This window comes from Brevundimonas sp. UBA2503 (assembly GCF_002341485.1).
In the GTDB taxonomy this organism is placed as follows: domain Bacteria; phylum Pseudomonadota; class Alphaproteobacteria; order Caulobacterales; family Caulobacteraceae; genus Brevundimonas; species Brevundimonas halotolerans.
Window position 1 is genome coordinate 1 of the sequence record NZ_DDOD01000019.1, and the last position, 110,267, is coordinate 110,267.

A 110,267-nucleotide genomic window follows, 5' to 3' on the forward strand; every position below is an offset into this window, starting at 1 on the left:
CGTCATCCTCGGGCTTGACCCGAGGATCGGAGCGGGCAGTCGGTATCGGTCCCCGCACAGACCCTGCCCCCATGGCCCCGGGCGCGGACGACACCGATCCTCGGGTCAAGCCCGAGGATGACGACCGGTATAGGCACGAGCCGATTTCAGACGGTTCAGACGGTAAAATCCTCCCCCATCGGGGGAGGGGGACCGCAGCGCGCAGCGCTAGGGTGGAGGGGGCAGGGCCGCCGCCCACCGGAAGCCTGCCTGTGTCCACTGACGTCAGCCCCCTCCACCATCCTTCGGATGGTCCCCCTCCCCCGATGGGGGAGGATCTGGAGGTCGCCGGTTCAGACCATTCAGACGGTATTTTCCCGCCCGACCGATGACCCTGCCCTACTCACTACTCACCACTCGCCACTCGCCACTCGCCACTCGCCACTCGCCTCATCACAAGTCTGTTGATCGCGCCTTAACCCCGATGAAACCCCTCATCTTCATGATAGGATAAGGCCTTTCCGCCTGTGCGGTCCCGTCGGCGTCCGCGTGCGTATGCGTAGGTATTGATCCAGTAAGGCAGAAACCGCTCATGACCCTGTTCTTCCGGCGTACGGTCGTCCTCCTCCTGTCCCTGTCGCTGCTGACCGTCGGCCCCCTGCCCGGCGCGTTCACCCCGGCCGCGGAAAGCCGCGAGAACCTGCGCTACGCCGCAATTGTGGTCGATGCTCAGACCGGCGAGGTCATGTTCGCCCGCCATGCCGACAGCCGTCGCTATCCGGCCTCCATCACCAAGGTCATGACCCTGTATCTGGTGTTCGAGGCGATCACCGAGGGCCGCATCCAGCTGGACGACGTGATCCGCGTCTCGCCCCGCGCCGCCTCCCAGCCGCCGTCCAAGCTGGGCCTCGCCGCCGGTCAGACGATCACCGTCGCAGACGCCATCCAGGCCACGGCCCTGCGCTCGGCCAATGATATGGCCACCGCCCTGGCCGAACATGTCGCCGGGTCCGAGGCCCGCTTCGCCGCCATGATGACGCTCAAGGCCGAGTCGCTGGGCATGACCAACAGCCGCTTCGTCAATGCCAACGGCCTGCCCGACAGCCGCCAGATCACCACCGCCCGCGACCTGACCGTCCTGTCGCGCGCCGTCATGCGCGACTATCCGCAATATTACCGCTTCTTCGGCGTCTCCAGTTGGACCTATCAGGGCCGCGACTACCGCAACACCAATGGCCTGCTGCGCTCGGGTCAGGGCTATGACGGCATCAAGACCGGCTACATCAATGCCTCGGGCTACAACCTCGCCGCCTCGGCCGTGCGCGATGGCCGCCGCCTGATCACCGTCGTGCTGGGCGGACGCTCCAGCGCCACCCGCAACGCCCACGTCGCCGAACTGATGGATACCGGCTTCGAGATCGCCGCAAAGCGCGCGGGCGGCGAACGGATCGAGGTCGCCCAGCTCTATTTCGAGCAAAAGGGCTATGGCATCGGGCCTGCCCCGGTCCCGTCGGCGCCTCCGGTCGTCTATGCCTCCGTCACACCGGAACCCCCTGCCCCCCTCGCCCAGGCCATGGGGGATCGTGATCCTGACGTGGTCCTGACTTCGGGCCCGGCCGTCCTGCCTTCCAGTACGACCGCGAGCCTGAACAGTGGCACACCCGCCCGCCGCCCGGCCGCCAGCACCTGGAGCGTCCAGGTCGGCGCCTTCCGTGACCGCACCGTCGCCGCCGACTGGCTGACCGAGGTCAATCGCCGTTTCCGCTCCACCTTCCGGGGCAGCGGCCAGTCGGTCGAGGAGGCCTCGGGCTGGTACCGGTCGCGCTTCACCGGCTTTACCGAAGCCGACGCCCGCGCCGCCTGCGAGACCCTCTCGGCCCGCAATGTCACCTGTATGGTCGTGCGCCCCGACTGATCCCGCTTGCCTCAACAAGCCGGCCTGATAGCGTCACCGCATGAAGCTGCACCGTATCGCCCTGATTTCGCTGGCCGCCCTGGCGCTCACCGCCTGCGCCACCGCCGCGCCCGCCCCTGACGTCGTCCCCAGCCAGGCAGGCTGGGAGGCCGGACAGGCCGCCTATCTCGCCTGGAACGACGGGCGGCGCGGCTGGACCACCACCGACAGCGGCCTGCAGTTCCGCCGCGTCGGCCGCGCCAACCCGGATGGCCGCCAGCCCGCGGCCACCGACACCGTCCGCGTCCACTACCGCGGCACCTTCATCGACGGGCGTGAGTTCGACAGTTCGTACAGCCGCAACGAACCGGCCGAGTTCCCGCTGAACCGCGTCATCAAGGGCTGGACCGAGGGCGTCGCCCTGATGCGCGAGGGCGAGACGTATCAGTTCGTCATCCCGGCCGCGCTGGCCTATGGCGACCGCTGGGTCGGCGGCGACATCCCGCCGAACTCCGTCCTGCTGTTCGAGGTCGAGCTGCTGGACGTGCTCTAGCGGCGCTTCAGCAGGGCGTCGCGCGCGGCGTTCAGCTGGGCCGCCAGCCCTTCGGTGCCACCCTGATCCGGGTGGGCCCGGCCCATCAGCCGGCGCCAGGCGGCGTTGACCTCGGCCGGGGTCGCGTCCGTGCCGACCCCCAGCAGGGACCGGGCCTGCTCCAAGGGCATCGCCCCCTGCCGCCGGTTCGCATCCGCCCGCCGCCCCAGCAGGACCAGCGCCCAGAAGGCCACCCCCACCGCAAGGACCGCCAGCAGGATCATTCTGTCACATCAAAGGCCGCCTCGGCCCCCTCCAGCCCCAGCGCCACCATCAGTGACCGCATCTCCTGCCGCGCCGCCACATGGGCCAGCGACACCGCCACCGGCCGGATGTCGTTCGACAGGTCCGCCACCGTCAGCCCGAAGGGGAACAGCTCGCGGTAGATGACCCGGTCCCTGAGGCCCGGTCCGATCCGGAAGCCGATCCGCTTGGCCAGCTTCTTCATCCGGTCGGTCAGCCGCTGCCGGTTCCGCGCCGCCGCGACGGCCAGGCGGTTCGTCACCACGACCCAGTCGATCGGCGTGCCGCCTGCGATCGCCCGGTTCTTGCGGGCCTCCCACACGCTCTCGGAGTAGATCGAGGGCCGGATCAGATCCAGCGTGACCGGGTCCACCTGCCCCAGCAGGTCGAAGTCGACGAAGCTGTCGTTCATCGGCGTGACGATCTGGTCGGCCAGCCCGTGCGCCCGCCGCGACAGGGCGGTGTCCCCGCCCGGCGTGTCGATCAGCACCACATCGGCCATCCGGCGCGCCTCGGCGAACGCCTCCTCGAAGCGGGCCAGCTGTTCCTCTTCGCCGGCCCTGGCCAGCGCCTTGCCGTCGCCCAGATCGGGCTCGACCGGCAGGGGCAACGTCTGCCCGTTGGCCGCCATCCACGCCCGGCGGTTGTCGAAGAAGCGGGCCATCGACCGCTGCCGCAGGTCCAGGTCCAGCAGCGCCACGCTGCGGCCCGAGTACAGCAGGCCCACGGCGATGTGGATCGCCAGGGTGGACTTGCCGGCCCCCCCCTTCTCGTTCCCGACGACGATGACTCTCGGCTGGTTCATGCACTCTGTCCCATCCCCGCGACTCATGCGGGGCCCGGGCGCAAAATCGGGGTCGACCGGGTCGCGGTCAACGGCTCATCGTCAGCGGGAGGCCGTTCCCGGTCTCACGTGCCTCTTTGGCACCAAGGGTCGCGGATGCGTGCGGCGGCACAGACGGCGGCAGCTCCCGACGCGGGCACGGCCACCTTCAGGCGGACCAGCGAGCGGCCATCGACCGTCACCGGCTCGAAGCGCGGCGTCAGACCGGCGAGGGCCTCGGGCGCGGACGAGCGGATACGAGCCCAGGCCGTGCGGGCCGAGGCCTCACTGCCGAACGCCCCCAGCTGGACCAGCGAGGCATCCTCTGCCTCGCGACGGGTGGAAACCGGGCGGGCGCGCATCCGGGGCACCGCCGCGGCCACTCGCTTCTCGACCTCATCGACCGCCGCCTCGGCGATGGCCGGAGCAGCCGCCTGCACCAGCCCCTCCATGGCGCCGTCGCGGGCTTCCCACAGGTCGTGCGGATCCATGACCTCGACGCGGACGGCACCAGGCCGGGCTTCGCGCAGGCCCATGTCGGCCGCCTTCATCGGGGTCTCGAGCTGGCCCTTGCCGGGCCGGTCCAGGCTGACAGGGATGGCGGCCACGCGCTCGGCCATCTGCTCGAAGCGGTGCGGGTCGTGCTCAACCCAGCCGCAGCCGGACGCGCTGAGGGCCAGACCCAGGGTCAGGGCCCGTACAACGCGGTGCTTCTGCACTGGACGAAGGACTTCTGCGGACGTCATAAGGCCACCCTACCCGCCCTCTGTTGCAGCCCCGTGCACAAGTAGGCTTAAGCGAGAAGGTAAATCCGGTCTCAACCATGGACTCAGCTGCCCCGTCCCTGCTCCGCGCCGCGTCCCCCGCCGACCTGCGTCGCGTCGTGGCCGGCTGGCACGCAGCGGGCGAGACGGTGGCCTTCGTGCCCACCATGGGCGCCCTGCATGACGGCCACCTGCGGCTGGTCGAGCAGGCGCGGCTGGAGGCGCGCCACGTGGTCACCAGCATCTTCGTCAACCCGACCCAATTTGCCGCCCACGAGGACCTCGACACCTATCCGCGCACGCTCGAGCGCGATGCGACGCTGCTGTCTGAGGCCGGTTGCGACCTGCTCTACGCGCCGACCGCGTCAACCATGTACCCGGCCGGCTTCGCTACCCGCATCGCCATGGACGGACCCGCCCTCGGGCTGGAGACCGATCACCGCCCGCACTTCTTCGCGGGCGTCGCCATCGTGGTCGCCAAACTGCTCAATCAGGTGCAGGCCGACGTCGCCCTGTTCGGGGAGAAGGACTACCAGCAGCTGCGGGTCATCGCCCGGCTGGCCGCCGATCTCGACATCCCCACGCGCATCGTCGGCGTGCCGACCGAGCGGGACGGCCACGGTCTGGCCCTGTCCTCCCGCAACGCCTATCTCAGCGAGGGCGAGCTCGACATCGCCCGCCGGCTGAACGGTCGTCTGGCCGCCGCTGCGGCCCGCGTCCGTGCTGGCGATCCCATCGACGCCGTGGAGCAAGAGACCGGCGCGGCGCTGCTCGTCGACGGCTTTGCCAGCGTGGACTATGTCGCGGTACGCGATGCGGAGACACTCAACCCGCTCAAGGCCGCCGTCGATCGGCCGATGCGGATACTGGCCGCCGCCTGGCTGGGGCGGACCCGGCTGATCGACAATATGGCGGCCTGACCGGCCGCTCAGGCGATGGCGCCGACGCAGCCCTCCGGGCCCCCTGGCACGACCGGCGCCGAGGTCAGCGACAGGGTCCAGCCGTGGTGGGTGTCCAGCCCGCGACGTCCCGCGCCCGATCCGTCACCCGCATCGCCCCCGGCAGTGACCAGCACCCGGTCCCCGCGCGGCAGGGCCCCCGGATCGATCCGCCCGACCGCGAGCGACGTCGGAATGTCCCTGCCGAACCCCTCGAACACGCTGAGGGCCGCCCATTCGCGGCGCAGGCCCATCCACCACGGGTCGCCGGCGTTGATGGCCAGCACGGCGACGCCTTTGCCCTCTGCGGCGAAGGCCAGGGCAGCCTGCGGATCGCGCTCGGTCTTCAGCTCGGCGGCGCGGCCGAAGCGAAGGCGGGCCGCATCAAAGGCGCGCGCCGGCTCGACCGGGGCCCAGACCCGGACCGACAGTTGGCCCTGACGCGCCAAACCATGGCCGACGACCTCGCGCCACAGGGCCTCGATGGCATCGCGGCTGTCGGGGCGCGCGTCTTTGAGCACATGGGCCAACACCGCCTGCTCGCGGTCGGGGCGCAGCTTCACATAGCCGCCGGTCGGGGCGTCCTTGGCGCGCCCCACGCGGTCGGCCAGCGCCAGCCGCTTCTGGAACAGGGCCACCATTTCGCAGTCGAGCAGGTCGATCTCGTGCCGCAGCGCCGCCAGGGTCAGGCGTTCGGTTTCAGCGGCTTCGTCGGGGGATTTCACAAGGGTCAGGGTCATTTACAGAACTTTCGAAGGGGAGGATCGGTGAGGCCGAGGTCCGCCGCTCCATCAGGAGCGGTCGCCGGTGAGAGGTCAGGAGCAAGGTCCGGACGCCTCAGCCGGCGTATCGAAAGCCGTAGAAATAGACGCCATAGGCATAGGGGGCCGACGCCGCGAAATCGCGGGCGTCAAAAGCGGAAGTCAGGGCGCGCTTGGAGGCCATGGATCGGTGATGCCCGCAGAATTCGTGCGCCGTCAAGCGCCTTTGCGCCCCAGCAGGACAAATCGCGTGCGGTTATCGGCAGAATCCTGCATGTCGTTGCGCAAAATCGACAATCCGTAAATCTCGGCGGCGCCGGCGGGTGCAAGCGCCGCCCGGGTCGGATCTTCCGCTTCGGCGACCGCACGGGCCGCGCCGGCTGTATCAAAGGCTTCGACCGGCGTGAGGTTCAGCGCCGCCATTGTGCCCATGCATTGCCCCAGCGCCACCGGGTGGCTTTCCACCGTGCGCACATCTGACAGGCGGGCGCCGCGGGGGGCCATCAGCGCCAGCCGGATCGGGCGCCACACCTCGGCCAGCATATCCAGTCCCGAAGCATCGAGCAGCCGTCTTGCCGGCTGAACGTCTCCGATCTGGGAGTTCTCGACGGGGATCAGGGCGCAGTCGCACCGCCCGCCGTGGACGGACTGGATTGCGGCCTCGAAGGTGTCGTGGCCGATGGCTTCATCCCAGGGGCGCAGCACGGCGCAGGCCTCATGACTGAAGGATCCCGGAGCTCCCTGATAGGCCACGCGTCCCTTGGCCATCGCGACCTCAGGCTGCGGCCGAGCGGGACTGCCGCCCGGATTTCAGTCGCTCGGCGACCAGAAAGGCCAGCTCGAGCGCCTGGTCGGCATTCAGGCGCGGGTCGCAATGGGTGTGATAACGGCTGCTGAGGTCGTCCTCGGTCAGCATTTGCGCCCCGCCCAGACATTCGGTGACGTTCTGGCCGGTCATCTCCAGATGCACGCCGCCCGGGTGCACGCCTTCGGACTCGGCCACATCGATGAAGGTCCGGACCTCGCTCAGGATCCGCTCGAACGGCCGGGTCTTGTAGCCATTGCCCGCCTTCAGCGTGTTGCCGTGCATGGGGTCGATCGACCAGACGACCCGGCGACCGGCGGCCTTGATGTCGCGCATCAGCCGCGGCAGGCGCTCGCCCACCTTGTCCGAGCCGAAGCGGCCGATCAGTGTCATCCGGCCGGGGATGTTGTCGGGGTTGAGGATGTCCAGAAGCCGTAACAGGTCCTCCGGCTCCATGGTCGGGCCGCACTTCAGGCCGATCGGGTTCTTGATGCCCCGGGCGAACTCGACGTGGGCGCCGTCCGGCTGGCGCGTGCGTTCCCCGATCCAGACCATGTGGGCCGAGGTGTCGAACCATTCGCCGCTGGCCCCGTCCAGTCGGGTCAGCGCCGACTCCAGATTGAGCAGCAGGGCCTCGTGGCTGGTGAAGACCTCGACGCGCGACAGGTCAGGATGGCTTTCCGGGGTCACCCCGACCGCTTCCATGAAGGCCAGGGCCTCGCCGATCTTGTCGGCCAGTTCGCGATAGCGCGCGCCATACGAGTTGTCGGCGGCGAACCCCAGCGTCCAGCGATGTATGTTGTAGAGGTCCGCATAGCCGCCTCCGGCAAAGGCGCGCAGCAGGTTCAGCGTCGAGGCCGACTGGTGATAGGCTTTCAGCAGGCGCTGCGGATCCGGCACCCGCTCGGTCGGGTTAAAGCCCATGCCGTTGATGATGTCGCCGCGATAGCTGGGCAGCTCGACGCCATCGATCATCTCGACTGAGGACGAGCGCGGCTTGGCGAACTGGCCGGCGATCCGGCCCACCTTCACCACCGGCTTGCGGCCCGCAAAGGTCAGCACGACCGCCATCTGCAGGATCAGGCGGAAGGTATCGCGGATGTTGTCGGTCGAAAACTCCTTGAAGCTTTCGGCGCAATCGCCGCCCTGCAGCAGGAAGGCATTGCCCGCCTCGACCTGGGCCAGCCGGTCGGTCAGGCGCCGCGCTTCACCGGCGAATACCAGCGGCGGCAGGGCACGCAGTTCGTCCTCGACGCCGGCCAGGGCGCCCGCGTCGGGATAGTCCGTCGGCATCTGCACGACAGGCTTCGATCTCCAGCTATCAGGCGTCCAGCGTTGGGTCATACGGCGAAGATAGAGTGTCGATGCTTCCCGAACAATAAACCGTTGAGACCATTCCGTCGCAGGCCGTGGCATTCACAGCCCGGGAACGCTTGCTGTTTGGCCGAAAACCCCCTATACGCCGCCGCTTTCCAGGGCTTCGGTCCCGAAAACGGAACACCAAAGGGTACGGGAAGTCATCCCTGCCGCCGCTTCGGGAGCCATCGTTCGGTCGACTTACCCGGTCATCCGAGCGCCGAGACCCTACAAGGGAGATGACGAATGGCTCTATACGAGCACACGGTCATGTCGCGCCAGGACATCAGCGCGCAACAGGCCGAAGCCCTCAATGAAACGATTAAGGGCCTTATCGAGCAAGGCGGCGGAGCTGTCGCCAAGATCGAATACTGGGGTCTGCGCAACCTGACCTATCGCGTGAAGAAGAACCGCAAGGCTCACTATTCGCTGATGGCGATCGACTGCCCCCCGGCCGCCATGGCCGAGGTCGAGCGTCAGCTGTCGATCAACGAAGACGTGCTGCGCTGGCTGACCGTCCGCGTCGAGGAACTCGACCTGGAACTGTCGCCGCTTCTGGCCCGTCGTGAGCGCGAGCGTGAACGCTCGACCCGCGACGATTCCTCCAACGCTTCGGAATAAGGACCGGCCCCATGACCAATACCCTATCCTCCAACGCGGCCCCCAAGCCGGGCGCCCCGGTAGGCGACGGCCCCGCCCGTCGTCCGTTCTTCCGTCGTCGCAAGGTCTGCCCGTTCTCCGGCGATAACGCGCCGAAGATCGACTACAAGGACGTCAAGCTGCTGCAACGCTACATCTCCGAGCGTGGCAAGATCGTCCCGTCGCGGATCACGGCCGTGTCGCAGAAGAAGCAACGCCTGCTGGCCAAGGCCATCAAGCGCGCGCGTTACCTGGCCCTCCTGCCTTATGTGGTGAAGTGATATGAAGGTCGTTCTGCTTGAACGCGTCGAGAACCTCGGCGCCATCGGCGACGTCGTGTCCGTCAAGGACGGCTTCGCCCGTAACTTCCTCCTGCCGCGCGACAAGGCTCGCCGCGCGACGTCTGCCAACCTGAAAGCCTTCGAAGTCGAACGCGCCGCCATCGAGGCCCGTAACGACAAGAACAAGGCCGAAGCCCAGAAGATCGCCGACAAGATCGACGGTCAGACCTACGTCATGATCCGTCAGGCCGGCGAAACCGGCCAGCTGTACGGTTCGGTCGCCGGTCGCGATGTGGCCGAGGCCATCCGCGCCGAAGGTGGCCTGGTCGAGCGTAGCCAGATCGTGCTGCACGTTCCGATCAAGGTGCTGGGTGTCCACGAGGTGCAGGTCCGCCTGCACGCCGAGGTCGCGGCTACCGTCAAGATGAACGTCGCCCGTTCGTCCGACGAAGCCGAACGTCAGGCCAAGGGTGAAGACGTCATCCGCTCGCAGTTCGATGATGAGCGCCAGGCGGCCGAACAGGCTGCCCAGGACATGATCGAAGGCGGCGCTGGCCAGCAAGACGGCCTGGGCGAAGAGGCCTGATCGCCTCCCACCCGACTGACTGCCGATGAATGAGGGGGATGCGCCGGTCGGTGCATCCCCTTTTTCGTGGCCGGAATTCATCCGTCCACAGCGCGGACAGACTATCGACAGCTTTGCGACCGCACCTGACGCAGAGGCGGTTAAGAGTTAACCCATGAACGCGCTTGCCCCCCCGTCGCTGTCGGACTCCGGTCCTCAGTCCCTGCCCCATAACCTCGAGGCCGAGCAGGCGCTGCTGGGCTGTCTGTTGTTCGACAATGCCGCCTTTGAGCGCCTGTCCGACAAACTGCGCGGCAGCCATTTCCATGAGCCGTTCCACCAGCGCCTCTATGATGTGATCGAGGATCACATCCGTCAGGGCCTGCTGGCCGAGCCGACCCTGCTGATGGGCCGCTTCAAGCAGGATCCGGCCTTCGAACAGTTCGGCGGCCTGCGCTATCTGGCCGATCTGGTCGACCGCGCCCCGCCCGCTGCCAATGCGCCCGACTATGCCCGCGTCATCTACGACCTGGCCCTTCGACGCGAGCTGATCCGCATCGGTGGCGACATCAGCCGCGCCGCCCCCGACCCGGAAACGCCGGCCCTGGACCAGATCGAGGTCGCCGAACAGTCGCTCTATACCCTCGCCGAGACCGGCAAGCCGTCGTCCGGTTTTGTCAGCTTTTCGCAGGCCCTAGCCGGCGCGGTCCAGATGGCGGGCGAAGCCTATCAGCGCGACGGCAAGCTGGCCGGTCTGGCCACGCAGCTGGACGACCTCGACCAGAAGCTGGGCGGCCTCTACCCCTCCGACCTGCTGATCCTCGCGGGACGTCCGTCGATGGGCAAGACCTCGCTGGCGACCAATGTCGCCTTCAACGTCGCCCGCAACTATCGCTGGGAGCCGACGCCCGAGGGCCGCAAGACCGTCTCAGGCGGCGTGGTCGCCTTCTTCTCGCTGGAAATGAGCGCCGAACAGCTGGCCATGCGGATCCTGGCCGACGCCTCCGGCATTTCGTCGGACCGCCTGCGCAAGGGCGAGATCGACGCCTCGGACTATGGACGGCTGCGCGACGCGGCCATCGAGATTGGCGAAAGCCCCCTCTACATCGACGCCACCGGCGGTCTGGCCATCTCGAAAATGGCCGCTCGCGCCCGCCGCCTGAAGCGTCAGGAACACGGCCTCGACCTGATCATCGTCGACTATCTGCAGCTGCTGACCGTAGGCGACGCCAACAATCAGAAGAACCGCGTGCAGGAGGTCTCCGAGATCACCGGCGCCCTCAAGGCCCTGGCCAAGGAACTGAACGTGCCTGTTCTGGCCCTGTCGCAGTTGTCGCGTCAGGTCGAAAGCCGAGACGACAAGCGGCCTCAACTGTCCGACCTGCGCGAATCCGGCTCGATCGAACAGGATGCCGACGTGGTCATGTTCGTCTATCGCGAAAGCTATTACCTCGGCCGCTCCGAACCGCGCGAGGGCACCGAGGAACACCTGAAGTGGCAGCAGGACATGGACCAGCTGCAGCACGTCGCCGAGGTCATCATCGGCAAGCAGCGCCACGGCCCGATCGGCACCGTCCGCCTGTCCTTCGACGCCGACACCACCCGCTTCGGCAACCTCGCCCACGACAACCGCTACGACAATCAATACGGCGATTGAGGCCGGGATCGAGACGGGGGCTTTCCGTGCCCTTCGCACTTGCGGCATAAGTGGCCGATGACCCGTGCCCGCCTTTCGGTCGATCTCGACGCGCTCGCCGCCAACCACGCCTTCCTCGAACGCCTGACCGGGCGGCCGGTGCAGCCGGTTGTCAAGGCGGATGCCTATGGGCTGGGGATGCAGGCCTGTGTGACGCGGCTGATGCTGGCGGGGGCGCGGACCTTCTTCGTCGCCCGTCTGTCCGAGGGGCTGGCCCTGCGCGAGGCGATTGGCACCGATCCGATCGTCTATGTGCTGGATGGTTGTACCGAGGGCGCGGCGGTGGCGCTGCGGGAGGCGGGCCTCCGTCCCGTGATCAATCACGCCGACCAGCTGATCCGCTGGCAGGATTCAGGCGGCGGACCGTGTGGCCTGCACATCGACACCGGCATGAACCGGCTGGGCTTTCGGCCAGAGCAGGCCCCGCCTCCCTTCCTTGGTCTCGCGCTGGTGATGAGCCATCTGGCCTGCGCCGACGACCCCGACAGCCTGATGAACGCGCAGCAGCGCGACTCCTTCGCCGCCCTGCGGCCGCGCTATCCCGACGCCCTTGCGTCCTTCGCCAATTCGGGGGGGTGCTTCCTCGGACCGGACTATGGCTTTGATACCGTGCGTCCCGGAATCAGCCTGTGGGGCGGCGGGCCCGAGGGGCGGCCGGACCCGCGCATCCGGCCCGTCGCGACCTTCAGCGCCCCCATCCTGCAGGTGCGTCAGGTGCCGGTGGGTGAAAGCGTCGGCTATGCCCGGGGCAAGGTCGCGAACCAGCCTCTGACCGTCGCTACCGTCGGCGCGGGCTATGCCGACGGGGTGATGCGCGCCACCAGCCCCCGGGGTCAGGTCTTCGTGGCCGGGCATCTGCGGCCCATTCTGGGGCGGATTTCCATGGATGCCCTGGCGGTCGACGTCACCGGTCTCGAGGTGGCCGAGGGCGACCGGGTCGAGCTGTTCGGCTCCAACCGCCCGATCGACGATGCCGCGCGCGACACCGGCACCATCGCCTATGAGCTGCTGACCTCGGTCGGCGGCCGGGTGGACCGCACCTATACCGGCTAAGCCTACGTCAGGATCGGTCGCAGGCAATATCTGACCCTCTGCGCCGCGCGCGGAAATCGGTGTAAGCCGTTCGCATGGCTCGTGACTCATCCCAATACATCTGCCGCGTCTGCGGGGCCGTCCATGCCAAATGGGCCGGTCAGTGCTCGGCCTGCGGCGAGTGGAACTGTCTGACCGAGGAGGTCGGTGGTGCGCCGCCGGGAGCCCTCAAGCCCGCGGCCACCAAGCGCGCGCGCGGCATCCAGTTCGAGGATCTGAAGTCGGAAAGCCCGGAACCGGCCCGCCTGATCACTGGGGTCAGCGAGTTCGACCGTGTCTGCGGTGGTGGGCTGGTGCCCGGCTCGGCCCTGTTGATCAGCGGGGACCCCGGCGTCGGCAAGTCGACCCTGCTGCTCGAGGTCTGCGCCCGCGCGGCGCTGAAGGGGGCCAAGGTCGCCTATCTGTCGGGTGAGGAGGCGGTGGAACAGATCCGCTCGCGCGCCCGCCGCATGGGTCTGGCCCAGGCCGATGTGGCGCTGGCCTCGGCCACGGCGTTGCGCGAGATCGTGGCGACGCTGAAGCGTGAGGCCTTCGATCTGGTGGTCATCGATTCCATCCAGACCCTGTGGTCCGATGTGCACGAGGCCGGGCCCGGCTCGATCGTGCAGGTGCGGGCCTGTGCCTCGGAGCTGGTGCGGCTGGCCAAGGCGGGCGGCCCGGCGATGATTCTGGTCGGCCACGTGACCAAGGACGGACAGGTCGCCGGTCCGCGCGTGGTCGAACACATGGTCGATGCGGTGCTCAATTTCGAGGGCGAGCGCGGCTACCCGTTCCGGGTGCTGCGGGCCGGCAAGAACCGCTTTGGCGCGACCGACGAAATCGGTGTGTTTGAAATGGGCGACACCGGCCTGCGCGAGGTCACCAACCCCTCGGCCCTGTTCCTCGGGGACCAGAACGGTGACCGGTCAGAGCGCGAGCCGGGCACCGCCGTCTTTGCCGGCATAGAGGGCTCCCGGCCGGTGCTGGTCGAGATCCAGGCCCTGTCGGCGCCCTCGGCCTATGGCACGCCGCGCCGCGCCGTGGTGGGCTGGGACTCAGGTCGTCTGGCCATGGTGCTGGCGGTGCTGGAGTCGCGCTGCGGCCTCGGCTTTGGCGACCGCGACATCTATCTGAATGTGGCCGGGGGGCTGAAGATCAATGAGCCCGCCGCCGACCTCGCTGCCGCTGCGGCCCTGATCAGCTCCGTCTGCGATGTGCCCCTGCCCAAGGGCTGTGTGGTGTTTGGCGAGATCGGTCTGTCGGGCGAGGTTCGCGCCGTGGGCCGCGCCGAGGCCCGCCTGCGCGAGGCGATGAAGCTGGGCTTTGACAAGGCGCTCTGCCCGCCGCTCAGCCACGAGCCGACCGACATCGCCGCGACCTCGCTCAGCCGTCTGGCCGAAGCGGTCGAACGAATCTCGCAAAACCGGTATTAGACGCTTGTCTCCTCCCTGTTCGCGCAGCGAATGGGGAGGTGGATCGGCGGCGCAGCCGACGAGACGGAGGGGTTGTGTGACGAGCACGAGCAAGTCAGTGGGGCAAAAAGAGCCCCTCCAACGCTTCGCGGTCCCCCTCCTCATTTGCAATGGGGAGGAGACGCCATGACCGCATGGGACGTCATTTCCGTAGTGATCCTTCTGGCGTCCGGCGCGGCGGGCTGGATTCGCGGTGGCACGCGTGAGCTGCTGACCCTGCTCAGCTTTGTGCTGGCGGCCTTCATCGCCCTGATTGCCCTGCCGCTGTCGGCCCCGGTGGGCAAGGCGCTGATCGACCCGGACTGGGCCGGCACGCTGCTGGCGGCACTGGCCACCTTCCTGCTGGTCTATTTCGGCGTTCGGATCTTTGGCTCGACCCTGTCTCGCCGGGCCCAGGCCCATCCGCATCTGGGCGGGATCGACCGCATCTTCGGCATCGTTGTCGGGCTGACGCGTGCCCTCGTCCTGCTGGGTGCCATCCATCTGGTCGTGGTGGCCGCCATGCCGGGCGAGAAGACCCCGCGCTGGCTGGGTGAGGCCAGTCTTTACTCACTCAGCGCCGGCGCAGCGCGGGCCATCCAGTTCGTGCTGCCGGGTATCGGAAGGGGCGCCGACGCCCTCGCCCCCGTCGTCGATTCGTCCGTACGCCAAGGGTTTTCCGGCGACGATGCCTTGCCGAAAACACAAACAGGGCCTAACTCGCCCGATACCGCCCGCTAGTTGTTTCTTCCCAGGTCATCGGAGCCGCCGACGATGTCCCACCGCCTCGCCGATCCCGTTATCCACCACTGGCCCGAGCGCGAGAGCGACGATGACCAGCTGCGTCTGGAGTGTGGCGTCTGCGGCGTCTGGGGCGCCCCCGGGAACGAAGCTTCCTCGATCGTCGCCCTGGGTCTGCACGCCCTGCAGCACCGCGGACAGGAAGCCTGCGGTATCGCCAGTGTCGCCGACACCCATTTTCATACCGAACGTCACGTCGGACTGGTCGGCGAGGCCTTCGGCAGCACCGACCTGACCGGTCGCCTGCCCGGCAGCGCCTCGGTCGGCCACACGCGCTATTCGACCTCGGGCGGCAGTTTCCTGCGTAATATCCAGCCGATGTTCGCCGATCTGGACACCGGCGGCATCGCCGTCGCCCACAACGGCAACCTGACCAATTTCCTGTTCCTGCGGAACCAGCTGGTCGCAGAGGGCGCCATCTTCCAGTCGACCTCCGACTCCGAGGTCATCCTTCACCTGATCGCCCGCAGCCGTAAGGCCCGGGTGGTGGACCGCTTCATCGACGCCCTTGCCCGGATCGAGGGCGGCTATGCCCTGGTCGCCCAGACACCCAAGAAGATGATCGGCGCGCGTGACCCGCTGGGTATCCGCCCGCTGGTCCTGGGCCGTCTTGGCGACGCCTGGGTGCTGGCGTCCGAGACCTGCGCGCTCGACACCATGGGCGCCACCTTCGTCCGCGATGTCGAACATGGCGAGGTCGTCGTGATCGACGAGGACGGCCTGCGCTCGCTCAAGCCCTTCCCGGCGCGCGCCGCCCGGCCCTGTCTGTTCGAGTATGTCTATTTCGCCCGCCCCGACAGCGTGGTGAACGGGCGTTCGGTCTATGAGGTCCGCAAGCGCATGGGCCACGGCCTGGCCCGCGAGCATGCCATCGATGCAGACGTCGTGGTGCCCGTGCCGGACTCGGGCGTGCCCGCCGCGCTCGGCTATTCGCAGGCCAGCGGCATCCCCTATGAGATGGGCATCATCCGTAGCCACTATCTGGGCCGCACCTTCATCCAGCCCAGCCAGGGCGCCCGGCAGAAGGGTGTGCGCATGAAGCACAGCCCCAACCGCTCGGTCCTTGAGGGCAAGCGCGTCGTACTGATCGACGACTCGATCGTCCGCGGCACCACTTCGGTCAAACTGGTCCGCGCCGTACGGGCCGCCGGCGCCACCGAGGTTCACCTGCGCTCGGCCAGCCCCCCGATCCTCTATCCCGACTTTTACGGCATCGACATGCCCGAGCGGGAACAGCTGCTGGCGGCCAACAAGACGCTTGAGGAAATGCGGGCCCTGCTCGAGGTCGACAGCCTCGGCTTCCTGTCGGTCGACGGCCTGTATGCCGCCATGGAGGCGGGTCCGCGCGACCCCGCCAATCCCCAGTTCACTGACCACTATTTCACCGGTGACTATCCGACGCGCCTGCTCGACCGCGAGATCGCGGAGGGCGGCCGCGACGCCTCCCCGCGTCAACTGTCCCTGCTGGTCAGCGCCTGATTCATGGTTGAGACCCCTGTGCTGAAAGACCGTATCGCCCTGGTCACCGGTGCCTCGCGCGGCATCGGCTATGAGGCCGCTCTGGGACTTGCCAAGGCCGGCGCCCATGTCGTGGCCACGGCCCGCACCCAGGGCGGTCTGGAAGAGCTGGACGACGCCATCTTTGCCGCCACCGGTCAGCACGCCACTCTGATCCCGTTCGATCTGGTCGATGGCGGCGCCATCGACCGGCTGGGCGGGGCGCTTTACGAGCGGTTCGGGCGGCTGGACATCTGGGTCAACACCGCCGCCACCATGGGGGCCGAGGGCCTGACCCCGGTGGCCCATGCGGACCCGCGCCAGTTCGCCAAGATCGAAAAGGTCAATCTGACCGCGGTCTATCGCCTGATCCGCTCGCTGGAGCCGCTGCTGCGCGCCTCGGACGCCGGCCGCGCCATCCATCTGACCACCAGCCTCGCCACCGCGCCCAAGGCCTTCTGGGGCAGCTATGCCGCGACCAAGGCCGCCGCCGAGGTTCTCGTGCGCTGCTGGGCCGACGAAATCGAGTCCACCCCGATCCGCGCCACCGTGCTGGACCCCGGCCGTATGCGGACCCGCCTGCGGGCCCAGGCCTATCCGGGCGAGGATCCCGAAACCCTGCCTCATCCGTCCGAAATCGCACCCCTGATCGTCGATCTGGCGCGCGGCGATCAGATGCCGCCGGGGGTGGTAAGCTTCAAGGATTGGAAGGCTTCGCAGGTCTGAATAAAGCGCTGTTCGACCTTCGATTGCGCTGTTAGCGTCGCGGCAAATCGGAGCCTTCCCCATGCGCCTTCTTCTCGCGGGTCTGACCACCCTCCTGCTGTTGCTGACGCCCGCCGCAGCCTCGGCCCAGGATCCCAGCCGCGCCGAGCTGGAAGGCGCCATGGTCGAGATGTTCTCGACCGAGAACGTCCTCATCATGAATGTCCACGGTGACGAGGGCACGCCCGAGCACTGGTATATGATCCGCGAGATCAGCGGCGCCAAGGTGACGTCCGACTGCTATATGGAGCTGGCGACGCCCACCATTCTCGACAACAGTCCGAATGTGACCCCGGCCCCCCACTACCGCATCGCCTGGTCCGGTCTGAGCGAGGTCGCGGCCGACGGCGACATCCTCTTCTTCAGGGCCGGTCACATGGCCGAGAACGAACTGGCCGGCATGCTGTTTGAAGACGCGGACCTCGCCGAAATGGTCGGGGCCGTGTTCGAATTCATGATCGACGACTGCAGCTGACGCGCTGATCGCCCCTACTTCTTCGGCGCGTGCTTCTGGCCAGTGCGGATGCGGCCGGAGCGGCTGACCTGGCGGGCGCCGCCGCGGGCGCCCTTTTGCACCGCCACGCTCTGACCGGCCTTCTTGGACGACCGCGCCTTCAGGCCGCTGACGATCTTCGGCTTGGGGCCACCGGCCTTCTTCTGCTCCAGCGCCTTGCCGGGCAGGTTGGACAGGGCCTCGGCCTTTTCGGCCTTCTTGATCCGGCGCGGTGCGGTCTTGGCGGCCCCCTTGTAGCGTTCCGGCCCCGACTTGGCGCCGCCCTCGGCATAGGGATTGGTCCCGCCCGATTTGACGGTCAGGCGCATGGGCGTACCCGGAAGGTCAAAACTCTCCCGCAAGGCATTGATCAAATAACGCTTGTAGGTCTCGGGCATCGATGATGCCCGGCTGGCAAACAGCACAAAGGTCGGCGGGCGAGCCTTGGTCTGGGCCATGTATTTCGGCTTGATCCGCTTGCCGTCAACGGCGGGGGGCGGGTGCCGCTGCGTGGCCACAGCCAGCCAGTCGTTGAGGTCGCGGGTTTTCACCTTCACCGACCAGGTCTCATGGGCCTTGATGATGGCAGGCATCAACCGGTCCACGCCCCAGCCCGAATGCGCCGACAGGGCCACGAACGGTGTGCCGCGCAGCTGGGACAGCTTGCTGTCCGCCAGTCGCGTCAGCTCGGCCAGACGCGCCTGGGGGTCTTCTTCCAGGTCCCACTTCGAGGCCACATAGACAATGGCCCGGCCCTCGCGCTCGACCAGATCGGCCAGCTGCAGGTCCTGGATGTCAAAGGCATTGTCCTTGTCCATCACCAGCACGACCACCTCGGCAAAGGTGATGGCGCGGATGGTGTCGGCGACCGACAGCTTCTCCAGCTTCTCCTGCACGCGGGCCTTGCGGCGCATGCCGGCCGTGTCGACCAACCGGATGTTACGCCCCTCATATTCCCAGTCGACCGAGATCGAGTCGCGGGTGATGCCGGCTTCAGGACCGGTCAGCATGCGATCCTCACCGATCAACCGGTTGATCAGGGTCGACTTGCCGGCATTGGGGCGACCGATGATGGCGATGCGGATCGGCTTGTCGGCGTCGTCCTCTTCGTCGGCGATGAAGGATTCCTGCCCGGCAGCAGCCACAAGGGCGGCATACAGGTCCGCCATCCCCTCACCGTGCTCGGCCGAAAGCGCCACCGGCTCGCCAAAGCCCAGGGCATGCGCCTCGCCGACGCCACCACCGCTTTCCCGGCTCTCGGACTTGTTGGCGACCAGCACGATGGGCTTGGGCTGACGCCGAAGGCGTTCGGCAAAGATCCGGTCCAGCGGGGTCACGCCTTCGCGGGCGTCGACCATGAACAGGATCAGGTCGCCGTCGGCAATCGCCGCCTCGGTCTGTTCGCGCATGCGCGATTCCAGACTGTCGTCGCTGATGTCCTCGAACCCGGCCGTGTCGATCAGGGTCAATTCAAGGTCGCCGAGACTGCCCTTGGCATAGCGACGATCACGCGTAACCCCCGGCCGGTCATCGACCAGGGCCAGGCGTTTTCCAACCAGCCGATTGAACAGGGTGGACTTGCCCACATTGGGGCGGCCGACAATGGCGAGTTTCAAGGCCATAGCGGCGTCTAGCGTGTTTCTCTTGTAGCCGAAAGGCGGATCAGCGGACGCTGATCACCTCACCGCGATCCGTGACGACCAGAATGGCCCCGTTGAAAGCCGTCGGCGCCACATAGGATGCCGCCCCGAGGTTCAGGGTCGAGATGACCTCGCCCGTCTTGGGGTTCAGCCCCACCAGCTCGCCATCGGAGTTGGTCAGCACCAGACGGTTGGACGCCAGCAGCGGCCCCGACCACGACGGACGCACCGTGCGATCAAAAAAGCCGAAGAAGCCGCCCTCCTGACGCACCCGGCCCTCGTTCAGGTCCTTGGTCCAGTAGACCTGACCCGTCTCGCGGTTCAGCACGCTAAGCTCGCCCGCCTTGGACACGATATAGACCACGTCGCCGACCGGCAGCGGCGCGTTGACGGCGGCGACTGGCACCTGCCAGCGGGCCTCGCCCGTGCGGACATCCATCGACGCCAGCACACCGGAATGGCTGGCCGCATAGACGAAGCCACGGCTGATCACCGGGCGACCGGCGACGTCCCGGATTTCCGAGAGGGCGCTGGTGCGGGTCGTGCGCGACAGTTCTTCTTGCCAGACCGGCTGGCCCGTGGTGGCGCGAAAGGCAAAGACCTCGCCCGACGACATGGGGGCGATCACCGTATCCCCGGTGATGGCCGGGCTGGAAGCCCGCATGATCCGCGCGGGCTCGACGATGCCACGGTACGACCACTCAACCGAGCCGGTGTTCACGTCGAACGCAATGACCTGGTTGTCCAGATCCACGACATAGACCCGCGATCCGGCCACAGTCGGGGCGCCGTGGATCGGCACATCGACGGGCGTCTGCCACAGCATGGCACCGCTGGTCTGGTCAAAGGCCGTCATGGTGCGATAGCCGGACGAGACGAACACCTTGCCGCCGCCCAGGGCGACGCCACCACCAAAGCCACCACCCTCGCGGACCTCGGGCTTGACCGAGGCGCGCCAGATCACCGATCCGGTCTGGGCGTCCATCGCCGTGACCGTGTCCTCGCCGTCCAGGGCGAAGATGCGACCGTTCTCGGCCACGGCCGGGGACATCACCTGGCGGGTCCGGGCCGAGCCTGCCCCGATGTTGCGCCGCCAGGCGATGGTGAAGTCAGCACCCGCAATCACATGCTCGACCGCATTCTCGGCATTGCCGCCCGGCATCGGCCAGGACACGGCGGCCTGCGGACCGGGGATGAAGAAGTCACGCCCCGCCAGCGCCGGCGACGGCACCATGGCCTGATCGAACTCCAGTACCGACAGACGCTCGCCTTGCGAGGCGACCGGCCCCGCATCCGGCGAGCGGCCGAGGCTGAACGGCAACAGATTGCTGACGGTCCCGCAGGCGGTGACGGACAGGGCCGCGCCACAGACGAGCAGCGTTCTGGCGAACCGGTTCATAGACATACTCCTGAACGTGGACGTCATTCGGCGGGGGCCGGTTGGGCCGACGCCGGTGCCTGGGCTTGTGCCTCAGGCGAAGCGCCCGCTTCTTGCGGCGAGACCACCTCCGGAGGGGCCTTCTGGGCGGCAAGGGTGCCGGGCAGCGAGCCGAGCGTGCCACCGTCGATCATGGCGATCGCGGCCTGGGCGCGCTGGCGAACCGTGTCGGGCACGTCCTGTCCCAGTTGCAGCTGAACGAAGGTCGCGCGGGCCTCGGTGTTCTTACCGAACTGCAGCTGGGCCATGGCCATCGCTTCAAGCGCCTGGGGCCGGAACGGGCGACCTTCGCGGGTCAGCGGCGTCAGGCGTCCCTCGATGTCCTCATAGGTAGCGTCGGTGTCCATCACCAGCAGGGCGGCCTTGAACGCCGAGGAGTCGGACAGCAGCGGATCGCCGACCGCCCTGGCCGACTGGTCCAGCAGTTCGATGGCTTCGTCGACACGGTTGGCGGCCAAGGCCAGACCGGCGCGCTGGGCCAGGGCCATGGACTTGTAGGCGCCGTTGCCCTCGCGCTCGGCTTCAGCAAAGGCGGACTCGGCAGCGGCCAGGTCATTGGTCTGCAGGGCCTCGATGCCCCGCTCATAGGCGACGGACGCATTGGCGGCGCGCGAGGTCTGGTACGACTGCCAGCCCCACCAGCCCAGCGCCGCAATCAGGGCCAGCACCAGGATGCCGCCCACCACGGGCAGCCACGTTCTGGCCAGTCGCTTATAGCGGTCGGAGCGAAGCTCCTCCTCGACCTGCTCGAAGATATCCGTCACGAAAAAGCACGCCCCAAGTCGTTAATCTGAGTTCGGCGCGACCCTAGACCATTTTCGGCCCGGGTCGAGACGCCCCCATTGAAAAAGCGCATAATCTGTCCGCAACGAAAAACCGCTACGACGCGACCGGCTTGCGCGAGAAATAGGTCTCGACTTCGGCAGGAAAACGGCGGGCACGAACATCTTCGGCATAGCTTGCCACGCCGGACAGGATATGGCCCCGCATATCGCCATACCGGCGCACGAATTTGGGCGTCCAGTCGAACAGGCCCAGCATGTCCGGCGTCACCAGAATCTGGCCATCACACTCGGCCGAGGCCCCGATCCCGACGGTCGGCACAGTGATGGCGCGGGTGATCTCGCCGGCCAGACCTTCGGCCACACCCTCGATCACCACGGCAAAGGCCCCGGCGTCGGCGGTAGCCTCCGCCTCGGCCATGACGCGCAGGCGCTCGTCCTCGGTCTTGCCCTTGGCCTTGAACCCCCCCTCGGTGAGCACCGCCTGGGGCCTGAGTCCCACATGCCCCATCACCGGAATGCCGCGCTCCACCAGATAGGCGATGGTCTGGGGCACGGTCGGGCCGCTTTCCAGCTTGACCCCCTGCGCCCCGGTTTCCTTCATCACGCGGGCACAGTTCTGATAGGCCAGTTCCTTGCCGCCTTCGTAGCTGCCGAACGGCATGTCGACGACGACCATGGCCCGTTTCGCCCCGCGCATGACGGCCTGCCCGTGCAGGATCATCATCTCCAGCGTCACGCCGACCGTATTGGGCAGGCCGTGCACCACCATGCCCACGCTGTCGCCGACCAGCAGCAGGTCGCAATGCTCGTCCAGCAGCGCCGCCGTCGGCGCGTCATAGGCGGTCAGGCAGACCAGCGGCTCCTTGCCCTTGCGGGACTGGATATCCGGCGCGGCAAGGCGACGGACGGTTTCCTGTTTCTGGCTGGACATGGTCGGCTCCGGGACAGCTTTCGCATTGCAGCATAACCGCCCCGGGGGACCACGTCACCCGCAGGCCGTGGCGTCCGGCTCAGACGTCCTGCGACAGGCGCACCACGCCGGCCAGCGCCAGGGCCGCCACGGCCGCCGCCGCGATCCAGAACATCTGCATACTGCCCAGACCGCCCAGAGCCAGATCCGCCACGCCCCAGCGCTCCAGCGCCGCCTGAAGGGCCGAGGCCACATCCAGATTGATCGACTGGCCCGCCGCCTGCGCCGCGTCCACGCCCGGCAGGGCCTCGGCGCCGCCCAGATCCATGTCGAGGGTCAGCATCTCGCGCAGGGCCACGACCCCGCCGATCGCACCCGCAATCCCCAGACCGACCGCGCGGAAGCGAGCGCCACTCTGCAGGCGGGCGTCCAGATCGGCCACGAACAGGGCCGTGTCCGGCATCGGCGGCGTCCGGTCAAAGGCGCGCTCGATGAAGGGATCGAATTCATCAACCGACATGCGAGTCCCTCCTTGTTTCGCCAGCCCCGGGATTGAGTATCTGGCGGAGTTTATCCAGACCACGTTTGACATGAGACTTCACCGTTCCAAGCGGCAGATTTAGGGCAGCAGCGATCTCCGGATGGGTCATCCCGGCCCCGTGGCCGAGCGACACACACAGGCGTTCCGCCTCGCTCAGGGTCTGCAGGGCCGCGTCCAGGTCGAACCGGCCAAGGGGATCGACACTCGACACCTGATCTTCTGCCGAATCTTCCGAAACATAGCGCGCCTCTTTCTCGCGTCGTTTGAGATAGAGGCGCGCGGCGATACGCTTGACCCAGGCCGCGAAGGTGCCCTCGCCCCGGAACTCGGTGCACCGCTCATAGGCCAGGATGAAGGCATCCTGGGCGATGTCATCGGCGAGAGAGGGCTGGGCCCCCATCCGCCGCAGTAGGGCCCGCACGGTCGACGAATGCCGCCGCACCAGTTCGCCGAACGCCCGCCGGTCGCTGGCCGCGGCCAGGGCGGCCAGCTCCACATCGTGCCGGTCGGACAGGCCGGGTTGGGTCATGGTCGTGTCCCCCTTCGATCCCGACCTCAGTCCCTGTTCTTGTTGAAGAAGCTCAGGATCAGGAAGGCCAGACCGATGGTCGCCGGAATGACGGCAAAGGCCAGCATACCGTCGCCAACATGGTCGCTCCACTCGCGCTCGCCCAGATTATTGATCAAGCTGAAGGCGGCGATGCCGATACCGACGGCCAGCCAGATGATGCCGCGGCGGATGTCCTTGGTGCGTGACGGCAGGTTCTTGGTGATGTCCTTGCTCAGCGCCTCGATCACTTCGGGCGGCAGGGGCTGGCCCTTGTCGATGGCGGTGCGAACCGTCGTCTGGATCTCCCGACGCTCGCGACTCTTCAGATAGCTGGGGCCGACAACGATCGCCACGATAGCGGCGAAGATGGTCCCGACGATGAAAATGGCGACGATGCCCTCGTCCATGGTTTGATCCTCTCAAGCGGCCTGAAACAGAATGTTCCCGGCTTCTATGGGGGAAGAGGCGCCGACAGGGTTGAACAGATGCGTCGCCCCGGGTGAAATCTTCGTAAGGTTGCCGCCGGCCGTACGGAGTATCGCGTCATGACCACCCGCCGTCGTCTGCTGGCCGCCCTCCCCGCCCTGTCGCTCGCCGCCTGCGCGACGGGCCGATCCGGTGGCTACGCCTCCGGCCTGACGGTCGCCACCTTCAACATCTGGCACGACCAGGGCGACTGGCCCGCGCGCCTGCCGCTGATCGAGGCCACCTTGCGAGCCGCCGACGCCGACGTCATCGGCCTGCAGGAAGTGCTCCAGAACGGCGACGCCCTGCCCAATCAGGCCCGGACGCTGGCCGACCGGCTGGGCATGCAGATGGTCTTCAGCTCGGTCGATGCCGAGGATCAGCCGCGCCGTTATGGCAATGCCCTGCTCACCCGTCTGCCGATCCTCGACGATGACTCGATCCGGCTGGAGCCGCTCGACGACTACCGCACCGCCCAGCGCATCCGCTGCCGCAGGGCCGACGGCACGGTGATCGACATCGCCAATACCCATTTCCACCACACGCCCGACGGCGGCGCCATTCGCGCCCGCCAGATCGCACACCTGCTGGACTGGCTGCCCGACGACGGCACACCGCTGATCCTGATGGGGGATCTGAACGCGCCGCTGGACAACCCCGAGATGGCCCCGCTGCGCGCCCGCTTTTCCGAGGCCCTGTGGACCCTGCATCCCGATCAGGCCGACCGCACCACGCTCAACACTGCGCTCGGCCACCGCTCGGTGCAGATCGACCATATCCTGTATGAGGCCGCAGCCTTCACCCCGGTCGAGGCCGCGATTGTTGGCGATCAGCCGGTCGGCGAGGTGTGGCCCTCCGACCACTTCGCCAAGGTCACGCGCTTCAGGACGGCCTGAACCGCCGCACCAGCAGGCCCGCCGTCACCAGTGTCAGCGCCGCCACCCCGCCGATCATGCCAACCTGTTCGGCCAGTGGCGCCAGCGCAGGCCCCATGACCCTCAGCACCGGCAGGGCAAACACGGTCAACAGACAGGCCACCAGCACCCACGGCAGCAGCGCCAGTTGGCTCATCCAGAAACGGCGGCGCGCCAGGCGCTCGGCCACGGCCAGCTCAAAGGTCGCATCACGCGGCCCGGGAGTTCCGGCCGCGAGGAAGGCTTTCAGTGTGTCATCCGGCGTCATGGGCGCCTCCCAGAACTGACAGAAGCCGGGCCCGACCTCTGCTGACGTGAGACTTGACCGTCCCGAGCGGCAGATTCAAGGCCGTGGCCGCCTCGGCATGCGACCAGTCCTGCGCCAGACACAGCAGCACACAGGCCCGCTCCGGCGGCGACAGGCCGCACAGGGCCCGGTCCAGCGACAGGGCGTCCTCGGGCTGGACGCCCGCCGGCACCCCCTGCCCCTCCAGCCAGGCCAGATCCCGGGCCGAACCCCGGCGTGTCGAGCGGATGCGGCTGAACGCCTTGCGCCAGGCGATGCCCATCAGCCAGGTGCGAAAGCCCTCGGCCCGCTTCAGCTCCGACAGCCGTTGCCAGGCGATCACCAGCGCTTCCTGCGCCAGATCGTCGGCCTCGGCCCAGCCGCCGCCCATCAGCGGCCGCAGAAACCCGCGCAGTGCCGCCTGATGCCGCTCGACCAGACGCGAAAAGGCCGCGTCCGACCCGGAACGGGCGGCCGCGACCAGTTCGGCATCGGATCGGGTGTCGATCACAGCCCTGCCCCGACACGGACCTCAGGATCGGTTGCTTCGCCGCCGTCCCAGCTTCATCAGGCCGGACACGAGGCAGGCCACGCCAACGGCCCCCAGTACCATGGCCACGATCAGAAAGGCGTCCGACTGGCCGTACATATTCGTCCAGCTGGCATAGCCGAACCCTGCCGCCAGCAAGCCCATCAGCACCACGGTGAACCAGGTGCCGTCGTCACCCCCGCTACTCGAGCCGGTTGCCCCGCTCCACATCTCGCTCTCGGAATCGATAGGCTTGTCCAGCACGCGCAGCAGCGCCTCGGGCGGCTCCTGCCCCTTGTCAGCATAGGTCTTCAGCAACTTCAGCGTCTCGCGCTGTTTGCGATAGTTCAGCCAACTGGAAAAGCCGCCGAACACGAACCACGCCATCGGGAACAGCAACCACCAGTACGAACGAAACAGGTCTTCCATCTCTCGATCTCCGCATCGGGCTCGTCGACAATCGACGGACCGGTTATGGTGTAGTCGTCACCCTGCGGCGGTTTGGATGCAGGGGCGCGCGACGTTATCCGAGCGCGGCGTTCCATTCCTCCGGCTTGAACCCGACCAGCAGAACCTCGCCCGCCTCCAGCACAGGTCGCTTGATCATCGAGGGCTGGGCCAGCATCAGGGCCACGGCCTTGTCAGAATCCAGATCGGCCTTGTCCGCCTCAGGCAGTTTGCGAAACGTCGTCCCGGCCCGGTTCAGCAGCTTTTCCCAGCCGACCCGCCCGACCCAGCCCCGCAGCCGCGCCTCCTCGACTCCCGCCTTCTTGTAGTCGTGGAAGGTGTAGGGGTGCCCTTCCCCCTCCATCCACACTCGCGCCTTCTTGACCGTGTCGCAGTTCGGAATGCCGTAGAGGATGGCGGTCATGGGAGGTCTCCAGAGAATCGCTTGAGCCCGATCCTGCCGACACAGTCCCTCGAGGGCCACCGCTTGCATTTAACTTATTGGTTTAATATAGTCGTCGCCACACCCCACTGGAGGACCCGCCATGACCTATGCCGATCCGAAATGTCGCCTGATCCCCTGCCTGTGGTTCGACCATCAGGGCGAGGAGGCCGCCAACTTCTATGTCTCGCTGCTACCTGACTCGCGCATCGATCACGTGACCCGCGCGCCGGACGACTATCCGGGTGGAAAGGCGGGTCAGGCGCTGGAGATCCAGTTCACCCTCGCCGGTCAGCCGTACTCGGCGCTCAACGGCGGGCCCTATTTCACCTTTACCGAAGCCATTTCCCTTCAGGTGATCTGCGACGATCAGGCCGAACTGGACCGGTTGTACGCGGCCCTGTCGGTTGTGCCCGAGGCCGAACAGTGCGGCTGGCTGAAGGACAAGTACGGCCTGTCCTGGCAACTGATTCCGCGGTCCATGCCGGCCATGCTGTCCGATCCGGATACGGCAAGGGCCAAGCGGGTCTTTCACGCCATGATGGAGATGAAGCGGCTCGACCTCGCCGCGCTCGAGGCCGCCTACTCCGACTGATCGTCGCCTGGCACGGCACAGAAGATGTCGTGGAGCATACCCATCAGGGCCTGCACCCGCGCATCGGCAATGGAATAGTAGATCGAGCGCGACTCCCGCCGGGTCTTGACCAGACCGGCCTGACGCAGCTCGGCCAGTTGCTGCGACAGGCCCGGCTGCTTCAGTCCCAGGTCGCGTTCCATCTCGCCGACCGCCCGCTCCTGATGCACAACGTGGCACAGGATCAGCAGACGCGTGGGATTGGCCATCTGCCGAAGCAGGTCGGCGGCCTCCGGGGCCTTGGCCTTCAGACGGACCATGGCCTGTACGTCAGGCAAGGGAAGGGTCTCGGCGCTCATGGCGTCCATATGGGGAGGCTGCGTCATCACGTCCAGATAATTACACACTTGCCGTAATTATGAAACTGTTTATATCGGGTCTCCACAGCACGGAGACTTCTGATGTCCGCGACCTCCCCCTCCCCCGACACCGCCAGAGACCATGCCGCCTCCGTGATCAGCGCGGCCCTCGCCGATCCGCGACAGCGCCCCGTGCTCAAATCCTTCTTCGACGACGCCACCTTTACCGTCAGCCACGTCGTGCATGACCCGGCGACGAAGAAGGCGGCCCTGATCGACAGCGTGCTCGACTTTGACCCGCCGTCGGGCCGCACCTCCCACGCCTCGGCCGATGCTCTCATCGCTTACGTCGAGGCCGAGAACCTGACCATCGAATGGCTGCTGGAAACCCACGCCCACGCCGACCACCTGTCGGCCGCCCCTTATCTTCAGGAAAAGCTGGGCGGACGTCTGGCCATCGGCCATGAAATCCTGACCGTCCAGGACGTGTTCGGGAAAATCTTCAACGAAGGCACCGAATTCCGCCGCGACGGCAGCCAATTCGACCAGCTTTTCAACGACGGCGACCGCTTCACCGTGGGCTCGCTCGAGGCCACCGTCCTGCATGTACCCGGTCACACCCCCGCCTGTCTGGCCTATGTGATCGGCGATGCGGTCTTCCCGGGCGACACCCTGTTCATGCCCGACTATGGCACCGCCCGTTGCGACTTCCCCGGCGGCGACGCCCGCACCCTCTATCGCTCGATCCATCGGCTGCTCAGCCTGCCGGACGAGGCGCGGGTGTTCCTGTGCCACGATTACAAGGCGCCCCCGGGCCGCACCGAGTTCGCCTGGGAAACCACGATCGGGGCCGAGCGCACCGGCAATATCCACGTGCGCGAAGGCATCAGCGAGGACGAGTTCGTCACCATGCGCACCCAGAGGGACGCGACCCTGGCCATGCCCCGGCTGATCTTGCCGTCGGTTCAGGTCAATATGAACGGCGGCCGCCCGCCCGAGCCGGAATCGAACGGCACCCGCTACCTCAAGCTGCCCCTCAACACCCTTTAGGACCCGAGCTTATGGAGCCCATCTCCTATATCTGGCCGCTGACCGGCGGCTTGCTGGTCGGCGCTTCGGCTGGCCTGTTCCTGCTGATGCATGGCCGCGTGGCCGGTATTTCGGGCCTGATGGCCAGTGGCCTGCGTCTGGGCGGCAGCGGCCCTCGCGGGCTCAGCCTCGGCTTCCTCGGCGGTCTGCTGGGCGGGGCCCTGCTGGCCGGTCTGGTGATCCGCACGCCCGAGGTCATCGTCACCTCCAGCCTCCCGCTGTTGATCGTCGGCGGTCTGCTGGTCGGATTCGGCACACGCTGGGGGTCCGGTTGCACCAGCGGTCACGGCGTCTGCGGTCTCGCCCGGCTGTCACCGCGTTCGCTGGCGGCGACCGCCCTGTTCATGGCGACCGCGGCCCTGACCGTCTTCGTCACCCGCCATCTGACGGGGATGATCTGAGATGCGTCTGCTCATCGCCATTGTCTGCGGCGTCCTGTTCGGCGCCGGCATGATCGTCTCCGACATGGTCAATCCCGCCCGCGTCCTGGCCTTTCTGGACGTGACCGGTGACTGGGACCCCTCGCTCGCCTTCGTCATGGGCGGCGCCCTGATCCCGTCCGGGCTGGCTTATCTGATCCACCGGCGGATGCACGCCCCCGTACTGGCTGACGAGTTCCGGGTGCCGACCAGCCGCCGGATCGACCGCCCCCTGATCGGCGGCGCCATCCTGTTCGGCCTCGGCTGGGGGCTGGTCGGCCTGTGCCCCGGCCCGGCGCTGGCCGCCCTGACCACCGCCAGCTGGCAGGCCGCGATCTTCGTCGTCGCCATGCTGGCCGGCATGACACTGTTCCGCTTCACTGCAGGCCGCTCGGCCTGACGCAACAAGACAATCAACGGAGGACATCATGGCCGGACGCCCGCTTGACGAGGGTCTCAGCACCTCACCCCAGATCGCACCGGAAGAGGTAGCCATCGTCGCCGCCGCCGGTTTCCGCGCGATCATCTCCAACCGCCCCGACGGCGAGGAGCCCGGTCAGCCCAGCGCGGCAGACATGAAGGCCGCTGCCGAAAAGCACGGCCTCGCCTTCCGCCACATCCCCGTCACCGGCGCCGGCATCGGCCCGGAGGACGTCGCAGCCATGGCCGACGCCCTCGACACCCTGCCCGGCCCGATTTTCGGCTTCTGTCGCAGCGGCACCCGGACTGCCATGCTGTGGGCGCTGTCCAGGGCGCCGTCCTCGGACCCCGACACCCTGATCGCCGCCGCGCGCGACGCCGGCTATGACCTGTCGGGCCTGCGTCCCCGGCTCTAAGGAGTCCCGCGTGGACCTTTCCCTCTTGCAGTACGGGCTCGGCGCGGCCGCCGGGGCGCTGGTCGGCTTTTCCCTCGGCCTCGTCGGCGGAGGTGGCTCAATCCTGGCCGTGCCCCTGATCGTCTATCTGGTCGGAGTGAAGGAGCCGCATCTGGCGATCGGCACCAGCGCGCTGGCGGTGGCCGCCAATGCCGCGCTCAATCTGATCCCCCACGCGCGTCACGGCACGATCAAATGGAAGATCGCCGGCCTGTTTGCTGCGGCCGGGGTCGTGGGTGCCATGCTGGGCTCGACCCTGGGCAAGGCCGTGGGCGGCCAGAAGCTGCTGGCCCTGTTCGCCGTGCTGATGGTGATCGTCGGCGTGCTGATGCTGCGCGGCCGCAAGGGCGACGGCGACCCGGATGTCACCCTGACCTCCGGCAATGCACCCAAACTGGTCGCCACCGGCACCGCCACCGGCATCCTGTCCGGCTTCTTCGGCATCGGCGGCGGCTTCCTGATCGTGCCCAGCCTGATGTACGCCACACGCATGCCGATCTTCTATGCGGTCGGTTCATCGCTGGTCGGCGTCACCGCCTTCGGGCTGACCACGGCGGCCAACTATGCCCTGTCCGGCTGGGTCGACTGGCCCTTGGCGGGGGTCTTCATCGGTGGCGGTCTGGTCGGTGGACTGATCGGCGCAGGCCTCGCAAAGACCCTCTCGACCCACAAGGGCGCGCTCAACACCGTCTTCGCCACCCTGATCTTCGTCGTCGCCGCCTATATGCTGTACCGCAGCGCCGGCGCGTTGGGGCTGATCGGGTAGGAGCTCACTCCCACTCGATCGTGCCCGGGGGCTTGGACGTCACATCATAGACCACGCGGTTCACGCCACGCACTTCGTTGACGATCCGCGTCGCGGTCTTGCCCAGGACGTCCCACGGGAACTCGAAGAAGTCCGCTGTCATGCCGTCGGTCGAGGTGACGGCGCGCAGGGCCAGCACCTTCTCATAGGTCCGGGCGTCGCCCATCACCCCGACCGTCTTGACCGGCAGCAGCACGGCGAACGCCTGCCAGATGTCATCGTACAGGCCCGCCTTGCGGATTTCGTCCAGATAGATGGCGTCGGCCTCCTGCAGGGTCGCGACGGCGTCCGGCGTGATTTCGCCGGGGATGCGGATGGCCAGACCCGGCCCGGGAAAGGGATGGCGGCCGACGAAAGCATCGCTCAGGCCCAGTTCGCGGCCCAGCGCCCGCACCTCGTCCTTGAACAGTTCGCGCAGCGGCTCGACCAGCTTCAGCTTCATATAGTCCGGCAGCCCCCCGACATTGTGGTGGCTCTTGATCACATGGGCCTTGCCGCTCGACGAGGACACGCTCTCGATCACATCGGGATACAGAGTCCCCTGGGCCAGGAATTCGGCGCCCTCGATCTTGCTCGACTCCCGGTCGAAGATTTCGATGAAGACCCGTCCGATGATCTTGCGCTTGGTCTCAGGGTCCGCCTGTCCGGCCAGTTCGCCGAGGAATTCCTTCGACGCATCCACTTGGATCAGCGGGATGTTATAGTGCTCCCGGAACAGGGTCGTTACCTGTTTGGCCTCATCCTTGCGCAGCAGGCCGGTGTCGACGAACACACAGGTCAGCTGGTCGCCGATCGCCTCATGGATCAGCACCGCCGCGACCGAACTGTCGACCCCGCCCGACAGGCCGCAGATCACCTTGGCGTCGCCGACCTGTTCGCGGATCTGGGCGATCTTCTCCTCGCGATAGGCCGCCATGGTCCAGTCGCCCTTCAGCCCGGCGATGCCGTGGGTGAAGTTCTTCAGCATCCGGTCGCCGCGCGGCGTGTGCATCACCTCGGGGTGGAACTGGATGCCGTAGAAGCGCCGCGCCTCGTCCCCGATCACCGCATAGGGCGAGCCGGGCGAGGTCGCGATCACATCAAAGCCCTCGGGGATGGCGACGATCTTGTCGCCGTGGCTCATCCAGACCGGCTCGTCCTCGCCGACGCCCGCCAACCCATCCAGCAGGGGCGAAGCCTTTTGCACGGTGATCTCGGCGCGACCGAATTCGCGGGTATGGCCGCCCTCGACCTTGCCACCCAGCTGCTCGCACATGGTCATCTCGCCATAGCAGATGCCCAGCACCGGAACGCCCGCCTCGAACACCGCCTGCGGCGCGCGCGGACTGCCCTCTTCGTGCACGCTCTCGGGCCCGCCCGACAGGATGATCGCCGCCGGGTTCATCGCCGCCATCGCGGCCTCGGCCTTCTGGAACGGATGGATCTCGCAATAGACCTTCGCCTCGCGCAGCCGCCGCGCGATCAGCTGCGTCACCTGACTGCCGAAATCGACGATCAGGACTTTCTGGTGTTCGGGCTGGCTCATGCGATCGGTTCCGGGGCGGCAGGTTGGGCGGGGTCTAGTCGGTCAGGTGCCGAACGATCAAGGGCGGCGGGGCCGTGCGCTTCCAGCACAGCCACCAGCCGGTCCCAGACGTTCGCAAGGTTTTCATCGACGTGATGCAGGGTGGACGTCCAGTCCTCCAGCGCCTTCAGCTCGGCCCGACCGTCCGACACCCCGCGCAGGGCGACCAGCGGCACATCGAACGTCTGCGCCGCCCGCACCAGCGCCCAGGTTTCCATATCGACCATCTCGGCACCGATGGCGTCATAGCCTGCGCCCGACACCACATCGGCGCCGGTCGACAGGGTCGCGGTCGGCACGCCAGGGATCGGGCACGGCAGCGGCAAAGTCGCCGGCAGGTCCGACAGCGGCGTCACCCCCTTCGGAAATCCCAGCGCGCTCGCGTCCATGTCGCGGTACTCGACCGAGTGCGCCTGATAGACCGCCGCATGCTCCAGCGTCCGCGATCCGCAGGACCCCAGCGACACGATCAGATCAGGCCGCTCACCCTTCGCCTCCAACCGGGCCAGGGCCGCCGTCAGAGCGACTGCGGCCTCAACGGGACCGATGCCGGTCATCAGCGGCTGGATGCGCGCCCGCAGATCCGCGCCATACTCGGCCAGTGCCGCCATGACCGGAAGCACCGTGACCGCGCCATAGCGTTCCAGCCGTGCCGTCATTCTCCTCGCTCATAGGCGGCAAAGAAGAAGCCGTCGGTCCCGGTCGAGCCGGGCGACAGCCGCACCCGCGCCTGCGGGCCCTCGGCCCACGGGGGTGTCACCGGCACCGGCCGGAAACCGGGGTTGGCCGCCTCGAACGCATCGAGGCTGGCCTCATTCTCGCGGGTCAGCAGCGAACAGGTCACATAGACCAGCCGCCCGCCGACCTTCACCAATTTGGCCGCCTGCCCCATGATCCGGACCTGCAGGGCGTGCAGCCGCTCGACCTCGTCCGGCTTCAGCCGCCAGGCCTCTTCCGGATGCCGCCGCAGCGTGCCCGAGCCCGAGCACGGCGCATCGACGAACACCAGATCGGCCTCGCCGTTCAGGGCCTCGGCCCCGCCACCGTTCTGGCCCAGCAGCCCCAGCTCGGCCTCGACCCCGGCCCGCGCCAGACGCGGCTGGATGTTGTCCAGCCGCTTTTGCACCACATCACAGGCGACCAGCCGGCCCCTGCCCTGCATGGCCTGGGCCAGCGCCAGCGTCTTGCCGCCGCCGCCCGCGCAATAGTCCACGACCGTCATCTCCGGCCGGGCATCCGCCAGCCAGGTCACCACCTGACTGCCCTCGTCCTGAACCTCAAAGCGTCCGGCCTTGAAGCCCTCCAGCGCCTGAATGTTGGGCGGCGGCTCCGACGTCAGGCGCAGTCCCCACGGCGACCAGGGCATGGGCTCGGGTGACAGGCCGGCGGCGCGCAGCTCGGCTTCGACATCCTCGACCGTGGCCACGGCGCCGTTGATGCGCAGGTCGATCGGCGCGCGCGGCGCCATCAGGGCGTGGGCTTCAGCGGCCCAGCCCTCGCCAAAGGTCGCCTTCAGATCCTCGACCACGAATTCGGGCAGGCCCGCCTCGACCCAGCCGGGCAGCTCGCTGTCCTTGATCGCCAGCCGTCCGCGCTCGTGTTTCGACAGCGGCCCCGGGCCATAGCCCTCGCCCGTGTGCAGCGCCTCGATCTCTTCCAGCGACAGACCGTCCAGTGTGGCCAGCGACCCGATCACCAGCGCCCGCCCGTCCTCGCGTCCGCCCATGATCCACGACAGACGTCCGCGCGCACGCAGGACCTTATAGACCCGGTCGGCGATCGCCTTGCGGTCCTTGGACCCGGCATAGCGGTTCTGCTGGCCCCAGGCCTTGACCACCACCTCGGCCGGTTGGCGTCCCTGGGCGATGGAGTCCAGGATGGAGGCGGCGGCGGCGAGACGGGCAGCAGGGGTCATTCAGCTCTTTCAGACAAACAGGGCGGCGATGATCATGACCAGACCGGCCAGGCCACCCATCCACACCAGACTGCGCACATAGGGCACGCCAAAGGCATAGAGCGGCACATAAAGGAGACGCGCCGCCAGATAGAGGTGAGCGCCCCACGCCGTCAGCTCACCGGTCTTGTCGGCCACCACCGCCATCAGCACAGCAGCGATGAACAGCGGCAGGGTCTCGAGCAGATTGTCCTGCGCCCGCTTCAACCGTCCGGCCAGCTTGCCCGGAGGCGGCGGATTGCCGTCGCGCGGCCCGGCATTCCACTTGCCGCCCAGCTCGGCGGTACGCGCAGCACCCGCGGCCAGAATCTGGACCAGCGCCAGCACCAGTGTGGCGGCCAGTACGATAAACTCAGGCGTCATATCCATGGCCGAAACCCTCCCCTAGCCCTGCCGATAGTTGGGCGCTTCACGCGTGATCATCACGTCATGGACGTGACTTTCCCGCAGGCCCGCATTGGTGATGCGCACGAACCGGGCGCGCTTCTGATACTCGTCAATGGTCGCCGCCCCGACATAGCCCATGGCGGCACGCAGGCCCCCGACCATCTGATGAAGCACCGGCGAGATCGGCCCCTTGTAAGGCGTCTGTCCCTCGATACCCTCGGGCACCAGCTTTTCGGACGAGACCTCTTTCTGGAAGTAGCGGTCTGCCGAGCCACGGGCCATGGCCCCGACCGAGCCCATGCCGCGATACGACTTGTAGGACCGGCCCTGGTACAGGAACACCTCGCCCGGGCTTTCGTCGGTGCCCGCGAACATCGAGCCCATCATGGCCACGCTCGCCCCGGCCGCAATGGCCTTGGCCAGGTCGCCCGAATATTTGATGCCGCCGTCGGCGATCACCGGCACGCCCGTGCCCATCGCCGCGCGCGCCGACTCCATAATGGCGGTCAGCTGCGGCACGCCGACGCCGGCCACGATCCGCGTGGTACAGATGCTGCCCGGCCCGATCCCGACCTTGACCGCATCAGCCCCGGCATCGATCAAGGCGCGCGCGCCGTCATAGGTGGCGACGTTTCCGGCCACGATCTGCACCCGGTTGGTCTCGCGCTTGATGCGTTCCACCGCCCGCGACACCTGCACCGAATGGCCATGCGCCGTATCGATCACGATCACATCGACGCCTGCCTCCGCCAGCGCCAGTGACCGCTCATAGCCATTGTCACCAACGGTCGAAGCCGCACCGACCAGCAGCCGTCCCTGATCGTCCTTGGCGGCGTGCGGGTGGGCCTGGGCCTTTTCGATGTCCTTCATGGTGATCAGGCCGGTGGCGCGCATGTCGCCGTCGACCACGATCACCCGCTCGATCTTGCGCTCGCGCAGGATGGCGATGGCCTCATCGCGCCCCGTCCCTTCCGGCACCGTGTACAGCGGCTCACGCGTCATCAGCTCGGCCGCCTTGCGATCCGGAGAGGTATCGAACCGCATATCGCGGTTGGTCAGCATACCGACCAGCCGGCCCGTCTCGCGGTCCACCACCGGAAAGCCCGAGATCTTTTTCCGCGCCACGATGTCGCGCACCTCGCCCAGGGTCGTGTCCGGGTGAATGGTCACCGGATTGATGACCATGCCGCTTTCATAGCGCTTCACCACGCGCACCTGTTCGGCCTGCTCCTCGACCGTCAGATTGCGATGCAGCACGCCCAGACCGCCCGCCTGCGCCATCGCAATGGCCAGCCGGCTTTCGGTCACCGTGTCCATGGCCGAGGACACCAGCGGGATGTTCAGCGTCAGGCTACGCGTCAGCCGTGTCGAGACATCCGTCTCGGCGGGCATGACCTCGGACTCTGCGGGTTCGAGCAAAACATCATCGAAGGTTAGGCCTTCGCGTATCTCCATGAGGAGTCTCCGTTTTGCGGGCCGCGTATAGCGGTGAGCGCCCCGACTCGGCAAGGGGCAATCGTGTCCGCCCTGCGCCTTATGGCCACGATAGAATTTATGTCGTTGCAACCGTTGCTGATCCCAACCATTTTCCGGGGCGATGGTGCGACTGATCCTCAACACGGCGCGCAGCCTGGCGCTCAAGATCGCCAGCTATGGCGTGATGCACCTGGTGGTGGCCATTCTGGTCGCCTATGCCCTGACCCGCGACTGGCGGCTGGCGCTGGCGGTCGGCATGGTCGAGCCCTTCTTCCAGACCATCGCCTATTCGATCCACGACCGCGTCTGGCACCGGATTGAGCGCCGCAAGCGACTGACCCGGTTCGAGGAAACGGCCGAGGCCTTCACCGCCCGTCTGGAACTGATGGACGCCCGCGAACAGACCCGCTCGCACGGACACGCGGGCCACAGCCACGCCCTGCCGAGCTCGTTCAAACAGATTGCCATCAAGACCCTGACCTATGGCCTGATGCATTTCGTGGTGGCCGTGGCCGTCGCCTATGCCATCACCCGCGACATCGGCATCGCCCTGGCCATCGGCATCGTCGAGCCGCTGGTCCAGACGCTGTTCTTCACGGTTCACGACCGTATCTGGAACCGGATCGAGGCCCGCCGCGCCAAAAAGTCCAAGGATCTGGCCGCGGCCTGATTCCCGACCCGCTCAGCGCGGCCGGTGCCGGTTCATCGCCACCAGAAACACCTCGGCGCTGTCCTTCCGGCTGGACGCCGGCTTGACGTATTTCACCGTCTCGAACTCGGCCCGCAGCCGGGCCAGTACGCCGCCGGCATCACCGCCCTGAAAGTTCTTCGACACGAAATGCCCGCCCGGCTTCAGGGTGCGAATGGCAAAGTCGGCGGCGATCTCGATCAGGGCGATGATCTTCAAATGGTCGGTCTGGCGGTGGCCAACGGTGTTGTGCGCCATGTCCGACAGGACCAGATCGGGCGCCCCGCCCAATAGGTCGATCATCTGCTGGTCGACCCCCGCGTGCGTAAAGTCGGCCTGGATCATGGTGGCCCCGGGCACCGGCTCGACCGGCAGCAGGTCGACACCCACCACGGCGCCCGCGCCGCGCTTGACCGCCACCTGGGCCCAGCCGCCCGGCGCTGCGCCCAGATCGATGACCCGCGACCCCGGCTTGATCAGGTGAAACCGGTCGTCGATCTCCAGCAGTTTGAAAGCCGCCCGGCTGCGCCAGCCCTCGGCCCGCGCCCGCTCCGACCATTTGTCGGCCAGCTGCCGCTTGATCCACTGCTGGCTGGACATGGACTTGTCGTCCGCGGTCTTCATCTTGGTCCCCATGCCCCGGCCCGCAGCGGTGCCCGCCGTCGGCAGACGCACCATCTTGCGACGGGGGGGAGACTTTTCATCTTCACTCATGACACCCGACATAGCGCCCCACGCGTTCAGCCGCTATGACCCCGCCACGACAAAAGGAGCCCGTATGACTGAACAGACCCTCACCTTCACGCTCGACACCGGCAATGACACCGGCGGTGACGTTGTTATTCGCCTGCGCCCGGACCTGGCGCCCGGCCATGTCGCCCGTATCACCGAACTGGCCAGCGAAGGCTTTTACGACGGCGTGGTCTTCCACCGCGTCATCCCCGGCTTCATGGCCCAGGGCGGCGATCCGACCGGCACCGGCACCTCGGGCTCGAAAAAGCCGAACCTGAAGGCCGAGTTCTCGGCCGAGCCGCACGTGCGCGGTGTCTGCTCGATGGCCCGTACCAACGACCCGAACAGCGCCAACAGCCAGTTCTTCATCTGCCTGGACGACGCCACCTTCCTCGACCGGCAGTACACTGTCTGGGGCGTGGTCGAGTCGGGCATGGAACACGTCGATGCCCTGCCCAAGGGCGAGCCGCCGCGCGCCCCCGGCAAGATCGTCAAGGCGACGGTCAGCTGATCTGAGACACCGCGACCGGGCGGGGTGACGTCAGTCCCCCGCCCACCAGCGAAAGCCCACCGCCTGTGGCGGCGCATCGCCAAGGCTGAGCGTGCCGTTCAGCACCGCCCCCTCCGCGCCCAGATTGCGGCGCGCGGTCGCCAGGGCCTCGTCGTTCAGTTGCGCATCCAGCTGCACAATGCCGATTTCCTCGGACACCCCGACAAAGCGCAGCATGCCGTTCTCCACGCTGTAAAAGCGTGGCAGCACCCGCACCCGGCCGGTGCGGACCTCCCCCAGTTCGGTCTGCACCACGGGGCTGGTCTCATCGACGAACTCCAGCATCACCGGCGCGAACTGCCCCTCGCGGGTACCGCCTTCCCAGGCGGTAAAGTCCTGCTGCTGCCCCAGGAAGACGTGGTCCAGCCGCCAGGGCCCCTGACGCACCTCGGTGGTCGGCATGTAGAAGCCCGACACATCGTCCTGAAGGTCGTTCGAGAAGCCTTCCGGCAGATCGGCCGTGTCGACCGACCCGTTGGCGGCCGGGGCATCGGCCGGCTCCAGCGGCGGCTCGCACCCGGCCAGCACCAGCGCCGCAACCCCACAGCCCACAAGGGCGATCCGTCGGAACATCATCGGCTGGCTCTCCTGCACGTCAGCGGCTCATGCCGGTGTCAAGCGCCCGGAACGACTGGATGGACAGATCGGTCGCATTCCGGAACACCGTCGGCGTGATCCGCTCTGCGTCGTCGCTGGGCTTGTGATAGTCCGGGTGAAAGTCGACGCCCAGATACAGGAAGGGCACCCCTGCCGCGTAAAAGGCCCCGTGGTCAGAGGCGCTGACCCAGTTGTCCGCCCCTGTGTCCTGCGGCGTGTCCTTGCCGAACGCCAGCGACACCGACCCGATCGGCCCGATCCCCTCCAGCAGGGGCCGCAGGGTCGGGTTCTGATAGGTGCCGGTCACCCACAGATAGCCGTCGGTCTCGGCCCGCGCCGTCATGTCGAAATTCAGGTTCAGCGCGATCGATTCCAGCGGGAATGGCGGCGCCTCGACGAAATGCTTCGCCCCCAGCAGGCCGCGCTCCTCGCCGTCGAAGGCGACAAACAGCACGCTGTGCTCGGGCGGATTGGCCTGCAGATATTCAGCCAGCGCCAGCAGGGTGGCCACACCCGAGGCATTGTCGTCCGCCCCGTTGTAGATCTCGCCGCCATACATCCCGACGTGGTCATAGTGGGCCGTCACGACGATATAGCGATTGCCGACCCGCGTGCCGGGGATCAGGCCAAGGATGTTCACGCCATTGAAGGTCTTGCGCCCTTCATGCGACCGCCCCTCGGCACTGAACGGCTGGAACCGCCCCATCGGCGGGGCGGCAATGCCGATCTGCTCAAAGCGCGAGACGATGTAGTTTCGGGCTCGCTCGCCGCCCGGCGTCCCCGCCCCGCGTCCCTCCATATCGTCGGCGGCCAGGGTCGTTAGATCGGCCCACAGCTGGGACGACACGACCGGATCAGGTCCGGCAGTCGTCTCTGTCGTGCCGGGCACACAGGCGGACAGGGCCCCGGCGGCGATCAGGGCCAGCACGGCAGACGCGGATTTCGACAGACGGCGCATGAATCCTCCGGACAACACTCCTGGCGACCCTAGACGCGGCCGCGACCGCCGTCAGATTAACTTCCTGTCATCGGCGCTGGGAAGGCACGCTGACGATGCTAGACAGAGGCGACCAGATTCCCGGACCTGACCATGACCGACCCTTCCGCCTCCCCCGATATCGAGACCCTGACCCTCGATCAGGCCCGCACGGAGCTGGCGCAGCTGTCGGCCGAACTGGCGCGCCACGACGCCCTCTATTTTGCCGAGGATGCGCCCGAGGTCTCCGACGCCGCCTACGATGCCCTCAAGCGCCGGGCCCTGGCCATCGAGGCCCGCTTTCCCGAACTGACCACCGCCGACAGCCCCTCGACCCGCGTCGGCGCCACCCCCTCCGGCACCTTTGCGGCCGTACGCCACGGCGTACCCATGCTGTCGCTCGACAATGCCTTTGACGAGGGCGACATCGCCGACTTCGTCGCCCGGGTCCGGCGCTTCCTGGCCCTCGACGCCGACACGCCCATGGCCTTCATCGCCGAGCCCAAGATCGACGGCCTGTCCGCCAATCTGCGCTATGAAAAGGGCGAGCTGGTCGTCGGCGCCACCCGGGGCGATGGCCGCGAGGGCGAGGACGTGACCGCCAATCTGCGCACCCTCGCCGACATTCCCGACCAGCTGTCCGGCAGCGGCTGGCCCGATGTCATTGAGGTGCGCGGCGAGGTCTATTGCCCCACCGCCGACTTCCTCGCCTTCAATGCAGAGGCCGAGGCTGCGGGCCGCCGCACCTATGCCAACCCCCGCAATTTCGCCGCCGGTTCGCTGCGCCAGAAGGACCCGGCCATCACGGCCACCCGGCCCCTGCGCTTCTTCGCCTATGGCTGGGGCGAGTTTTCTGATGATTTCGCCGAGACCCAGAGCGACGCCATCGACCGGCTGGCCGACTGGGGCTTTCCCGTCAACGACCGGCGCCGCGTGGTCGAGGACGCCGCCGGCCTGCTCGACGTCTATCGCAGGCTCGACACCGACCGCGCCCGGCTCGGCTATGACATCGACGGCGTGGTCTACAAGGTCGACCGGCTGGACTGGCAAAAGCGCCTCGGCTCCACATCGAAAGCTCCACGCTGGGCGGTCGCCCATAAATTTGCTGCGGTCAATGCACAGACGCTACTGGAAGACATCGAAATCCAAGTCGGACGAACGGGGGCCCATACTCCTGTGGCACGTCTGAAGCCGGTGACAGTCGGAGGCGTAGTGGTGCGAAATGCCACCCTGCACAACGCCGACGAAATTGCTCGCTTGGACGTTCGACCCGGCGACACTGTCGTTATACAGCGCGCTGGTGACGTCATTCCTCAGATCATCGGAATTGTGCCGGATGACCTCCACGCCTCTAGGCAGGAATTCGACTTTCCAACCTATTGCAGCTGCCCCCTCAAGACCGAGCTGGTTCGCGAGATCACGGGAGCGGGAGATGAGAGTGTCGTGCGACGCTGCCAAGGCGAACTAGCATGCCCATACCAGCGCAAGGAAATGTTGAAGAACTTCGTCGGAAAGCGTGCTTTCGACATTGAGGGACTCGGCGAGCGCCAGCTGGAGTTTTTTTTGGAGCGCCAGTGGGTTTCCGAACCTTCCGACATCTTCCGGCTAGCGCGTGACCCGCGAATGCTTGCTGAACTGCAGGCAGAACCGCGCTACGGTGAGACCAGCGTTCAGAATCTCGCTAGCGCGATCGAGGCACGGCGGGATATCGGTCTAGAGCGTTTCATCGTCGGGCTTGGCCTCAGGAACATTGCGACGGAAACTGCGCGCGACCTCGCAGTTTACGCGGGTAGCTATCTTACTTTCGAGAAGCTCGTCGATGAACTCATTGCTGTTGGAGAGCGTCGTTGGGTCGAGCTAGCTGACTACATTGCCGACAAGCTCAACATTGAACGCCTATCCGGACACGATCCTTGGGCGCTGGCGGCCAGCATCCAGTCCACTGTCGAAGAGTCGCGTATCGCTTCTCGTCATCTTGAGGGCATACCGAAGGTTGGGCCGAAGACAGCTAGAAAGGTTGTGATAGATTTCTGGGCTCATAAGATGAACGGGAGGGATCCGAAGGCATTCAAGCTCCCCGCCGCCCTACTTTCGGGGCAGCGGCAGTTGGCTGGATTCAGTTCCGACGACAAAGTCATCGAAGCTCTTGATCGATATATCCCGAGGTATCGGAAAACGTGGCTCGGCTTGGCATCCTTCCTTGCCGGGCGTCATATCGCACACGATAACTTCGACGACCGTCAGTTGCTGCCGCTTATAAGTCACGTGCCGGATCGGGTGGACAGCATCGGAGAAGCCTATCGCAGCGTCATAGCGCTGGATGGGATCCGACTAGCTTCGCTGACGACGCTTGCCGCCTTCTACCAGTCACCCAAAACTTACCCCCTTGTGTCGCGTCTCCTTGCCCAAATTTCGGTCAGAGACGCGGAACGTCCTCAATCCGACACCGCCATTAGCGGGAAGACGGTCGTTTTCTCTGGTTCGCTTGAGCGCTTCACCCGCGACGAGGCCAAGGCCCGCGCCTCATCCCTCGGCGCCAAGGTCTCCGGGTCGGTGTCGAAGAAAACCGACTATCTGGTCGCGGGCCCGGGCGCCGGCTCCAAGCTGGCCGAGGCCCAGAAGCACGGCGTCACCGTCCTCACCGAAGACGAATGGCTGGCGCTGATCGGCGGCTAGCGGTTCAGCGCCCGGATGGTGGGCGAGGCGTCCAGCGCGGTGTCCTCGACCGGGTCGGCCTGCAGCGACAGATGCGCAAACATGGTCCGGGCGCCATCCAGGTCGGCGCCTGACAGCACGGCGGGATAGGCCCCCTGCCCCTCGACCAGCGGCAGCAGGGTCAGGCTGACCCCGTTCAACACATTGCCGCCGATCACCGCCACCGTGTCCTCGCCCACCCGCACCACCACGTCGCAGTGGCTGCCGACATAGCGGCCCAGGTCCCGCCGTCGGTCCGCAAGGTTGCGATAGTTGACCCCGCCGCGAGAGTTGCACAGCAGATCCCCGGGCATGACCGCCACCTCGCCCGGATCATGGGCGACATAGGCCGCATTCGGCCGCTCGCCGTCGCGCGCCCGGATCGCCTGATCGATATAGACCCGGTGGGAAATATCCCGCTCGAACTGGGCCATCTCGCCCAGCCCGGCCTCGCACATCACCCAGCTGATGAAGGCCGCCGACCACGGCTCGACCCAATTGATCTCGCCCTCGCCGTCCCGCCACTGGCGGTTCTGGCGGAACAGGATGTCGGCCCCGTCCGGCGTCGCGCTCCAATAGCCGGCGACGGTCGCGGCCAGCCCCGGCGTATGCTCCCAGCGCCCCACCGCCACGATGGCCCGGTCCTGCTCAGGCGCATCCAGCTGCGGATTGAGCGCATCCGGCAAGACCCCGTCCGGCAGGCGACGCTCACGCACGCCGCGCAGATCGATGGTCTGAAAGCCGAACACGCCCCATTCCCGGACCGCGATATCGACAATCCGCCGCCGCGCCCATTCGGTCGGACCCACCCGGCACCCGGGCTGCACGATCCGCATCGCCCCACGCCGTCCCTCAACGCGCTCGGCGGGCGGAATGACATCGAAGGTCTCACGCGGCAGCCGATCCACACCCTGCGCCGCGACAGGGCCGGCAAGGGCCCACAGCGCAAGGAGGATCAGAGCACCGCGCACTGCACCGTCAGCCAGTCGAGGACCGCGCCGTCCAGCAGCGGCCCGACCTTGGCCAGCACCTCGGCGTGATAGGCATCGACATAAGCCCGCTCATCGGCCGTCAACAGATCGACGTCGATCAGTCGGCGATCCAGCGGCGCCAGGGTCAGTTGTTCGAAACCGTGCATGGGCCGCTCGCCGCCGTCGATGGCCTCGGGCGGCGTCACCACCTGCAGCGTCTCGATGCGAATGCCCCAGTGCCCCTCGCGGTAATAGCCGGGCTCGTTCGACACGATCATGCCGGTCAGCAGCGGCTGGGTGTTGACCGCCTTGGCGATCCGCTGCGGCCCCTCATGCACCCCCAGATAGCTGCCGACGCCATGGCCCGTGCCGTGGTCATAGTCGTGCCCGGCCATCCAAAGCGGGTGGCGCGCCAGGGCGTCCAACTGGTGCCCCGTCGTGCCCTCTGGAAAGCGCACTACGGCCATGGCGATATGGCCCTTCAGCACCAGGGTGAACATGCGCCGCTTATCGTCCGAAGGCTCGCCCACCGCGATCGTCCGCGTCACATCGGTCGTGCCGTCCAGATACTGGCCGCCGCCGTCGACCAGCAGCAGCGAGCCCTTCTCCATTCGGCGAATCGTGCGCGTCACCGGCTTGTAGTGCGGCAGGGCTCCGTTCGGGCCCGACCCGGCAATGGTGTCAAAGCTCAGGTCCATCAGGGCACCTGTCCCCTCGCGGAACTGCTCCAGCTTTTCGACTACAGCCCGCTCGTCGGGCAGGGTCTGTTGCGCCTCGGTGTCCAGCCAGTGGAGGAACCGGGCCAGCGCCGCCCCGTCGCGGATATGGGCCTGACGCGACCCCTCGATTTCCACCGGATTCTTGACCGCGCGCGGCAGGGTGCAGGGATCTTGCCCGCGCACGACGGTACCGCCCGCCGCTTCCACCCGGTCGAAATACCAGGCCGCGCTCTGGCCCGGATCGATCAGCACCGCACGACCGGACGTCTCGTCCAGCGCGGCGGCCAGGGTGTCCGGATGCTCCAGCGTCACATCTTCGCCCAGCCAGCCGGGCAGTTCATTGGTCACCTTGGCCGGATCCAGGTACAGGCGCGCGCGCCCGTCGCCGTCGATCAGCGCCTGCCCCAGCGGCAGGGGCGAGCGGATCACATCGCCGCCGCGAATATTGAACAACCACGCCACCGAGGTCGGCGCCGTCAGCAGCGCCATATCGGCCCCGGCCTCGTCGATGGCCCTGCCGATCCGGGCGCGCTTGTCGGCGGCATCCTCGCCCGCATACTCCAGCGGATGCGGCACCACCGGCGCCTGCGGCTGGGCCGGACGCTCTGCTCCCCAGGCACTGTCCAGCGGATTGCTGTCGACCGGCTTCAGCGTCACGCCCGCGCGCTTGGCCGTTTTCTGCATCCGGGTGAGGGCATCGGGGCTGTGCAGACGCGGATCGTATCCGACGACCGAGCCCTTGGGCTGTTCGGACAGATAGCGGGCCACCGCCGTCTCGTTGAAGTCGCGCAGTTCGAACTGGCCCTGATCGACCTGGGCCTTGACCTGCACCGTGTAGCGACCGTCCGCGAACACCGCCGCCTTGTCCTTCATCACAACGCCGGCGCCGGCCGAGCCGGTAAAGCCTGATATCCACGCCAGCCGGTCATTGGCCGCCGGCAGATACTCATTCTGGTGCTCGTCCTCGTGCGGCACCAGAAAGCCGTCGAGGCCCTGGGCCTGCATCTCGCGTCTCAGAAGCGGCAGGTGGCGCGCACCAAAGCCGGGGTCGGTGGTCTCGTCGAATGTCTGTCTCATGCGGCCAGACTTAACACCCCCAGCCCCGCAATTGGGAGGGGGCGACCGGAGGGAATTCTACCCCCCGCGGCGCAGCACCAGCGCGCTCCAGGCATCGCGATGAATTCGCCGCTCCAGCCGGAAGCCCTTGGACGTATAGGCCGCCGTCACCCGGCGCTCCTGCGTCCGCAACAGACCCGACAGGATGGCGACCCCACCCGGCAAGAGGGCCGTCCGGATCGGCTGCGACAGCGCCACCAGCGGCGGCGCCAGAATATTGGCGAACACCAGATCGTAGGGCCCCTGCCCCCGCACCTTCTGGTCGTTCAGGCCTGAGGCGTGGACGAAGCTGGCCTTGGCCTGATTGAGGGCGGCATTCTCATTGGCAATCCGCACCGACGGCGCGTCGATGTCGGTGCCGAGGGCCACCCGGCTGCCGGTCTTCGCCGCCGCGATGGCCAGCACACCCGTGCCCGCGCCCACATCCAGGACCCGCTCGAACCGCTCGCGCTTCAGCAGTTCGTCAAACGCGATCAGGCACCCGACCGTCGTGCCGTGATGGCCGGTGCCGAAGGCGGCCCCCGCATCGATCTTCAGGTTCACCGTATTCAGCGGCACCCGCCCCTGATCGTGGGCCCCATAGACGAAGAACCGACCCGCCCGGACCGGCGGCAGGCCCGACAGCGACATCGCCAGCCAGTCGGCATCGGCCAGATCCTCAACCGTGGTCGTCAGCGCCGCATCGCCCTTCAGCGACGTCACCAGCCGCTCGATCTCATCGGCTGTCGTCGGAAAGGCATCGATGCGCCAGATGCCCCGATCCTCATCCTCCTCGAGGATGGAATAGGTCACACCCTCCAGCATCGGGTCGGCATCCCACTCGGCGACGCGGGCTTCGGTTGCATCGCGCGACCCATGTGCGATTATTTGAATTGCGGACTCTGACATTTCTCAGACGTCGCTATCATCGCGAATCGATTGCATCGTCGGCGCGGCGTCTCGCGTCACATTCATCCGAGGGGTCGGGGAATACATGGCCAAGGTTCCATCCAAGTCGAGTACGTCCAGCACGGGCGCAAAAGCATCTGCGGCTTCCAAGCCTAAAGCGGCACCGAAGTCCACGGCGAAAACGACGGCCAAGCCCGCCGCCGCCAAGCCTGCCGCTGCCAAGGCCGCTCCGGCCAAGGTCCCCGCGAAGGCCGTGAGCAAGCCTGCCGCCGCCAAGCCCGCCGCCAAGGCGCCGGTGGCGAAGAAGCCCGCTGCCGCCGCCAAACCGGCCGCCGCCACCAAGCCCGCCGCTGCGAAAAAGCCGGCTGCGAAACCGGCTGTGGCCAAGGCTCCGCCTGCCGCGAAAAAGCCCGCCGCCGCGCGCGCAACTCCGGCCCGGCCCGCCGCCGCCAAGAAGGCCGCCACGCCGCGCGCCGCAGCCAAGCCCGTCACCACGCCCAAGGCGGCAGCCGTGACCCCGGCGCCCGTCCATCCGGCGCCCAGCCCGGCTCCGTCGCCGGCGCCCGCTGCCAAACCTGCCGAAAGCAAAAGCTTCGTCGGAAAGATCTTCGACGCCATCTTCGGCAAGCGCTGATCGGCTGATCGCAAAAGAAAACCCCCGCCGGTATCGCTCCGGCGGGGGTTTTCAATTCGGCTGTCAGCAGCGTCAGGCGGGCGGCAGGTCCTCGCCAAGGATGGCCATCTCGAACATGAACGAGCCATCGCCGTCCTCGTCCTCGAAGACCAGGCCGATGAACTCGTCATCCACATAGACCTCGACCGAGTCGGCCGTCTTGCGGGGCTTCAGCTTGATGCCGCCATGATTGAAGGTGCGCTTCAGATAGGTTTCGAGGCGCTTCTGGTCTGACTCGTTCACGGCATGCCTTTCAGAGTTCGTTCGGCGCGGACCCTAGAGAAGCGGACCCGCGAGGGAAAGCCCGTCCGGGCTAGATGACAAAGTCATACACAATGTCGGCCAGGGTGTGGTCCATGGTCCGCGCGGGCGTGGCGTCGGTCGGGCAGTTGACCAGTCGCGCGGGCACACCCGCCACCGTGCACCCCGCCGGCACCGGCTTCAGCACCACCGAACCCGAGGCCACCTTGGCATAGTCGCCGACCACAATATTGCCCAGCACCTTGGCCCCGGCGCCCAGCAGTACGCCCTTGCCGATCTTGGGATGTCGGTCGCCGCGCCCGGCGCCAGTGCCGCCCAGCGTCACCGCGTGCAGCATCGACACCTCATCGCCCACCACCGCCGTCTCTCCGATCACAATGCCGGTGCCGTGGTCGAGGAACAGGCCCGATCCCATCTGCGCGCCCGGATGGATGTCGACCTGGAACAGTTCGGAAATCCGGCTCTGGAAGTGCAGGGCCAGGGTCTCGCGCCCCTCCAGCCAAAGCCAGTGCGCCACCCGCCAGCCCTGCAGCGCCTGAAACCCCTTGAAATACAGGAACGGCTGCAGCAGCGACCGGATCGCCGGATCGCGCTCCTCGACCGCCTGCAGGTCCGCCTCGGCCGCCGCGACAATCCCCGGATCGACCTCGAATGCCGCCAGGCACACCTCGCGCACCGTCATGGCACCCAGCTCGGCATCGCCCAGCTTGCGCGCAATCTGAAAGCTCAGCGCGGCACCCAGATTACCATGGGACAGGATCACCGCATTCATCTGCGAGGCCAGATCCGGCTCGTCGCGAGACGCCTGCTCGGCGGCCCGGCGCAGCTGGGCCCACAGGTCAGACGCTTCGGGAACAGCCTCCAGTCGGGGCTCCGGTCGGGGCGTGGCCATGCATCCTCACTCTTCGGTTCAGCGCGAAAGATAGGCTCCCGCCCGCCGAATCGCCACCCCGCCCACTGGCGGGGCCCACGTCGCGCGCCTAGCTACAGCGTATGACCGAGCTTGCCGCCCCCCTCGCCCTGCCCCGCCGCGATCCGGCGCTGATCGAATACCTGCAACAGCGCCGCTCGGCCCCGGCCCAGGCGCTGGCCGCCCCCGGCCCGTCCGAGGCTGACCTTGATGCCATCCTGACCATCGGCCTGCGCACCCCGGACCATGGCAAGCTCTTCCCCTGGCGGCTGGTGGTCCTGACCCCCGACACCCGCAAAGCCCTCAGCCACTCTCTCAGCCCCCTCGCCGATGACCAGCCCGACCCCGACAAGGCCCGCGCGGTCCTGGCCAAACTGACCGCCCCGCCCGTCACCATCATGGTCGTCTCGACCCCGGTCCGCGATCACAAGGTGCCCGTCTGGGAACAGGAACTGTCCGCCGGCGCCCTGGCCATGAACCTCAGCCACGCCGCCTTTGCCCACGGCTTCTCCGCCAGCTGGATCACCGACTGGTACGCCTATGACCCCCGCGCGCTAAGCCTGTTCGGCATCGGCGAGGACGAGCGCATCGCCGGCTTCATCCACATCGGCACGCTTGAGACCCCGCCGCTGGAACGGCCTCGCCCCGACCCCGACCGGCATGTTGCGGTGCGCTAACGCGGCTCCCCTTCCGGCCGGTGCACCAGCGACACCAGCACGATCGAGATGATCATCAGCAGGAACCAGCTGCCCAGCTTGTCCAGCGACACCGGCTCCCAGCCCGCCTCCTGCCCCGGATAGGTCCACGCCCGCGCAATGGTCCCGACGTTCTCGGCGATCCATATGAACAGCGCCACCAGCCCATAGCCCGCCAGCAACGGCATCGACCGCCGCCGCCGGTCCGGGGTGAAGTAAAACCACCCCCGCCCGAACAACACCCCGACCATCAGGAACAGCAGCCCCCGCACATCGGGCAGCCAGTGGTGCAGGAAGAAGTTCAGATAGATTCCCGCCGCCAGCACCCCCGTCATCCACACCGGCGGATAGTCCCGCACCCGGATGTGAAAAATGCGCTGCACCCGCGCGATATAGCTGCCCACCGCCGCATACATGAAGCCCGAGAACAGCGGCACATCCCCGATCCTCAGCATCGACGCCTCGGGATAGACCCACGACCCGTGCGCTGTCTTGAACAGCTCCATGATCGTCCCGGCGATATGGAACAACAGGATGACCCGCGCCTCCTCCCAGCTTTCCAGCTTGAAGATCAGCATGCCCGCCTGGATCGCCACCGCCCCCACCACCAGGGCGTCATAGCGCGCAACCGCGGCCTCCTCGGGCCACCACAGGAAGGTCGCGACGATCAGGGCCAGCAACAACCCCCCGAACAGACACGCCCACCCCTGCTTGATCCCGAACATAACGAGCTCGAACGCAGACCCCCGCCAAGGCCCGCGATCCGCCCACCCCTGCGCCCCCGACAGCCAGCGGCGACCGATCAGCTCAAGCGGGGGACGGGGGATGGATGGCGTCGTCATGCGCCCCTTGGAGCAGGCCGGGTCCTTCGCGTCATGAGCGGAGGATGAGGAAGGGGTGAGAAGCCCCCCTCACCCCCGCCCGCGATACCCCGCCACGCCCTGCTCCGGCAGCCAAACGCCCTCAGGCACCCCGCCGGTCTGCCAGAACACATCGATGGGAATGCCACCGCGCGGGTACCAGTAGCCGCCGATCCTCAGCCATTTGGGATCCAGCAGGGCCACCAGCCGCTTGCCGATGGCCACCGTGCAGTCCTCGTGAAAGGCGCCGTGGTTGCGGAAGCTGGTCAGGTACAGTTTCAGGCTCTTGGACTCGACCAGCCAGTCCCCCGGCACATAGTCGATCACCAGATGGGCAAAGTCCGGCTGGCCCGTCACCGGGCACAGGCTGGTGAATTCGGGCGCCGAAAAGCGCGCGACATACAGGGTGTCCGCATGCGGATTGGGCACTCGCTCGAGATGGGCGGAGTCGGGATCGGTCGGTTGGTGCGTCTGCGCGCCCAGCTGGCTCAGGCCGGAGGTGTCGGTGGTCATGGGAGGCCTTTAGCGGGTTGCGAGCGGCGTGAAAATGGCGGGGTTCTAGGGCTTCCTCTTCGCGAAGCAGTTCATCACAGCGACCACAACGCTTCCACATAGGACACAACGAGGTCGAGCCCGCTGCCTTCGTTGTGTTCTTCGTGCCTCCTCTGTGTTCTTTGTGATGAACCTCTTTCTGCTCCCTTCTCCCCTCGGGGGAGAAGGTGGGCCGCGACAGCGGCTCGGATGAGGGGGCCACTGGACGCGCGCTGACCGGGTCCGTCCGTGGCAGGCTCCCCCTCATCCGTCAGGCTCTGCCCGACACCTTCTCCCCCGAGGGGAGAAGGACTGCTGAGCCGACACCCTCAGCTACGATGGCCGCCCCCGAATTCCCCCTCCCTTTCAACGGGCCCGCCGTTTCCCGGACCGGTCTTCCTGCCCTGGCTCGCGCATCACTGATACTATCCGGTTGCCGACATCGCTCGAGGAACGCCGCCATGACTTCAGACCATTCAGACCATTCAGACCATTCAGACGGTGTTTTTCACGCCCGCCCTCGCCGCCCGCCACTCGACCGTTGCCTTACCCGGGGACAGCCGTCTATCCGTAGCGAAAGACAACGGAGGAGCCGCCCATGACCATTCCCGCGTCCCTGCAAAAGGGGCTGAAGCTGCCGGTGATCGCGGCGCCCATGTTTCTGGTCTCCGGGCCGGATCTGGTGGTCGAGGCCTGCAACGCTGGCGTCATCGGCACCTTCCCGTCTCTTAACCAGCGCACGACCGAGGGCTATCGGGAGTGGCTGAAGGACATCAAGGCGCGGCTGAAACCTGATGCCGCCGCGTTCGGCGTCAACCACATCGTCCACCCGACCAACCCCCGCCTGATGGCCGATATGATGGTCTCGGTCGAGGAACAGGTGCCGCTGATCATCACCTCGCTGGGCGCGGTTCGCGATGTGGTCGATGCGGTGCACGGCTATGGCGGGGTGGTCTTCCACGACATCGCCAATGTCCGCCATGCACGAAAGGCCGCCGAAGCCGGGGTCGACGGCCTGATTCTGGTGGCCAATGGCGCCGGTGGTCACGCCGGTGTCGTCAACCCCTTTGCCCTGATCGAGGAGGTGCGCAGCTTCTTTGACGGCACCCTGATCCTGTCAGGCTGTCTCTCGACCGGGCGCGACATCGCCGCCACCCGCATGCTGGGCGCCGACTTCGCCTATATGGGCACCCGCTTCATCTCGACGACGGAGTCCATGGCCCAGGGCGCTTACAAGCAGATGATCGTCGACGCCGGCGCTTCGGACATCACCTATACGCCGGCCGTCTCGGGCATTCCCGCCAACTTCCTGACGCCCTCGCTGATCGAGAACGGCATCGACCCCAAGAGCCTGCCAGAGCACAAGCTGGACATGGCCGATGAAGCCAAGGCCTGGAAAACCGTCTGGTCCGCCGGTCAGGGGTCGGGCGGCGTGCATGACGTGCTGCCGGTGGCCGAGCTCGTGTCGCGCATGCAACAGGAATACCGTCAGGCGTCGGAACAATTCGCCAGCGAGAGCAACTTCGGCTAAGGGGGCGGCGTCCCACGGATTCGTCCTTATACGGAGCCATCATGCGCGCCCTTCTGACCGGCCTTTCGGCCCTGACCCTTCTGGCCATTGCGACCCCGGCCGCCGCCCAGAGCATGGCCGGCGGCGACTGGGCCTTCGGCGTCGGTGCCGGTACCGACAACCGTTCCAAGGACGTGTCCAAGTCGGGCACGGACGCCTACGGCTGGGCGTTGACGGAGTGGACGAGCGGCGACGGCTTCTTTTACGGCGGCGCCGGGGCCGAAACGATCGACAGCTCGGGCTCGAACCTCGAGATCGAAGCGGGCTTCGGCATTCGCCCCCAGATGGGCGGATTCGATTTCGATCTGAACGCCACTCACAAGTGGCGCGTCGACGCCAATCCGGGCACGGACGATGACGCCTGGGAGTTCACCGCCGACGTCAGCCGCGCCATCGGCCCGGCCAAGGCCAAGCTGCGCCTGCAGTACTCACCCGACGGCACAGGTTCCACCGAAGCCTGGACCTGGGTCGAGGCACGGGCCAGCTGGGACCTGACGCTCGACACCGCCCTGTCTGCCGGCATCGGGCGCCGCGAGCAGGATCTTTCGGTCGACTACACCGGCTGGGACGTCGGCGTGACCTGGCAGCTGGCCCCGGCAGTCGACCTCGACCTGCGCTACCACGACACCGACGCCGACCCGACCCTGTTCGGTGACCAGTACGGCTCCGCCCTCGTCGCCAACGTCGGCTTCTACTTCTAAACCTTGGCCGTAGTCCCTATATAGGGCGCATGACCTTTCGATCCACGACACTAGAGCGCGCCTATGAACTGGCGCGCGAGGGCCGCTGCCGGACCGTCGGCGACATCAAGATCCAGCTGAAGCTCGAGGGCTATGAGCGCATCCGCGAGTCCCTTTATGGCGGTACCCTGAACGCCGCCCTGCGAGACCTCTGCCGCGAGCATTACGCCCCCGCTGAGGGCCAGGTCGAACCCTAGCCCAGCGCCTGGTCCAGGTCGGCGATGAGGTCGTCGACGTCTTCGACCCCCACCGACAGGCGGATCAGGCTGTCGGTGACGCCGCCGGCCTCGCGGACCTCCTTCGGCACCGAGGCGTGGGTCATGATGGCCGGGTGGTTCACCAGACTTTCGACCCCGCCCAGCGACTCAGCGAGGGTGAAGACCTCGACCCGCTCCAGCACCTTGCGGGTCCGGTCCAGATCGCCGTCGATCACCACACTGACCATGCCGCCGAACCCACCGGTCATCTGGCGACAGGCCAGCTCGTGCCCCGGATGGCTGATCAGGCCGGGATAAATGACCTTGGCCACGCCCTTTCGGGTCTCCAGCCAGCGGGCCACCGCCAGCGCATTCTCGCAGTGGGCCTTCATTCTCAGGCCCAGCGTCTTCAGTCCCCGGTTCGCCAGGAAGGCATCGAACGGTCCCATGATGCCGCCCACCGAGTTCTGCAGGAACTTCAGCTGGGCCGCCAGTTCGGGGTTGGCCGTCACCAGCACCCCGCCGACAATGTCCGAGTGCCCGTTCAGATACTTGGTGGCGGAGTGCATGACGATGTCGGCCCCCAGACCGATCGGCTGCTGGCAGAACGGCGTGGCAAAGGTGTTGTCGACCACCAGGATCAGGCCCCGGGACTTTGCAATCTTCGACAGGGCCGCGATGTCCGCCAGCTTCATCAGCGGATTGGTCGGGGTCTCGACCCAGATCATCCGGGTCTTGTCGGTGATGGCCGCCTCGACCGCCGCCGGATCGGCCATGTTCACATAGGCGAAGTCCAGCCCCATCGACCGCCGCCGGACCCGCTCGAACAGCCGCCACGAGCCGCCGTACAGATCATCGCCCGTGACGATGTGGCTGCCGGCATCCAGCAGTTCCAGCGCCGTCGAGGTCGCGGCCATGCCGCTGGCAAAGCCAAAGCCGTGCGTGCCGCCCTCCAGGTCCGCGATACAGGCCTCGAACGCCTCGCGCGTCGGGTTCTTGCCCCGCGCATACTCATAGCCCTTGTTCACGCCCGGGCTTTCCTGGGCATAGGTCGAGGTGGCGTAGATCGGCGTCATGACGGCGCCCGTGGTCGGGTCGGGCCGTTGTCCCGCGTGGATGGCGCGCGTGGAAAATCCCGGGCGGTTCTTGCGGTCGGTCATGCGGGGATGGGCTCTCTACAGAAGGGTTCGCTTGAAGAAGTCCGACGCCATGCGGTGAACCTCTTGCCACTGGGCGGGGGTATAGAGGTGCCCGGCGCCACGCAACACCTGCAGCCGGACCGGTACGTCCGCCTGCCGCAGGAACTCCACCCAGCGGCGGGTGCTTTCGGGCGAGACATGGGTGTCGTTCTCGGACTGGATCACCAGCACCGGAATGCGGCGGCGCGGCGGGCGCGGGACATAGACATCCCAGCCGCCTGCGACACCAATGGCCGCCGCCGCGCGACTGTTCCCGAGTGCTCCGTCGACCGCCACATAGGATCCCAGCGAATAGCCCATGATGCCAATGCGGCGCCGGTCAATGCCGGACTCGATCATCCAGTCCACGGCGTCGCTGCCGACCGCGCGCCAGGCGTCCATGACCGGCTCGGGCCGCACCCCATCATCCGCCGCCGCGTCGTAGTAGGCGGGCACAAGCACCTTGAAGCCCTCGACAGCGAACTGCTCGGCCAGCGTCAGATAGGCCGAGCCTATGCCACCCGAGCCATGCAGGAAGACGACCGCCGCGCCATTCGGCTGCGCAGGCGTGTATAGCGCCGCGCGGATCGGCTTGCCCCGGCTTTCAAACGTCAGTGTCTCGACAGAGAAGGCTGCCTGTTGTGCGCGGACAGCCCCGACCAGAAAGGGCGTTGTAACAGCCGCCATCAGAAGCCGTCGGCGAGTGGCTGTCATGTCAGGGTCCGGTCGAAGAACCGTCCGGCCACATCGAATATGGTCCGCCATTCACCGGGATCGAAGCGGTGGCGGGGCGAGGTCAGCTCATACGTTTCGACCGGCACCTCGGCGGCCGACAGGGTCTCGGCCCGCTCCCGCACGCGTCGGGCCGACACCAGAGGATCACCATCGGCATAGACGAACAGCACCGGCGGTCGGTGGCGGATATCGGCGACGTCCAGTGATCCCCCCGACGCCACACCGACGAACGCCTGCGCACCACCTTCCTCCAGCACCCCGTCCAGCCCCAGCGAGCCACCCCGGGAGAAACCCAGCGCCCCCACGCGGGCCGGATCAACGCCGGGTCGCTGACCCAGCCACTCCAGACCATCCAGAATGGCCTTGCGCCAGCGCCGCGCGGCTACCGCCGTGCTCCGCCTCTGGCTGGGCGTCGCATCGAAATAGTTGGGCATCAGGCAGTGATAGCCACGCGCCGTTAGCGAGAGCGCGCCCTCGGTGAAGATGTGGACATCGTCCTGGGCGCCACCGCCCCCATGCAGCAGCGCCACCGCCGCCCCGGTCATTGGCCCACGCCGCGCCTCAACCACCGGCGAGAACAGCAGGCCGTTGATCGGGAAGGATCCACTGGGATAGCTGACCAGCGATATCCCTAGCGCCCCCGGGTCCTGCGCCTTCGCAGACCGCGCCCAGCCGCCCGTCGTCGCCGCGAGGCTCCCGATCAGAAGCTGGCGACGGTCCGGGCCCATCTTACCGGTTCAGGCTCAGGTGGTTGATCAGGTCCGTCCGGGTGATCAGGCCCACGAACTTCTCCCCGTCCAGCACGATGGCCACGCGATCACGGTCGAACAGCGGCACCAGGGCCTCAAGCGGCTCATTGACCTGAACCGTATCCAGCTCTCGCGTCATGACCTTGGAGACCGGCATCCGGAAGCGCTCCTCGCGGGTGATCGCGTCGGTGTTCATGGTGTGCACCAGATCGCTCTCGTCGACGATGCCGACCAGCCGCCCTTCACTGAAGATTGGCAGCTGCGAGACGTCCGCCCCGCGCATCCGCTTGAACACGGTGTCGAGCGTGTCATCCGGCCCGGCGAAGACGACGGCGCCGTCCTCGTACTTGCGGGTGATCAGGTCTGACAGGTCACCATGCAGCTCGCGCTCGCCCAGCCCCTGGTCGGCCAGCCAGGCATCGTTATAGACCTTGGACAGGTACTTGGCCCCGGTATCGCAGACGAAGGTCACGCAGGTCTTTGGCTCGGTCTGCTCGCGGCACCAGCGCAGCGCGGAAGCGATCAGCGTGCCGGAGGACGAGCCCGCGAGGATGCCTTCCTTGAGCAGCAGCTCGCGGACTGTGGCGATGGCCTCGGCATCCGGGATTGAATAGGCCTTGTCAATCAGGTCCATATGGGCGGTTTCAGGCACGAAATTCTGGCCGATCCCCTCGACCGTATAGCTGCCTTCCGGACCGGGAACCCCCTCGTTGACGATGCCGGCCAGCGTCGAGCCAACGGGATCGGCCAGGATGATCTCGGCCTTTGACCCCTTTGACTTCAGGAACTGGCCGATGCCGGTGATTGTCCCGCCCGAGCCGATACCGGCGACGAAAGCGTCAACCTTGCCGTCCATCTGATCCCAGATTTCGGGCCCCGTGGTCTCGAAGTGCGCGAGGGAGTTGGCGTCATTGGCGAACTGGTTGACGTAGTACCCACCCGGGATCTGCTGGGCCAGCCGCTCGGCCATATCGGTGTAGTACTCCGGGTGGCCGTGCGGCACGTCGGAGCGTGTCAGCCGGACGTCTGCGCCCATGGCCCGCAAATGCTGGATCTTCTCCTTGGACATCTTATCCGGGATGACCAGCAGGACCTTGTAGCCCTTGGCCTGACCAACCAGCGTCAGGGCCAGACCGGTGTTGCCCGCTGTGGCCTCGACGATCGTGCCACCGGGCTTGAGCCAGCCTTCCCTCTCGGCCGCAGCGATCATCGACAGGGCGATCCGGTCCTTGATCGAGCCGCCGGGGTTCTGGCTTTCCAGCTTCAGGAACAGGCGGCACTTGCCGGTGTCCATGCGGCTGACCTCGACCATGGGCGTCTTGCCGATCAGGTCGAGCAGCGAGGCGGTGGGACCGGCAAGGACCGGTTGGGGGGCAAGCGACATCCAGAACTCCTGAGGTTTGGCCGGAAGCTGGTCCCACCGCCCGCTCAGGTCAAGCCGCAGACGACAAAGCGCGGGACGACAGAGGCCGAAGCGCGTTATGAGGGGATGATGAAGAAGTCGCACCCACGCCCGCCCGCCGGACTTCCGGACAAGGACACCCTGCTCGCCTTCCTGCGCGAGACCGGCTCGGCCCAGAAGACCGACATCGCCCAGCATTTCGGACTGAAGGGCGCGGATCGACGCGCCCTGCGCCAGATGATCCGCGAACTGGAAGACGAGGGCCGCCTGGGCCGGCGTGGTCGCAAGGGTCTGAGCGAGGCCGGGGGCCTGCCGCCGGTGGGCGTGGCCGACATCGTCGAGCGCGATGTCGATGGCGAGCTGATTGTACGACTGGTCGAGGCCTCGGACGACGCGCCCTCCGCCGTGTTGATGCCCGATCGCAAGGATCGCGGCCCCGCGCCCGGCATGGGCGACCGGCTGCTGGTCCGTTTCGCGCGCGGCGAAAACGGCTGGGAAGCCCGGCTGATCAAGAAGCTGGACACCGGGGCCGACCGGGTGCTGGGCGTGATCCGCAGGTCGGCCCGTCAGGTCCGGATCGAGTCGGTCGACCGCCGGGCCAAGGACACCCTGATCGTCCCCGAAAGCCAGGTCGAAGGCCTGAAGGACGGGGATCTGGTGCTGGCCACCGTCGAAAAGGGCAGCGACCGCCATGGACCGAAACGCGGCAAGGTGCTGGAGAAACTGGGCCGCGAGGATGATCCCCGCGCAGCCTCGCTGATCGCCATCCACAGCCATGGCCTGCCGACCGGCTTTTCCGAGACGGTCGAGTCCGAGGCCGAAGATCAGGCCCTGCCCTCGCTGAAGGGGCGCGAAGACCTGCGCGACCTGCCGCTGATTACCATCGACCCGGCCGACGCGCGCGATCACGACGACGCGGTCTTTGCCCAGCCGGATGAGGATGCCAACAACCCGGGCGGCTGGATCGTCTGGGTCGCCATCGCCGATGTCGCCGCCTATGTCCGCCCCGGCACCGCACTGGATCAACAGGCCCGCGACAAGGGCAACTCGACCTACTTCCCGGACCGGGTCGAGCCGATGCTGCCCGAGGTGCTGTCGAACGGCCTGTGCAGCCTCAAGGTCGGCGAGAACCGCGCCTGTCTGGCCGTGCGCATGGTGTTCGACGCCGACGGGAAGAAGCGCAGCCACCGCTTCGTCCGGGGCCTGATGCGGTCGCACGCCAGCCTGTCCTATGAGCAGGCGCAGGCCGCAGCGGATGGCCGATTCGACGATGTGACTGGTCCCATCGTCGACGTCATCCTCAAGCCCCTGTGGGCCGCCTATCGCACCATGCTGAAGGGCCGCAAGAAGCGGGCGCCGCTGGCCATCGAAAGCCTGGAGCGCAAGATCAACATGTCGCCGAAGGGCGAGATCATTTCGATCGAACCGCGGGTCTCGCTGGAGGCACACCGGCTGATCGAGGAGATGATGATCCAGGCGAACGTCTCGGCCGCCGAAACCCTGGAGCAGAAGCGCACCCCCCTGATCTACCGCGTGCACGACACCCCCAGTCAGGAGAAGGTGTTCAACCTCGCCGACTTCCTGCAGACGCTGGGGCGGCCGTGGAACAAGGGCGAGTCGCCGACCACCAAGAAGCTCAACGCCCTGCTGGACAGCATGCGCGACACGCCCCACGCCGAGATCGTCAATGAGGTGGTCCTGCGCAGCCAGATGCAGGCCATCTACACGCCGGACAACATCGGCCACTTCGGGCTGAACCTGGACCGCTATGCCCACTTCACCTCGCCGATCCGGCGTTACTCCGACCTGGTCGTCCACCGGGCGCTCATCCGCGCGCTGGGGCTCGGCAAGGACGGCCTGACCGAGCGCGAGGTTGCCGAGCTGTCCGGCATCGCCGAGCATCTGGTGATGACCGAGCGCCGCTCCATGGCGGCCGAGCGGGATGCGACGGATCGCTATGTCGCCGCCTTCCTCGAGGAGCGGATCGGCGCAACCTTCGAAGGACGGATCACGGGGGTCACGCGCTTCGGCCTGTTCGTACGGCTGCAGGAGACCGGCGCCGATGGCCTGATCCCGATCTCCTCGCTGGGCCGGGACTATTTCCAGCACGACGAGGCAGCCCATGCCCTGATCGGCCAGAGAAGCGGTGACCGCTGGACCTTGGGCCGCACCGTCGAGGTCAAGCTGGTCGAGGCCACCCCCCTGACCGGCGGACTTGTGCTGGAGATGCTGTCGGATGCCGAGGAAGGGAAGCCCCCGGGCAACTCCGGAAGTCGCGGTGGTCCGCGGGGTGGCCCCCTCCGGGGCGGCAAGGGTCCGCGCGGGGGCAAGGGTGGTCCGCCTTCCGGCAAGCCGAAGGGACCGCGGCGCCGCAAATGAGCCAGCCGTTCGATGCACGCGCGGACCTGGCCGATTCTCCTGACGTCGGGGCCCGGGTCCGGCCCCGGGACGCCGCCACCCTGATCCTGACGCGCAGCCGCGCCGGACAGGCCGAGGTGCTGATGGGCCGTCGGGCACCCGGCCATGTCTTCATGGCGTCGAAATGGGTGTTCCCCGGCGGTCGGGTCGAGCGCGGTGACTATACCGCCCCCTTTGCCACCGATCTCTCGCCGGACGAGCTTGCGCTGCTGGAGCGCGAGATGCCCGAACGACGCGCCCGTGCGCTGGCGCTGGCCGCCGTCCGCGAGACCCATGAGGAGACGGGTGTCATCGTCGGCCGCCCGGCGCCCGCGCGCAGTCTGACCGGGCCGTGGCGCAACTTCCTGTCGACCGGGAATCAGGCCGATCTGGCAGGCCTGCGCTACATCGCCCGGGCCATCACGCCACCGGGACGGCCACGACGGTTCGACGCCCGCTTCTTTCTGGCGGATGCGGACGCCATGGACCTGCCGGCGCGCACCGACCACGGGGACGAGCTGGAACGCGTGGCCTGGATCCCGCTGGATGATCTGAAAGACCTCGCCCTGCCCGCCATCACCCGGTTCGTCGTGGGCGAGGTCCGGGAACGACTCGCGGGGCGGGACCCCGGTCGGCCCTTCATTCGCCAGCTGTATGGCCAGCACAGGATCGATCGGCTTTGACCCTCTCCCGGACGGGGCGTATCTGTGGGGCCTGCCCTCTCCTCGAGTATCGGCCCTGATCGCGTGAAACTGTCCCGCCCCTTCATCAAGCTGCCCTTCCGCTTCGACGTGGACCAACTGCGGCGCGAGGTCGAGGCTTTCCCGGCTGACGCCTGGGCGAAGCATCCGAACAACATCCCCGGCAACAGCGCCCTGCGGCTGATCACGGTCGGCGGCACCGAGAACGACGACGTCGCCGGGGCCATGGCGCCGACGCCGCATCTGCAGTCCTCGCCCTATATCCAGCAGGTGCTCAGCCACTTTGGCGTGGTGTGGAGCCGGTCGCGGCTGATGCGGCTGGGACCGGGATCGTCGGTGCCCGAGCACACGGACATCAACTACCACTGGTTTCACCGGGTGCGGCTGCATGTGCCGATCGTGACCACGCCCGACGTGCGCTTCCACTGCGACGGCGAGGAGGTCCACATGGCCCCCGGCGAGGCCTGGATCTTCGACAACTGGCGGATCCACAAGGTCGACAACGGCTCGGACATCTCGCGCGTGCACCTCGTGGCGGACACGACCGGCAACGGCCGGTTCTGGGACCTGGCCGAGGCGGCCGCGACCCAGTCCCTGCCCGAGACGCCGATCCCCTTCCGGCCCGGTCAGCGGGCGCCGCTGGCGGTCGAGCAGTTCAACATTTACCGCGTCATGCCGCCGTCCGAGGTCGATGAGCTGCTCAGCGATCTGGTGGCCGAGACGGGCTCGGTCCGGCAGGGCGATGAGGGCCGGGCGCACCTGCAGCAGTTCGCGAGGCTGATGCACGGCTTCCGGCAGGACTGGCGCCAGCTGTGGTCGCTGTTCGCCGACACCGACCGGGGCATCCCCCACTACCAGAAGCGGCTGCAGATGCTGATGCAGCAGGTCACGGCGCTGGGTGACGACCTGAGGGTCACCTCCAACATGATGCCCGTGCCCGCCGTGGTCCGGCAGCGGATCGGCGCTTACGGCGTCAATCCGGGCGTGGCGCCGATGGGCGGTGGGGTCGCCACGGGCATGATGGGTCAGCCCGCCCCCGCAGCCGCCGCTGCAAGCCCGGCCGCCAGCCGTCCCTCGGCCATCCTGCAGACGCCGGACTATGACCGGCCGGTGATCATCGTGGCCGCACCCCGCTCGGGCAGCACGGCCCTGTTCGAAACGCTGGCGGTCACGCCCCAGCTGCACACCGTGGGCGGCGAGGCCCACTGGCTGGTCGAGGGCTTCAAGGCCCTGCGGCCCGGCGCGCCCGGCATCGACTCCAACCGGGTGACGGCCGAGCACTACAGCGACCAGATCGGCCTGGCGATGAAGGCCCGACTGGCCGAAAAGCTTCGCGACGGGGCCGAGCGGCCCTTTGCCAACCAGGACAGCGTCCGGCTGCTGGAGAAGACGCCGAAGAACGCCCTGCGGATCCCCTTCTTCAACGCCCTGTTCCCGGACGCCCGGTTCGTCTTCCTGTGGCGCGAGCCGGAGGAGAATGTCTCCAGCATCATCGACGCCTGGCGGTCGGGCGGTTGGGTGACCTATCCGCAGCTGCCGGGCTGGGAGGGACCGTGGTCTCTGCTGCTGCCGCAGGGCTGGCAGGGCCTGAAGGGCAAGCCCCTGCCCGAGGTGGCGGCCTATCAGTGGGCGACCACCAACCAGACCATCATGGACGACCTGTCGGCCCTGCCCGCCGACCGGCGCCACGTCGTCCGCTATGCCGACTTCGTCGCCGATCCGACGGCGGTGATGCGCGGCATCTGCGCCTTCGCCGACCTTGAGTTCGACGCGGCCCTGGCGGAGCGGACCGGCGGCAAGCTGCCGGAGTCGCGCCACACCCTGACCCCGCCGGCACCCGACAAGTGGAAGAAGAATGCGGCGGAGATCGAGCCCCTGCTGACGGGCCTGAAGCCGATCCGGGACCGGCTGGGCGGGTTCTGAGCTCCTATTCGGCGGCGGTCGCGGCGACCGACTGTTTGTCCTTCAGGGTGACCAATTCCTCGGCCAGCGTCGGGTGAACGGCGCAGGTCGCGTCCCACTGGGCCTTGGTCAGGCCGGCCTTGACCGCAATGGCGGCCAGCTGGATCATCTCGGGCGCCTCGGGGCCGACGATGTGGACGCCGACCACGCGTTGGGTGTCGGCATCGACCACCAGCTTCATCAGCACCCGCTCGTCCGAGCCGACGAACACGGTCTTCATGGGCCGGAAGCGGGTCAGATAGACGTCCACCCCCTTCGAGCAGTGACGCCGCGCCTCGGCCTCGCTGAGGCCGACCACCCCGACCGGCGGCTGGCTGAAGACGCCGGTGGCGACGGCCTCATAGTCGAACGACGAGGGATTGTCCTTGTAGCGGGTCTCGTGGAAGGCGACGGCCTCGCGGATGGCGACGGGGGTCAGATTGATGCGGTCGGTGACGTCGCCGATGGCCCAGATGTTGTCGACGCTGGTACGCGAATACTGGTCGACCTTGATCGCCCCGCCCTCGGTCAGTTCGACGCCGGCCTCCTCAAGCCCCAAGCCCTTGACGTAGGGGGTGCGGCCGGTGGCGAACATGACGGCCTCGGTCGTCAGCTTCATGTCGTTCTCGAGATGGCTGACGAGGCCGTCGGCGGTTTTCTCGATCGACGAATGCTGGCAGCCCAGCACCACCTTGATGCCGCGCCGCTCGATCTCGCCGGCCAGATGGGCGCGGACGTCATCGTCAAAGCCGCGCAGGATGTTCGGCCCGCGATAGACCAGGGTGGTCTCGACCCCCAGACCGGCAAAGATGCCGGCGAACTCGACCGCGATATAGCCGCCGCCCGCGATCAGGATGCTCTTCGGCAGCTCCGGCAGGTGGAAGGCCTCTTCCGAAGTGATGGCGTGTTCGATGCCCGGCAGGTCTTGGGGTACCCAGGGGCGGCCGCCGGTGGCGATCAGGATGGTTTCGGCGGTGACGGTGCGATCAACCGAGCCGTCCTTCTTGAGGACCTCGACCGTGTGGGCGTCCTTCAGCCGGGCCCGGCCGTGGATCAGCTCGGCCCCCGCCTTGCCCAGATTGGCGACATAGATGCCGGACAGCCGGGCGATCTCGACGTCCTTGGCCTCGAGGAAGCGCTTCCAGTCGAAGGTCGCGCCCTCGATGTCCCAGCCATAGCCCTCGGCGATTTCCAGCGCGTGGCTGACCTCGGAGGCCATGACCATGAATTTCTTGGGCACGCAGCCGCGGATGACACAGGTGCCGCCGACCCGGTGCTCCTCGGCCACGGCGACCGTCTTGCCCGACAGCGCCGTCAGCCGCGCCGCCCGCACCCCGCCCGAGCCCGCACCGATGACGAAGAGGTCGTAGTCGTAGGTCGTGGGCATTCGGGGCTCCTGAACCAGACGGTGCGAAAAAGACCGTCTGAATGGTCTGAATAGTCTGAAACCGGGGGCGGTCCGGAATTCAGACGGTGAAATTAGACCGTCTGAACCGTCTGAAGGGTCTGAAGTGCGCTCCGGCGAACTGAAGGCGGGCACGGGTCGGGAGCGCGTGGCTCCTGCCGCGTCAGGGACTTAGGGATCAGGGAGGGGAGGGGCAAGGCGCGCCCATCCTTGATCAGTCCGCACCTTGATCGTCCCACGCGGAGCGATAGGCGGGCTTGACCATAATCGGTCCGTCAAAAGGCGTCCTCTCGCCCGGATAGTCTGCGACAAGCTGAAGATAGGCAGCCAGCAGATCAGGGCTTTGATGGGTCCAGCGGTTCAGCCAGCCATGGTTGCCGAGTCGGTGAAGAAACTGATCGCCCCGTCTCTGGATGAGGACATAGGCGCCCGGGTCACTGAGTTGCGGAAAATAGGGATCGTGGAAGTCCACCTCCCAGCCCTCCGGCAGCCAGTGGAGCAGCGCCTCAAAGTCTGCGCGGGTTGGGTGATCGAGGGCCAATGTGAAACCACCCTTGTCACGGGGGACGAAGGTTATGCCCTTGAGCGTGGGCACCTTCACGGCACCAGCACCTCAACCCCGTCGTCCGTGCCGATGATCGCCTCGTCCGCAAGGTCGAGGAAGAGGCCGTGTTCGACGACGCCGGTGATCAGTTTCAGGTCGTCGGCGAGGCGGCTGGGGTCGGTGATGGCGCCGCATCTGGCGTCATAGATCAGATTGCCACCGTCGGTGCGCACAAGGCCGCGCTCGGCGGTTCGGACCCGGGCGGGCATGGCGATGTCGTGGTCGGCCAGCACATCGGCGATGCGGTTGCCGGTGGTCTTGTGCCCGAAGGCGACGACCTCGATCGGCAGGGGGAAGGCGCCGAGCGTCTTCACCACCTTGGCCGCGTCGGCGATGACTAGGCAGCGGTCCGAGGCTTCCCACACCAGTTTCTCACGCAGCAGGGCCGCGCCGCCGCCCTTGATCAGGGCCAGCCCCGGTCCGACCTCGTCCGCCCCGTCGACGGTCAGGTCGAGGCGCGGGGTGTCCTCCAGCGTCGACAGCGTCAGGCCCAGCTCACGCGCGAGGTCAGCGGTCGCATCCGACGTCGGCACGCAGCGCAGGTCGGGCAGGTTGCGGGCCGCCAGCGCCTTGACGAACCAGGCGGCGGTCGATCCGGTGCCGAGGCCGACCTTCATGCCCGCCTCAACCCGAAGGGCGGCGGCCTCCCCGGCGAGGCGTTTCTGGGAATCGGACATCTAGGCTCCTCCCCTGCTTGCGGGGGTGGAGGAAGGTTCGTGCACGAACCGACGACCGGACCCCGAAGGGGTGGAGGGGGCAAGGGTCAGAAGTTGGCGTCTGGTATTCGCCCCCTCCACCGCCGTTCGGCGGTCCCCCTCCCCCGAAGCTGCGCGTCGGGGGAGGATCATTTCTTCTGGCTGGCCTTCTTGGCGGTCATCATCTGCATGAAGCGGGCGGCCCAGCCGTCCTTGACGGTCTGGGTGGCACGGCCGAGGGCGAGGGCGCCGTCGGGGACGTCTTCGGTGATGACCGAGCCGGAGGCCGTCATGGCGCCGGCGCCGATGGTGACGGGCGCGACCAGCGAGCTGTTGGAGCCGACAAAAGCCCCCTCGCCCACTGTGGTCTTGTGTTTGAACACGCCGTCATAGTTGCAGAAGATGGTGCCGGCGCCGATGTTGGCGCGCGGGCCGACCTGGCCGTCGCCGAGGTAGGACAGGTGGTTGGCCTTGGCGCCCTCGCCGATGTGGCTGTTCTTGACCTCGACGAAATTGCCGATGTGGACGTCGCGCTCCAGCCGGGCGCCGGGACGCAGGCGGGCATAGGGGCCGACGATGGCGCCCTCGCCGACGACGGCGCCTTCCAGATGGCTGAAGCTGCGGATGCGGGCACCGGATGCGACCTTCACGCCCGGGCCGAACACGACATAGGGCTCGACGACCACGCCGGCTTCCAGATCGGTGTCCCAGGCGAAATGGACGGTGTCGGGCGCGGGCATGGTGACGCCGCGGGCGAGGAAGGTGTCGCGCTGGACCTTCTGGAACAGGGCCTCGGCCTCGGCCAGCTCGGACTGGGCATTAACGCCCATGACGGAGTCCTCGGACGCCATGACGGCGCGGGTCGGCACCCCGGCCTCGCGGCCCAGCTGGACGACGTCGGTCAGATAGTATTCGCCCTTGGCATTGTCGTTGCCGACCTTGTCCAGCAGGTCGAACAGGACACGGGCCGGGGCCGACATGACGCCGGAGTTGCAGGTCCGGATGGCCAGAACCTCGGCCGAGGCCTCCTTGGCCTCGGTGATGGCGGCCAGCTCGCCGCCCCGGATGACCAGACGGCCATAGGCGCCGGGGTCGCGGGCCTCGAACCCGATCACCGACAGGGCATCGGCGGCCTCGAACACCGGGGCGATGTCGTGGGCCTTGAGCAGGGGCACGTCGCCATAGGTGATGACGACCTGGCCGTCGAAGCCGTTCAGCGCTTCGCGCGCACACAGGACGGCGTGGCCGGTGCCCATGGGCGGGTCCTGAATGGCGATGGCGGCCTCGCCCAGACGGGCGACGACGTGAGCGCGAACCTCGGGCGAGTGGGTGCCGACGACCACGACGATCCGCTCGCAGCCCAGGGCCTCGGCGGCGTCGATGGCGTGGTCCAGCATGGCGCGGCCGCCGACCGGATGCAGCACCTTGGGCAGGCGGGACTTCATGCGGGTGCCCTGCCCCGCGGCAAGGATCACGGCGGCGCGCGCGGGCCCGGTCTGGCTGTGGCTGGTCACGTGATCGTCCCTCGTCTAGTCGTCCGTCTGGTCGTCCGGGGCGGCATAACGCATGAGACGGCATAAGGGGAGGCTATATGTCTGCAAAGGCGAAGGAATGGACGCTGCTGTTCGACCTTGACGGGACGCTGGTCGATTCCGCGCCGGACCTGATCGGGACGCTGAATGCCGTGCTGGCGACCGATGGCCTGCCGGCCCTGCCGCTGGCGCAGGGGCGTGACCTGATCGGGCATGGGGCGCGGGCCCTGTTGCGGCGCGGATATGAGACGGCGGGGGCGCCGCTGGGGGACGACGCGCTGGATGTGCGGTTCGCCCTGTTCCTGGAGCTGTATGTCGGGCGGATCGCCGACCTGACCCGGCCCTATCCCGGCTGTGTCGCGGCACTGACCGCGCTGAAGGCCGAGGGCTATACGCTGGCGGTGACGACCAACAAGCGGACCGATCTGTCGGTGGCCCTGACCGATGCACTGGATATCACGGGCCTGTTCGCCTGTGTGTACGGGCCGGACCGGGTGTCAGCGCGCAAGCCCGACGCCGCCCATCTGCTTGATGCGATCGCGGCCTGTGGCGGACGGGCCGACCGCGCCCTGATGGTCGGCGACAGCAGTCTGGACGCCGGGGCCGCCCACGCCGCCGGCCTGCCGTTCGTGGCGGTGAGCTTCGGCTATGCCGACATGGCGATTCCCGCGATGAAGCCGTGGGCGGTGCTGGACCATTACGACGCCTTTCCGGCGCTGGTGGCGCGCTGTGTGGCCGAGACCGAACAGGCCCTTGCCCTTGCCGGATCGCCGGGCTAAACACCCCGCCTCCTGACCGGTCGGATGCGTAGCTCAGCGGGAGAGCACCTCGTTCACACCGAGGGGGTCACAGGTTCAATCCCTGTCGCATCCACCATTCCTTGCTTATGCCGTCATGCCTCGTTTGAACGCCCCGGCCCGGGCGCGCTGACCTGGGCGACCGTTTCTGCGATACGTCTGGCGGCTTCTTGCAGATCACTGTCGGACATGCGCTCGAGCATTATGCGCAATAAGACGGATCGTCTGGCGGCTGCCCCGCGGCGGTAGGCAGGGTCATAGTGTTGCAGCATCAGATCCGTGACGAGCTCGGCAAGGCGTCCTTCCCGTGCAGCGGCGGACCAGCCTGCGATGGTCTCCCGGCTATGGTGGCGAGGGAGGCGGGCGAGCGCGGCCTGCAGCGCCTCGACATCGGCACCAATCGCTTGATACTCGCCCAGGATATGCGCGACGCGCGCCTCGACCGGTACGATCAGCTCGATGCGGGGCGCCCGTTTCATCGCCGTCCACAGGACCGGTGGAAGCGAGAGGTTGCCGATACGGCTGGATTCGGCTTCGACGATGATCGGCCGTGTCCGGTTCAGACAGGCCAGCGCCTCGGCCAGGCGGGTCTCGAACAGCTTCTGGCCGGGCTGGGGAACGTGCGTCGCGCCGAACAGTGAGCCCCGGTGATCGGCCAGGGCCTCAAGGTCAATCGTCTGGACACCCTCGTGCGAGAGCCGGCGAAGGAGCTCGGTCTTGCCGCTGCCGGTATACCCGTCGAGAAGAATGAGGTTCAGTGCCGCATCACCGGGGGGCTCCTCGCCATAGAGATCGGCCACGACCTTTCGCCGCCAGGTCTGATACCCGCCCTCGAGCCGGGTCACCGGCCAGCCGACCTGCTCCATGACCGTGGCCATGGCGGCCGACCTCTGGCCGCCGCGCCAGCAGTAGACGAGGGGCCGAAAACCCCCGTCATGATCCGCCAGCGCGGTCTGCAGATGGTCGGCGATGTTGTGGGCGACCCAGGCCGCGCCGGTGCGCCGCGCGAGAAATTTGGAGCGCTGCACGAACATCGTACCGACCTCGGCGCGTTGGGCATCGTCGAGAACAGGCAGGTTGATCGCGCCCGGGATATGGTCTTCGGCGAACTCTGCCGGGCTACGGACGTCGATGATCGCATCGTAGCCCTGACGGGCGGCAAGGCTCAGATCGGTCGTCGTGCGAATCACGGACCCTGAACCACTGTGACGCCAGCGGGTCCTTCCAGCACCCGGCCGACCCGACACGCAGAGGCGAAGCCAAGGGTCCGGGCCAGAGCCAGGACCTCTTCAGCCCGGTCCGGAGCTACCGAGATCAAAAGCCCGCCGCTGGTCTGAGGATCCGTCAGCAGGTCCCGTCGCCAGGGTGCGAGGCCATCCGGCAGGATCACCGCGGCGCCATAGGCCGTCCAGTTGCGGGTCGACGCGCCGGTGCGGACCCCGGCTTCAGCGAGCGCGATGGACGACGGCAGACAGGCGGGGGCGTCAGCGTCGACTTCGATGGCCATCCCGGACCCGCGCGCCATCTCCAAGGCGTGACCCAGCAGGCCAAAGCCCGTGACATCAGTGACGGCGTGGACGCCCTCAAGGTCCGGGAGGCGTGCGCCCAGGGTGTTCAGCTGGGTGGTGGATGCAATGAGGGCTTTGTAACCCGCGTCGTCCAGCCGCCCCTGTTTGAAGGCCGCGCTCAGAACGCCGACGCCGAGAGGCTTGGTCAGGATCAGGACGTCACCTTCCCGGGCCGTGCGGTTCGCAAGCACCTTTTCCGGATGGACCAGGCCGAGGGCCACGAGCCCGTAGATGGGCTCGACGCTGTCGATGGAGTGACCGCCGGCGATCGGGATCCCGGCGGCGGCGCAAACCGAGGCGCCGCCCTCCAGCACCTTGCCGATCGTCCCGACGGACAGCTTGCCGATCGGCATGCCGACGATGGCCAGCGCGAGGATGGGAGTCGCCCCCATGGCATAGACATCGGACAAGGCGTTGGTCGCGGCGATACGGCCAAAGTCGAACGGATCATCGACCATCGGCATGAAGAAGTCTGTGGTGGCGACCAGGGCCTGGCTGTCGTTCAGGCGCCAGACCGCCGCATCATCAGACGTCTCCCTGCCAACCATCAGCGACGCAAAGGGCGCGGCCTGCGGTGTGCCCGCAAGGATCGCCTGGAGGAGATCGGGGGCGATCTTGCAGCCACAGCCGCCACCATGGGCAAGCGATGTCAGTGCGGGCTCGGTGAGGGTCATGTCTCGCCGTCTCCTGTCCCGGGGCCCACGTCAACCCTCCGGGGTTCCGGATCAGCGGGTCGGGCAGGTCGCCCGGCGGCTGAAGGGGCATGGGAAAACCCTGGCGACATGTTCCTGTCACGCCGCGCTTGATCGGGGCCTGTAACCGGTTACGTTGACCGCAACGAGAAACGAAGGGCAGGAAGCGCGATGGCAGGCGTCCGTCTCAACGGCGTGCGGAAGGACTTTGGCGCCGTGCAGGTGCTGAAGGGCATCGACCTCGACATCGCCGACGGGGAGTTCGTCGTGTTCGTCGGACCGTCGGGCTGTGGCAAGTCGACCCTGCTGCGCACCATCGCGGGGCTGGAGGACGTCAGCGCGGGCGAGGTGACGATCGGCGACCGGGTGGTCAATGAGCTGTCGCCCTCGGACCGGGGCATCGCCATGGTGTTCCAGTCCTATGCGCTTTATCCACACATGACAGTGCGCGAGAACATGGCCTTTGGCCTGAAGCTGGCCAAGCACGACAAGGCCGAGATCGAGCGGCGCGTCGATGCGGCGGCGGCTATCCTGAACATCACCGACTATCTGGACCGTAAGCCCAAGGCCCTGTCGGGCGGACAGCGCCAGCGCGTGGCGATCGGCCGGGCCATTGTGCGCGAGCCCGAGGTCTTCCTGTTCGACGAGCCGCTGTCGAACCTGGACGCGGCTCTGCGGGTGCGCATGCGCTATGAGTTTGCGGCCCTGCACCAGCGGCTGAAGACCACCATGGTCTATGTGACGCACGACCAGATCGAGGCCATGACGCTGGCCGACCGGATCGTGGTGCTGAACGGCGGGGTGATCGAACAGGTCGGCGCGCCGATGGACCTGTATGAGCACCCCTGCAACCGCTTCGTCGCCGAATTCATCGGCAGTCCGAAGATGAACATGATCTCCGTGACGCTGGTCGAGGCCGGGCCGAAGGGCGCAGTGCTGAAGACCGCCGGCGGCGATACGCTGCGGGCCGCGGTCAAGGCCGAGGGCGCGAAGCCGGGCGATACGCTTACGCTAGGGATCCGGCCCGAGCACCTGTCGCTGGACGGACCGGGCGAGGCGATTCACGGGCGGGCCGACTTTGTCGAGACTCTGGGCAATGCCACCTATGCCTATATCGACATCGGCGAGGGCCACGACAGTATGACGGCCCAGCTGGCCGGGTCGGCGCGGCCGAAGTCAGGCGACCGGCTGGAGCTGAAGCTGCAGGCCGAGCACGCCTATCTGTTCGATGCCGACGGCAAGGCGTTTCAGCGGCTGTAGCGGCCGACGCCTGCTCAGGGCTTGCGTTCGACCTTGAGGGCGTAAGCGCCGGTTTCGGACTGGCCGTAGCTGCCGGCGCGGATGATGTAGACGCCGTCGTCGGGGACTTCCCATTCCAGACGCGCGTGGGTGTCGGACAGGCCGTCGTCGTCGCTGGCCAGCACCTCGATATCATCGTCATCCTTTTCGCGACCTACAATAATAAAGGCGTCGAAGGCATTGGAAACCATGGTGATAATCAAGGCCTCCCCTTCCTTGGCGTGGATGCGGTAGGCGTCGAAATAGCTGCCGTCGCCGGCGGCGGCATCGGCCTCACCCAGGGTACCACGGGCCGTGGCCCCGACCAGAATACTGCCCGGCGCGGGGGCGGGGCCCCGGTCGATCAGTTCGAGGGAATAGAGGCCCTCATTGTCCGCGCTGAGCGGGGACAGGCGGATCACATAGTCGCCGTCCGCCGGCAGGGTGAAGTTCAGCCGCGAATCCGTGCCTTCGCCCAGACCGTCATCGTCGGTGGCCAGGGGCTCGAACTCGCCGTCGGCAGAGCTGATCCTCAGGAAGGTGTCGAAGTCACCCGAGCGGGCGATGATCTGGACGCGGTTGCCCTCGACGCCGGTGAAGCGGAAGGAGTCATAATTGCGGTCCTGACCATCCAGCGGGTCCTTGTCGTCGATGACGCCTTCCTGAACGGCGCCGAAGGCGATGAGCTCGGGCGGGCGCTCGGGCGCGATCTCGGCGAGGCTGAGGGTATAGTCGCCCTCGACTGTCTGGCTGAAGCCGCGCACTTCGACCAGATAGGGGCCGGAGCCCTCGAGCGTGCGGATCAGGCGGGAATTGGTGCCGTCGTTGTCGTCGTTGTCGTCCAGACGTGTCGGCGGTGTGCCGTCGTCGCGATAGAGCACCAGATAGGTGTCGAAATCCTCGGCCTCGAGGCGGATGTCGATGCGCTGACCCTCGCGTCCGTCGAAGCGGTAAAGGTGCGCGCGGTAGCCTTCGTCATTGACCGGCGTCTCCGCATTGATCGTGCCGGTGAGGCTGTCGCCGAGGGTCAGCCGCTTGGCCTCGGGCGGCGGCGGGGCGGGCTGGAGGGAGAGGGTGTAGGTCCCGCCCTCGCTGGCCGAGAGAGGACGGACCCGGATGACATAGTCGCCGCGCGCCGGGGCCGCGAACACCAGTCGGGAGTTCAGGCTTTCGCCGTCGTCGTCATTGAAGGCCAGTTCCGCGAATACGCCATCCGACTGCGTCCCGACCTGGAGGTAGGTGTCAAACTCGTCCGAGGAGAGCTGCAGCACCAGCCGCTCCCCCGCATCGGCGACAAACCGGTAAGCGTCGTAGGCGACCTCGTCGTCCGTGACGGGATCGGAGTCGTCGATCACGCCCTCGACCGTCTGACCGAGCATGATCATCCCGGGCTCGGGCGCCGCGGGTGCGGGGGGACGCTCGCGCGCGATCAGGCTGTAGGTCCCGAGGGGGCCGTCGGCAAAGGAGCGGGCGCGAAGCGTGTAGATGCCGTCTGCCGGGGCCGTGTAGCGGAGACGGGCGTCGGTCCCATCGCCGAAACTGTCGTCATCGGCCGCGACCACATCCTCCGGGCCATCGGGGCCGTAAAGCTCCAGATAGGCGTCGAAATCATCCGAGCGCATATCGACCTCGATCCGCTGACCGGCGGTCAGCGCGAGGCTGTAGGCGTCCGCAGGGCCACCGCCGTCATCGCCACGATCGCTTTCCTCAAGCGCGGCATCCAGACCCTCGCCCAGCACAAGGGTGCCGGCGTCTTGGGCTGACGCGCCACTGGCCGCGAGCAAGGCCAGCGCCGAGGCGCCGGCAAGGCCGAGCAATCTGGTCCCGTGGAATCGGCGCATGGTATCCCCTTCACAGCTTTCCCCGATCATAGACGCCGAACCCCGGCCTGTGTAAATCGCCTGACCGCAACGATTCCTGACGAGGGATCGGCAGAACGGACCCGCCATGACCGCCACCCCCTCCCCGACCGCCCGGATCATCGACGGAAAGGCCCGTGCGGCGGCCCTGGTCGATCAGGTGGCCGAGGCCGCAGCCCGGCTGATGGCCGACACGGGGATCGTGCCCGGACTGGCGGCGGTGCTGGTGGGCGAGGACCCGGCCAGCCGCATCTATGTGAAGAGCAAGGGCGAGACGGCGGCGCGCGCGGGGCTGAACTCCTTCACCCACAGGCTGGGGGCCGAGACGACCGAGGCGGAGCTGCTGGATCTGGTGGCGCAGCTGAATGCCGACCCGGCGGTGCATGGCATTTTGGTGCAACTGCCCCTGCCCGCCCACATCCGCGAGACAGCGGTGCTGGCGGCCATCGACCCGGACAAGGACGTCGACGGCTTTCACGTGATCAACGCCGGACGACTGGCGACCGGCCAACCCGGGCTGGTCCCGTGCACGCCGTTGGGGTGCATCAAGCTGTTGAAGGCCACGCTGGGCGATCTGTCGGGGCTGGAGGCCGTGGTGGTCGGGCGCTCGAACATTGTCGGCAAGCCGATGGCCCAACTGCTGCTGGCCGAGAGCTGTACCGTCACCATCGCCCATTCGCGCACGCGGGACCTGGCCGAGGTCTGCCGCCGGGCGGATATTCTGGTGGCGGCGGTGGGGCGGCCGATGATGATTCGCGGTGACTGGATCAAGCCGGGCGCGACCGTCATCGATGTCGGCATTAACCGGGTGCCGTCGGCCGATCCGCTCAAGGCCGCCGAGGGCAAGACCCGCGTGGTCGGCGATGTGGACTATGCCTCGGCAGCAGCCGTCGCGGGGGCCATTACGCCGGTGCCGGGCGGGGTCGGGCCGATGACCATCGCCTGCCTGCTGGCCAACACCTATGCCGCCGCCTGTCGCGCGGCGGGTGTGGAACCGTCACAGTTGGGCGCTTGAAGCGGAGGCGTTCCGGGCCGATACTCCCCGAGGGGCCGAAGCATGGGTCCCGGATCGGCCCAAGTTCGGCCAAAGGGGGCTACCGATGACTGTCCTGCGCACTCCCGTTCTCGCCGTTGCGGCGGTTACCCTGACCTTGGGGGGCTGTGGCTACAACACCATCCCGACGCAGGAAGAGGCCGCGCGCACCAAATGGGCCGATGTCGAAGCCCAGTACCAGCGGCGGGCCGATCTGATTCCGAACCTTGTGGCGACCGTACAAGGCGCCTCGATCGCCGAGCGCGAGACCCTGACGCAGGTGATCGAGGCCCGCTCGCGCGCCACCTCGATCCAGCTGGACGCCGACGCCCTGTCCGATCCGGCGGCGGTGGCCCGCTATCAGGCCGCGCAGGGCGAACTGAGCCAGGCGCTGTCGCGGCTGATGCTGGTGGTCGAGCAGTATCCCCAGATCCAGTCGAACGCGAACTTCATCGCCCTGCAGAGCCAGCTGGAGGGGACCGAGAACCGGATCGCCGTGGCCCGCCGCGACTACAATGAGGCGGCGCGGGTCTATAATACGACGCTGAGGACCTTCCCGGGCAATATCTGGGCCTCGACCTTCCATTCGGGGTCTGACCCCCTGCCGCTGTTTACGGCGTCGCCGGGCGCCGAGACCGCGCCCCAGGTGCAGTTCAACACCGGAGCGACCCCCGCACAGTGACCCGCGCCCTGATCGTCGAGCGACTGACATGGCGGGCCCTTGTCGCGGGCCTGATGGCGATGGCGGTGTGGCTGGTTCTGGCGCTGCCGGGGCTGACGCAGCCGGCCTTTCCCGAGCTGACCGGGCGGGTGGTCGACGGGGCCAATCTGCTGAGCCCGGCCAGGGAAGCCGAGCTTGAGGCGCGGCTGGCCGCGCTGGAGCGGGACACGAGTGATCAGCTGGTGGTGGTCACGGTGCGCTCGCTGGACGGCTATGACATCGCCGACTACGGCACGCGGCTGGGGCGTCACTGGCAGATCGGCCAGGAGGGCGGCGACAACGGCGTGTTGCTGATCGTTGCCCTGGAAGAGCGCAAGATCCGCATCGAGGTCGGCTATGGCCTCGAGGGCATACTGACCGATGCCCTGTCGGCCCTGATCATCCACGAGCAGATCACCCCGGCCTTCAAGGAAGGCGGGTTCGAGCGCGGCATCGAACAGGGGGTGGTGGCCATTGAGGAACAGCTGCGGCTCGACCCCGAAGAGGCCATGGCCCGGGCGGCGACGGTCGAGGCGGCCGAGGCCGAGGTGCCGGTCGGGGCCCTGATCATCATCGCCCTGGTGTTCGGCTTTATCCTGATTGCCGTGATCGGCATCGTCAGCAGTGCCAGCGGGCGGCGCCGGCGGGGCGGGTCGGACATTGCGCCGATCCTGATCTGGGCGGCATCCGAGGCCCTGCGCTCGCGTGGCGGCGGGGGCGGTGGCGGAGGTTTCGGCGGCGGCGGTGGATTTGGTGGCGGAGGGGGCAGCTTTGGCGGCGGCGGCGCCTCGGGAGGCTGGTGATGCGTATTTCTCCTGCTGATCACGACCGTATCCGCCGCGCCGTCGAGGAGGCCGAACAGGCCACCTCGGGTGAGATCTTCTGCGTCATCGCCCGGCGCGTCTCGTCGTATCGCGAGGTGGGCCTCGCCTGGGCGGCGGCGGCAGCCATGATCCTGCCGCTGCTGCTGATCCCGCTGGGCTTCAGCCCGGCGTGGCTGCCCGGATTCTCCGACGGCTGGCAGGCGGCGCAGCTGGCGGCGACGCCGGTGACCATGGCCCAGACGCTGGGGGCCTATGCGCTGGTGCAGGTGGTGATCTTTCTGGCGGTGTTCCTGATCCACGGCCTGCCGGTGGTCCGTCGGCTGATGACCCCTGCCTCGATCCGTCGGCACCGGGTGCGCAAGGCGGCCATCCACCAGTTCCTGGCGCACGGCATCCATGTGACGGCCAATCGCACCGGGGTACTGATCTTTTGCGCGCTGGACGAGCACCGGGTCGAGGTGGTCGCCGACGAAGGCATCCACAGCCGTGTGCCGGTCGAGGTCTGGGCGGATGTGACCTCGGCCCTGACCCGCGAGCTGCGCGCGGGACGGCCCATCGAGGGGTTTGAGGCCGCGATTGCCCTGTCCGGTGAGGTGCTGTCGACGCATTTCCCTCCGGGACCGGACAATCTCAATGAGCTGTCGGATCGACTGGTCGAGCTGTGACGCCATCTGACGGCCCGATTGGTGACCGAAGCTGGCCCTGTTCTGCTGTCAGGAGGCACCCATGCCGCGCCTGATGTCGTACAATGTGCACCGCTGCGTCGGTATGGACCGCAAGCTGGATCTGGACCGGATCGTCGGCGTCATCGCCGAGTATGAGCCGGACATCGTCTGCCTGCAGGAGCTGGATGTCGGCCGCGCCCGCACGGGGGGTGTCGACCAGGCCGCCGAGATCGCGCGCAAGCTGGAGATGACGGTCCACTTCCACCCGGCCATGCGGGTCGAGGCAGAGTTATACGGCGATGCCGTGCTGACCCATCTGCCCGAGCGGCTGGTCAAGACGGACGCCCTGCCGAGCGTGGCGGGCATTCCCGGTCTGGAGCCGCGCGGCGCCCTGTGGGTGCGGATCGAGATCGACGGCCACGACCTGAATGTGATGAACACCCACTTCGGATTGGTGCCGCGCGAGCAGCAGCGGCAAGCCACGGCGCTGGTCGGACGCGACTGGCTGGGGCGCAAGGACTGCACCGGGCCGACCATATTGACCGGGGACTTCAATGCGACCTCGATCACCCGCCCCTATCGCATCCTGACCCGGCGGCTGGATGACGCGCAGCGGCGGCTGGGGCTGAAGCCGTCGGTGAAGACGTTTCCCTCCAGCTTCCCGGCGATCCGGATCGACCATGCGTTCGTCAGCCCGGAGATTCGGGTGACTGGGGTGCGGTCATCCTTCTCGCCGCTGGCCCGGATGGCGTCGGATCACCTGCCGCTGATCGTCGATTTCGAACTGCCGCCGGCCAGCGCCTGATCCGGGCGGTGGGTCGGATTGCGGCGCTTCCATGGACGCCAGGCATCATCGGTCGACGTCGGATCGCCCAGCTGCCATTCGGCGATGAAGGCCTCGGCGCGCGAGGGCGGGTTGGCGCCCAGCACGCGCATGCGGTCCGCCCCGAACGTCAGGATGGCCCGCCCGACCGAGCCGGTCACCTCCTCGGCTGCGCGATAGGCGTCCAGGGGCGCGCCGATGAAATGGGCCACCGAAGTCTGGCGTAGCCGCCGGATCGCCTGCCGCCCGGCCTCGTCGAGCGGCTCAGCGGCGATGTCGCATTCGGTGTCGAAGCCCATGGAGCGGTTGTTGAGATTGGCCGAGCCGATCCGCAGGACGCTGTCGTCGATGACCGTCACCTTGGCATGGACGATCAGGCGCTGGCCGCCCTCGGTCACGGGACTGAAGGCGAAGAAGCGGTTGTGGCGGTCGGCCTGCTCGAGCCGGTAAAGGACTTCGGAGCGGGTGGTGTCCATGGTCAGACGGTCGAACCAGCTGGGGCTCTGGCCGGTGGAGATAAGGACGACCTCGGGCCCGTCCGGCTCCTCCAGACGCCTGGCCAGGGCCGCCGCGATCCGGGGCGAGGTGAAATACTGGTTCTCGAAATAGATCAGGGATTTGGCTGATTCAATTGAAGCCAGATGCAAGGCCTCGACCTCACGGACCTCGCGTCGTCCCGCCCAGCGCGGCTCGGTACGGGAGACGCCGACGGGCACATCGACAAGGTCCGGCTCGATCCCGTCAGGCCAGGGATCCGTCTCTACGACATCGGGCCGGGTCCGCTCCCACGTCGCGCGGAACCAGCGCTCGCGGGCGAGGTCGCCGAGGGCGCGGGCGGCGTCGCCATCCATGACGCACATGGTTTCATGCCGCGGCGGGGCGATCAGGCCGGACGGCATGCAGCGCCGGGGATCGTCGTCCAGATGCTCGGGATTGTCCCAGCGGTCGGTGGCGACGTCGCCGCCCCCGGTAAAGGCCACGGCGTCGTCGATGACGATTACCTTCTGATGGTGGCAGGCACCCAGTGGCCCGGGCTGGTCCAGTCGGAACTCGACCATGCGCTTGCGGAACCAGCCCTGGGCCCGGTGGGGATAGAAGCCCTGCGACGCGGCGATCAGCAGCGGCGAGTTCCAGATCAGCAGGCGGACATCCAGCTCGGGCCGGGTCTTGACCAGCATACGCAGCTGGTGGCCGATCTGGGCCTGATGATCGTCGGGGCGGGTCTCGGGGTCCAGTCGCGTGCGGGGATCAAACTGCCAGCCCAGCAGGACAATGGACTTTTGCGCCTTGGCCAGAGACGAGGCCAGGGCTTCGAAATAGGCCTCATTGTCCATGAGCACGGCGAACCGGGACGCCTTGGCGGTTTTCCAGCAGGCTCCCGGCCGGTCGATCAGCGGGGAGCCGACGGTCAGGTGGGCGTCATCTCCGTCTGTGAACTGGCTCATGCCCCACCGGTATCCCACAGCCAAATTGACCATTCTCTCCGTCCCCTATCGCACGGCCCGGGTCAATCCGGAGCGATTCTTCACATGCCGATGATTGTCTGGACCGCGAAATTGGCGCATAAGAGGGCTGGTGTTGTCGCGGTATCGCGGCATGATGGGGAGTATTGGCCGCCGATGCAGGCCCTGATCGAAATGATCATCGGCTTTATCGCCATGCTGGCGGCTGCGGCGCTTGCCCAGTTCGGCGTGGAATCGCGCGCCGAACCCACATCCCGCCCGGAAGTGCAGCGCGTCACCGATTGCGACAAGCGGCCGACCTCCACGGTGCTGGTCGGCACGGCCGCCAAGCGGGATTGCTGATCCATCCCCTGCCCTTGCGCGCTTCGTTCATCTGAACCGCTTTGCGCCTGCGTCCTGACCCGTTAGGTTGACTTTCCGAGGTCGCGCCGGGGGGTGCGACGCCCGCGCATCGAGCAGAGTGTCTATGAAATCCCGCCAACGGCCGCCGCTGAACCTGACCGCTCCTGACGAGGGCGCAGACACGGCCGCGCGCGAGGGAGAGGCGACCGCTGTGAGCAAGGACACACCGGAGCCGCAGGCCCAACCGGCCGCCGAGACACGGGCCGAGCGCCGCAAGCGTCGCCAGAGCGAGCAGGCGGCCACCGCCGAGGCCGCGGAAGCCCCCCCGCCCATTCCCGAGCCGAAAACTGAGGCCAAAACCTCGCTGTCGGTGCCGGTCTCCAAGGGTGAGGCGGTGCCGACCGACGCCGCCAAAGACTCGTCCGAAAGCTCTGAACTGGCGCCGCTCCGCGCCGCGCTGGACACGGTGCCCGCCGAGCACATCAGCGCCAGCGGTGGCTATTGGACCGCAGGCCTGGCCGCCGCCCTGTGGGCCGGGGGCGTCGGTGCCTGGGCCGCCTATGAGGCGGGGTTCGGGTCAGCGCCCATCGAGCCGCTGAGACTGGCCTTCTATATTCTGGTCGCACTGGCGCCTGCGGGTCTGGCCTTCTTGCTGGCCCGCGCCGTGCACCAGTCACGGCTGATTGCGGCCGAGACCCGCCGGGCCCGGGGCCTGTCGGAAGCCCTGATGGCGCCGACCGCTTTGGCTGCGCACAAGACGGGCGAGGTTCTGGTCGGGCTGAGGAACGACATCGACCAAGCGGCGCTGGCCGCCGAACGCGCTCGTCAGGACATGGCCGAACTGCGCCGGTCGCTGGCCGAGGAAAGCCGCCTGCTGAACGAGGCCGCAGAGACTGCCGGTCGGACCGCCCGCAGGCTGGTCGAAAGCCTGTCGGGTGAGCGCGAGGCCATGGCCGCACTGGGCGGCACGCTGGAAGGTCAGGCCGCACAGGTGCTGGAGGTCGTGGATCGCCAGTCGCGCATGGTGGTCGAGGCCTCGGACCTGGCCCAGACCCAGCTGCGCGAGGCCGAAACGGCGTTGGCCGCGCGGGCCGCCGATATGGCCGCCGCCGCCGGGGAAGCCCAGGAAGCCGCCCGGGCCGCCGCCGATGATCTGGCCCGCCAGACCCTGCGACTCGAGAATGCCGGGGCCGGCGTCGCCGAACAGATCCAGTCGGTCGAGGAAGGTCTGGGACAACAGCGCGCGGCGCTGGTGACGGCCGCCTATTCCCTGCGCACCGATCAGGAAGACTTCTCGGCCCAGGTCGAGAGCCAGCGCGCGCAGCTGACCGAACAGCTGTCGGTGGTGCGCTCGACCAGCACTGAACTGGTCGAGACCACGGCCACGGGCACCGATGCCCTGCGTGATCTGGTCGAGGCGGCTGCGGACCAGTTCCGCGCCCTGATCGAGATGTCCCAGCGCGAGGCCGATAATTTCGACAGCGCCACCAAGGTCTCGCTGGACCGGTTCGAGGCCCTGTCGGCCGATGCCCGCGACACCCTGCTGGAGGAAAGCCGCAAGGCTCTGGAGGTGTTGAAGGCCACGGCCGAGGAGAGCCGCAGGGCCGCCGCCGAAGCCACGGAAGAGGCCCAGCTGCGCGCCGACCGTCTGGGCGAAGCCGTGTTCGAGGCCTCGCAGAAGGCCGAGGCCGCCGCAGAGGCGCGGATCGACGGGGCGCGCAAGGTGGTCACCCACACGGCCGATCTGGTCGATGAAGCGGGGGACCGGGCGCTGCAACGGCTTGAGGCCACCATTGAGCGGATGAATGCCGCCCTGCAAAGGGTCGATGACTCGATCAACGATCTGGACCAGCGCGCCGCCGACCTGCCCGAGCAGGCACGCGAGCGGGTCGATGCCGTGCGGGCCGCGGTCGAGGAAGGCCTGGCGGCCCTATCGGAGGCGTCGCGCAAGGCAGCCGACGACACCGAGGCGCTGGATGCCGGCTTCCAGGAGCGGGTCAAACGCAACTATGAAATGCTGACCGAGGCCGTGCGCCTGATGGGGGTGGTGTCGGGCGACGGCGGGCGTAGTCGGCGCGGCGCCCCCGACATGCCGCCCCTCGCGGAACCGGAGCCCCCTGCCCTGCGCCGTCCCCGGACCGAGCCGGAAGGGCGCGGGTTCGGTCTGCGCAACCGTAATGATGGCCCCAAGGCCCGCCCCGCCGACGAGGGGATGGGCTGGAAGGATCTGATGGGCGATGAGCCGGACGACGGGCCGATGGATCTGGACACGCCGGTGATGCCGCCCGCCGACACAGAAGCCCTGAACGAACGGATGCTGGCCTCGATCCGGCGTATGGGGGTCGATCCCAATGCCCTGCTGCCGCGCTCGCGCATTGAGGAGGCCGCCGAGGCCTTTGTCAGCCGCGATGCCGACACGGCGCGCCAGATCGTGCGCCGGGTGGCTCCCGCCGCCGTCCGCAGCGTGTCGCGCCGGGTGCTGAGCGATCCCGAGCTGAAGACCGACGCGGAGGCTTATGTCCGGACGTGGTCACGCATCCTGAAAGACCATGCCGCCAGCGGCGACGGACCGGCTGTTTTGAACCGTCTGGCCTCGGACGGTGGGCGGGCGTTCCTGCTGCTGGATGCGGCGGTCGGCGATCTCTCCTGACAGGGGAAACCGGCGTTACATTCCTGTTTTGGGGTTGACGATCCGGCCCCGATGACGACACGGTCCCCCGCCGTCATATGTCCGTCACAGCTCTCTCAGGCCCATGCTCGACACGCCCGCCGATGCCCAGCCGGATTTGCGACCCGGGCTTATGCTCTGCGCCTATGAGCCGGATCTGGCCTGGGGCGCGGACGGGACGGATGCAGACAGCGACTGGACACCGCCGGGCGCGCGCCTGATCCCGGTGAAGGCCGAAGCGCCGGAATCCCTGGCCCGCACCCTGATGGAACGCCTGCGCGATCCGGCCTGTCGGGCAGCGCTGCTGGTGGGACGGGCGGACGGCGCGGGTGACTTTCTGATCCAGACCCGGGCCGAGAACCGTGTACTGAACGGCAAGGCGCGGCTGGTGCCTACGGGGCCGGGTGTGGCGCGCGCCACCGCCCCCGCGCTGGAAATGGCCCAGACCCTGTCCGAGGCCGGCCTTGCGACCCGGCTGTCGTCCGAGACCGTGACCGATCCGGGCAACTATCTGCTGTACCGGGTGCTGTGCTCCCTGCCGGATGGGCCCGAGGCACCGCTGGTGGGCCTGCTGCGCGTGCCGGAGGGCGACGGGTCGGCGATCACCCGCGCTGTGCGACTGGCGGCCGAGGCCATGGCGCGGCACCTGTCACCCCTGCCCCGCCCCCGCGCGGCCTGAGCCAAGGCGTCGTCGAAGGCTGAGCGCGGCCAGCCCGCCCAGCGCCGCCATGCCCGCCATCGCCAGATAGCCCCCCGCGCCATAGCTGTCGTAGAGCGGCCCCGACAGGACGGTGGCGATGCCGATCAGGACCCCTGCGGATACCGTCGAGGACAGGGTCTGGGCGGCGGTTTGAGCGTCTTCGGGGGCCAGACGTTCGACGATCTCGACCCCGGCCAGATAGGTGGCGGCAAACGTCAGGGCGTGCAGGGCCTGAAACGGCCACAGCAGGGCCAGCGGCGGGCTGAAGGCCAGGGCCGTCCAGCGCAGGACACCCGCCCCGACCCCGACGGCCAGCATGGGCCAAGGGCCGATGCCGAGACGCCGTCGCCAGGGATCCAGCCACCACATGAAGCCAATCTCGATGATCACCGACCCCGCCCAGAGCGCGCCGACGAGGCCGGTCGACAGACCCTGCTGCGTCCAGAGGATGGCGGAAAAACCGTAGTAGAAGCCGTGGCTGGCCTGCACCGCGCCGATGGCGAGCAGGGCCATCATGAAGACCGGATCGGCCAGCAGGCGTCCCAGCCCCAGAAACCGGTTGCGGCCCGAGGCGCGGCCGGCGGCGCTGACGACCTCCGCTGGCAGGCCGAACTGGGCATAGAGGGCCATCAGGGCACTGCCCGCCACGATCCAGACGATCACCGCCGCGACCGGCAGCTGGATCAGCAGTGCACCCATGGCCAGATTGGCCAGCACAAAGGCCGCAGAGCCAAAGCCGCGCGGGACGGAGAAGGAAAAGCCCTCGCGCCGGGCGACGCGCAGGCTGAGCACATCGATCAGGGGGATGATGGCCGAGGTGGCGGTCGCGGCCACGAACCAGCAGGCGGTCCAGAGCACATAGCCCTCGACCAGGGCGGCGGCGCCATAGCCGGCCACCGCTACCCAGCCGAGGATGGCGATGGGCGCACGGCGGGTGGCGAAGCCATCGGCCCAGACGGCGATCATCGGCCCGGTCAGAAAGCGCGCCAGCATCGGCACAGCCAGCAGGGTGCCGATCTCCGCGCCGTCCAGCCCCAGACTTTTCAGCCACAGGCCGGCGAACGGCAGGCTGACCCCGGTGACGCCGAAGAGCAACACATAGTGAAGGGCAAGGCGGAACGGCGGCGTCATGATCTGTCCGATAGCAGACTCCGGCGATTCCGTGGGCTAGCGTCGCCGTATGACGGTGAATCGCACCCTGGCGGTGACAGCCTGTGGCCTTGGCACAATCTGTGTTCTGCTGGGGGCGTTCGCGGCCCATGGGGCGGGCCCGCAGGTCAAGACCCTGCTGACCACCGGGGCCCACTATGGCCTGATCCATGCCCTGCTGGCCGTCGTTGCCGCCACCCTGGCCCGACACAGCGCGGCCATTCGCTGGGCCGGCTGGCTGGCGGTGGTCGGTGGCGCCGTCTTTGCCCTGTCCCTGACGCTGGTCGGCATGGCCGGGCTGAGCGTCATGGGCGCCGTCGCGCCGATCGGGGGCCTCTTGATGGTCGCCGCCTGGCTGTTGTTTGCCTATGGGGCGTTTCGCATGCGCCCGTCTGACCTGTCCTGAACTGTAGAGCGAGTACCGATGTCCTTTCCCAAGCCTGAGGGCGACCGCCGCGACCTGTTCCCCGAGATCGAGGCCTTTGCCAGCGGGATGATGAAGACCCCGGACGGGCATGAGATCTATTTCGAGGAAAGCGGCAATCCGCAGGGCAAGCCGGTGCTGGTGCTGCACGGCGGTCCGGGCGGCGCGACCAGCCCGGGCATGCGGCGTTACTTCGATCCGTCGGCCTACCGGATCATCATGTTCGACCAGCGCGGCTGTGGCCAGTCGCGGCCCTACGCCTCGCTGGAGAACAACACCACCTGGACCCTTATCGAGGATATCGAGCGGCTGCGCGAGCGGTGCGGCGTGGACAAGTGGGTGGTGTTCGGCGGGTCGTGGGGTTCGACCTTGTCGCTGGCCTATGCGGTGACCCATCCCGAGCGGGTCAAGGCGCTGGTGCTGCGCGGCATCTTCCTGCTGACGAAGAAGGAGTTGCACTGGTTCTATCAGGACGGGGCGTCGATGATCTTCCCCGATGCCTGGGAGCGGTTCCTGGCGCCCATCCCGGAGGCCGAGCGCGACGACCTGATGGCGGCCTATGAGACGCGACTGACGGGCAAGGACGATGCCGCGCGAAACGAATGCGCCATCGCCTGGTCCAGCTGGGAGGGGGAGACGGTCAGCGTGCGCGGGCCGGACTCCCGCCCCGACAAGTTCGCCGAGGCTGAATTCGCCATCGCCTTTGCCCGGATCGAGAACCACTATTTCCGCAACGGCGGCTTCCTGCCCGAGGACGGCTGGCTGCTGAAGAAGATCGACCGCATCCGGCATATCCCGGCGTGGATCGCCCAGGGCCGGTTCGATGTGGTGACGCCGATGTCGGGGGCCTGGGCCCTGCACCGGGCCTGGCCGGAAGCGCGGTTGGAAGTGGTCGGCGACGCGGGCCACGCCTCGACCGAGCCGGGGATTGTCGACAGTCTGGTGCGCGCCACCGACTGGGCGGCGGGCCTGCCGGACTGACCTCGCGGCCTAGAACAGGCCGTTGCCCTTGGGCAGTTCGACGTAGCGGTGGACGCGGGTGGCCATGACCAGGCCAAAGCCGATCATGACCGTCAGCATGACGGTGCCGCCGTTTGACATCAGCGGCATGGGCACGCCCACGACCGGCGCCAGACCCATGACCATGGCGCCGTTGATCAACACATAGAGGGCGAAGGTCGCGGTGACCCCGGCCGTGGCCAGCCGGCCGAAATGGCTGTGTGACAGGGAGGCGATGCGGAGGGAGATCAGGATCACCCCCAGATAGCAGAGCAGCATGCCGAACGAGCCGACGAAGCCGAATTCCTCGGACACGGCCGCAAAGATGAAGTCGGTGTGGCGTTCCGGCAGGAATTCCAGCTGGCTCTGGCTGCCGAGACCATAGCCCTTGCCCAGCAAACCGCCGGAGCCCATGGCGATCTTGGACTGCATGATCTGATAGCCCTCGCCCGAGGGGTCAGCTTCCGGGTTGAGGAAGGTCAGGACCCGGTCGCGCTGATAGTCGTGCATGACGAACTGGATGAAGGGCCAGACGCCGGCCAGTACGGTCCCGCCTGCAACGACGATAATCTTCCAGCTGAGGCCCGCAGCGAACATGATGGCTGCTCCGGTCATGCCCAGCAGCAGGGCACTGCCGAGGTCGGGCTGATGGGCGACCAAGGCAAACGGCGCCCCGATCATCAGGGCCGGATAGATCAGCTTCCAGTGAAAGCGGGCTTCCTGGGCGGTGGCGCCGTGGTACCAGCGGGCGAGCGCCAGAACGAGGGCGATCTTCATCAGCTCGGACGGCTGGATGCGGGTGACGCCAAGATCCAGCCAGCGGGTTGCACCCATGGCCGTATAGCCCAGCCCCGGCACCTCGATCGTGGCCAGCAGCACCAGCGAGCCGAAATAGGCCGGATACGCCAGATGGAACCACCATTTGAGGTTCACCATCGACAGGGCCAGCATGGCGGCCAGGCACACGCCAAACCGGATCAGATGTTTGGCGGCCCATGGCTCCCACGACCCCTGGGCCACGGAATAGAGCATGGCGGCGCCCATGCCCGCGATGGCGCACAGCAACACCAGCAGCCGCCAGTCGATCTGGGTGAATTTAACGGTCAGCCGGTCGCGCTCTCCGGGACGGGTCAGGGCCGAGGCGGTCATTGCGGATCCGGAAGATAGGGCTGCGGCCCGGGAAGATCCTGGGGCGCGGGTGGGTCCGGCGAGACCGGAACGGCCTCGGCAGCGGCGGATCCGGGCTCAGCCGCTGTGGGCGGCGGCGGAGCGGCGCCTTCGTCGATTATGGACCCCGCCTCGGGCTCGCGCGGCAGCGGCCGCTCGATGCGGGCGCGCATATCGGGATCCTTGAGCAGGGCCACCTTCATGACCTCGCGCGCGCGCGGCGCGGCGTCGGCCGAGCCGCCTGCCGGGGCATGCTGGATGATCAGGGCGATGGCATAGCGGGGCGCATCGTGCGGCGCGAAGGCGACGAACAGGGCATGGTCCCGCCGGCTCCAGACGGCATTGCGGGGCCCCCGCGATTCTCCGGGCTTGTAGTCCCGTGACTGCGCCGTTCCGGTCTTGCCGGCCATAAGGATGTCGCCAAGCCCCAACTGTGACGCACGATAGCCCGTGCCCCTGACATCATTGGCCACCGCCGCCATGCCCGCACGGACGATATCGAGGTGCTCAGTGCTGAACGGCAGATCAGCGAAGGTGGCTTCGGCGTAGGGCTCGCCGTCAATCGATTTGATCAGACGCGGCTGCACGGCCTTGCGGCCATTGGCGAGACGCGCCGTCATCACTGCCAGCTGCAGGGCGTTGACCGACAGGGCTCCCTGACCAATCGCAACGGACAGGGTTTCGCCGGGATACCATTTGGGATCGTCATCCCAGCTGGTGGCCTCGGTGTATTCGCGCTTCCATTTCTGGGACGGAACAATGCCGTCGGACTGACCCGCGATGCCGATCTCATAGCTGTGACCGAAACCGAGATCCTCGGCGACCCGTGCAATCCGGTCGACGCCAGCGCGATTGCAGAGGTGATAGAAATAGGTGTCGCACGAGTTCTTGATCGCATCGTGCATGTTCATCGAACCGTGCCCGCCGGCCTTCCAGCAGCGGAAGGTACGGGCTCCGAAGCGATAGCCGCCGGTGCAAGTCACCCGTTCGGCGGGGTCGATCCCGGCGTCGAGGAAGGCCAGGGCTGTGGTCATCTTGAAGGTCGAGCCCGGCGGGAAGGTGCCGTAGATGGCCTTGTCCAGCAGGGGCCGCCGCTCATAGTCGGCCCAGGCGCGATAGATGTTGCTGGGCACGCCCGAGACAAACAGGTTCGGATCGAAGGACGGTGACGACACCATGGCCAGGATGTCGCCGTTGCGCACGTCCATGACGACGCAGCCCCCGGATTCCTCGCCGAACACCTCGAGCGCGCGGTTCTGGATGTCGGTGTCCAGGGTCAGCACCACTTCCTTGCCCGGCACCGCAGGGCGGGAATTCTCCGGATCCTCGCCGACGACGCGGCCCCGGGCGTCGACCTCGACCCGCTGGCCGCCGGCCTCGCCACGAAGCTGGTCGTCGAGCGCCGCCTCGACGCCCTGACGGCCGATGCGGAAGCCGGGGTTGAACAGCAGGGCCGAGGGCTCTTCGCCCTTGTCGCGCACGGCCTTGATGTCGCGGTCCGACACCTTGGCCACATAGCCGACGACGTGGGCGAACGAGCCCCCGTGCGGGTAGTAGCGGGTCTCGTGCATGTCCGCCATCACGCCGGGCAGTTCGTTGGCGTAGAGATTGACCTTGGCGAACTCTTCCCAGGTCAGGTCGCTCTTGACCGGGACGGGCGAGAAACGCGGGGCGGCGTTGACGTCACGGATGATGCCGCGACGACGCTCGAGGGTGTCGGGGATCAGCCGGCCGAGCAGGTCCAGCGTCTGGTCCAGATCCTTGGTCTCGTCGCGAACCACCAGGACGCGGAAACTGGGCCGGTTGCCGGCGATGATCACACCGTCGCGGTCGCGAATGATGCCGCGCGGCGGCGGTACAAGCCGGAAGTTGAACTGGTTGGCGGTGGCGAGGGTGGTGTATTCCTGGGCCTGGACGACCTGCAGCTGGCCGAGGCGCGCGGTCAGGCCCAGCACGCCCAGCCCGGTCAGACCGCCCAGCACGAAGGTGCGCCGCAGGAAGGAGCCCTGCCGCTCATTGACGTCCGAAAAGAAGATCGAGGGTTCGCTGCTCATCGAAACCGCACATCGCCATCGTCAAACCGCTGGATCAGGCGATCCGCCAGCGGGAAGATCAGAAGCGTCGGCACTATCTGACCCAGAAGGGCCAGCAGACTCGGCGCCCGCCCGGCCACGATACTAACGATCACATAGGCCAGAAAGAAGGCCCCCAGGGCGGCGACCGTATACCAGACGAACAGGACGCGGGTTTCCTGTCCCATCAGGAAATTCCGGGACACCAGAATGGCCGCGTAGACGCACAGCAGCACCAGTCCCCAAAGACCCAGCGGGGCATACCACAGGAGGTCCAGAAACAGTCCGAGGACGAACAGCATCAGGGGCGCAGAGATCGAGGGCCGGATCAGCGGCCAGGCAAAGGCCAGCACCATGGGAATGATGGGCTCAGGCAGGCTGAGGCCGAACAGGGTCACAGGCGTGGCCAGGATCAGGGTGGCCAGCACGGCCAGCAGCGCCGGATAGATGATCCACTGCAGAGGTCCGACGACGCGAACGGCGACCGGACGTCTCACTCGCCTGCACCGCCGGGCTGGGGACCGGTCGCGGGGGCCGGCGCGGCCGCCGTGCCGAGCGCGGCCAGCGGCGGCGCGTTCAGGGTCTCGGGGTCAACCAGCTGGCCGAAGTCTTCGAATTTCAGGACCTTGACGAAGTCGATGGCGCCCCGGTCGCTGAACAGCTTGACCCGCCAGGAGCCGTCGATGCCGCGCGCGACGACGCCGATCGGCACCCCCCGGGGAATGCCGCCACCATCGCCCGAGGTCAGGACGCGGTCGCCGACCTCGACCGAGTCGGTCCCGCGCACATATTCCAGACGCGGATTGCCGCTGCCGTCACCGGTCAGCATGGCGCGGGCGTCGGTGCGGTCGATCAGCACCGGGATGCGGCTGGAGACATCGGTGACCAGCAGGACGCGGCTGACGCGGGGCGAGGTGCCGACCACCCGACCGACCAGGCCATGTTCGTTGATGACGGGGTTGCCGATGCGGACGCCCTGGCCTGTGCCGACATCGATCAGGCGCGAGCGGGCGAAGGGGCCACGCGATTCCGAGATCGACCGGGCGGTGGCCATCTCGACGTCCGGCTCGACCCGGATACCCAGCATGGCCTCATAGCGGGTGTTGATGTTCTGCAGGGCGATGTTGGCGTCGGCCACGGCCTGAAGCTCTGCAACCTGCTCCTTCAGGCGACGGTTCTCGGACACGGCAAAGAAATAGTCGCCGACGTAGTCGCTGGCGGCGCCGACCCAGCGGACGGGCGCGGCCAGCACGCCACCCACCCCACCCGAGACCTGATCCCCGGCGCCCCGGATGGCGTTCTGGCTGTCGGGATCCCCGCGCCGCTGGCTGAGCAGCAGGAAAACCGACACCGCCAGCACGGCGAGCACAGTCAGGCCCGCCGTCCAGATCAGCGGCACCTTGAGGTTCTCTAGCGGTCCGTCGCGAAACGCCACGGCGACCCTTGCATCAGAGGGTTGGTGTCAACCGGCCCAGGCAAGGACCGGCGGGCGAATCTGCCCACGGAGTCAGGCTATCGCAGAATCACCGGGGCTTGAAAACCACTGATGTCTGCGAGGCGCGAGACAGGCTCTAGAGCGAGCTTTCCAGCACGCCCTTCATCCAGCGCGGATGCTCCAGCACCCGGCCGCAGCCGATGGCGACGCAGGACAGCGGATCATCGGCAACCGAGACCGGAAGGCCCGTGTGATCGCGGATCTCGGCGTCCAGACCGCGCAGCAGGGCGCCTCCGCCGGTCAGCATAATGCCCTTGTCGGCGATGTCGGCGGCCAGCTCGGGCGGGGTCGCCTCGAGCGCGACCTTGACGGCGTCGATGATCTGGCTGACCGGCTCGGTCAGGGCCTCGGCGGCCTGGCGCTCGCTCATCTTCACTTCGCGGGGCACGCCCTGCATCAGGTCACGACCCTTGACCTCGATCGACAGGCCTTCGCCGTCGGCCGGGATGCGGGCGGTGCCGATGTCCTTCTTGATCCGCTCGGCGGTGGTCTCGCCGATCAGAAGGTTATGGTTGCGGCGCATATAGCTGATGATCGCCTCGTCCATCTTGTCGCCGCCGACGCGGACCGAGCGCGAATAGACGATGCCCGACAGGGACAGGACGGCCACCTCGGTGGTGCCGCCGCCGATATCGACGACCATGGAGCCGGTCGGCTCGTGGATGGGCAGGCCTGCGCCGATCGCGGCGGCCATGGGCTCGTCGATCAGGCCGACGCGGCGGGCCGAGGCGTTGAGACAGGAATCATTGATGGCGCGGCGCTCGACCGCCGTGGCACCCGACGGCACGCAGACGATGACCTTGGGGTTCACGAAGCCCTTGCGGTTATGCACCTTGCGGATGAAGTGCTTGATCATCTCTTCGGCGACTTCAAAGTCGGCGATGACCCCGTCGCGCATGGGACGGATGGCTTCCATGTGACCGGGCGTGCGGCCCAGCATCTGCTTGGCCTCGATGCCGACGGCGTGGACGATCTTCCGTCCACCGACGTTCCGGAGCGCGACGACCGAAGGCTCGTTCAGAACGATGCCCTTGCCCTTCATATAGATCAGGGTGTTGGCCGTGCCGAGGTCGATGGCGATGTCGTTCGAGATCATGCCGAAGAGATGCATAGGGGTGGGATACCGTTCCGGTTCGGGCCTTTTTGGGGCGGTCAGCGTTTTTGTCCGCTGCGACGAAGCCCCGCCCCGCTGCGCATCCCCACGCACGGGCCGTCCTGATCGATATCGCCGAGCCGACCGTGGCCCGTTTGCCCTTATGGGACAGGGATTACAAGCCCTGAATCAGCCCGGCGTATCATGAGGGTGTGGTCAGGCGGCGACCGGTTCCAGACCTTCGGCCTTGAGCATGCGCTGGATGGCGGGACGCGCCTGGACGCGATCCAGATGGGCGTTCAGCTTCGGATAGCGGCCGGCGTCGAGCAGCCGGGCCTGACGCGCCCAGCGGGTGAACACGGCCAGATAGTTGTCGGCCAGGGTCCAGCCGTCGCCGAACACCCAGTCACCCTCGATCTGCTGCTCAGCCAGGTCGTATTTGGCCAGCGCCTGCTCGACGGCCTGGTCCTTCGCCTCACCTTCCAGCGGCGGACGGCTGAACAGCACCTTGCCGATGGCCGGGTGCAGGCTGGAGGCCAGCCAGCCGTTGAAGGCGTGGAATCGGGCCATGGCGAAGGCATCGCCCAGCGGGGCCAGTTTCTTGTCGGGATTGGTCTCGGCCACCCAGGCGAGGATGGCGGCGTTCTGGGTGATCACGCCCTGATCGGTCTTCAGCGCCGGGGTCACGCCGGCCGGATTGATGGCCAGATATTCGGGCGTGCGCTGTTCGCCCTTCTTCAGGTCGATGACCGTGGCCTGATAGTCGAGACCGGCCTCCTCGAGGGCGGAATGCGAGGCCATGGCGCAGGCGCCGGGCGAGATATAGACGGTCAGGGACAAGGGAGATCTCCTTCAAGGTTCGGGTCGGTGCGACCTGAACGGGCAGATGGGGTTGGGGCTCCATATTGCAACCAGATCAGTTGCGTTTTGCCTCTCGCCGCTTGACCCATTCGCGCACGCCCAGCATCAGGCCCAGCCAGACGACGGCCACGCCCGCAAGGATCAGGCTGGTCCAGGTGCCGTCGCCGCTGACCGCCACCGCCACCGCCCCGCCGAAGAAGGCGACCAGCGCCGTCTTGGGCAGCACGCCCAGGGCACAGCCGGCGAGGAAGGGTACGAACCCGGCCCGCGCTGCCCCGAAGGCCATATTGACGACGATGAAGGGCGCCGAGGGCACATTGCGGATCATGAAGCTGGCGTAGAAGGCGTTGCGCCCGACGAAGCCCTTCAGCCGCGCAGCGGTCTTGCCACCCCAGCGATCCAGCAGCCGTGCGGTCGGCCCGCGCCCCAGCCAGTAGGTCACCCCGGCCGAGATGACCGTCGCCGCCCAGCTGTAGGCAAAGCCCAGCGACGGCCCGAAGGCCACGACACAGGCCGCGATCAGCAGGAACTGCGGCGCGCCGATGAAGGCCGCCCCCACGAACAGGATGACGGTCGCGACGAACGCCCACGGCCCGCCGGCGTAGCCCTGCAGCCAGGCCTCAAGCCGATGCTCGGCCTCCAGCCCCAGCGCCGCCTTGCCGACCAGCAGCAGGGCCACCACCGCGCCCAGCAGGACAACCGTCGCCAGCGCAGCCCGCCACCGGGCCGCCTCCATGTTCAAAACGAAGTCGAGGATGCGGCGGATCATTCGTCGTCAGTCTGCACTTCGCGGAAGGGGCCGACGGTCCAGTTCGTCATCTGCCAATGTCCGTCAACCAGACGTGACCATTCCTGATGATAGTCGGCCATCATGTACCTGTAGTCGCCGTCACCGTACTCCCCGAGTTCATAGGCAATCGTACCCTTGATCCAGCCCTCACTCCGGGTTCGGGCGCCATACTCATCCTGATAGACTATCAGCGCCGGCAGGGTCGCGCCGATCTGGATCATGACATCAGCGAGCGACGGGCGCGCTGTCTGCCCAAGGTTCGGATCAGCACCTTCTTGATAGACCTCGCCGGCCCAGTCCAATCGACCCGTCCCGTCCGTCCTCAGCCACTGCGCCCACTCGTCGCGCGTGACCTCATCCCCGGGGTAAAGGCCGGGCGCACCGCCCTTTTCGTTCTTCAGACTGGCGGCAGCTACCAGATCGTCGCCACGCAGGAGGAGGCATCCGGCGAGCTGACTGGACTCATTCCGGTAGTCGCCGGGCTCCAGATGGTTGCAATGCGGGAACCCCCGCAGGGCCTTAGCCGAGAGCGCCATGCTATGCTCATAGAGCGGGTCCCTGCCACAGGCATTACGGATTCGGCGCTCGACGCCCTGACCGGTCAAGCTCTCCGTCACGATCACCCACGCGTGGAAGCAAATAATGACTTCCTGCTCCCCCGAAACTTCTGTGGCTTCAGCACTGTCGTGGAAGGATTGGGGAGATTTGGCCAATAACTCCTGAAGTTTGGTGGCATCTCGGTAGAGCTCCATCCAAGCCGTTCGAGTCAGGATAGTGCTATCGGCCAAGCCGTATTCAGGATACGTCCGGCTTCTCACTTCCAGCGTCGCCGTATGCCGGTCGCTTCCCTTTCTCAGCACTGACACCATCGGCATGTCGTTCGAATAGCCATCAACGGTGAAAACGCGCACCCCACGCCAGCCTTGGGCTTGCACAACTTCGGCCGGCTCCAACTGGAAAGCCGCAACAGTCGCGCCCCATTCATTCCCGAGACACCAATCCCACCCGTGGTCGTCAATGCAGTCGCGGTCCAGTGGGGCTTCGAGGACTTCGTCTTCCTCCTCCGGCTCCTGCGCCAAACTCGGAGTGGCGCCCGCCAACAAGAAAATTGCCGCTGCCATGCCGATCAGGGTTCGTGCTGCATTCCTCATGGCGCCCTCCTGCAAGCCTCCCCCATTTGCACCGGCGGGCGACGCCCCGTAAACAGCCTGTGCCGTGAATAACGGCCTCTCCCCTCCCCGTCTGTGAGTCGCTGTCCATGTCCGAGCTGCAGTCCAAGGCCCTTGCCCGCGTCAAGCCGTCGGCGACGCTGGCGGTGACGGCACAGGCGCGCGCGCTGAAGGCGGCGGGGCGCGATGTGATCGGGCTGGGCGCGGGCGAGCCGGATTTCGATACGCCGGACAACATCAAGGAGGCCGCCATCGCGGCCATCCGCCGGGGCGAGACCAAATATACGGACGTCGACGGCCTGCCGGAGTTGAAGGCTGCCATCGTCGCCAAGTTCGCGCGCGAGAATGGCCTGACCTATGCGGTCAACCAGATCCATGTGGCGCCGGGCGGCAAGACGGTGATCTACAACGCCCTGGTCGCCACCCTGTCGCCGGGGGATGAGGTGATCGTGCCGGCGCCCTATTGGGTATCCTATCCCGACATGGTCCTGCTGGCGGGTGGCGAGCCGGTGCGGGTGGTCGGCGAAGAGGCCGACGGCTTCAAGCTGCGGCCCGAGGTGCTGGAGGCGGCGATCACGCCACGCACCAAATGGCTGATCCTGAACAGTCCGTCGAACCCGACCGGTGCCGCCTATACCGCCGCTGAGCTGGAGGCCTTGGCCGGGGTGCTGCGTCGCCATCCGCAGGTCTGGGTGATGACCGACGACATGTATGAGCACCTGATCTATGGCGGCATGGACTATGTGACGATCGCCCAGGTGGCGCCGGACCTTTATGACCGGACGCTGACGGTCAATGGCGTGTCCAAGGCCTATGCCATGACCGGCTGGCGGATCGGCTATGCGGGCGGGCCAAAGGCGCTGATCGACCTGATGCGCAAGGTGGCGGGGCAGACGACCTCGAACCCGTCATCGATCAGCCAGTGGGCGGCGGTCGAGGCGCTGAATGGCCCGCAGGACTTCATCGCCGAGCGCGGCGAGGCGTTCGAGGCGCGCCGCGATCTGGTGGTGGCGATGCTGAACCAGGCCCAGGGCATCCGCTGTGCGACGCCCGAGGGGGCTTTCTACGTCTATCCGTCGATCGAAGGCCTGATCGGCAGGGCGACGCCGGACGGGACGGTGATCGACAGCGACGACACCTTTGCCAGCGCCCTGCTGGAGGCCGAGGGCGTGGCCGTGGTGCAGGGCTCGGCCTTTGGCCTCAGCCCCTATTTCCGCATCAGCTATGCAACCAGCGAAAGCGTGCTGGAAGCGGCGTGCGAGCGCATCCAGCGGTTCTGCGGCAGCTTGAAATAAACACACACAATTGCTAAAACACACACACTGTGCTTCTATTCGTCAGGAAAAGGGAGGCACGGATGTCGAAATATGAACCTCTGACGCAGTTTCTGTCAGGCAGGCGCGATCAGGAAGTCCCGATGACGTTTGCCGAGATCGAGCGTGTCCTGGGATTTTCCTTGCCGGAAAAGGCCAGCGGCATACGCGCCTGGTGGAGCAACAACCCCTCCAACAATGTGATGACCAAGGCCTGGTTGGCTGCGGGCTATGTGACCGAGCGGGTGGACATGGGCTCGCGTCGTCTGGTGTTTCGGCGCAGCGAGGGGACGCCGGCGGTCGCAGATCGCTCAACAAGGGCTGGCGAAGCCGGCCGTAGCGTCGGCTTTCTGGATCGTATCCGGTCCCGATTGGCCGGGACTGTCACCATACCTGAGGGCGTGGACATTACCGCCCCCACCGGCGAAGTCTGGGATGCCGAGCGTTGACGGATCGTCCGATCCTTCTGGATACCTGCGCGGCTTTATGGCTGGACAATGCGTCCGCTCTTTCCGAGACAGCAGAGCAGGAACTGCAGCGAGCCCAGACAATCGGGACACAGGTCTTCATATCCCCGATCACCGCCTGGGAGGTCGGCATGCTGGTGTCAAAGCAGCGCCTCGTTTTGACTGTCCCACCATTGCAATGGTTCCAGTCGATCATCGCCCTCGGTGTCGATATGGCTCCGCTATCGCCCGATATACTCGTCGCGTCGTCCAGCCTGCCGGATCCGATCCTGAAGGATCCCGCAGACCGTATCATTGCCGCGACTGCCCGGGCTTTGAACTGTCGTTTGATGACACGCGACGGGCCGCTTTTGACCTTTGCGCGGCGCGGCCACCTGTCGGCCATCGCCTGCTAGATCACACAGCCCGGCTGACGGCGTAGTCGGCCAGCAGGTCCAGCGCGTGGCGCCATTCGCTGTCGGGCAGGACCTGGAGTGCAGCCTTGGCAGCGTCGGCATAGTCGCCGGCGACGTCGAGAGTGGCGTTGACGGATCCGGTGCCGATCACCCGCTCGCGGGCGCGAGCAAAGTCGTCATCGTCGCGCACGGATTTGGCAAAGGCCTGATCCCAGAAGCCGTCTTTCAGCCCGCCGCCGCGCTCGATCGCCAGGATGAGCGGCAGGGTGACCTTGCCTTCGCGGAAGTCGTCGCCGGCATTCTTGCCCAGGGCCGAGGCGGTGCCGCCATAGTCCAGCGCATCGTCGGCCAGCTGGAAGGCAATGCCGAGGTTCATGCCATAGTCGCGCAAGCCCTTGACCACGGCGTCGTCGGCGCCTGCCCCGACCGCGCCGGCCTCGGCGGCCGCTGCGAACAGTTCGGCGGTCTTGGCGGTGATGATCTCGAGATAGACGGCGGTATCGAGGTTGAGGTCGTGGGCGCGGGTCAGTTGCAGCACCTCGCCCTCGGAAATGACGCTGGAGGCGCGGGCCAGAATGCCGAGCGCGCGCATGGAATCCGTCTCGACCATCAGTTCGAAGGCGCGAGCGAACAGGAAGTCACCGACCAGCACGCTGGAGGGTGCGCCCCAGATCAGATGGGCGGCGACCTTGCCCCGGCGCAGGTCCGAGGTGTCGACCACATCGTCGTGCAGCAGGGTGGCGGTGTGAATGAACTCGACCGCCGCGGCCAGATGCAGGGGGGCGTCGATACCCTTCGCCCCGCCCGAGGCGCGCGCGGCGGCGATGGTCAGCATGGGACGCAGGCGTTTGCCGCCCGCCGCGATCAGGTGATCGGCCAGCGCCGGGATCAGCGGGACGTCGGAGGCCATCCGCTCGCGGATCAGCTGGTTGACGCGATCCATGTCCGGCTGGCTGAGCCGCACGATGGGGGCGACATCTCCGGCGGGTCGGCTGACGGAATTGGAAACGGCGTCCAAGGGGAACTCATGCGATAGGGCGGGGAGATAAAAAACCGGCGCCCGTCTTGCCGGGGCGGGTTGGCGCGCACAATGGTGATCGGACCATGAAGGGTCAAGACGTGTGACGGTCGCAGGCAGTATCCCCGAGGTGCGGGAAGACGCCCTGCTGGGCGGGCGGGTGCGGCTGGCCCAGCCCGTGCGGGGCTATCGCGCGGGCATGGATGCGGCCCTGCTGGCAGCTTCGGTCGCGGCCCGGCCGGGCGAGCGGGTGATTGAGGCCGGCTGTGGCCCCGGGGCGGTGCTGACCCAGATCGCGGTGCGGTGCCCGGGCGTGCAGCTGGTCGGGCTGGAACGTGAGGCTGAGATCGCCGAACTGGCGCAGCGGAATATCGAGACGAACGGCCTGGGCGACCGGGCGGAGATCCGCACCGGCGATGTGGCCGAGGGCTTCCGCGCACTGAACCTGCCGCCCTTTGACTGGGCGGTCAGCAATCCGCCCTTCTTTGACGATCCCGGCAGCCTGCGGCCCCCGGCCCCCGAGCGGCGCGCGGCCTGGATGGCCGATGACGGGCTTGAGGCCTGGACCGGTTTCCTGTTGAAGGCCGTGCGCGAGGGCGGACGGATCGTCATGATCCACCGGGCCGAGCGCCTGGCCGACATCCTCGCGTTGCTGGCGCCCAAGACCGGGTCGTTCGCCATCCGCCCCATCCATCCCTTTGCCGACCAGCCAGCCAAGCGGGTGCTGGTGAAGGCGATCAAGACCGGCAAGGCGCCCCTGCGCCTGTTGCCGCCGCTGATCCTGCATGACCGCGAGGGGGCGCCGCATACGGCCGGGGCCGAGGCCATTCTGAGGGGCGAGGCGGCCCTTCCCTTCTGAGCCGCTTCTCGCACCGCCAAGGACAGGCTATCCCGTCGCCATGACATTGCGCCCCCTGTTTGTGACCCAGGTCTATGAGTCCGAGTTGGACGATCCGCAGCTTGTCGCTGAGCTGGCCGAGGCTTGCCGTGTGCTGGCGGTCGAGGACGGGGCCGGTCGCGCCTGGTGCCGGGACCATGGTTATCGCGGCTATACGTCGTATGGATCACTCAACGATCTGCCGAAGCGCATGCCCGAGTTCGAGGCGCTGAAACGACATCTGGACCGTCATGCGCTGGCCTATGCCAGGGCGCTGAACTTCGATCTGGCGAGAAAGCCCAAGCTGGAAAATCTGTGGGTCAATGTGCTGAAGCCCGGCGGCGGGCATTCAGGCCACATCCACCCGCACGCCTTCCTGTCGGGCACGGTCTATATCGAGATACCCGACGGGGCCTCGTCGCTGAAGCTGGAAGACCCGCGCCTGCCGATGATGATGGCGCGGCCGGGCGTGCATGCCGATGCGCCCGAGGCCGAGCGGCCGTTCGTCTATCTGGCGCCCCGGCCCGGCACCGTGCTGATGTGGGAAAGCTGGCTGCGCCACGAGGTGCCGCCCAATGCCGCCAAGGCCGAACGGATCTCGATCAGCTTCAACTACGCCTGACGGATCAGTGCGCGCCGGCCCCGGTGGGCAGGTGTTCCTTCTCATGGCGGCCCAGTTTGGTGACCAGGGTCTGGGCCGCGAGGTTCATGCCGGACACCACGACCCGCGCGCCCTGACGGCGGTAGCGGAACACCACCTTGTCGACCGCGACCACGCCGGTCACGTCCCACAGGTGGGCGTTCGACATGTCGATCTCGACCACCGTGGGATGGCCGTGGTGCTCGAAACTGGCGGCAAAGACGTCGGCCGAGGCGAAGAACAGATTGCCGCTGACCCGGTATTTCAGCTCGCCCTCGGGGGCCTCGACCTCTTCCACGACCACCGTCTTGCCGACCTTGCGCATGAAGAAGATGGCCGAGAGGATGACGCCCAGCACCACCCCCTTGGACAGGTCATGGGTCAGGACGACGGTGATGGTGGTAGCCAGCATGACCACGGAGGACTGGAAGGGCATGGTGCGGAGCTTGAGCACCGAATTCCAGTTGAAGGTGCCGATCGAGACCATGATCATGACGGCCACCAGCGCCGCCATCGGAATGCGCGCCACCCAGTCCTGCAGCACCAGGATCAGGAACAGCAGGAACAGCCCTGCCCAGAGGGTCGACAGCCGCCCGCGCGCGCCACTGGTCACATTGATGATCGACTGGCCGATCATGGCGCAGCCCGCCATGCCACCGAAAAAGCCTGCCGCGATATTGGCGATACCCTGACCGCGCGTCTCGCGGTCCTTGTCGGACGGGGTGTCGGTGATGTCGTCCAGCAGATTGGCGGTCAGCAGGCTCTCCAGCAGGCCGACGAAGGCCAGCGTCGCGGCCACCGGCGCGATGATGGCGAAGGTTTCCCACGTCAGGGGCACCATGGGGATGTGGAACATTGGGAAGGTGGACGGCATCTCGCCCATGTCGCCGACGGTGCGGACGTCCATCCCGCTCCAGATGACAAGGCCGCTCAGAAGGACGATGGCCACCAGCGCCGAGGGCACGGCTTTCGTCAGGCGCGGCAGGCCATAGATGACCGCCAGCCCGGCCGCGACCAGCCCATAGGTCTGCCAACCCATGCCGATCAGCTCGGGCAGCTGCGCCATGAAGATCAAGATGGCCAGCGAGTTGACGAAGCCCGTCATCACCGAGCTCGACACGAATTTGATGTAGCGGCCCAGCTTGAGAATGCCGACGCCGATCTGGAAGACACCCGTCAGGATCGAGGCGGCGAACAGATATTCAAGCCCGTGGTCGCGAACCAGGGTGACCATCAGTAGGGCCATGGCCCCGGTCGCGGCGCTGATCATGGCCGGGCGCCCGCCGACAAAGGCGATCGTCACGGCGATGACGAAGCTGGCGTAAAGGCCGACCGCCGGATCGACCCCGGCGATGATGGAAAAGGCAATGGCCTCCGGGATCAGGGCCAGGGCGACGACGGTGCCGGCCAGCAGATCCTTGCGCGGTTGCGCCAGCCACTGCTCGCGGGCCGATTGGAAAACAGACATGGGGATCACACACAAGGAACGGGCCCGCCGCGTGACGACGCGGTGTTAACGCTCAGGCCAGTTTCGTTGCTCCGGCGGATCGGCGGCCGGAATAGCCACCCGCAAGCCATCTCGTGGCGCGGGTCCAGGTTGCCCGCCCTGTGCCATGCTGCACCGCAACAGGCAAGGGCGGCAGCCGGCGTGCCCGCGACATTCCGCCCGCAACGGCCACGCTGGACCTCACCCTTGATATGAAACATAGCATGAACAATGGCCCGTCTCGATCTTCGCCGAAAACTGGAAATCCTGGCTGATGCGGCCAAGTATGATGCGTCGTGTGCGTCATCGGGGGCGGCTAAGCGGAACTCGGTCGGGGGCAAGGGGATCGGCTCGACCGAGGGGATGGGGATCTGCCATGCCTATACGCCGGACGGGCGGTGCGTCAGCCTGCTGAAGATCCTGCTGACCAACTTCTGCATCTATGACTGCGCCTATTGCATCAACCGGGTGTCGTCGAACGTGCCGCGGGCGCGGTTCTCGGTGCAGGAGGTCGTGGACCTGACGCTGAACTTCTATCGGCGGAACTATATCGAGGGGCTGTTCCTGTCGTCGGGCATTGTCCAGTCGGGCGACTATACGATGGAGGAACTGGTGCGGGTCGCGCGGATGCTGCGCGAAGAGCATGACTTTCGCGGTTATATCCACCTGAAGCTGATCCCGGAGGCCGATCCCGAGCTGGTGGCGCAGGCGGGGCTGTATGCCGACCGGCTGTCGGCCAATATCGAACTGCCGCGCGATGAGGCGCTGGCCCGGCTGGCCCCGCAGAAGGACGCCGGCGTCATCAAACGGACCATGGGTCAGGTCCGCCAGCGGGTCGAGGCCGCCCGACCGGCAAAGAAGGACCGCAAGCGCCCGCCCCGCTTTGCCCCCGGCGGTCAGTCGACCCAGCTGATCATCGGTGCCGACGGCGCGCCGGACGGCGAGATTCTGGAGCGGTCGGCCTCGCTGTACGGCGGCTATGGCCTGCGCCGGGTCTATTATTCCGCCTTCAGCCCCATTCCGGACTCGTCGGCGCAGCTGCCGCTGTCAAAGCCCCCGCTGATCCGCGAGCATCGGCTGTATCAGGCCGACTGGCTGATGCGGTTCTATGGCTTCTCCGCGCCCGAGATCGCCTCGGCCACGCCCGACGGCATGCTGGATCTGGCGGTCGATCCCAAGCTGGGCTGGGCGCTGGCCAACCGCGCCCATTTTCCGGTCGATGTGAATCTGGCCGAGCGCGAGACCGTGTTGCGGGTGCCGGGGCTGGGGGTGCGCTCGGTCGACCGGATCCTGAAGGTGCGGCGCTACCGGACCCTGAGGCTGGAAGACATCCAGCGGCTGACGCGCAGCCTGGACAAGATTCGACCCTTCATCACCACACTGGACTGGACGCCCGGCGGCCTGACCGATGCCGCCGACCTGAAGGCGCGACTGGTGAAGCCGAAGGCCCCCGAGCAGCTGAGCCTGTTCTGATGCGGTGCGTGCGTCTGGAGTCCGAAACCGACCTTGAGGGGTGGCGCGTGGCGGCGCGGGGCCTGCTGGTCGAGGGGGTAGAGCCGGCTGCCGTGCGCTTTCGGGCGGGCGATGCGCAGGGCTCGCTGTTCGATCAGCCCGATAGACTGCCCCCTGTGCCGCGCAACACCCCCCTCCCCGTCCTGAGCGTACCGCGTGCCTTCCTCGACCTCGTCGAACAGGTGGCCCTGCACCGGTCGGAGGACCGGTTTGACCTGCTGTACCGGCTGCTGTGGCGACTGCAGCGCGAGCGGGCCTTGCTGCACATCGCATCCGACCGCGATGTCGCCGACGCCATGGAGCGTGCCAAGAACGTCAGTCGGGCGGCTCACAAGATGAAGGCCTTCGTGCGCTTTCGCCGGATCGAGGATGAGGGCGGCGAGCACTGGATCGCCTGGTTCGAGCCGGCGCACCGGGTGCTGGAGCGGACCGCGCCCTTCTTCCAACGGCGCTTCACGACCATGCGCTGGACGATCCTGACGTCGGACGGCACGGCGCACTGGGATCTGCAGCGCCTGAGCTTTGGCCCGCCTGCAACGAAGGATCAGGCGCCGGACGGCGACGATGTCGAGGAGTTCTGGAAGACCTATTACGCCTCGACTTTCAATCCGGCGCGGCTGAAGACGAAGATGATGCAGAGCGAGATGCCGCGTCGCTACTGGGCCAATCTGCCCGAGGCGGCGCTGATCCCCGGCATGATCCGCGAGGCTGAGGCCCGGCTGGGCACGATGGTGGCCACGCCCGCCAGCCCGGCCAATCCGCGTCTCGCCCGCGCCATCGCCCCCGTGGTGGAGCGCGTGACGACTGCGGCGCTGCCGACGTCCCTTCCCGACCTCGCGGCCGCGATTCAGGGGTGCCGCCGCTGCCCGCTTTGGCGCGATGCCACCCAGGGGGTTTGCGGCAAGGGCCCCGCGCGCGCCGACCTGATGATCGTGGGCGAGCAGCCGGGAGACCAGGAGGATCTGGCGGGCGAGCCCTTTGTCGGGCCGGCGGGTCAGGTGCTGGATGCCGCGCTGGCCGAGGCCGGGCTGGACCGCGGCCGGGCCTGGGTCACCAATGCGGTCAAGCATTTCAAGCACGAGCCGCGCGGCAAGCGACGCCTGCACAGGACCCCGGATGCCGGAGAGGTCGAGGCCTGTCGCTGGTGGCTGGACGCCGAGCGGGCGCTGGTGAAGCCCCGGCTGATCGTGACGCTGGGCGCCACGGCGGCGCTGGGCGTGCTGGGCCGCAAGATCGCCGTGACGAGGGACCGGGGTCGCCCGATCCGGCTGGAGGACGGCACGCCGGTGCTGCCCACCGTGCACCCGTCCTATCTGCTGCGCCTGCCGGACGAGGCCACCCGCGACGCCGAGCGCGCCCGCTTCATCCACGACCTGACGGCGGCGAAGGCGCTGCTCGAGACCGTCTGATGCACCCGGCGGGCGTTGCCCTTCGCCCCCGCAGTCGCTACATCCCGCCCCAACCTCCCCCCACACGAATTCAAGGGCGCACCGCACTCCATGGCGCAGCAGTACATCTTTCAGATGCAGGGTCTGACCAAGACCTTCCCCGGCGGCAAGAAGATCTTCGAGAACATCTGGCTGTCGTTCTACAACGACGCCAAGATCGGCGTGGTCGGGGTCAACGGCTCGGGCAAGTCCACCCTGCTGAAGATCATGGCCGGGCTGGACAAGGAGTTCCAGGGCGAGGCCAAGGCCGCCGACGGCGTCAAGCGCGGCTATCTGGAACAGGAGCCCCACCTCGACGACAGCCTGACCGTCCGCGAGAACGTCGAGGCCTGGTGCGAGGAGAAGCAGTGGGTCAACCGCTTCAACGCCATCGCCATGGAAATGGCCGAGAACTACTCCGACGAACTGATGGAGGAGATGACCGCCCTTCAGGAAAAGATCGACGCCGGAGACGTGTGGGACATCGACAGCCGTATCGAGATGGCCATGGACGCCCTGCGCTGCCCGCCCGACGACTGGTCGGTGACCAATCTGTCCGGCGGTGAAAAGCGCCGCGTGGCCCTGGCCCGGCTGCTGCTGTCCAAGCCCGACATGCTGTTGCTGGACGAACCGACCAACCACCTGGACGCCGAGTCGGTGGCCTGGCTGCAGCATCACCTGGAGGCCTTCCCGGGCTGCGTCATCCTGGTGACCCACGACCGCTACTTCCTCGACCTGGTGACCAAGTGGACGCTGGAGCTGGACCGCGGCAAGGGTCACCCGCACGAGGGCAACTACTCCAGCTGGCTGGAAGCCAAGACCAAGCGCGTGGTGCAGGAACAGTCCGAGTCCGAAGCTCGCCAGCGCGCCCTGACCCGCGAACTGGAATGGGTGCGGTCCGGCGCCAAGGCCCGTCAGGCCAAGTCCAAGGCGCGTCTGGCGGCCTATGAGCGGATGGTCGACGAGCAGGAAAGCCTGCGCGGCGCCCAGACCCACGCCCATATCCAGATCCCGCCCGGCCCGCGTCTGGGCAATGTGGTGCTGGAGGTCGAGGGCCTGAAGAAGTCGTATGGCGACAAGCTGCTGTTCGACAATCTCACCTTCCGCCTGCCGCCCAACGGCATCGTCGGCGTGATCGGCCCGAACGGCGCCGGCAAGTCGACCATGTTCAAGCTGATCACCGGCCAGGAGCAGCCCGACGGCGGCACCATCAAGGTCGGCGAGACGGTCAAGCTGGCCTATGTCGACCAGTCGCGCGACGACCTGAAACCCGACGAGACCATCTGGCAGGCGATCTCGGGCGGCACGGATGTGATGATGGTCGGCAAGCGCGAGATCAACACCCGCGCCTATGTCGGCAGCTTCAACTTCAAGGGTGGCGACCAGCAGAAGAAGGTCGGCCAACTGTCGGGCGGCGAGCGCAACCGCGTGCACCTGGCCAAGACGCTGGCGACCGGCGGCAATCTGATCCTGCTCGACGAACCGACCAACGACCTCGACATCGAGACGCTGCAGAACCTGGAGGAAGCGCTGGAACAGTTCGCCGGCTGCGCCGTGGTCATCTCCCACGACCGCTGGTTCCTCGACCGTCTGGCGACCCACATCCTCGCCTTCGAGGGCGACAGCCACGTCGAGTGGTTCGAGGGCAACTTCGAGGCCTATGAGGAAGACAAGAAACGCCGTCTGGGCGTCGATAGCCTGATCCCCCACCGCATCAAGTTCCAGAAATTCGGGCGGTAGGGGCTACGGGGGGCACTACACCCCCTCCCGCTCCCTCCCCTCAGCCCATACGGCCGGCGCGGGCGCGCATCTCGACGGCCTGGAGTTCCATCTCTTCGGCCTGTTGCCGCAGGCTCGGCGCGAGGGCCCGGAGTTCGGCGTCGGTGACGACCTGGCCGCGTGCGCGGTTCTCGGCGATCTGTTCAGCGCGATAAGCGGGGTCTTCCAGCCGTGTCGCCTCCTCGCGCATCTTGCGAGCACCGACGAGCATCTGTTCCGCCCCCTCGGCCATCTGGCGGCCGGCATCCTGACGCGCGACGGCGGCCTGTTCGCGGGCGACCACGGCCTCGGCGCGGGCCTGTTCCGCCTGGGCGCGGGCGGCGTCGGCCTGTTGACGCGCGACGCGGGCCTGGGCGCGGGCGCGGTCGATCTCGGCGCGCTCCTGAGGTGTGGCCTGACTGTAAGAGATGACCCGGGTACCGGCCCGGGGTGCGGGCGGCGCCGGCGGGGCCGGAGGCGCGGGCGGGTCCTGCAGCCTGCTCGACGGGGGCGCGGGCGGAGCGGGAGCTGCGGGCGGCGCGGGCAGAGGCGGCAGGGGGGCGAGGGCCAGCACCGCAGCAGGCGGTGCAGGGGGCGCTGCGGGCGCAGGCGGCGGGGACGGGGGCGGGTCCTGCGTCACCTGCAGGGCTGCCAGCGGGGTGGCCAACAGCGACAGGACGGCAACGGTTGCGGCCACGGTCAACGGGCGGGCATGGGGGGCGTGGTCGGTCATCAGACAATCGATCCTTTTCTTGAGAGAGCGGGCATCGCCCGCCATGGCGGTCGAGCTCCACGTGACAGCGGCGTTGGCGGCCGGCTGGCTGGCCAGTCGCACGAGGGCATGGGCATAGGTCTGGCGATCGACGCGGGAGACGGCGGCGGCATCGGCGGCCTCTTCCGTGCGGGCGACGAGCGCGGCGTGCAGCATCCAGACCAGCGGATTGAACCAGAACAGGGCCAGCGCCAGCCGCGACAGGACGAGGAACAGCCAGTCGCCGCGCTTCAGGTGGGACAGCTCATGGGCCAGCACGGCATCTGCGGTCCGCGAGTCGGACAGGCTGGCGGGGTCGAGCAGGATGGTGCCGGGCGGCACCCCCCAGCTGAGCGGTCCGGGCAGGCGAGCGCTGGTCACCAGCCGCGGCCGACGCCCGGTGCAGAGCCGGTCCAGCGCCGCACGCCAGGCCGGACAGGTCACGGCCTGGCCCTCGGACGTCCATCGGTCCAGCGTCATGATGCCCAGCACCAGACGCCCGGAGACGAACAGGCCGCCGACAAGCCAGACGAGAACGGCGAGACCCAGGGGCGAGGGCCAGAGCATGGCGGCCTCGACCGCCACCCCGGCGACCGGTCCGATCTCGCCCTGCCAGAGCGGCCCGGCGGGGACCGCAGGCGCGGCTGGAGCGGAGGCCGGCAGAAGGGCCAGTTCCCAGACCGGCAGAGCCAGCGCTACCACCGGCAGGGCCAGCAGCAGGCAGACCGTCGCCCGCAGGATGTCGGCCCGGTCGGAGGCCCTGCGCGCCACAACCCCGGCACAGAGAAGGCCTGCGCCCGCGATCAGGGCGGACTTGAGGGCCAGAGACAGGATCAGGGCAGCGATCATGAGCGATCCTCCCCTTCCCCCGACGCGCCCATCCGGTCGATGGTACGGCGCAGCGCCTCGGCCTCGTCAGTGGTCAGGGTCTGGCCCAATCCCAGAAGCGCGGTCGCCGCGCTGGCCGCCGATCCGGCAAAGAAGGTCTCGACCATCCGCTTCAGCGCGCCCTCGGCCACGGCGTCGGTGCGCGGCACAGGGGCATAGACGAAGCCGTCCGGCCCGGCTGTGCGCCGGACCAGCCCCTTGGCCTCCAGCCGGCTGAGCAGGGTTCGCACCGCCGAGTCGCTGAGCGGATCGGCCAGCACGCCGCGCAGGGTGGCGGCGGTGGCCTGTTCCAGCCGGTACAAGGTCTCGAACACTTCGCGCTCGCGTCGGGGCAGTAGGTCGATGGAGGTCGGGGGCATGGGAGGCTCGCTACATTTGTAACGCTACACTTGTAGCGAATTGGGTCGGGAATGAGGCACCCGCATGAAACCCTCGACAGGATGGCGGCTCTTGCCAGCGGGCTGCCAACGGGAAAGGATCGCTCCATGACCCAACGCCCCGCAGTCCTGATCATGCAGCGGCATCTGGCGCCGCTGACCGGCTTTCTGGAGTCGACCTATGACGTCTACCGGTTCTGGGAGCATCCGCCGGTCGAGGCCGAGCGGGATATCCAGGCGCTGGTGGTGGCGGGCGAGTTTCCGTTGGATACGGCGCTGATCGAGCGGCTGCCGTCCTTGCGGCTGATCGCCTGTTTCACCTCGGGTTATGACGGGATCGATGTGGGCTGGTGTCGGGCGCGCGGCCTGCCGGTCACCCATGCGCCGGCGGTCAATCACGAGGATGTGGCGGACCATGCGATCGGCCTGATCCTTGCCTCTCGGCGGCGGCTGGTCGAGGGGGATCGCACCCTGCGCAGCGGCGGCTGGACGCCCGAGGCGCGGCTGATCACCCCCTCGCTGAAGGGGGCGCGGGTCGGCATCGTCGGCATGGGCCTGATCGGTCAGGCGGTGGCCGAGCGGGCCGAGGCGCTGCGGATGTCCGTCCAGTGGTGGGGCCCACGACCCAAGGACGTGCAATGGCCAAGGGCCGCGACCCTGCTGGAGCTGGCGCGCGGGGCGGACATCCTCGTGGTGGCCTGCAGGGCGGATGAGGACAATCGCGGCCTGATCAACGCCGAGGTGATGGCGGCGCTGGGGTCATCCGGCCTGCTGGTCAATGTGGCGCGCGGCAGTCTGGTCGACGAAGACGCCCTGATCCAGGCGCTGAAGGCCGGGACGCTGGGGGCGGCCGCGCTGGATGTCTATGAGGACGAACCGACCGATCCGTCGCGCTGGGCCGATGTGCCGAACACAGTACTGACCCCGCACACGGGCGGCGCCACGACCGAGTCAGTGCAGGGCATGCTGACGCTACTGATGCAGAATCTGGCGGCGCTGTTCGCGGGCCAGCCGCTGGTCACCCCAGTCCCGGACTAGCGACCCCGCTGCGGGCGTTCGTCCTCGGTGACGACGCCATCGCCGTCGACGTCCATCATCTCGAACAGGGTGCCGGCGGCCTGGCGGACCTCGTCGCGAGTCAGGGTGCCGTTGCCGTCGATATCGGCCCGACGCAGCATGCGCGCCCCGCCCGGGCCGTCCCCGGCCGCCAGTTCGTCGGGAGTCAGCTGACCGTCGCCATCGATATCCAGCCGGTCAAAGCCGGCCAGCATGCGCTGTTCCAGACCGCGCAAGGTCTGCTCGCCCCCTTCCGGGCCGCGACGGCGTCGGGGAGGCTCGGCGGGCTTGGGCGACGCCGGCGCAACGGAAGCGGTCGGCTGAGCCGTGGCCTCGTCGGCGGCCTGTTCTGTTGGCGCGGGGGCCGGCGCACTGCTTGCCTCAGGCGCAGTGTCCGCTTCTCGCTCCGGTGCCGGGCCGCAGGCGGCCAGAACCGTCATCAGGCTGGCTGCCGTCATCATCGCCATCTTCGTCATGCCACGTCTCCTTGTTGCGCCCTCTGCATACCCACGCACCAGTCCGCCCGTTCCGTCGCCCGATTTTGCTTGCATAATCGTATAAGGATATCTTTATATGATTGAATGAATTGGACCGCTGATCAGACCATAGAAGCCCTGCGCGGGGCGGGCGAGCCCACGCGGCTGCGCGTGCTGGCGTTGCTGGCCGGGGATGAGCTGTCGGTGATGGAGCTGTCGCACATTCTGGACCAGAGCCAGCCGCGCGTGTCGCGCCATCTGAAGCTGATGACCGAGGCCGGCCTGATCGAGCGCTTCCCGGACGGGGCGCGGGTCTATTACCGCCTGTCATCTGACCCCACGGCGCGGCGGCTGGTCGATACGGTGCTGGACCTGCTGGACGACCGCTCCAGCGAGCAGGATCACCGGCGTCTTGACGAGGTCCGCCGCGACCGCGAGGCCGCCGCCGAGGCCTATTTCGAGCAGGTCGCGCCGCAGTGGGACCGGATCCGGTCGCTGTATGTGTGCGAGTCGGCGGTTGAGGCCGCGATCGAGCGCGCGGCCGGACCGGGGCCGTTCGAGCGGCTGGTCGATCTGGGCACCGGCTCGGGGCGGATGCTGACCCTGCTGGGCGGACGGGCGCGCATGGCCGTGGGTCTGGACCTGTCGCAGAATATGCTGAACATCGCCCGCGCCAAGGTGGCCCAGGCGGGCGTCGGCAAGGTCGAGCTGCGCCATGGCGACATCTTTGCCACCCGCCTGCCCTCGCAGAGCGCCGATCTGGTGCTTGTGCATCAGGTGCTGCACTATCTGGCGGACCCGGCCACGGCGATCAATGAAGCGGCGCGGCTGGTCATGCCGGGCGGCAAGCTGCTGATCGTCGACTTTGCCCCGCATGACCTTGAGGAGCTGCGCGAGGAGCATCAGCACCGGCGGCTGGGCTTCACCGATGCCGAGATCAACGGCTGGCTGGCGGATGCCGGTTTGAAGGCCAGCGCCCCCATCGCCCTGCCCCCCGACAAGGACGGTCTGACCGTGCTGATCTGGACCGCCGTGCGCCCGGCCGATGCCAAGCGGAGCGTCGCCTGATGACGTCGCTGGCTGAAGCCCGGGCCCTACTGCTGTCGCCGCTGGGGCCGGTGGCGCGGGCGGGCTCGAACCGCAATGCGGTCAATGTCTCGTTCGAATTCTTCCCGCCCAAGTCGGATGAGGCCGAGGCCACCCTCTGGAAGGCGATCCGCCGGCTGGAGCCGCTGAACCCCGGCTTTGTCTCGGTCACCTATGGCGCGGGCGGATCGACGCGCGAGCGGACCCACCGGACGGTGCAGCGGATTCTGGCCGAGACGGGCCTGGCCCCTGCCGCCCATCTGACCTGCGTCGAGGCCTCGCGCGATGAGGTCGATAGCGTAGTCGCCGAGTACAAGGCCGCCGGGGTTCGTCATATCGTGGCGCTGCGCGGCGATCCGCCCGGCGGGAACGGCATCGGCGGGGTCTATCAGCCGCGCGCCGATGGCTATGCCAATGCCACAGAACTGACCGCCGCCATCGCCCGGCACGGCGACATGGAAATCTCGGTCGGCGTCTATCCGGAAAAGCATCCGGAGAGCCCGTCCATCGACCATGATATCGATGTGCTGAAGGCCAAAATCGACGCGGGGGCGACGCGGGCCGTCAGCCAGTTCTTCTTCGACATCGACGCCTTTCTGCGGTTCCGGGACCGGGTGCGGGCGGCGGGCATCACCCTGCCCCTGACGCCGGGCATCATGCCGGTGTCGAACTTCAACGGGCTGAAGCGGATGAGCGCGGCCTGTGGCGCCTCGGTGCCCGACTGGCTGGCCGCCCATTTCGACGGGCTGGACGACGACCCCGAAACGCGCCGCCTGCTGGCCGCCTCGGTTGCCGCCGAAATGTGCGCCCGCCTGCAGGAAGAAGGCTTTGCTGACTTCCACTTCTACACCCTGAACCGCGCCGATCTGGTCTATGCCATCTGCCGGGTGCTCGGCGTGCGCGAGGCGGCGCCTGCGCCCACGGAGGCCGCAACATGACCCTGAAAAGCTTGATCTTTGGCGCCGCGGGCGCCGTCCTGATCGCCAGCGGCGCCCAGGCCCAGCTGCCGCCGGGCTGGAGCGCGCCGGGCGAGCCGCTGAAGATCGCCGAGAACCTCCACTATGTGGGGACGCAGACGATTGCGGTCTATCTGATCACCACGCCGGAGGGGCATATCCTGGTGGACGGCGCCATGCCCACCAGCGCGCCCCTGATCCTGGCCTCGATCCGCGAGCTCGGCTTCGACCCGGCCGACGTGAAGGTGATCCTCAACACCCACGCCCACTTCGACCACACCGGCGGCCTGGCCGATCTGAAGGCCGCCACCGGCGCGGCCCTGGCGGCCAGCGAAGGTGACCGCAGCGCCCTGGAAAGCGGGACCTATGTGGGGTCCGAAGAGGTCGAGACCTTCGCCTTCAAGCCGGTGGCCGTGGACCGCGTGCTGAAGGATGGGGACACCTTCGAGCTGGGGGGCATGGCGCTGACCGCCCACCTGACGCCGGGCCATTCGCCCGGGTGCACCACCTGGACCTTCCCCCTGGTGGTGGACGGTCAGACCCGCCAGGCGATGATCTATTGCTCCACCTCGGTGGCGGCCAATCGCCTGGTCTCGGCCGACAAGGGGCCGCAGTATCCGGGCATCGNNTTCCGCCCCCTCCACCGCTTCGCGGTCCCCCTCCCCCGTTTCGCTTCGCTCACAGGGGAGGATCATCAATGACCCGCGCCGACCGCATTGCGGCCCTGCACCGGGCTGCGAAAGAACGCATCCTCGTCCTCGACGGGGCCTGGGGCGTGATGATCCAGCGCAGCGAGTTGTCGGAAGCGGATTTCCGGGGTGAGCGGTTCATCGATCACGTCGGCCAGATGAAGGGCAATAACGACATCCTGTGCCTGACGCGCCCCGACGTCATCGCCGATCTGCACGACCAGTATTTCGCCGCCGGCGCGGACATCAGCGAGACCAACACCTTCTCGGCCACCGTCATCGCCCAGGACGACTATCACCTCGACGAACAGGCGGTGTGGGACATCAATCTCGAAGGCGCGAAACTGGCCCGCGCCGCGGCCGACCACTGGACGGAGAAAGAGCCGGCGAAGCCGCGCTTCGCCGCCGGCTCGATCGGGCCGCTGAACAAGATGCTGTCGATGTCGTCGGACGTGAACGATCCCGGCGCGCGTCTGGTGACCTTCGATCAGGTCTATGACGCCTATCGCCATCAGGTCCGCGCCCTGAACGAAGGCGGAGTCCACCTCTATCTGATCGAGACCATCACCGACACGCTGAACTGCAAGGCCGCGATCAAGGCCATCAAGGACCTCGAGGACGAGGGCATGGAGGCCCTGCCGATCTGGATTTCGGGCACCATTACCGACCGCTCGGGCCGGACCCTGTCGGGCCAGACGGCCGAGGCCTTCTGGAACAGCGTGCGCCACGCCAAACCCTTCGCCGTCGGTTTCAACTGCGCGCTCGGGGCCGATTTGATGCGGCCCTTCATCGCCGAGCTGTCGCGCGTGGCCGACACCCTGGTCGCCGCCTATCCCAATGCCGGCCTGCCCAACGCCATGGGCCAGTATGACGAGCAGCCGCACGAGACCGCCC

115 protein-coding genes, 1 tRNA gene and 1 other annotated feature (1 of these 117 running past the window's edge) are annotated in these 110,267 nt (G+C 67.5%); of the genes, 57 read left to right on the forward strand and 59 right to left on the reverse strand.

The annotated features are described in order from the left end of the window. The first annotated feature begins 571 nt into the window (after positions 1-571). Positions 572-1,894 carry a D-alanyl-D-alanine carboxypeptidase gene (locus B4K74_RS08340; RefSeq protein WP_286692549.1) on the forward strand — a complete coding sequence of 441 codons (1,323 nt, stop codon included), beginning with the start codon at positions 572-574 and terminating at the stop codon, positions 1,892-1,894. A gap of 40 nt (positions 1,895-1,934) precedes the next feature. After that, a complete protein-coding gene (locus B4K74_RS08345; protein WP_339784575.1) occupies positions 1,935-2,426 on the forward strand; it encodes an FKBP-type peptidyl-prolyl cis-trans isomerase in 492 nt (163 codons plus the stop codon). Here B4K74_RS08345 and B4K74_RS13500 read toward each other — a convergent pair. From B4K74_RS13500 to B4K74_RS08360, 3 genes are all read right to left on the reverse strand, one after another. Beyond that, on the reverse strand, positions 2,423-2,689 hold the full coding sequence (locus B4K74_RS13500; protein WP_375782284.1) for a hypothetical protein: 267 nt from the start codon (positions 2,687-2,689) through the stop codon (positions 2,423-2,425). The genes B4K74_RS08345 and B4K74_RS13500 overlap by 4 nt on opposite strands. Further along, on the reverse strand, positions 2,686-3,513 hold the full coding sequence (locus B4K74_RS08355) for a division plane positioning ATPase MipZ (protein ID WP_286692550.1): 828 nt from the start codon (positions 3,511-3,513) through the stop codon (positions 2,686-2,688). Before B4K74_RS08355 ends, B4K74_RS13500 begins: the two co-directional genes overlap by 4 nt. A 104-nt stretch (positions 3,514-3,617) precedes the next feature. Then, positions 3,618-4,250 (reverse strand): SPOR domain-containing protein, encoded by a 633-nt coding sequence (locus tag B4K74_RS08360; RefSeq protein ID WP_286692551.1) that lies wholly within the window; start codon positions 4,248-4,250, stop codon positions 3,618-3,620. 104 nt (positions 4,251-4,354) lie between these two features. On the opposite strand from B4K74_RS08360, the gene panC reads away from it, so the two are divergent. After that, entirely contained in the window at positions 4,355-5,215 is an 861-nt protein-coding gene (gene panC / locus B4K74_RS08365; RefSeq protein ID WP_286692552.1) for a pantoate--beta-alanine ligase, read from the forward strand. 8 nt (positions 5,216-5,223) lie between these two features. Here panC and B4K74_RS08370 read toward each other — a convergent pair whose 3' ends face one another. The 3 genes from B4K74_RS08370 to B4K74_RS08380 form a co-directional block, all read right to left on the reverse strand. Continuing rightward, on the reverse strand, positions 5,224-5,973 hold the full coding sequence (locus tag B4K74_RS08370; RefSeq protein ID WP_286692553.1) for a chorismate mutase: 750 nt from the start codon (positions 5,971-5,973) through the stop codon (positions 5,224-5,226). A 237-nt stretch (positions 5,974-6,210) separates the two neighbouring features. Beyond that, on the reverse strand, positions 6,211-6,762 hold the full coding sequence (locus B4K74_RS08375; RefSeq protein ID WP_286692554.1) for a prephenate dehydratase domain-containing protein: 552 nt from the start codon (positions 6,760-6,762) through the stop codon (positions 6,211-6,213). A gap of 7 nt (positions 6,763-6,769) precedes the next feature. Next, a complete protein-coding gene (locus B4K74_RS08380) occupies positions 6,770-8,143 on the reverse strand; it encodes a class II 3-deoxy-7-phosphoheptulonate synthase (RefSeq protein WP_123286385.1) in 1,374 nt (457 codons plus the stop codon). Between the two features lie 258 nt (positions 8,144-8,401). Here B4K74_RS08380 and rpsF point away from each other — a divergent pair, with 258 nt between their 5' ends. The 10 genes from rpsF to B4K74_RS08430 all read left to right on the forward strand — a co-directional run bounded on the left by rpsF (position 8,402) and on the right by B4K74_RS08430 (position 17,396). Further along, on the forward strand, positions 8,402-8,776 hold the full coding sequence (gene rpsF, locus B4K74_RS08385) for a 30S ribosomal protein S6 (protein ID WP_123286384.1): 375 nt from the start codon (positions 8,402-8,404) through the stop codon (positions 8,774-8,776). Between the two features lie 11 nt (positions 8,777-8,787). Beyond that, a complete protein-coding gene (gene rpsR, locus B4K74_RS08390; protein WP_286692555.1) occupies positions 8,788-9,075 on the forward strand; it encodes a 30S ribosomal protein S18 in 288 nt (95 codons plus the stop codon). 1 nt (position 9,076) lies between these two features. Then, positions 9,077-9,661 carry a 50S ribosomal protein L9 gene (rplI, locus tag B4K74_RS08395; RefSeq protein WP_123286382.1) on the forward strand — a complete coding sequence of 195 codons (585 nt, stop codon included), beginning with the start codon at positions 9,077-9,079 and terminating at the stop codon, positions 9,659-9,661. 154 nt (positions 9,662-9,815) lie between these two features. Further along, positions 9,816-11,297 (forward strand): replicative DNA helicase, encoded by a 1,482-nt coding sequence (locus B4K74_RS08400; RefSeq protein ID WP_286692556.1) that lies wholly within the window; start codon positions 9,816-9,818, stop codon positions 11,295-11,297. 57 nt (positions 11,298-11,354) lie between these two features. Continuing rightward, entirely contained in the window at positions 11,355-12,389 is a 1,035-nt protein-coding gene (alr, locus tag B4K74_RS08405; protein WP_286692557.1) for an alanine racemase, read from the forward strand. A gap of 74 nt (positions 12,390-12,463) precedes the next feature. Continuing rightward, positions 12,464-13,840, forward strand: a complete 1,377-nt coding sequence (radA, locus tag B4K74_RS08410; protein ID WP_286692558.1) for a DNA repair protein RadA — start codon at positions 12,464-12,466, stop codon at positions 13,838-13,840. 165 nt (positions 13,841-14,005) lie between these two features. Continuing rightward, positions 14,006-14,599: a CvpA family protein gene (locus B4K74_RS08415; protein WP_286692559.1), complete on the forward strand. Its 594-nt coding sequence runs from the start codon at positions 14,006-14,008 to the stop codon at positions 14,597-14,599. A 33-nt stretch (positions 14,600-14,632) separates the two neighbouring features. Then, positions 14,633-16,138: an amidophosphoribosyltransferase gene (purF, locus tag B4K74_RS08420; RefSeq protein ID WP_286692560.1), complete on the forward strand. Its 1,506-nt coding sequence runs from the start codon at positions 14,633-14,635 to the stop codon at positions 16,136-16,138. 3 nt (positions 16,139-16,141) lie between these two features. Further along, the gene (locus B4K74_RS08425; protein ID WP_286692561.1) at positions 16,142-16,882 is read left to right on the forward strand and encodes an SDR family NAD(P)-dependent oxidoreductase; all 741 of its coding nucleotides are present in this window, start codon (positions 16,142-16,144) and stop codon (positions 16,880-16,882) included. 61 nt (positions 16,883-16,943) lie between these two features. Continuing rightward, positions 16,944-17,396 (forward strand): hypothetical protein, encoded by a 453-nt coding sequence (locus B4K74_RS08430; RefSeq protein WP_286692562.1) that lies wholly within the window; start codon positions 16,944-16,946, stop codon positions 17,394-17,396. Positions 17,397-17,410: 14 nt separating this feature from the next. Here B4K74_RS08430 and der read toward each other — a convergent pair whose 3' ends face one another. From der to B4K74_RS08465, 7 genes are all read right to left on the reverse strand, one after another. Beyond that, a complete protein-coding gene (der, locus tag B4K74_RS08435) occupies positions 17,411-19,036 on the reverse strand; it encodes a ribosome biogenesis GTPase Der (RefSeq protein WP_286692563.1) in 1,626 nt (541 codons plus the stop codon). A 40-nt stretch (positions 19,037-19,076) separates the two neighbouring features. Next, positions 19,077-20,453, reverse strand: a complete 1,377-nt coding sequence (locus B4K74_RS08440; RefSeq protein WP_286692564.1) for a PQQ-like beta-propeller repeat protein — start codon at positions 20,451-20,453, stop codon at positions 19,077-19,079. A gap of 23 nt (positions 20,454-20,476) precedes the next feature. Continuing rightward, a complete protein-coding gene (locus tag B4K74_RS08445; RefSeq protein ID WP_286692565.1) occupies positions 20,477-21,256 on the reverse strand; it encodes a tetratricopeptide repeat protein in 780 nt (259 codons plus the stop codon). Between the two features lie 115 nt (positions 21,257-21,371). Continuing rightward, positions 21,372-22,208, reverse strand: a complete 837-nt coding sequence (gene panB, locus B4K74_RS08450) for a 3-methyl-2-oxobutanoate hydroxymethyltransferase (RefSeq protein ID WP_123286370.1) — start codon at positions 22,206-22,208, stop codon at positions 21,372-21,374. Between the two features lie 79 nt (positions 22,209-22,287). After that, a complete protein-coding gene (locus tag B4K74_RS08455) occupies positions 22,288-22,707 on the reverse strand; it encodes a hypothetical protein (RefSeq protein WP_123286369.1) in 420 nt (139 codons plus the stop codon). Further along, complete coding sequence (locus B4K74_RS08460) at positions 22,697-23,257, reverse strand: RNA polymerase sigma factor (protein ID WP_286692566.1); 561 nt, start codon at positions 23,255-23,257, stop codon at positions 22,697-22,699. The genes B4K74_RS08455 and B4K74_RS08460 overlap by 11 nt, the downstream gene beginning before the upstream one ends. Positions 23,258-23,283: 26 nt before the next feature. Continuing rightward, positions 23,284-23,685, reverse strand: a complete 402-nt coding sequence (locus tag B4K74_RS08465; protein WP_286692567.1) for a DUF6249 domain-containing protein — start codon at positions 23,683-23,685, stop codon at positions 23,284-23,286. Between the two features lie 138 nt (positions 23,686-23,823). Between B4K74_RS08465 and B4K74_RS08470 the strand changes: the two genes are divergently transcribed. Beyond that, positions 23,824-24,639 (forward strand): endonuclease/exonuclease/phosphatase family protein, encoded by an 816-nt coding sequence (locus B4K74_RS08470; RefSeq protein WP_286692568.1) that lies wholly within the window; start codon positions 23,824-23,826, stop codon positions 24,637-24,639. On the opposite strand, the gene B4K74_RS08475 is transcribed toward B4K74_RS08470, so the two are convergent. From B4K74_RS08475 to B4K74_RS08490, 4 genes are all read right to left on the reverse strand, one after another. After that, the gene (locus B4K74_RS08475) at positions 24,626-24,925 is read right to left on the reverse strand and encodes a hypothetical protein (RefSeq protein WP_286692569.1); all 300 of its coding nucleotides are present in this window, start codon (positions 24,923-24,925) and stop codon (positions 24,626-24,628) included. The genes B4K74_RS08470 and B4K74_RS08475 overlap by 14 nt on opposite strands. Further along, the gene (locus tag B4K74_RS08480; RefSeq protein WP_286692570.1) at positions 24,912-25,454 is read right to left on the reverse strand and encodes an RNA polymerase sigma factor; all 543 of its coding nucleotides are present in this window, start codon (positions 25,452-25,454) and stop codon (positions 24,912-24,914) included. Before B4K74_RS08480 ends, B4K74_RS08475 begins: the two co-directional genes overlap by 14 nt. 21 nt (positions 25,455-25,475) lie before the next feature. Further along, a complete protein-coding gene (locus tag B4K74_RS08485; RefSeq protein WP_286692571.1) occupies positions 25,476-25,901 on the reverse strand; it encodes a hypothetical protein in 426 nt (141 codons plus the stop codon). Between the two features lie 94 nt (positions 25,902-25,995). Next, a complete protein-coding gene (locus B4K74_RS08490) occupies positions 25,996-26,343 on the reverse strand; it encodes an arsenate reductase (protein WP_286692572.1) in 348 nt (115 codons plus the stop codon). 121 nt (positions 26,344-26,464) lie between these two features. Here B4K74_RS08490 and B4K74_RS08495 point away from each other — a divergent pair, with 121 nt between their 5' ends. Beyond that, positions 26,465-26,956 (forward strand): VOC family protein, encoded by a 492-nt coding sequence (locus tag B4K74_RS08495; protein ID WP_286692573.1) that lies wholly within the window; start codon positions 26,465-26,467, stop codon positions 26,954-26,956. On the opposite strand, the gene B4K74_RS08500 is transcribed toward B4K74_RS08495, so the two are convergent. Then, the gene (locus tag B4K74_RS08500; RefSeq protein WP_286692574.1) at positions 26,944-27,321 is read right to left on the reverse strand and encodes an ArsR/SmtB family transcription factor; all 378 of its coding nucleotides are present in this window, start codon (positions 27,319-27,321) and stop codon (positions 26,944-26,946) included. The two genes, B4K74_RS08495 and B4K74_RS08500, sit on opposite strands and share 13 nt — an antisense overlap. A gap of 75 nt (positions 27,322-27,396) precedes the next feature. Here B4K74_RS08500 and B4K74_RS08505 point away from each other — a divergent pair, with 75 nt between their 5' ends. The 5 genes from B4K74_RS08505 to B4K74_RS08525 are packed head-to-tail and all read left to right on the forward strand — an operon-like array spanning position 27,397 to position 30,443. Beyond that, positions 27,397-28,344, forward strand: coding sequence for an MBL fold metallo-hydrolase (locus B4K74_RS08505; RefSeq protein ID WP_286692575.1), 948 nt, complete (start codon positions 27,397-27,399; stop codon positions 28,342-28,344). Between the two features lie 11 nt (positions 28,345-28,355). Next, the gene (locus B4K74_RS08510; protein WP_286692576.1) at positions 28,356-28,784 is read left to right on the forward strand and encodes a YeeE/YedE family protein; all 429 of its coding nucleotides are present in this window, start codon (positions 28,356-28,358) and stop codon (positions 28,782-28,784) included. A 1-nt stretch (position 28,785) separates the two neighbouring features. Then, positions 28,786-29,202, forward strand: a complete 417-nt coding sequence (locus tag B4K74_RS08515; protein WP_286692577.1) for a DUF6691 family protein — start codon at positions 28,786-28,788, stop codon at positions 29,200-29,202. Between the two features lie 28 nt (positions 29,203-29,230). Next, positions 29,231-29,638, forward strand: a complete 408-nt coding sequence (locus B4K74_RS08520; RefSeq protein ID WP_286692578.1) for a TIGR01244 family sulfur transferase — start codon at positions 29,231-29,233, stop codon at positions 29,636-29,638. Between the two features lie 10 nt (positions 29,639-29,648). Beyond that, on the forward strand, positions 29,649-30,443 hold the full coding sequence (locus tag B4K74_RS08525) for a sulfite exporter TauE/SafE family protein (RefSeq protein WP_286692579.1): 795 nt from the start codon (positions 29,649-29,651) through the stop codon (positions 30,441-30,443). Between the two features lie 4 nt (positions 30,444-30,447). On the opposite strand, the gene guaA is transcribed toward B4K74_RS08525, so the two are convergent. From guaA to guaB, 5 genes are read right to left on the reverse strand one after another with little or no spacing between them, the layout of a single operon-like run. After that, complete coding sequence (gene guaA, locus B4K74_RS08530) at positions 30,448-32,007, reverse strand: glutamine-hydrolyzing GMP synthase (protein ID WP_286692580.1); 1,560 nt, start codon at positions 32,005-32,007, stop codon at positions 30,448-30,450. After that, a complete protein-coding gene (locus B4K74_RS08535; protein ID WP_286692581.1) occupies positions 32,004-32,705 on the reverse strand; it encodes a 5'-methylthioadenosine/S-adenosylhomocysteine nucleosidase in 702 nt (233 codons plus the stop codon). The genes guaA and B4K74_RS08535 overlap by 4 nt, the downstream gene beginning before the upstream one ends. Continuing rightward, complete coding sequence (locus tag B4K74_RS08540; protein WP_286692582.1) at positions 32,702-33,961, reverse strand: RsmB/NOP family class I SAM-dependent RNA methyltransferase; 1,260 nt, start codon at positions 33,959-33,961, stop codon at positions 32,702-32,704. Before B4K74_RS08540 ends, B4K74_RS08535 begins: the two co-directional genes overlap by 4 nt. A gap of 9 nt (positions 33,962-33,970) precedes the next feature. Continuing rightward, positions 33,971-34,369 (reverse strand): MAPEG family protein, encoded by a 399-nt coding sequence (locus tag B4K74_RS08545; RefSeq protein ID WP_311716493.1) that lies wholly within the window; start codon positions 34,367-34,369, stop codon positions 33,971-33,973. Between the two features lie 15 nt (positions 34,370-34,384). Next, positions 34,385-35,842 carry an IMP dehydrogenase gene (gene guaB, locus B4K74_RS08550; RefSeq protein ID WP_286692583.1) on the reverse strand — a complete coding sequence of 486 codons (1,458 nt, stop codon included), beginning with the start codon at positions 35,840-35,842 and terminating at the stop codon, positions 34,385-34,387. Positions 35,843-35,984: 142 nt separating this feature from the next. Here guaB and B4K74_RS08555 point away from each other — a divergent pair, with 142 nt between their 5' ends. After that, positions 35,985-36,533, forward strand: coding sequence for a DUF2061 domain-containing protein (locus tag B4K74_RS08555; protein ID WP_286692584.1), 549 nt, complete (start codon positions 35,985-35,987; stop codon positions 36,531-36,533). 12 nt (positions 36,534-36,545) lie between these two features. On the opposite strand, the gene B4K74_RS08560 is transcribed toward B4K74_RS08555, so the two are convergent. Continuing rightward, positions 36,546-37,265 carry an RlmE family RNA methyltransferase gene (locus tag B4K74_RS08560; protein ID WP_286692585.1) on the reverse strand — a complete coding sequence of 240 codons (720 nt, stop codon included), beginning with the start codon at positions 37,263-37,265 and terminating at the stop codon, positions 36,546-36,548. Positions 37,266-37,329: 64 nt separating this feature from the next. Between B4K74_RS08560 and B4K74_RS08565 the strand changes: the two genes are divergently transcribed. Beyond that, positions 37,330-37,794: a peptidylprolyl isomerase gene (locus tag B4K74_RS08565; RefSeq protein ID WP_286692586.1), complete on the forward strand. Its 465-nt coding sequence runs from the start codon at positions 37,330-37,332 to the stop codon at positions 37,792-37,794. A 30-nt stretch (positions 37,795-37,824) separates the two neighbouring features. Here the strand turns inward: B4K74_RS08565 and B4K74_RS08570 are convergent, their stop codons facing one another. Together B4K74_RS08570 and B4K74_RS08575 are read right to left on the reverse strand one after the other, a co-directional pair. Continuing rightward, positions 37,825-38,409 carry a hypothetical protein gene (locus B4K74_RS08570; RefSeq protein WP_286692587.1) on the reverse strand — a complete coding sequence of 195 codons (585 nt, stop codon included), beginning with the start codon at positions 38,407-38,409 and terminating at the stop codon, positions 37,825-37,827. 19 nt (positions 38,410-38,428) lie between these two features. Beyond that, complete coding sequence (locus B4K74_RS08575) at positions 38,429-39,388, reverse strand: M28 family peptidase (protein WP_286692588.1); 960 nt, start codon at positions 39,386-39,388, stop codon at positions 38,429-38,431. Between the two features lie 132 nt (positions 39,389-39,520). On the opposite strand from B4K74_RS08575, the gene ligA reads away from it, so the two are divergent. Next, entirely contained in the window at positions 39,521-42,082 is a 2,562-nt protein-coding gene (gene ligA, locus B4K74_RS08580; protein WP_286692589.1) for an NAD-dependent DNA ligase LigA, read from the forward strand. On the opposite strand, the gene B4K74_RS08585 is transcribed toward ligA, so the two are convergent. From B4K74_RS08585 to B4K74_RS08595, 3 genes are read right to left on the reverse strand one after another with little or no spacing between them, the layout of a single operon-like run. Continuing rightward, positions 42,079-43,071: a DUF2272 domain-containing protein gene (locus B4K74_RS08585; protein ID WP_286692590.1), complete on the reverse strand. Its 993-nt coding sequence runs from the start codon at positions 43,069-43,071 to the stop codon at positions 42,079-42,081. The genes ligA and B4K74_RS08585 overlap by 4 nt on opposite strands. Then, positions 43,056-44,867 carry an aminopeptidase P family protein gene (locus B4K74_RS08590; RefSeq protein ID WP_286692591.1) on the reverse strand — a complete coding sequence of 604 codons (1,812 nt, stop codon included), beginning with the start codon at positions 44,865-44,867 and terminating at the stop codon, positions 43,056-43,058. Before B4K74_RS08590 ends, B4K74_RS08585 begins: the two co-directional genes overlap by 16 nt. A gap of 57 nt (positions 44,868-44,924) precedes the next feature. After that, entirely contained in the window at positions 44,925-45,794 is an 870-nt protein-coding gene (locus B4K74_RS08595; RefSeq protein ID WP_286692592.1) for a 50S ribosomal protein L11 methyltransferase, read from the reverse strand. A 253-nt stretch (positions 45,795-46,047) separates the two neighbouring features. Between B4K74_RS08595 and B4K74_RS08600 the strand changes: the two genes are divergently transcribed. Next, the gene (locus B4K74_RS08600) at positions 46,048-46,428 is read left to right on the forward strand and encodes a hypothetical protein (RefSeq protein ID WP_286692593.1); all 381 of its coding nucleotides are present in this window, start codon (positions 46,048-46,050) and stop codon (positions 46,426-46,428) included. Positions 46,429-46,500: 72 nt separating this feature from the next. Here the strand turns inward: B4K74_RS08600 and B4K74_RS08605 are convergent, their stop codons facing one another. Then, positions 46,501-46,710 carry a DUF3126 family protein gene (locus B4K74_RS08605; protein ID WP_286692594.1) on the reverse strand — a complete coding sequence of 70 codons (210 nt, stop codon included), beginning with the start codon at positions 46,708-46,710 and terminating at the stop codon, positions 46,501-46,503. A gap of 70 nt (positions 46,711-46,780) precedes the next feature. Further along, positions 46,781-47,620, reverse strand: a complete 840-nt coding sequence (gene cysE / locus B4K74_RS08610; RefSeq protein WP_286692595.1) for a serine O-acetyltransferase — start codon at positions 47,618-47,620, stop codon at positions 46,781-46,783. A 101-nt stretch (positions 47,621-47,721) separates the two neighbouring features. Between cysE and B4K74_RS08615 the strand changes: the two genes are divergently transcribed. Next, positions 47,722-48,315, forward strand: coding sequence for a nitroreductase family protein (locus tag B4K74_RS08615; protein WP_286692596.1), 594 nt, complete (start codon positions 47,722-47,724; stop codon positions 48,313-48,315). Here B4K74_RS08615 and B4K74_RS08620 read toward each other — a convergent pair. Then, positions 48,312-49,058 (reverse strand): DUF817 domain-containing protein, encoded by a 747-nt coding sequence (locus B4K74_RS08620; protein ID WP_286692597.1) that lies wholly within the window; start codon positions 49,056-49,058, stop codon positions 48,312-48,314. The two genes, B4K74_RS08615 and B4K74_RS08620, sit on opposite strands and share 4 nt — an antisense overlap. Before the next feature lie 186 nt (positions 49,059-49,244). Further along, the gene (gene queF / locus B4K74_RS08625) at positions 49,245-49,706 is read right to left on the reverse strand and encodes a preQ(1) synthase (RefSeq protein WP_286692598.1); all 462 of its coding nucleotides are present in this window, start codon (positions 49,704-49,706) and stop codon (positions 49,245-49,247) included. A gap of 616 nt (positions 49,707-50,322) precedes the next feature. Here queF and B4K74_RS08630 point away from each other — a divergent pair. The 3 genes from B4K74_RS08630 to B4K74_RS08640 are packed head-to-tail and all read left to right on the forward strand — an operon-like array spanning position 50,323 to position 52,231. Continuing rightward, positions 50,323-51,255, forward strand: a complete 933-nt coding sequence (locus B4K74_RS08630) for an NAD(P)H-dependent flavin oxidoreductase (RefSeq protein ID WP_286692599.1) — start codon at positions 50,323-50,325, stop codon at positions 51,253-51,255. A 41-nt stretch (positions 51,256-51,296) separates the two neighbouring features. Next, positions 51,297-51,995, forward strand: a complete 699-nt coding sequence (locus tag B4K74_RS08635; protein WP_286692600.1) for a TorF family putative porin — start codon at positions 51,297-51,299, stop codon at positions 51,993-51,995. A gap of 29 nt (positions 51,996-52,024) precedes the next feature. Beyond that, complete coding sequence (locus tag B4K74_RS08640; RefSeq protein ID WP_286692601.1) at positions 52,025-52,231, forward strand: hypothetical protein; 207 nt, start codon at positions 52,025-52,027, stop codon at positions 52,229-52,231. Here B4K74_RS08640 and B4K74_RS08645 read toward each other — a convergent pair. Genes B4K74_RS08645 through B4K74_RS08660 form a run of 4 tightly spaced genes read right to left on the reverse strand, consistent with a single transcriptional unit; the run spans position 52,228 to position 56,277 of the window. After that, positions 52,228-53,391, reverse strand: a complete 1,164-nt coding sequence (locus tag B4K74_RS08645; protein ID WP_286692602.1) for a cystathionine gamma-synthase — start codon at positions 53,389-53,391, stop codon at positions 52,228-52,230. The two genes, B4K74_RS08640 and B4K74_RS08645, sit on opposite strands and share 4 nt — an antisense overlap. A gap of 15 nt (positions 53,392-53,406) precedes the next feature. Beyond that, positions 53,407-54,123, reverse strand: a complete 717-nt coding sequence (locus tag B4K74_RS08650) for an alpha/beta hydrolase family protein (protein WP_286692603.1) — start codon at positions 54,121-54,123, stop codon at positions 53,407-53,409. After that, positions 54,120-54,872 (reverse strand): dienelactone hydrolase family protein, encoded by a 753-nt coding sequence (locus tag B4K74_RS08655; RefSeq protein ID WP_286692604.1) that lies wholly within the window; start codon positions 54,870-54,872, stop codon positions 54,120-54,122. Before B4K74_RS08655 ends, B4K74_RS08650 begins: the two co-directional genes overlap by 4 nt. A gap of 1 nt (position 54,873) precedes the next feature. Continuing rightward, positions 54,874-56,277: a cystathionine beta-synthase gene (locus B4K74_RS08660; RefSeq protein ID WP_286692605.1), complete on the reverse strand. Its 1,404-nt coding sequence runs from the start codon at positions 56,275-56,277 to the stop codon at positions 54,874-54,876. A 108-nt stretch (positions 56,278-56,385) separates the two neighbouring features. On the opposite strand from B4K74_RS08660, the gene rnr reads away from it, so the two are divergent. From rnr to B4K74_RS08675, 3 genes are all read left to right on the forward strand, one after another. Then, on the forward strand, positions 56,386-58,674 hold the full coding sequence (gene rnr / locus B4K74_RS08665) for a ribonuclease R (protein WP_286692606.1): 2,289 nt from the start codon (positions 56,386-56,388) through the stop codon (positions 58,672-58,674). After that, complete coding sequence (locus B4K74_RS08670; RefSeq protein ID WP_286692607.1) at positions 58,671-59,375, forward strand: NUDIX hydrolase; 705 nt, start codon at positions 58,671-58,673, stop codon at positions 59,373-59,375. The genes rnr and B4K74_RS08670 overlap by 4 nt, the downstream gene beginning before the upstream one ends. A 63-nt stretch (positions 59,376-59,438) precedes the next feature. Further along, entirely contained in the window at positions 59,439-61,316 is a 1,878-nt protein-coding gene (locus B4K74_RS08675) for a sulfotransferase (protein WP_286692608.1), read from the forward strand. Between the two features lie 4 nt (positions 61,317-61,320). On the opposite strand, the gene gor is transcribed toward B4K74_RS08675, so the two are convergent. The 4 genes from gor to glmU form a co-directional block, all read right to left on the reverse strand. Continuing rightward, positions 61,321-62,721, reverse strand: coding sequence for a glutathione-disulfide reductase (gene gor / locus B4K74_RS08680; protein WP_286692609.1), 1,401 nt, complete (start codon positions 62,719-62,721; stop codon positions 61,321-61,323). A gap of 232 nt (positions 62,722-62,953) precedes the next feature. Further along, positions 62,954-63,340: a hypothetical protein gene (locus B4K74_RS08685; RefSeq protein WP_286692610.1), complete on the reverse strand. Its 387-nt coding sequence runs from the start codon at positions 63,338-63,340 to the stop codon at positions 62,954-62,956. Then, positions 63,337-64,020, reverse strand: coding sequence for a ribose-5-phosphate isomerase RpiA (rpiA, locus tag B4K74_RS08690; RefSeq protein WP_286692611.1), 684 nt, complete (start codon positions 64,018-64,020; stop codon positions 63,337-63,339). The genes B4K74_RS08685 and rpiA overlap by 4 nt, the downstream gene beginning before the upstream one ends. A gap of 167 nt (positions 64,021-64,187) precedes the next feature. Further along, positions 64,188-65,552: a bifunctional UDP-N-acetylglucosamine diphosphorylase/glucosamine-1-phosphate N-acetyltransferase GlmU gene (glmU, locus tag B4K74_RS08695; protein ID WP_286692612.1), complete on the reverse strand. Its 1,365-nt coding sequence runs from the start codon at positions 65,550-65,552 to the stop codon at positions 64,188-64,190. Positions 65,553-65,629: 77 nt separating this feature from the next. Between glmU and B4K74_RS08700 the strand changes: the two genes are divergently transcribed. Both B4K74_RS08700 and B4K74_RS08705 read left to right on the forward strand, forming a co-directional pair. Beyond that, the gene (locus B4K74_RS08700) at positions 65,630-66,349 is read left to right on the forward strand and encodes an HAD hydrolase-like protein (protein ID WP_286692613.1); all 720 of its coding nucleotides are present in this window, start codon (positions 65,630-65,632) and stop codon (positions 66,347-66,349) included. 22 nt (positions 66,350-66,371) lie between these two features. Beyond that, positions 66,372-66,446 (forward strand) — tRNA-Val (locus tag B4K74_RS08705). Positions 66,447-66,462: 16 nt separating this feature from the next. Here the strand turns inward: B4K74_RS08705 and mnmH are convergent. After that, the gene (mnmH, locus tag B4K74_RS08710) at positions 66,463-67,557 is read right to left on the reverse strand and encodes a tRNA 2-selenouridine(34) synthase MnmH (protein ID WP_286692614.1); all 1,095 of its coding nucleotides are present in this window, start codon (positions 67,555-67,557) and stop codon (positions 66,463-66,465) included. Beyond that, positions 67,554-68,609 (reverse strand): selenide, water dikinase SelD, encoded by a 1,056-nt coding sequence (gene selD, locus B4K74_RS08715; RefSeq protein WP_123286319.1) that lies wholly within the window; start codon positions 68,607-68,609, stop codon positions 67,554-67,556. The genes mnmH and selD overlap by 4 nt, the downstream gene beginning before the upstream one ends. 189 nt (positions 68,610-68,798) lie before the next feature. Between selD and B4K74_RS08720 the strand changes: the two genes are divergently transcribed. After that, positions 68,799-69,887: an ABC transporter ATP-binding protein gene (locus B4K74_RS08720; RefSeq protein WP_286692615.1), complete on the forward strand. Its 1,089-nt coding sequence runs from the start codon at positions 68,799-68,801 to the stop codon at positions 69,885-69,887. A gap of 14 nt (positions 69,888-69,901) precedes the next feature. Here B4K74_RS08720 and B4K74_RS08725 read toward each other — a convergent pair whose 3' ends face one another. Next, complete coding sequence (locus B4K74_RS08725; protein WP_286692616.1) at positions 69,902-71,746, reverse strand: pre-peptidase C-terminal domain-containing protein; 1,845 nt, start codon at positions 71,744-71,746, stop codon at positions 69,902-69,904. 106 nt (positions 71,747-71,852) lie between these two features. Here B4K74_RS08725 and folD point away from each other — a divergent pair, with 106 nt between their 5' ends. From folD to B4K74_RS08750, 5 genes are all read left to right on the forward strand, one after another. Beyond that, complete coding sequence (gene folD / locus B4K74_RS08730; protein ID WP_286692617.1) at positions 71,853-72,779, forward strand: bifunctional methylenetetrahydrofolate dehydrogenase/methenyltetrahydrofolate cyclohydrolase FolD; 927 nt, start codon at positions 71,853-71,855, stop codon at positions 72,777-72,779. 85 nt (positions 72,780-72,864) lie between these two features. Further along, a complete protein-coding gene (locus B4K74_RS08735; RefSeq protein WP_286692618.1) occupies positions 72,865-73,479 on the forward strand; it encodes a LemA family protein in 615 nt (204 codons plus the stop codon). Next, positions 73,476-74,300 (forward strand): TPM domain-containing protein, encoded by an 825-nt coding sequence (locus tag B4K74_RS08740; protein WP_286692619.1) that lies wholly within the window; start codon positions 73,476-73,478, stop codon positions 74,298-74,300. The genes B4K74_RS08735 and B4K74_RS08740 overlap by 4 nt, the downstream gene beginning before the upstream one ends. Beyond that, positions 74,300-74,986, forward strand: a complete 687-nt coding sequence (locus B4K74_RS08745; RefSeq protein ID WP_286692620.1) for a TPM domain-containing protein — start codon at positions 74,300-74,302, stop codon at positions 74,984-74,986. The genes B4K74_RS08740 and B4K74_RS08745 overlap by 1 nt, the downstream gene beginning before the upstream one ends. 61 nt (positions 74,987-75,047) lie before the next feature. Continuing rightward, complete coding sequence (locus B4K74_RS08750; protein WP_123286313.1) at positions 75,048-75,791, forward strand: endonuclease/exonuclease/phosphatase family protein; 744 nt, start codon at positions 75,048-75,050, stop codon at positions 75,789-75,791. Here the strand turns inward: B4K74_RS08750 and B4K74_RS08755 are convergent. Continuing rightward, positions 75,743-77,254 carry a phospholipase D-like domain-containing protein gene (locus B4K74_RS08755; protein WP_286692621.1) on the reverse strand — a complete coding sequence of 504 codons (1,512 nt, stop codon included), beginning with the start codon at positions 77,252-77,254 and terminating at the stop codon, positions 75,743-75,745. The genes B4K74_RS08750 and B4K74_RS08755 overlap by 49 nt on opposite strands. An 84-nt stretch (positions 77,255-77,338) precedes the next feature. On the opposite strand from B4K74_RS08755, the gene B4K74_RS08760 reads away from it, so the two are divergent. The 3 genes from B4K74_RS08760 to B4K74_RS08770 all read left to right on the forward strand — a co-directional run bounded on the left by B4K74_RS08760 (position 77,339) and on the right by B4K74_RS08770 (position 80,961). After that, positions 77,339-77,614: a hypothetical protein gene (locus B4K74_RS08760; RefSeq protein WP_286692622.1), complete on the forward strand. Its 276-nt coding sequence runs from the start codon at positions 77,339-77,341 to the stop codon at positions 77,612-77,614. A 124-nt stretch (positions 77,615-77,738) separates the two neighbouring features. After that, positions 77,739-80,264 (forward strand): tipN, encoded by a 2,526-nt coding sequence (locus tag B4K74_RS08765; RefSeq protein ID WP_286692623.1) that lies wholly within the window; start codon positions 77,739-77,741, stop codon positions 80,262-80,264. A 103-nt stretch (positions 80,265-80,367) separates the two neighbouring features. Continuing rightward, a complete protein-coding gene (locus B4K74_RS08770) occupies positions 80,368-80,961 on the forward strand; it encodes a hypothetical protein (protein WP_286692624.1) in 594 nt (197 codons plus the stop codon). On the opposite strand, the gene B4K74_RS08775 is transcribed toward B4K74_RS08770, so the two are convergent. Continuing rightward, positions 80,932-82,113 (reverse strand): MFS transporter, encoded by a 1,182-nt coding sequence (locus B4K74_RS08775; RefSeq protein ID WP_286692625.1) that lies wholly within the window; start codon positions 82,111-82,113, stop codon positions 80,932-80,934. The two genes, B4K74_RS08770 and B4K74_RS08775, sit on opposite strands and share 30 nt — an antisense overlap. Positions 82,114-82,162: 49 nt before the next feature. Between B4K74_RS08775 and B4K74_RS08780 the strand changes: the two genes are divergently transcribed. Further along, positions 82,163-82,537, forward strand: a complete 375-nt coding sequence (locus B4K74_RS08780; protein ID WP_286692626.1) for a DUF423 domain-containing protein — start codon at positions 82,163-82,165, stop codon at positions 82,535-82,537. Between the two features lie 18 nt (positions 82,538-82,555). Continuing rightward, a complete protein-coding gene (gene pip / locus B4K74_RS08785; RefSeq protein WP_123286308.1) occupies positions 82,556-83,536 on the forward strand; it encodes a prolyl aminopeptidase in 981 nt (326 codons plus the stop codon). Positions 83,537-83,545: 9 nt separating this feature from the next. Here the strand turns inward: pip and rodA are convergent, their stop codons facing one another. From rodA to B4K74_RS08825, 8 genes are all read right to left on the reverse strand, one after another. Then, positions 83,546-84,703, reverse strand: coding sequence for a rod shape-determining protein RodA (gene rodA, locus B4K74_RS08790; RefSeq protein ID WP_286692627.1), 1,158 nt, complete (start codon positions 84,701-84,703; stop codon positions 83,546-83,548). Further along, positions 84,700-86,775, reverse strand: coding sequence for a penicillin-binding protein 2 (gene mrdA, locus B4K74_RS08795; RefSeq protein ID WP_286692628.1), 2,076 nt, complete (start codon positions 86,773-86,775; stop codon positions 84,700-84,702). Before mrdA ends, rodA begins: the two co-directional genes overlap by 4 nt. After that, positions 86,772-87,290 (reverse strand): hypothetical protein, encoded by a 519-nt coding sequence (locus B4K74_RS08800; protein WP_286692629.1) that lies wholly within the window; start codon positions 87,288-87,290, stop codon positions 86,772-86,774. The genes mrdA and B4K74_RS08800 overlap by 4 nt, the downstream gene beginning before the upstream one ends. After that, complete coding sequence (gene mreC / locus B4K74_RS08805; RefSeq protein WP_286692630.1) at positions 87,287-88,228, reverse strand: rod shape-determining protein MreC; 942 nt, start codon at positions 88,226-88,228, stop codon at positions 87,287-87,289. The genes B4K74_RS08800 and mreC overlap by 4 nt, the downstream gene beginning before the upstream one ends. A 136-nt stretch (positions 88,229-88,364) precedes the next feature. Further along, positions 88,365-89,399 carry a rod shape-determining protein gene (locus tag B4K74_RS08810; protein WP_123285774.1) on the reverse strand — a complete coding sequence of 345 codons (1,035 nt, stop codon included), beginning with the start codon at positions 89,397-89,399 and terminating at the stop codon, positions 88,365-88,367. A gap of 198 nt (positions 89,400-89,597) precedes the next feature. Beyond that, entirely contained in the window at positions 89,598-90,221 is a 624-nt protein-coding gene (locus tag B4K74_RS08815; RefSeq protein ID WP_286692631.1) for a glutathione S-transferase family protein, read from the reverse strand. 76 nt (positions 90,222-90,297) lie between these two features. Beyond that, the gene (locus B4K74_RS08820; protein ID WP_286692632.1) at positions 90,298-91,011 is read right to left on the reverse strand and encodes a TVP38/TMEM64 family protein; all 714 of its coding nucleotides are present in this window, start codon (positions 91,009-91,011) and stop codon (positions 90,298-90,300) included. After that, positions 91,008-92,183 carry a hypothetical protein gene (locus B4K74_RS08825; protein WP_286692633.1) on the reverse strand — a complete coding sequence of 392 codons (1,176 nt, stop codon included), beginning with the start codon at positions 92,181-92,183 and terminating at the stop codon, positions 91,008-91,010. Before B4K74_RS08825 ends, B4K74_RS08820 begins: the two co-directional genes overlap by 4 nt. 107 nt (positions 92,184-92,290) lie before the next feature. On the opposite strand from B4K74_RS08825, the gene B4K74_RS08830 reads away from it, so the two are divergent. The 3 genes from B4K74_RS08830 to B4K74_RS08840 all read left to right on the forward strand — a co-directional run bounded on the left by B4K74_RS08830 (position 92,291) and on the right by B4K74_RS08840 (position 94,376). Further along, complete coding sequence (locus B4K74_RS08830) at positions 92,291-93,496, forward strand: pyridoxal phosphate-dependent aminotransferase (RefSeq protein WP_286692634.1); 1,206 nt, start codon at positions 92,291-92,293, stop codon at positions 93,494-93,496. A 62-nt stretch (positions 93,497-93,558) separates the two neighbouring features. Further along, positions 93,559-93,963, forward strand: a complete 405-nt coding sequence (locus B4K74_RS08835; protein WP_422652292.1) for a DUF7662 domain-containing protein — start codon at positions 93,559-93,561, stop codon at positions 93,961-93,963. After that, on the forward strand, positions 93,960-94,376 hold the full coding sequence (locus tag B4K74_RS08840) for a type II toxin-antitoxin system VapC family toxin (protein ID WP_286692636.1): 417 nt from the start codon (positions 93,960-93,962) through the stop codon (positions 94,374-94,376). The genes B4K74_RS08835 and B4K74_RS08840 overlap by 4 nt, the downstream gene beginning before the upstream one ends. Position 94,377: 1 nt before the next feature. Here B4K74_RS08840 and B4K74_RS08845 read toward each other — a convergent pair whose 3' ends face one another. Then, the gene (locus tag B4K74_RS08845) at positions 94,378-95,394 is read right to left on the reverse strand and encodes a polyprenyl synthetase family protein (protein WP_286692637.1); all 1,017 of its coding nucleotides are present in this window, start codon (positions 95,392-95,394) and stop codon (positions 94,378-94,380) included. Positions 95,395-95,497: 103 nt separating this feature from the next. On the opposite strand from B4K74_RS08845, the gene B4K74_RS08850 reads away from it, so the two are divergent. Together B4K74_RS08850 and B4K74_RS08855 are read left to right on the forward strand one after the other, a co-directional pair. After that, entirely contained in the window at positions 95,498-96,253 is a 756-nt protein-coding gene (locus B4K74_RS08850) for a tRNA1(Val) (adenine(37)-N6)-methyltransferase (RefSeq protein WP_286692638.1), read from the forward strand. A 40-nt stretch (positions 96,254-96,293) separates the two neighbouring features. Continuing rightward, a complete protein-coding gene (locus B4K74_RS08855; RefSeq protein WP_286692639.1) occupies positions 96,294-96,893 on the forward strand; it encodes a TIGR02466 family protein in 600 nt (199 codons plus the stop codon). A 4-nt stretch (positions 96,894-96,897) separates the two neighbouring features. Here the strand turns inward: B4K74_RS08855 and B4K74_RS08860 are convergent, their stop codons facing one another. After that, positions 96,898-98,379, reverse strand: a complete 1,482-nt coding sequence (locus B4K74_RS08860; RefSeq protein ID WP_286692640.1) for a SulP family inorganic anion transporter — start codon at positions 98,377-98,379, stop codon at positions 96,898-96,900. Between the two features lie 65 nt (positions 98,380-98,444). Continuing rightward, positions 98,445-98,508, reverse strand: a sequence feature (sul1 is cis-regulatory element that is thought to sense ions involved in sulfur or methionine metabolism; They are found in Alphaproteobacteria). 120 nt (positions 98,509-98,628) lie between these two features. Between B4K74_RS08860 and B4K74_RS08865 the strand changes: the two genes are divergently transcribed. From B4K74_RS08865 to ettA, 3 genes are all read left to right on the forward strand, one after another. Next, positions 98,629-99,870, forward strand: coding sequence for a putative DNA modification/repair radical SAM protein (locus tag B4K74_RS08865; RefSeq protein WP_286692641.1), 1,242 nt, complete (start codon positions 98,629-98,631; stop codon positions 99,868-99,870). Beyond that, a complete protein-coding gene (locus B4K74_RS08870) occupies positions 99,870-101,318 on the forward strand; it encodes a UdgX family uracil-DNA binding protein (RefSeq protein ID WP_414630927.1) in 1,449 nt (482 codons plus the stop codon). Before B4K74_RS08865 ends, B4K74_RS08870 begins: the two co-directional genes overlap by 1 nt. A 90-nt stretch (positions 101,319-101,408) precedes the next feature. Further along, complete coding sequence (gene ettA / locus B4K74_RS08875) at positions 101,409-103,076, forward strand: energy-dependent translational throttle protein EttA (protein WP_286692643.1); 1,668 nt, start codon at positions 101,409-101,411, stop codon at positions 103,074-103,076. 40 nt (positions 103,077-103,116) lie between these two features. Here the strand turns inward: ettA and B4K74_RS08880 are convergent, their stop codons facing one another. Then, complete coding sequence (locus B4K74_RS08880) at positions 103,117-104,694, reverse strand: M56 family metallopeptidase (protein WP_286692644.1); 1,578 nt, start codon at positions 104,692-104,694, stop codon at positions 103,117-103,119. Next, the gene (locus B4K74_RS08885; protein ID WP_286692645.1) at positions 104,691-105,092 is read right to left on the reverse strand and encodes a BlaI/MecI/CopY family transcriptional regulator; all 402 of its coding nucleotides are present in this window, start codon (positions 105,090-105,092) and stop codon (positions 104,691-104,693) included. Before B4K74_RS08885 ends, B4K74_RS08880 begins: the two co-directional genes overlap by 4 nt. Before the next feature lie 126 nt (positions 105,093-105,218). Between B4K74_RS08885 and B4K74_RS08890 the strand changes: the two genes are divergently transcribed. Continuing rightward, on the forward strand, positions 105,219-106,148 hold the full coding sequence (locus B4K74_RS08890) for a 2-hydroxyacid dehydrogenase (RefSeq protein WP_286692646.1): 930 nt from the start codon (positions 105,219-105,221) through the stop codon (positions 106,146-106,148). On the opposite strand, the gene B4K74_RS08895 is transcribed toward B4K74_RS08890, so the two are convergent. Then, positions 106,145-106,642 (reverse strand): EF-hand domain-containing protein, encoded by a 498-nt coding sequence (locus tag B4K74_RS08895; RefSeq protein WP_286692647.1) that lies wholly within the window; start codon positions 106,640-106,642, stop codon positions 106,145-106,147. The genes B4K74_RS08890 and B4K74_RS08895 overlap by 4 nt on opposite strands. A 105-nt stretch (positions 106,643-106,747) precedes the next feature. Here B4K74_RS08895 and B4K74_RS08900 point away from each other — a divergent pair, with 105 nt between their 5' ends. The 4 genes from B4K74_RS08900 to B4K74_RS08915 form a co-directional block, all read left to right on the forward strand. After that, complete coding sequence (locus tag B4K74_RS08900) at positions 106,748-107,710, forward strand: ArsR/SmtB family transcription factor (RefSeq protein WP_286692648.1); 963 nt, start codon at positions 106,748-106,750, stop codon at positions 107,708-107,710. Beyond that, on the forward strand, positions 107,710-108,666 hold the full coding sequence (gene metF / locus B4K74_RS08905) for a methylenetetrahydrofolate reductase [NAD(P)H] (protein ID WP_286692649.1): 957 nt from the start codon (positions 107,710-107,712) through the stop codon (positions 108,664-108,666). The genes B4K74_RS08900 and metF overlap by 1 nt, the downstream gene beginning before the upstream one ends. Next, positions 108,663-109,385 carry a subclass B3 metallo-beta-lactamase gene (gene bla, locus B4K74_RS08910; RefSeq protein ID WP_286692650.1) on the forward strand — a complete coding sequence of 241 codons (723 nt, stop codon included), beginning with the start codon at positions 108,663-108,665 and terminating at the stop codon, positions 109,383-109,385. The genes metF and bla overlap by 4 nt, the downstream gene beginning before the upstream one ends. Then, positions 109,382-110,267: the 5' portion of a homocysteine S-methyltransferase family protein gene (locus tag B4K74_RS08915; protein ID WP_286692651.1), read on the forward strand. The gene runs 182 nt beyond the window's last position; 886 of the gene's 1,068 nt are visible here — the first part of the coding sequence; it begins with the start codon at positions 109,382-109,384; its stop codon lies beyond the right edge, outside the window. Before bla ends, B4K74_RS08915 begins: the two co-directional genes overlap by 4 nt.

What these genes read in the sequence shown, in the direction of transcription:
- B4K74_RS08340 (WP_286692549.1), top strand. Translation starts at nt 572, where the DNA reads ATGACCCTGTTCTTCCGGCGTACGGTCGTCCTCCTCCTGTCCCTGTCG.
- B4K74_RS08345 (WP_339784575.1), top strand. Translation starts at nt 1,935, where the DNA reads ATGAAGCTGCACCGTATCGCCCTGATTTCGCTGGCCGCCCTGGCGCTC.
- B4K74_RS13500 (WP_375782284.1), bottom strand. Translation starts at nt 2,689, where the DNA reads ATGATCCTGCTGGCGGTCCTTGCGGTGGGGGTGGCCTTCTGGGCGCTG.
- B4K74_RS08355 (WP_286692550.1), bottom strand. Translation starts at nt 3,513, where the DNA reads ATGAACCAGCCGAGAGTCATCGTCGTCGGGAACGAGAAGGGGGGGGCC.
- panC (WP_286692552.1), top strand. Translation starts at nt 4,355, where the DNA reads ATGGACTCAGCTGCCCCGTCCCTGCTCCGCGCCGCGTCCCCCGCCGAC.
- B4K74_RS08370 (WP_286692553.1), bottom strand. Translation starts at nt 5,973, where the DNA reads ATGACCCTGACCCTTGTGAAATCCCCCGACGAAGCCGCTGAAACCGAA.
- B4K74_RS08375 (WP_286692554.1), bottom strand. Translation starts at nt 6,762, where the DNA reads ATGGCCAAGGGACGCGTGGCCTATCAGGGAGCTCCGGGATCCTTCAGT.
- B4K74_RS08380 (WP_123286385.1), bottom strand. Translation starts at nt 8,143, where the DNA reads ATGACCCAACGCTGGACGCCTGATAGCTGGAGATCGAAGCCTGTCGTG.
- rpsF (WP_123286384.1), top strand. Translation starts at nt 8,402, where the DNA reads ATGGCTCTATACGAGCACACGGTCATGTCGCGCCAGGACATCAGCGCG.
- rpsR (WP_286692555.1), top strand. Translation starts at nt 8,788, where the DNA reads ATGACCAATACCCTATCCTCCAACGCGGCCCCCAAGCCGGGCGCCCCG.
- rplI (WP_123286382.1), top strand. Translation starts at nt 9,077, where the DNA reads ATGAAGGTCGTTCTGCTTGAACGCGTCGAGAACCTCGGCGCCATCGGC.
- B4K74_RS08400 (WP_286692556.1), top strand. Translation starts at nt 9,816, where the DNA reads ATGAACGCGCTTGCCCCCCCGTCGCTGTCGGACTCCGGTCCTCAGTCC.
- alr (WP_286692557.1), top strand. Translation starts at nt 11,355, where the DNA reads ATGACCCGTGCCCGCCTTTCGGTCGATCTCGACGCGCTCGCCGCCAAC.
- radA (WP_286692558.1), top strand. Translation starts at nt 12,464, where the DNA reads ATGGCTCGTGACTCATCCCAATACATCTGCCGCGTCTGCGGGGCCGTC.
- B4K74_RS08415 (WP_286692559.1), top strand. Translation starts at nt 14,006, where the DNA reads ATGACCGCATGGGACGTCATTTCCGTAGTGATCCTTCTGGCGTCCGGC.
- purF (WP_286692560.1), top strand. Translation starts at nt 14,633, where the DNA reads ATGTCCCACCGCCTCGCCGATCCCGTTATCCACCACTGGCCCGAGCGC.
- B4K74_RS08425 (WP_286692561.1), top strand. Translation starts at nt 16,142, where the DNA reads ATGGTTGAGACCCCTGTGCTGAAAGACCGTATCGCCCTGGTCACCGGT.
- B4K74_RS08430 (WP_286692562.1), top strand. Translation starts at nt 16,944, where the DNA reads ATGCGCCTTCTTCTCGCGGGTCTGACCACCCTCCTGCTGTTGCTGACG.
- der (WP_286692563.1), bottom strand. Translation starts at nt 19,036, where the DNA reads ATGGCCTTGAAACTCGCCATTGTCGGCCGCCCCAATGTGGGCAAGTCC.
- B4K74_RS08440 (WP_286692564.1), bottom strand. Translation starts at nt 20,453, where the DNA reads ATGAACCGGTTCGCCAGAACGCTGCTCGTCTGTGGCGCGGCCCTGTCC.
- panB (WP_123286370.1), bottom strand. Translation starts at nt 22,208, where the DNA reads ATGTCCAGCCAGAAACAGGAAACCGTCCGTCGCCTTGCCGCGCCGGAT.
- B4K74_RS08455 (WP_123286369.1), bottom strand. Translation starts at nt 22,707, where the DNA reads ATGTCGGTTGATGAATTCGATCCCTTCATCGAGCGCGCCTTTGACCGG.
- B4K74_RS08460 (WP_286692566.1), bottom strand. Translation starts at nt 23,257, where the DNA reads ATGACCCAACCCGGCCTGTCCGACCGGCACGATGTGGAGCTGGCCGCC.
- B4K74_RS08465 (WP_286692567.1), bottom strand. Translation starts at nt 23,685, where the DNA reads ATGGACGAGGGCATCGTCGCCATTTTCATCGTCGGGACCATCTTCGCC.
- B4K74_RS08470 (WP_286692568.1), top strand. Translation starts at nt 23,824, where the DNA reads ATGACCACCCGCCGTCGTCTGCTGGCCGCCCTCCCCGCCCTGTCGCTC.
- B4K74_RS08475 (WP_286692569.1), bottom strand. Translation starts at nt 24,925, where the DNA reads ATGACGCCGGATGACACACTGAAAGCCTTCCTCGCGGCCGGAACTCCC.
- B4K74_RS08485 (WP_286692571.1), bottom strand. Translation starts at nt 25,901, where the DNA reads ATGGAAGACCTGTTTCGTTCGTACTGGTGGTTGCTGTTCCCGATGGCG.
- B4K74_RS08490 (WP_286692572.1), bottom strand. Translation starts at nt 26,343, where the DNA reads ATGACCGCCATCCTCTACGGCATTCCGAACTGCGACACGGTCAAGAAG.
- B4K74_RS08495 (WP_286692573.1), top strand. Translation starts at nt 26,465, where the DNA reads ATGACCTATGCCGATCCGAAATGTCGCCTGATCCCCTGCCTGTGGTTC.
- B4K74_RS08500 (WP_286692574.1), bottom strand. Translation starts at nt 27,321, where the DNA reads ATGACGCAGCCTCCCCATATGGACGCCATGAGCGCCGAGACCCTTCCC.
- B4K74_RS08505 (WP_286692575.1), top strand. Translation starts at nt 27,397, where the DNA reads ATGTCCGCGACCTCCCCCTCCCCCGACACCGCCAGAGACCATGCCGCC.
- B4K74_RS08510 (WP_286692576.1), top strand. Translation starts at nt 28,356, where the DNA reads ATGGAGCCCATCTCCTATATCTGGCCGCTGACCGGCGGCTTGCTGGTC.
- B4K74_RS08515 (WP_286692577.1), top strand. Translation starts at nt 28,786, where the DNA reads ATGCGTCTGCTCATCGCCATTGTCTGCGGCGTCCTGTTCGGCGCCGGC.
- B4K74_RS08520 (WP_286692578.1), top strand. Translation starts at nt 29,231, where the DNA reads ATGGCCGGACGCCCGCTTGACGAGGGTCTCAGCACCTCACCCCAGATC.
- guaA (WP_286692580.1), bottom strand. Translation starts at nt 32,007, where the DNA reads ATGAGCCAGCCCGAACACCAGAAAGTCCTGATCGTCGATTTCGGCAGT.
- B4K74_RS08535 (WP_286692581.1), bottom strand. Translation starts at nt 32,705, where the DNA reads ATGACGGCACGGCTGGAACGCTATGGCGCGGTCACGGTGCTTCCGGTC.
- B4K74_RS08540 (WP_286692582.1), bottom strand. Translation starts at nt 33,961, where the DNA reads ATGACCCCTGCTGCCCGTCTCGCCGCCGCCGCCTCCATCCTGGACTCC.
- B4K74_RS08545 (WP_311716493.1), bottom strand. Translation starts at nt 34,369, where the DNA reads ATGGATATGACGCCTGAGTTTATCGTACTGGCCGCCACACTGGTGCTG.
- guaB (WP_286692583.1), bottom strand. Translation starts at nt 35,842, where the DNA reads ATGGAGATACGCGAAGGCCTAACCTTCGATGATGTTTTGCTCGAACCC.
- B4K74_RS08555 (WP_286692584.1), top strand. Translation starts at nt 35,985, where the DNA reads ATGGTGCGACTGATCCTCAACACGGCGCGCAGCCTGGCGCTCAAGATC.
- B4K74_RS08560 (WP_286692585.1), bottom strand. Translation starts at nt 37,265, where the DNA reads ATGAGTGAAGATGAAAAGTCTCCCCCCCGTCGCAAGATGGTGCGTCTG.
- B4K74_RS08565 (WP_286692586.1), top strand. Translation starts at nt 37,330, where the DNA reads ATGACTGAACAGACCCTCACCTTCACGCTCGACACCGGCAATGACACC.
- B4K74_RS08570 (WP_286692587.1), bottom strand. Translation starts at nt 38,409, where the DNA reads ATGATGTTCCGACGGATCGCCCTTGTGGGCTGTGGGGTTGCGGCGCTG.
- B4K74_RS08575 (WP_286692588.1), bottom strand. Translation starts at nt 39,388, where the DNA reads ATGCGCCGTCTGTCGAAATCCGCGTCTGCCGTGCTGGCCCTGATCGCC.
- ligA (WP_286692589.1), top strand. Translation starts at nt 39,521, where the DNA reads ATGACCGACCCTTCCGCCTCCCCCGATATCGAGACCCTGACCCTCGAT.
- B4K74_RS08590 (WP_286692591.1), bottom strand. Translation starts at nt 44,867, where the DNA reads ATGAGACAGACATTCGACGAGACCACCGACCCCGGCTTTGGTGCGCGC.
- B4K74_RS08595 (WP_286692592.1), bottom strand. Translation starts at nt 45,794, where the DNA reads ATGTCAGAGTCCGCAATTCAAATAATCGCACATGGGTCGCGCGATGCA.
- cysE (WP_286692595.1), bottom strand. Translation starts at nt 47,620, where the DNA reads ATGGCCACGCCCCGACCGGAGCCCCGACTGGAGGCTGTTCCCGAAGCG.
- B4K74_RS08615 (WP_286692596.1), top strand. Translation starts at nt 47,722, where the DNA reads ATGACCGAGCTTGCCGCCCCCCTCGCCCTGCCCCGCCGCGATCCGGCG.
- B4K74_RS08620 (WP_286692597.1), bottom strand. Translation starts at nt 49,058, where the DNA reads ATGTTCGGGATCAAGCAGGGGTGGGCGTGTCTGTTCGGGGGGTTGTTG.
- queF (WP_286692598.1), bottom strand. Translation starts at nt 49,706, where the DNA reads ATGACCACCGACACCTCCGGCCTGAGCCAGCTGGGCGCGCAGACGCAC.
- B4K74_RS08630 (WP_286692599.1), top strand. Translation starts at nt 50,323, where the DNA reads ATGACCATTCCCGCGTCCCTGCAAAAGGGGCTGAAGCTGCCGGTGATC.
- B4K74_RS08635 (WP_286692600.1), top strand. Translation starts at nt 51,297, where the DNA reads ATGCGCGCCCTTCTGACCGGCCTTTCGGCCCTGACCCTTCTGGCCATT.
- B4K74_RS08640 (WP_286692601.1), top strand. Translation starts at nt 52,025, where the DNA reads ATGACCTTTCGATCCACGACACTAGAGCGCGCCTATGAACTGGCGCGC.
- B4K74_RS08645 (WP_286692602.1), bottom strand. Translation starts at nt 53,391, where the DNA reads ATGACCGACCGCAAGAACCGCCCGGGATTTTCCACGCGCGCCATCCAC.
- B4K74_RS08650 (WP_286692603.1), bottom strand. Translation starts at nt 54,123, where the DNA reads ATGACAGCCACTCGCCGACGGCTTCTGATGGCGGCTGTTACAACGCCC.
- B4K74_RS08655 (WP_286692604.1), bottom strand. Translation starts at nt 54,872, where the DNA reads ATGGGCCCGGACCGTCGCCAGCTTCTGATCGGGAGCCTCGCGGCGACG.
- B4K74_RS08660 (WP_286692605.1), bottom strand. Translation starts at nt 56,277, where the DNA reads ATGTCGCTTGCCCCCCAACCGGTCCTTGCCGGTCCCACCGCCTCGCTG.
- rnr (WP_286692606.1), top strand. Translation starts at nt 56,386, where the DNA reads ATGAAGAAGTCGCACCCACGCCCGCCCGCCGGACTTCCGGACAAGGAC.
- B4K74_RS08670 (WP_286692607.1), top strand. Translation starts at nt 58,671, where the DNA reads ATGAGCCAGCCGTTCGATGCACGCGCGGACCTGGCCGATTCTCCTGAC.
- gor (WP_286692609.1), bottom strand. Translation starts at nt 62,721, where the DNA reads ATGCCCACGACCTACGACTACGACCTCTTCGTCATCGGTGCGGGCTCG.
- rpiA (WP_286692611.1), bottom strand. Translation starts at nt 64,020, where the DNA reads ATGTCCGATTCCCAGAAACGCCTCGCCGGGGAGGCCGCCGCCCTTCGG.
- B4K74_RS08700 (WP_286692613.1), top strand. Translation starts at nt 65,630, where the DNA reads ATGTCTGCAAAGGCGAAGGAATGGACGCTGCTGTTCGACCTTGACGGG.
- selD (WP_123286319.1), bottom strand. Translation starts at nt 68,609, where the DNA reads ATGACCCTCACCGAGCCCGCACTGACATCGCTTGCCCATGGTGGCGGC.
- B4K74_RS08720 (WP_286692615.1), top strand. Translation starts at nt 68,799, where the DNA reads ATGGCAGGCGTCCGTCTCAACGGCGTGCGGAAGGACTTTGGCGCCGTG.
- B4K74_RS08725 (WP_286692616.1), bottom strand. Translation starts at nt 71,746, where the DNA reads ATGCGCCGATTCCACGGGACCAGATTGCTCGGCCTTGCCGGCGCCTCG.
- folD (WP_286692617.1), top strand. Translation starts at nt 71,853, where the DNA reads ATGACCGCCACCCCCTCCCCGACCGCCCGGATCATCGACGGAAAGGCC.
- B4K74_RS08735 (WP_286692618.1), top strand. Translation starts at nt 72,865, where the DNA reads ATGACTGTCCTGCGCACTCCCGTTCTCGCCGTTGCGGCGGTTACCCTG.
- B4K74_RS08745 (WP_286692620.1), top strand. Translation starts at nt 74,300, where the DNA reads ATGCGTATTTCTCCTGCTGATCACGACCGTATCCGCCGCGCCGTCGAG.
- B4K74_RS08750 (WP_123286313.1), top strand. Translation starts at nt 75,048, where the DNA reads ATGCCGCGCCTGATGTCGTACAATGTGCACCGCTGCGTCGGTATGGAC.
- B4K74_RS08755 (WP_286692621.1), bottom strand. Translation starts at nt 77,254, where the DNA reads ATGAGCCAGTTCACAGACGGAGATGACGCCCACCTGACCGTCGGCTCC.
- B4K74_RS08760 (WP_286692622.1), top strand. Translation starts at nt 77,339, where the DNA reads ATGCCGATGATTGTCTGGACCGCGAAATTGGCGCATAAGAGGGCTGGT.
- B4K74_RS08765 (WP_286692623.1), top strand. Translation starts at nt 77,739, where the DNA reads ATGAAATCCCGCCAACGGCCGCCGCTGAACCTGACCGCTCCTGACGAG.
- B4K74_RS08770 (WP_286692624.1), top strand. Translation starts at nt 80,368, where the DNA reads ATGCTCGACACGCCCGCCGATGCCCAGCCGGATTTGCGACCCGGGCTT.
- B4K74_RS08775 (WP_286692625.1), bottom strand. Translation starts at nt 82,113, where the DNA reads ATGACGCCGCCGTTCCGCCTTGCCCTTCACTATGTGTTGCTCTTCGGC.
- B4K74_RS08780 (WP_286692626.1), top strand. Translation starts at nt 82,163, where the DNA reads ATGACGGTGAATCGCACCCTGGCGGTGACAGCCTGTGGCCTTGGCACA.
- pip (WP_123286308.1), top strand. Translation starts at nt 82,556, where the DNA reads ATGTCCTTTCCCAAGCCTGAGGGCGACCGCCGCGACCTGTTCCCCGAG.
- rodA (WP_286692627.1), bottom strand. Translation starts at nt 84,703, where the DNA reads ATGACCGCCTCGGCCCTGACCCGTCCCGGAGAGCGCGACCGGCTGACC.
- mrdA (WP_286692628.1), bottom strand. Translation starts at nt 86,775, where the DNA reads ATGAGCAGCGAACCCTCGATCTTCTTTTCGGACGTCAATGAGCGGCAG.
- B4K74_RS08810 (WP_123285774.1), bottom strand. Translation starts at nt 89,399, where the DNA reads ATGCATCTCTTCGGCATGATCTCGAACGACATCGCCATCGACCTCGGC.
- B4K74_RS08820 (WP_286692632.1), bottom strand. Translation starts at nt 91,011, where the DNA reads ATGATCCGCCGCATCCTCGACTTCGTTTTGAACATGGAGGCGGCCCGG.
- B4K74_RS08825 (WP_286692633.1), bottom strand. Translation starts at nt 92,183, where the DNA reads ATGAGGAATGCAGCACGAACCCTGATCGGCATGGCAGCGGCAATTTTC.
- B4K74_RS08830 (WP_286692634.1), top strand. Translation starts at nt 92,291, where the DNA reads ATGTCCGAGCTGCAGTCCAAGGCCCTTGCCCGCGTCAAGCCGTCGGCG.
- B4K74_RS08835 (WP_422652292.1), top strand. Translation starts at nt 93,559, where the DNA reads ATGTCGAAATATGAACCTCTGACGCAGTTTCTGTCAGGCAGGCGCGAT.
- B4K74_RS08855 (WP_286692639.1), top strand. Translation starts at nt 96,294, where the DNA reads ATGACATTGCGCCCCCTGTTTGTGACCCAGGTCTATGAGTCCGAGTTG.
- B4K74_RS08860 (WP_286692640.1), bottom strand. Translation starts at nt 98,379, where the DNA reads ATGTCTGTTTTCCAATCGGCCCGCGAGCAGTGGCTGGCGCAACCGCGC.
- B4K74_RS08865 (WP_286692641.1), top strand. Translation starts at nt 98,629, where the DNA reads ATGGCCCGTCTCGATCTTCGCCGAAAACTGGAAATCCTGGCTGATGCG.
- B4K74_RS08870 (WP_414630927.1), top strand. Translation starts at nt 99,870, where the DNA reads ATGCGGTGCGTGCGTCTGGAGTCCGAAACCGACCTTGAGGGGTGGCGC.
- ettA (WP_286692643.1), top strand. Translation starts at nt 101,409, where the DNA reads ATGGCGCAGCAGTACATCTTTCAGATGCAGGGTCTGACCAAGACCTTC.
- B4K74_RS08880 (WP_286692644.1), bottom strand. Translation starts at nt 104,694, where the DNA reads ATGATCGCTGCCCTGATCCTGTCTCTGGCCCTCAAGTCCGCCCTGATC.
- B4K74_RS08885 (WP_286692645.1), bottom strand. Translation starts at nt 105,092, where the DNA reads ATGCCCCCGACCTCCATCGACCTACTGCCCCGACGCGAGCGCGAAGTG.
- B4K74_RS08890 (WP_286692646.1), top strand. Translation starts at nt 105,219, where the DNA reads ATGACCCAACGCCCCGCAGTCCTGATCATGCAGCGGCATCTGGCGCCG.
- B4K74_RS08895 (WP_286692647.1), bottom strand. Translation starts at nt 106,642, where the DNA reads ATGACGAAGATGGCGATGATGACGGCAGCCAGCCTGATGACGGTTCTG.
- B4K74_RS08900 (WP_286692648.1), top strand. Translation starts at nt 106,748, where the DNA reads ATGAATTGGACCGCTGATCAGACCATAGAAGCCCTGCGCGGGGCGGGC.
- metF (WP_286692649.1), top strand. Translation starts at nt 107,710, where the DNA reads ATGACGTCGCTGGCTGAAGCCCGGGCCCTACTGCTGTCGCCGCTGGGG.